The organism is Variovorax sp. Soil_C_26 (assembly GCF_057657075.1).
Map to the genome: position 1 here is coordinate 237,847 of NZ_JBDGJC010000004.1, position 110,997 is coordinate 348,843.

The 110,997-nt window shown below is 68.9% G+C and carries 103 protein-coding genes and 1 pseudogene (1 of these 104 only partly in view); 61 read left to right on the forward strand and 43 right to left on the reverse strand.

Annotated features, from left to right (window positions below; genetic code table 11):
• The 3 genes and pseudogenes from AC3A6G_RS13830 to AC3A6G_RS13840 all read left to right on the forward strand — a co-directional run.
• Positions 1-490: pseudogene (locus AC3A6G_RS13830) on the forward strand (hypothetical protein); the annotation flags it as partial.
• A gap of 293 nt (positions 491-783) precedes the next feature.
• Positions 784-1,263 (forward strand): AAC(3)-I family aminoglycoside N-acetyltransferase, encoded by a 480-nt coding sequence (locus AC3A6G_RS13835; protein ID WP_487860341.1) that lies wholly within the window; start codon positions 784-786, stop codon positions 1,261-1,263.
• Positions 1,260-1,973, forward strand: coding sequence for a phytanoyl-CoA dioxygenase family protein (locus tag AC3A6G_RS13840; protein ID WP_487860340.1), 714 nt, complete (start codon positions 1,260-1,262; stop codon positions 1,971-1,973). The genes AC3A6G_RS13835 and AC3A6G_RS13840 overlap by 4 nt, the downstream gene beginning before the upstream one ends.
• Before the next feature lie 12 nt (positions 1,974-1,985).
• Here AC3A6G_RS13840 and AC3A6G_RS13845 read toward each other — a convergent pair whose 3' ends face one another.
• Complete coding sequence (locus AC3A6G_RS13845; RefSeq protein ID WP_487860339.1) at positions 1,986-2,756, reverse strand: TSUP family transporter; 771 nt, start codon at positions 2,754-2,756, stop codon at positions 1,986-1,988.
• 280 nt (positions 2,757-3,036) lie between these two features.
• On the opposite strand from AC3A6G_RS13845, the gene AC3A6G_RS13850 reads away from it, so the two are divergent.
• Genes AC3A6G_RS13850 through AC3A6G_RS13860 form a run of 3 tightly spaced genes read left to right on the forward strand, consistent with a single transcriptional unit; the run spans position 3,037 to position 5,446 of the window.
• Entirely contained in the window at positions 3,037-3,687 is a 651-nt protein-coding gene (locus AC3A6G_RS13850; protein WP_487860338.1) for a TetR/AcrR family transcriptional regulator, read from the forward strand.
• Positions 3,684-4,937 carry a glycosyltransferase gene (locus tag AC3A6G_RS13855; protein ID WP_487860337.1) on the forward strand — a complete coding sequence of 418 codons (1,254 nt, stop codon included), beginning with the start codon at positions 3,684-3,686 and terminating at the stop codon, positions 4,935-4,937. The genes AC3A6G_RS13850 and AC3A6G_RS13855 overlap by 4 nt, the downstream gene beginning before the upstream one ends.
• Positions 4,938-4,987: 50 nt before the next feature.
• A complete protein-coding gene (locus AC3A6G_RS13860; protein ID WP_487860336.1) occupies positions 4,988-5,446 on the forward strand; it encodes a DUF1801 domain-containing protein in 459 nt (152 codons plus the stop codon).
• A 96-nt stretch (positions 5,447-5,542) separates the two neighbouring features.
• On the opposite strand, the gene AC3A6G_RS13865 is transcribed toward AC3A6G_RS13860, so the two are convergent.
• The 6 genes from AC3A6G_RS13865 to AC3A6G_RS13890 all read right to left on the reverse strand — a co-directional run bounded on the left by AC3A6G_RS13865 (position 5,543) and on the right by AC3A6G_RS13890 (position 10,928).
• Positions 5,543-6,229 carry an alpha/beta hydrolase gene (locus AC3A6G_RS13865; RefSeq protein ID WP_487860335.1) on the reverse strand — a complete coding sequence of 229 codons (687 nt, stop codon included), beginning with the start codon at positions 6,227-6,229 and terminating at the stop codon, positions 5,543-5,545.
• A gap of 135 nt (positions 6,230-6,364) precedes the next feature.
• The gene (locus AC3A6G_RS13870) at positions 6,365-7,093 is read right to left on the reverse strand and encodes an NAD(P)H-dependent oxidoreductase (RefSeq protein ID WP_487860334.1); all 729 of its coding nucleotides are present in this window, start codon (positions 7,091-7,093) and stop codon (positions 6,365-6,367) included.
• Entirely contained in the window at positions 7,090-7,809 is a 720-nt protein-coding gene (locus AC3A6G_RS13875; protein ID WP_487860333.1) for an enoyl-CoA hydratase-related protein, read from the reverse strand. The genes AC3A6G_RS13870 and AC3A6G_RS13875 overlap by 4 nt, the downstream gene beginning before the upstream one ends.
• Positions 7,809-9,062 (reverse strand): CaiB/BaiF CoA transferase family protein, encoded by a 1,254-nt coding sequence (locus AC3A6G_RS13880; protein WP_487873895.1) that lies wholly within the window; start codon positions 9,060-9,062, stop codon positions 7,809-7,811. The genes AC3A6G_RS13875 and AC3A6G_RS13880 overlap by 1 nt, the downstream gene beginning before the upstream one ends.
• Complete coding sequence (locus AC3A6G_RS13885) at positions 9,059-9,928, reverse strand: enoyl-CoA hydratase/isomerase family protein (protein WP_487860331.1); 870 nt, start codon at positions 9,926-9,928, stop codon at positions 9,059-9,061. The genes AC3A6G_RS13880 and AC3A6G_RS13885 overlap by 4 nt, the downstream gene beginning before the upstream one ends.
• Before the next feature lie 10 nt (positions 9,929-9,938).
• Positions 9,939-10,928: a Bug family tripartite tricarboxylate transporter substrate binding protein gene (locus AC3A6G_RS13890; RefSeq protein ID WP_487860330.1), complete on the reverse strand. Its 990-nt coding sequence runs from the start codon at positions 10,926-10,928 to the stop codon at positions 9,939-9,941.
• Positions 10,929-11,043: 115 nt separating this feature from the next.
• Here AC3A6G_RS13890 and AC3A6G_RS13895 point away from each other — a divergent pair, with 115 nt between their 5' ends.
• Entirely contained in the window at positions 11,044-13,749 is a 2,706-nt protein-coding gene (locus AC3A6G_RS13895) for a LuxR C-terminal-related transcriptional regulator (RefSeq protein ID WP_487873896.1), read from the forward strand.
• Here AC3A6G_RS13895 and AC3A6G_RS13900 read toward each other — a convergent pair.
• Entirely contained in the window at positions 13,706-14,629 is a 924-nt protein-coding gene (locus tag AC3A6G_RS13900; protein WP_487860328.1) for a LysR family transcriptional regulator, read from the reverse strand. The genes AC3A6G_RS13895 and AC3A6G_RS13900 overlap by 44 nt on opposite strands.
• A 112-nt stretch (positions 14,630-14,741) precedes the next feature.
• On the opposite strand from AC3A6G_RS13900, the gene AC3A6G_RS13905 reads away from it, so the two are divergent.
• On the forward strand, positions 14,742-15,731 hold the full coding sequence (locus AC3A6G_RS13905; RefSeq protein ID WP_487860327.1) for a Bug family tripartite tricarboxylate transporter substrate binding protein: 990 nt from the start codon (positions 14,742-14,744) through the stop codon (positions 15,729-15,731).
• Between the two features lie 12 nt (positions 15,732-15,743).
• Positions 15,744-17,540, forward strand: coding sequence for an acyclic terpene utilization AtuA family protein (locus AC3A6G_RS13910; RefSeq protein WP_487860326.1), 1,797 nt, complete (start codon positions 15,744-15,746; stop codon positions 17,538-17,540).
• Between the two features lie 13 nt (positions 17,541-17,553).
• Here the strand turns inward: AC3A6G_RS13910 and AC3A6G_RS13915 are convergent, their stop codons facing one another.
• Positions 17,554-18,372, reverse strand: a complete 819-nt coding sequence (locus tag AC3A6G_RS13915) for an IclR family transcriptional regulator (protein WP_487860325.1) — start codon at positions 18,370-18,372, stop codon at positions 17,554-17,556.
• Between the two features lie 98 nt (positions 18,373-18,470).
• On the opposite strand from AC3A6G_RS13915, the gene AC3A6G_RS13920 reads away from it, so the two are divergent.
• Genes AC3A6G_RS13920 through AC3A6G_RS13935 form a run of 4 tightly spaced genes read left to right on the forward strand, consistent with a single transcriptional unit; the run spans position 18,471 to position 23,009 of the window.
• Positions 18,471-19,640 (forward strand): acyl-CoA dehydrogenase family protein, encoded by a 1,170-nt coding sequence (locus tag AC3A6G_RS13920; protein WP_487873897.1) that lies wholly within the window; start codon positions 18,471-18,473, stop codon positions 19,638-19,640.
• Positions 19,637-20,824, forward strand: coding sequence for an acyl-CoA dehydrogenase family protein (locus tag AC3A6G_RS13925; RefSeq protein ID WP_487860323.1), 1,188 nt, complete (start codon positions 19,637-19,639; stop codon positions 20,822-20,824). Before AC3A6G_RS13920 ends, AC3A6G_RS13925 begins: the two co-directional genes overlap by 4 nt.
• Entirely contained in the window at positions 20,821-21,792 is a 972-nt protein-coding gene (locus AC3A6G_RS13930; protein ID WP_487873898.1) for a Bug family tripartite tricarboxylate transporter substrate binding protein, read from the forward strand. The genes AC3A6G_RS13925 and AC3A6G_RS13930 overlap by 4 nt, the downstream gene beginning before the upstream one ends.
• Entirely contained in the window at positions 21,792-23,009 is a 1,218-nt protein-coding gene (locus tag AC3A6G_RS13935; RefSeq protein WP_487860321.1) for a CaiB/BaiF CoA transferase family protein, read from the forward strand. The genes AC3A6G_RS13930 and AC3A6G_RS13935 overlap by 1 nt, the downstream gene beginning before the upstream one ends.
• On the opposite strand, the gene AC3A6G_RS13940 is transcribed toward AC3A6G_RS13935, so the two are convergent.
• Positions 23,006-23,932, reverse strand: a complete 927-nt coding sequence (locus AC3A6G_RS13940; RefSeq protein WP_487860320.1) for a LysR family transcriptional regulator — start codon at positions 23,930-23,932, stop codon at positions 23,006-23,008. The genes AC3A6G_RS13935 and AC3A6G_RS13940 overlap by 4 nt on opposite strands.
• A 134-nt stretch (positions 23,933-24,066) precedes the next feature.
• On the opposite strand from AC3A6G_RS13940, the gene AC3A6G_RS13945 reads away from it, so the two are divergent.
• Positions 24,067-25,350 carry a M20/M25/M40 family metallo-hydrolase gene (locus AC3A6G_RS13945; protein ID WP_487860319.1) on the forward strand — a complete coding sequence of 428 codons (1,284 nt, stop codon included), beginning with the start codon at positions 24,067-24,069 and terminating at the stop codon, positions 25,348-25,350.
• 112 nt (positions 25,351-25,462) lie between these two features.
• The gene (locus tag AC3A6G_RS13950) at positions 25,463-26,788 is read left to right on the forward strand and encodes an MFS transporter (RefSeq protein ID WP_487860318.1); all 1,326 of its coding nucleotides are present in this window, start codon (positions 25,463-25,465) and stop codon (positions 26,786-26,788) included.
• A gap of 9 nt (positions 26,789-26,797) precedes the next feature.
• Here the strand turns inward: AC3A6G_RS13950 and AC3A6G_RS13955 are convergent, their stop codons facing one another.
• Entirely contained in the window at positions 26,798-27,697 is a 900-nt protein-coding gene (locus tag AC3A6G_RS13955; protein WP_487860317.1) for a LysR substrate-binding domain-containing protein, read from the reverse strand.
• Positions 27,698-27,803: 106 nt separating this feature from the next.
• Here AC3A6G_RS13955 and AC3A6G_RS13960 point away from each other — a divergent pair, with 106 nt between their 5' ends.
• Entirely contained in the window at positions 27,804-28,970 is a 1,167-nt protein-coding gene (locus AC3A6G_RS13960; protein WP_487860316.1) for a mandelate racemase/muconate lactonizing enzyme family protein, read from the forward strand.
• A gap of 35 nt (positions 28,971-29,005) precedes the next feature.
• Positions 29,006-29,983: a tripartite tricarboxylate transporter substrate-binding protein gene (locus tag AC3A6G_RS13965; RefSeq protein ID WP_487860315.1), complete on the forward strand. Its 978-nt coding sequence runs from the start codon at positions 29,006-29,008 to the stop codon at positions 29,981-29,983.
• A 33-nt stretch (positions 29,984-30,016) separates the two neighbouring features.
• Here the strand turns inward: AC3A6G_RS13965 and AC3A6G_RS13970 are convergent, their stop codons facing one another.
• From AC3A6G_RS13970 to AC3A6G_RS13985, 4 genes are all read right to left on the reverse strand, one after another.
• Positions 30,017-30,802, reverse strand: coding sequence for an enoyl-CoA hydratase (locus AC3A6G_RS13970; protein ID WP_487860314.1), 786 nt, complete (start codon positions 30,800-30,802; stop codon positions 30,017-30,019).
• A gap of 17 nt (positions 30,803-30,819) precedes the next feature.
• On the reverse strand, positions 30,820-31,758 hold the full coding sequence (locus AC3A6G_RS13975) for a Bug family tripartite tricarboxylate transporter substrate binding protein (protein ID WP_487860605.1): 939 nt from the start codon (positions 31,756-31,758) through the stop codon (positions 30,820-30,822).
• 119 nt (positions 31,759-31,877) lie between these two features.
• Positions 31,878-33,047 (reverse strand): CaiB/BaiF CoA transferase family protein, encoded by a 1,170-nt coding sequence (locus AC3A6G_RS13980; RefSeq protein ID WP_487860313.1) that lies wholly within the window; start codon positions 33,045-33,047, stop codon positions 31,878-31,880.
• A gap of 108 nt (positions 33,048-33,155) precedes the next feature.
• Positions 33,156-34,082 (reverse strand): LysR family transcriptional regulator, encoded by a 927-nt coding sequence (locus AC3A6G_RS13985; protein WP_487860312.1) that lies wholly within the window; start codon positions 34,080-34,082, stop codon positions 33,156-33,158.
• Between the two features lie 208 nt (positions 34,083-34,290).
• Between AC3A6G_RS13985 and AC3A6G_RS13990 the strand changes: the two genes are divergently transcribed.
• Positions 34,291-35,151: a DUF7822 domain-containing protein gene (locus AC3A6G_RS13990; RefSeq protein WP_487860311.1), complete on the forward strand. Its 861-nt coding sequence runs from the start codon at positions 34,291-34,293 to the stop codon at positions 35,149-35,151.
• 8 nt (positions 35,152-35,159) lie between these two features.
• Here AC3A6G_RS13990 and AC3A6G_RS13995 read toward each other — a convergent pair whose 3' ends face one another.
• Genes AC3A6G_RS13995 through AC3A6G_RS14005 form a run of 3 tightly spaced genes read right to left on the reverse strand, consistent with a single transcriptional unit; the run spans position 35,160 to position 37,177 of the window.
• The gene (locus tag AC3A6G_RS13995; protein WP_487860310.1) at positions 35,160-35,540 is read right to left on the reverse strand and encodes a VOC family protein; all 381 of its coding nucleotides are present in this window, start codon (positions 35,538-35,540) and stop codon (positions 35,160-35,162) included.
• Between the two features lie 57 nt (positions 35,541-35,597).
• Complete coding sequence (locus AC3A6G_RS14000; protein WP_487860309.1) at positions 35,598-36,206, reverse strand: flavin reductase family protein; 609 nt, start codon at positions 36,204-36,206, stop codon at positions 35,598-35,600.
• Entirely contained in the window at positions 36,203-37,177 is a 975-nt protein-coding gene (locus AC3A6G_RS14005) for an AraC-like ligand-binding domain-containing protein (RefSeq protein ID WP_487860308.1), read from the reverse strand. The genes AC3A6G_RS14000 and AC3A6G_RS14005 overlap by 4 nt, the downstream gene beginning before the upstream one ends.
• A 214-nt stretch (positions 37,178-37,391) precedes the next feature.
• Between AC3A6G_RS14005 and AC3A6G_RS14010 the strand changes: the two genes are divergently transcribed.
• From AC3A6G_RS14010 to AC3A6G_RS14035, 6 genes are read left to right on the forward strand one after another with little or no spacing between them, the layout of a single operon-like run.
• On the forward strand, positions 37,392-38,582 hold the full coding sequence (locus AC3A6G_RS14010) for an amino acid ABC transporter substrate-binding protein (protein ID WP_487860307.1): 1,191 nt from the start codon (positions 37,392-37,394) through the stop codon (positions 38,580-38,582).
• A gap of 4 nt (positions 38,583-38,586) precedes the next feature.
• Complete coding sequence (locus AC3A6G_RS14015; protein ID WP_487860306.1) at positions 38,587-39,465, forward strand: branched-chain amino acid ABC transporter permease; 879 nt, start codon at positions 38,587-38,589, stop codon at positions 39,463-39,465.
• Positions 39,462-40,394, forward strand: a complete 933-nt coding sequence (locus tag AC3A6G_RS14020; protein ID WP_487860305.1) for a branched-chain amino acid ABC transporter permease — start codon at positions 39,462-39,464, stop codon at positions 40,392-40,394. Before AC3A6G_RS14015 ends, AC3A6G_RS14020 begins: the two co-directional genes overlap by 4 nt.
• On the forward strand, positions 40,391-41,143 hold the full coding sequence (locus tag AC3A6G_RS14025) for an ABC transporter ATP-binding protein (protein ID WP_487860304.1): 753 nt from the start codon (positions 40,391-40,393) through the stop codon (positions 41,141-41,143). The genes AC3A6G_RS14020 and AC3A6G_RS14025 overlap by 4 nt, the downstream gene beginning before the upstream one ends.
• Complete coding sequence (locus AC3A6G_RS14030; RefSeq protein WP_487860303.1) at positions 41,140-41,850, forward strand: ABC transporter ATP-binding protein; 711 nt, start codon at positions 41,140-41,142, stop codon at positions 41,848-41,850. The genes AC3A6G_RS14025 and AC3A6G_RS14030 overlap by 4 nt, the downstream gene beginning before the upstream one ends.
• Positions 41,851-41,887: 37 nt before the next feature.
• Positions 41,888-43,339: an aldehyde dehydrogenase gene (locus AC3A6G_RS14035; protein WP_487860302.1), complete on the forward strand. Its 1,452-nt coding sequence runs from the start codon at positions 41,888-41,890 to the stop codon at positions 43,337-43,339.
• On the opposite strand, the gene AC3A6G_RS14040 is transcribed toward AC3A6G_RS14035, so the two are convergent.
• Genes AC3A6G_RS14040 through AC3A6G_RS14055 form a run of 4 tightly spaced genes read right to left on the reverse strand, consistent with a single transcriptional unit; the run spans position 43,302 to position 48,750 of the window.
• Positions 43,302-44,306 (reverse strand): LysR substrate-binding domain-containing protein, encoded by a 1,005-nt coding sequence (locus AC3A6G_RS14040; protein WP_487860301.1) that lies wholly within the window; start codon positions 44,304-44,306, stop codon positions 43,302-43,304. The genes AC3A6G_RS14035 and AC3A6G_RS14040 overlap by 38 nt on opposite strands.
• Positions 44,307-44,330: 24 nt before the next feature.
• The gene (locus tag AC3A6G_RS14045; protein ID WP_487873899.1) at positions 44,331-45,941 is read right to left on the reverse strand and encodes a tannase/feruloyl esterase family alpha/beta hydrolase; all 1,611 of its coding nucleotides are present in this window, start codon (positions 45,939-45,941) and stop codon (positions 44,331-44,333) included.
• Positions 45,942-45,980: 39 nt separating this feature from the next.
• Positions 45,981-47,399: an FAD-binding oxidoreductase gene (locus AC3A6G_RS14050; RefSeq protein ID WP_487860299.1), complete on the reverse strand. Its 1,419-nt coding sequence runs from the start codon at positions 47,397-47,399 to the stop codon at positions 45,981-45,983.
• 19 nt (positions 47,400-47,418) lie between these two features.
• On the reverse strand, positions 47,419-48,750 hold the full coding sequence (locus AC3A6G_RS14055) for an MFS transporter (RefSeq protein WP_487860298.1): 1,332 nt from the start codon (positions 48,748-48,750) through the stop codon (positions 47,419-47,421).
• Between the two features lie 416 nt (positions 48,751-49,166).
• Between AC3A6G_RS14055 and AC3A6G_RS14060 the strand changes: the two genes are divergently transcribed.
• Together AC3A6G_RS14060 and AC3A6G_RS14065 are read left to right on the forward strand one after the other, a co-directional pair.
• The gene (locus tag AC3A6G_RS14060) at positions 49,167-49,421 is read left to right on the forward strand and encodes a hypothetical protein (RefSeq protein WP_487860297.1); all 255 of its coding nucleotides are present in this window, start codon (positions 49,167-49,169) and stop codon (positions 49,419-49,421) included.
• 65 nt (positions 49,422-49,486) lie between these two features.
• Complete coding sequence (locus AC3A6G_RS14065; protein ID WP_487873900.1) at positions 49,487-50,977, forward strand: sensor domain-containing diguanylate cyclase; 1,491 nt, start codon at positions 49,487-49,489, stop codon at positions 50,975-50,977.
• Here the strand turns inward: AC3A6G_RS14065 and AC3A6G_RS14070 are convergent.
• On the reverse strand, positions 50,971-52,416 hold the full coding sequence (locus tag AC3A6G_RS14070; protein WP_487860295.1) for an aminotransferase-like domain-containing protein: 1,446 nt from the start codon (positions 52,414-52,416) through the stop codon (positions 50,971-50,973). The two genes, AC3A6G_RS14065 and AC3A6G_RS14070, sit on opposite strands and share 7 nt — an antisense overlap.
• 169 nt (positions 52,417-52,585) lie before the next feature.
• Here AC3A6G_RS14070 and AC3A6G_RS14075 point away from each other — a divergent pair, with 169 nt between their 5' ends.
• Positions 52,586-53,740 carry a pyridoxal phosphate-dependent aminotransferase gene (locus AC3A6G_RS14075; protein WP_487860294.1) on the forward strand — a complete coding sequence of 385 codons (1,155 nt, stop codon included), beginning with the start codon at positions 52,586-52,588 and terminating at the stop codon, positions 53,738-53,740.
• Positions 53,741-53,822: 82 nt separating this feature from the next.
• Positions 53,823-54,560 (forward strand): response regulator transcription factor, encoded by a 738-nt coding sequence (locus AC3A6G_RS14080; protein ID WP_487860293.1) that lies wholly within the window; start codon positions 53,823-53,825, stop codon positions 54,558-54,560.
• A 102-nt stretch (positions 54,561-54,662) separates the two neighbouring features.
• On the opposite strand, the gene oxlT is transcribed toward AC3A6G_RS14080, so the two are convergent.
• Complete coding sequence (oxlT, locus tag AC3A6G_RS14085; RefSeq protein WP_487860292.1) at positions 54,663-56,009, reverse strand: oxalate/formate MFS antiporter; 1,347 nt, start codon at positions 56,007-56,009, stop codon at positions 54,663-54,665.
• Positions 56,010-56,233: 224 nt separating this feature from the next.
• Here oxlT and AC3A6G_RS14090 point away from each other — a divergent pair, with 224 nt between their 5' ends.
• Positions 56,234-58,072 (forward strand): sensor histidine kinase, encoded by a 1,839-nt coding sequence (locus AC3A6G_RS14090; protein ID WP_487873901.1) that lies wholly within the window; start codon positions 56,234-56,236, stop codon positions 58,070-58,072.
• On the opposite strand, the gene map is transcribed toward AC3A6G_RS14090, so the two are convergent.
• Positions 58,059-58,805: a type I methionyl aminopeptidase gene (gene map / locus AC3A6G_RS14095; RefSeq protein ID WP_487864874.1), complete on the reverse strand. Its 747-nt coding sequence runs from the start codon at positions 58,803-58,805 to the stop codon at positions 58,059-58,061. The two genes, AC3A6G_RS14090 and map, sit on opposite strands and share 14 nt — an antisense overlap.
• Before the next feature lie 54 nt (positions 58,806-58,859).
• Positions 58,860-59,753: a LysR family transcriptional regulator gene (locus AC3A6G_RS14100; RefSeq protein WP_487873902.1), complete on the reverse strand. Its 894-nt coding sequence runs from the start codon at positions 59,751-59,753 to the stop codon at positions 58,860-58,862.
• Between the two features lie 110 nt (positions 59,754-59,863).
• Between AC3A6G_RS14100 and AC3A6G_RS14105 the strand changes: the two genes are divergently transcribed.
• Positions 59,864-60,862 (forward strand): Bug family tripartite tricarboxylate transporter substrate binding protein, encoded by a 999-nt coding sequence (locus AC3A6G_RS14105; RefSeq protein ID WP_487860288.1) that lies wholly within the window; start codon positions 59,864-59,866, stop codon positions 60,860-60,862.
• Positions 60,862-62,172, forward strand: coding sequence for an FAD-dependent oxidoreductase (locus AC3A6G_RS14110; protein WP_487873903.1), 1,311 nt, complete (start codon positions 60,862-60,864; stop codon positions 62,170-62,172). Before AC3A6G_RS14105 ends, AC3A6G_RS14110 begins: the two co-directional genes overlap by 1 nt.
• On the opposite strand, the gene AC3A6G_RS14115 is transcribed toward AC3A6G_RS14110, so the two are convergent.
• The 3 genes from AC3A6G_RS14115 to AC3A6G_RS14125 are packed head-to-tail and all read right to left on the reverse strand — an operon-like array spanning position 62,147 to position 64,387.
• Positions 62,147-62,464 carry a DUF3325 domain-containing protein gene (locus AC3A6G_RS14115; RefSeq protein ID WP_487873904.1) on the reverse strand — a complete coding sequence of 106 codons (318 nt, stop codon included), beginning with the start codon at positions 62,462-62,464 and terminating at the stop codon, positions 62,147-62,149. The two genes, AC3A6G_RS14110 and AC3A6G_RS14115, sit on opposite strands and share 26 nt — an antisense overlap.
• Complete coding sequence (locus tag AC3A6G_RS14120) at positions 62,461-64,092, reverse strand: PepSY-associated TM helix domain-containing protein (protein ID WP_487873905.1); 1,632 nt, start codon at positions 64,090-64,092, stop codon at positions 62,461-62,463. Before AC3A6G_RS14120 ends, AC3A6G_RS14115 begins: the two co-directional genes overlap by 4 nt.
• A gap of 1 nt (position 64,093) precedes the next feature.
• Positions 64,094-64,387 (reverse strand): hypothetical protein, encoded by a 294-nt coding sequence (locus AC3A6G_RS14125; RefSeq protein WP_487860284.1) that lies wholly within the window; start codon positions 64,385-64,387, stop codon positions 64,094-64,096.
• Positions 64,388-64,555: 168 nt separating this feature from the next.
• Between AC3A6G_RS14125 and AC3A6G_RS14130 the strand changes: the two genes are divergently transcribed.
• The 8 genes from AC3A6G_RS14130 (at position 64,556) to AC3A6G_RS14165 (ending at position 74,094) form a co-directional block, all read left to right on the forward strand.
• Entirely contained in the window at positions 64,556-65,056 is a 501-nt protein-coding gene (locus tag AC3A6G_RS14130; RefSeq protein ID WP_487860283.1) for a sigma-70 family RNA polymerase sigma factor, read from the forward strand.
• 73 nt (positions 65,057-65,129) lie between these two features.
• Positions 65,130-66,107: a FecR domain-containing protein gene (locus tag AC3A6G_RS14135; RefSeq protein ID WP_487860282.1), complete on the forward strand. Its 978-nt coding sequence runs from the start codon at positions 65,130-65,132 to the stop codon at positions 66,105-66,107.
• 94 nt (positions 66,108-66,201) lie between these two features.
• On the forward strand, positions 66,202-68,682 hold the full coding sequence (locus tag AC3A6G_RS14140; RefSeq protein WP_487873906.1) for a TonB-dependent siderophore receptor: 2,481 nt from the start codon (positions 66,202-66,204) through the stop codon (positions 68,680-68,682).
• An 84-nt stretch (positions 68,683-68,766) separates the two neighbouring features.
• Positions 68,767-69,282: a sigma-70 family RNA polymerase sigma factor gene (locus AC3A6G_RS14145; protein ID WP_487873907.1), complete on the forward strand. Its 516-nt coding sequence runs from the start codon at positions 68,767-68,769 to the stop codon at positions 69,280-69,282.
• 14 nt (positions 69,283-69,296) lie between these two features.
• Positions 69,297-70,295, forward strand: coding sequence for a FecR domain-containing protein (locus AC3A6G_RS14150; RefSeq protein WP_487874005.1), 999 nt, complete (start codon positions 69,297-69,299; stop codon positions 70,293-70,295).
• Between the two features lie 65 nt (positions 70,296-70,360).
• Positions 70,361-72,808, forward strand: a complete 2,448-nt coding sequence (gene fhuE, locus AC3A6G_RS14155; RefSeq protein WP_487873908.1) for a ferric-rhodotorulic acid/ferric-coprogen receptor FhuE — start codon at positions 70,361-70,363, stop codon at positions 72,806-72,808.
• Between the two features lie 82 nt (positions 72,809-72,890).
• Positions 72,891-73,055, forward strand: coding sequence for a hypothetical protein (locus tag AC3A6G_RS14160; RefSeq protein WP_487873909.1), 165 nt, complete (start codon positions 72,891-72,893; stop codon positions 73,053-73,055).
• A complete protein-coding gene (locus tag AC3A6G_RS14165) occupies positions 73,030-74,094 on the forward strand; it encodes a phosphotransferase enzyme family protein (RefSeq protein WP_487860278.1) in 1,065 nt (354 codons plus the stop codon). The genes AC3A6G_RS14160 and AC3A6G_RS14165 overlap by 26 nt, the downstream gene beginning before the upstream one ends.
• Positions 74,095-74,110: 16 nt before the next feature.
• On the opposite strand, the gene AC3A6G_RS14170 is transcribed toward AC3A6G_RS14165, so the two are convergent.
• Complete coding sequence (locus AC3A6G_RS14170; protein WP_487873910.1) at positions 74,111-75,046, reverse strand: AraC family transcriptional regulator; 936 nt, start codon at positions 75,044-75,046, stop codon at positions 74,111-74,113.
• Between the two features lie 99 nt (positions 75,047-75,145).
• On the opposite strand from AC3A6G_RS14170, the gene AC3A6G_RS14175 reads away from it, so the two are divergent.
• The gene (locus AC3A6G_RS14175) at positions 75,146-75,895 is read left to right on the forward strand and encodes an SDR family oxidoreductase (protein ID WP_487873911.1); all 750 of its coding nucleotides are present in this window, start codon (positions 75,146-75,148) and stop codon (positions 75,893-75,895) included.
• 2 nt (positions 75,896-75,897) lie between these two features.
• Here AC3A6G_RS14175 and AC3A6G_RS14180 read toward each other — a convergent pair whose 3' ends face one another.
• From AC3A6G_RS14180 to AC3A6G_RS14210, 7 genes are all read right to left on the reverse strand, one after another.
• Positions 75,898-79,077 carry an efflux RND transporter permease subunit gene (locus tag AC3A6G_RS14180; RefSeq protein WP_487873912.1) on the reverse strand — a complete coding sequence of 1,060 codons (3,180 nt, stop codon included), beginning with the start codon at positions 79,075-79,077 and terminating at the stop codon, positions 75,898-75,900.
• 20 nt (positions 79,078-79,097) lie between these two features.
• Complete coding sequence (locus tag AC3A6G_RS14185) at positions 79,098-80,420, reverse strand: efflux RND transporter periplasmic adaptor subunit (RefSeq protein WP_487873913.1); 1,323 nt, start codon at positions 80,418-80,420, stop codon at positions 79,098-79,100.
• Positions 80,417-81,694, reverse strand: coding sequence for a TolC family protein (locus AC3A6G_RS14190; protein WP_487873914.1), 1,278 nt, complete (start codon positions 81,692-81,694; stop codon positions 80,417-80,419). Before AC3A6G_RS14190 ends, AC3A6G_RS14185 begins: the two co-directional genes overlap by 4 nt.
• 109 nt (positions 81,695-81,803) lie before the next feature.
• Entirely contained in the window at positions 81,804-82,187 is a 384-nt protein-coding gene (czcI, locus tag AC3A6G_RS14195) for a cation efflux protein, CzcI family (protein WP_487873915.1), read from the reverse strand.
• Positions 82,188-82,242: 55 nt separating this feature from the next.
• The gene (locus AC3A6G_RS14200; RefSeq protein ID WP_487873916.1) at positions 82,243-82,686 is read right to left on the reverse strand and encodes a lysozyme inhibitor LprI family protein; all 444 of its coding nucleotides are present in this window, start codon (positions 82,684-82,686) and stop codon (positions 82,243-82,245) included.
• An 8-nt stretch (positions 82,687-82,694) separates the two neighbouring features.
• Complete coding sequence (locus AC3A6G_RS14205; RefSeq protein WP_487860270.1) at positions 82,695-83,288, reverse strand: hypothetical protein; 594 nt, start codon at positions 83,286-83,288, stop codon at positions 82,695-82,697.
• Between the two features lie 13 nt (positions 83,289-83,301).
• A complete protein-coding gene (locus AC3A6G_RS14210; protein ID WP_487873917.1) occupies positions 83,302-83,565 on the reverse strand; it encodes a DUF1272 domain-containing protein in 264 nt (87 codons plus the stop codon).
• A 131-nt stretch (positions 83,566-83,696) separates the two neighbouring features.
• Here AC3A6G_RS14210 and AC3A6G_RS14215 point away from each other — a divergent pair, with 131 nt between their 5' ends.
• Positions 83,697-84,476: an SDR family NAD(P)-dependent oxidoreductase gene (locus tag AC3A6G_RS14215; protein WP_487873918.1), complete on the forward strand. Its 780-nt coding sequence runs from the start codon at positions 83,697-83,699 to the stop codon at positions 84,474-84,476.
• 25 nt (positions 84,477-84,501) lie between these two features.
• Here AC3A6G_RS14215 and AC3A6G_RS14220 read toward each other — a convergent pair whose 3' ends face one another.
• Positions 84,502-85,461 carry a Bug family tripartite tricarboxylate transporter substrate binding protein gene (locus AC3A6G_RS14220; protein WP_487873919.1) on the reverse strand — a complete coding sequence of 320 codons (960 nt, stop codon included), beginning with the start codon at positions 85,459-85,461 and terminating at the stop codon, positions 84,502-84,504.
• 176 nt (positions 85,462-85,637) lie between these two features.
• Here AC3A6G_RS14220 and AC3A6G_RS14225 point away from each other — a divergent pair, with 176 nt between their 5' ends.
• Positions 85,638-86,519: an SMP-30/gluconolactonase/LRE family protein gene (locus AC3A6G_RS14225; RefSeq protein ID WP_487873920.1), complete on the forward strand. Its 882-nt coding sequence runs from the start codon at positions 85,638-85,640 to the stop codon at positions 86,517-86,519.
• 9 nt (positions 86,520-86,528) lie between these two features.
• On the opposite strand, the gene AC3A6G_RS14230 is transcribed toward AC3A6G_RS14225, so the two are convergent.
• Positions 86,529-87,431, reverse strand: coding sequence for a LysR family transcriptional regulator (locus tag AC3A6G_RS14230; protein WP_487860265.1), 903 nt, complete (start codon positions 87,429-87,431; stop codon positions 86,529-86,531).
• 99 nt (positions 87,432-87,530) lie between these two features.
• On the opposite strand from AC3A6G_RS14230, the gene AC3A6G_RS14235 reads away from it, so the two are divergent.
• The 12 genes from AC3A6G_RS14235 to arr all read left to right on the forward strand — a co-directional run bounded on the left by AC3A6G_RS14235 (position 87,531) and on the right by arr (position 99,454).
• Positions 87,531-88,631, forward strand: coding sequence for an LLM class flavin-dependent oxidoreductase (locus AC3A6G_RS14235; protein WP_487860264.1), 1,101 nt, complete (start codon positions 87,531-87,533; stop codon positions 88,629-88,631).
• Between the two features lie 9 nt (positions 88,632-88,640).
• On the forward strand, positions 88,641-89,591 hold the full coding sequence (locus AC3A6G_RS14240) for a flavin reductase (RefSeq protein WP_487860263.1): 951 nt from the start codon (positions 88,641-88,643) through the stop codon (positions 89,589-89,591).
• Between the two features lie 39 nt (positions 89,592-89,630).
• Positions 89,631-90,809, forward strand: a complete 1,179-nt coding sequence (locus tag AC3A6G_RS14245) for an acyl-CoA dehydrogenase family protein (RefSeq protein WP_487860262.1) — start codon at positions 89,631-89,633, stop codon at positions 90,807-90,809.
• A 6-nt stretch (positions 90,810-90,815) separates the two neighbouring features.
• Entirely contained in the window at positions 90,816-91,931 is a 1,116-nt protein-coding gene (locus tag AC3A6G_RS14250) for an acyl-CoA dehydrogenase family protein (protein ID WP_487860261.1), read from the forward strand.
• Positions 91,928-92,689 carry an enoyl-CoA hydratase/isomerase family protein gene (locus tag AC3A6G_RS14255; protein ID WP_487860260.1) on the forward strand — a complete coding sequence of 254 codons (762 nt, stop codon included), beginning with the start codon at positions 91,928-91,930 and terminating at the stop codon, positions 92,687-92,689. The genes AC3A6G_RS14250 and AC3A6G_RS14255 overlap by 4 nt, the downstream gene beginning before the upstream one ends.
• Before the next feature lie 170 nt (positions 92,690-92,859).
• Positions 92,860-94,992: an acetate--CoA ligase family protein gene (locus tag AC3A6G_RS14260; RefSeq protein WP_487860259.1), complete on the forward strand. Its 2,133-nt coding sequence runs from the start codon at positions 92,860-92,862 to the stop codon at positions 94,990-94,992.
• Positions 94,989-95,750, forward strand: coding sequence for an SDR family NAD(P)-dependent oxidoreductase (locus AC3A6G_RS14265; protein ID WP_487860258.1), 762 nt, complete (start codon positions 94,989-94,991; stop codon positions 95,748-95,750). Before AC3A6G_RS14260 ends, AC3A6G_RS14265 begins: the two co-directional genes overlap by 4 nt.
• The gene (locus AC3A6G_RS14270) at positions 95,747-96,130 is read left to right on the forward strand and encodes a VOC family protein (protein ID WP_487860257.1); all 384 of its coding nucleotides are present in this window, start codon (positions 95,747-95,749) and stop codon (positions 96,128-96,130) included. Before AC3A6G_RS14265 ends, AC3A6G_RS14270 begins: the two co-directional genes overlap by 4 nt.
• Positions 96,127-96,681, forward strand: coding sequence for a nuclear transport factor 2 family protein (locus AC3A6G_RS14275; protein ID WP_487860256.1), 555 nt, complete (start codon positions 96,127-96,129; stop codon positions 96,679-96,681). The genes AC3A6G_RS14270 and AC3A6G_RS14275 overlap by 4 nt, the downstream gene beginning before the upstream one ends.
• Positions 96,678-97,967: an SDR family NAD(P)-dependent oxidoreductase gene (locus tag AC3A6G_RS14280; RefSeq protein WP_487860255.1), complete on the forward strand. Its 1,290-nt coding sequence runs from the start codon at positions 96,678-96,680 to the stop codon at positions 97,965-97,967. Before AC3A6G_RS14275 ends, AC3A6G_RS14280 begins: the two co-directional genes overlap by 4 nt.
• On the forward strand, positions 97,964-98,974 hold the full coding sequence (locus AC3A6G_RS14285) for a Bug family tripartite tricarboxylate transporter substrate binding protein (RefSeq protein WP_487860254.1): 1,011 nt from the start codon (positions 97,964-97,966) through the stop codon (positions 98,972-98,974). Before AC3A6G_RS14280 ends, AC3A6G_RS14285 begins: the two co-directional genes overlap by 4 nt.
• Before the next feature lie 84 nt (positions 98,975-99,058).
• Entirely contained in the window at positions 99,059-99,454 is a 396-nt protein-coding gene (arr, locus tag AC3A6G_RS14290) for an NAD(+)--rifampin ADP-ribosyltransferase (RefSeq protein ID WP_487860253.1), read from the forward strand.
• 18 nt (positions 99,455-99,472) lie between these two features.
• Here the strand turns inward: arr and AC3A6G_RS14295 are convergent, their stop codons facing one another.
• The gene (locus tag AC3A6G_RS14295; RefSeq protein WP_487860252.1) at positions 99,473-100,360 is read right to left on the reverse strand and encodes an NAD(P)-dependent oxidoreductase; all 888 of its coding nucleotides are present in this window, start codon (positions 100,358-100,360) and stop codon (positions 99,473-99,475) included.
• Between the two features lie 95 nt (positions 100,361-100,455).
• Here AC3A6G_RS14295 and AC3A6G_RS14300 point away from each other — a divergent pair, with 95 nt between their 5' ends.
• The 4 genes from AC3A6G_RS14300 (at position 100,456) to AC3A6G_RS14315 (ending at position 104,758) form a co-directional block, all read left to right on the forward strand.
• On the forward strand, positions 100,456-100,791 hold the full coding sequence (locus tag AC3A6G_RS14300; protein ID WP_487860251.1) for a winged helix-turn-helix transcriptional regulator: 336 nt from the start codon (positions 100,456-100,458) through the stop codon (positions 100,789-100,791).
• An 82-nt stretch (positions 100,792-100,873) separates the two neighbouring features.
• Positions 100,874-101,971 carry an acetate/propionate family kinase gene (locus AC3A6G_RS14305; RefSeq protein ID WP_487860250.1) on the forward strand — a complete coding sequence of 366 codons (1,098 nt, stop codon included), beginning with the start codon at positions 100,874-100,876 and terminating at the stop codon, positions 101,969-101,971.
• Complete coding sequence (locus tag AC3A6G_RS14310; RefSeq protein ID WP_487860249.1) at positions 101,968-104,355, forward strand: phosphoketolase family protein; 2,388 nt, start codon at positions 101,968-101,970, stop codon at positions 104,353-104,355. The genes AC3A6G_RS14305 and AC3A6G_RS14310 overlap by 4 nt, the downstream gene beginning before the upstream one ends.
• A 118-nt stretch (positions 104,356-104,473) precedes the next feature.
• Positions 104,474-104,758: a YlcI/YnfO family protein gene (locus AC3A6G_RS14315; protein WP_487873921.1), complete on the forward strand. Its 285-nt coding sequence runs from the start codon at positions 104,474-104,476 to the stop codon at positions 104,756-104,758.
• 81 nt (positions 104,759-104,839) lie between these two features.
• Here the strand turns inward: AC3A6G_RS14315 and AC3A6G_RS14320 are convergent, their stop codons facing one another.
• From AC3A6G_RS14320 to AC3A6G_RS14330, 3 genes are read right to left on the reverse strand one after another with little or no spacing between them, the layout of a single operon-like run.
• Entirely contained in the window at positions 104,840-105,403 is a 564-nt protein-coding gene (locus tag AC3A6G_RS14320) for a GAF domain-containing protein (RefSeq protein ID WP_487873922.1), read from the reverse strand.
• Positions 105,396-106,361, reverse strand: coding sequence for a Bug family tripartite tricarboxylate transporter substrate binding protein (locus AC3A6G_RS14325; protein ID WP_487860246.1), 966 nt, complete (start codon positions 106,359-106,361; stop codon positions 105,396-105,398). Before AC3A6G_RS14325 ends, AC3A6G_RS14320 begins: the two co-directional genes overlap by 8 nt.
• 43 nt (positions 106,362-106,404) lie before the next feature.
• Positions 106,405-108,252, reverse strand: coding sequence for a gamma-glutamyltransferase family protein (locus AC3A6G_RS14330; protein WP_487860245.1), 1,848 nt, complete (start codon positions 108,250-108,252; stop codon positions 106,405-106,407).
• A gap of 50 nt (positions 108,253-108,302) precedes the next feature.
• On the opposite strand from AC3A6G_RS14330, the gene AC3A6G_RS14335 reads away from it, so the two are divergent.
• The 3 genes from AC3A6G_RS14335 to AC3A6G_RS14345 form a co-directional block, all read left to right on the forward strand.
• Positions 108,303-109,295 (forward strand): LysR family transcriptional regulator, encoded by a 993-nt coding sequence (locus AC3A6G_RS14335; RefSeq protein WP_487873923.1) that lies wholly within the window; start codon positions 108,303-108,305, stop codon positions 109,293-109,295.
• A gap of 297 nt (positions 109,296-109,592) precedes the next feature.
• Complete coding sequence (locus AC3A6G_RS14340; protein WP_487873924.1) at positions 109,593-110,366, forward strand: GSU2403 family nucleotidyltransferase fold protein; 774 nt, start codon at positions 109,593-109,595, stop codon at positions 110,364-110,366.
• On the forward strand, positions 110,363-110,997 hold the 5' portion of the coding sequence (locus AC3A6G_RS14345; protein WP_487860242.1) for a LysR substrate-binding domain-containing protein. The gene runs 262 nt beyond the window's last position; 635 of the gene's 897 nt are visible here — the first part of the coding sequence; its start codon is at positions 110,363-110,365; its stop codon lies beyond the right edge, outside the window. Before AC3A6G_RS14340 ends, AC3A6G_RS14345 begins: the two co-directional genes overlap by 4 nt.

Below are 110,997 nucleotides of genomic sequence, written 5' to 3' on the forward strand. Positions count from 1 at the left end.
CGACCTCCTCGGCGGTGACCTGCTCGGCGGCGTGCTTGGCGAAGACGGCATCGTCGGCGGCCTGCTCGGTGGCGACCTCCTTGGCGGCGACCTGCTGGGCGGCGTGCTTGGCGAAGACGGCATCGTCGGCGGCCTGCTCGGTGGTGACCTCCTCGGCGGCCTGCTCGGTGGCGACCTGCTCGGCGGCGGCGCAGTGGCCAACATCCTCGAACCGGTGTTCGACACGGTTGGCAGCGCGGCAGAAACCCTGGCGCCGGTGATCGGCACCGTCTCCGAAGTGGCCCAGCCCGTGACCGACATCCTGGCCGGTACGGGCACCACGCTGGCGCCGGTGGTCGAGACCGTTGCGGGTCTGGTCGACACGGTGGAACAAGCTGCGCCGGCGCTGACCGACGCCGTGACCCCGATCACCAGCCTGGTCGATCAGGTCGCGGGCGGCAACAGCGTGCTGACGCCGGTGTCGAGCATCCTGCACGGCCTGCTCGGCTAAGGACGAAAGGACAACAAGAGGAGAAGAACGACAGCCCCCAGGGACAGGCCGCATCGGCCTGTCCCCGCGGGGAAACGTTGTCGAAGAGGGCCTACCCGCCCGGATCGCAGCGCCAGCCTCGGCCATCGCCGAAGCCAGGCGCAACGCGATGCCTTCGAAGAACGAACTGCAGCAGCCGGGGATGATTGACTCATCGCCCGGCTGCTTTTTTTGAAAGCACGCACGCGCCAACTGCACCACGGCCGTGGGGAGCCGACGTGCGCGCCATTCTGCCGCTGCACTACCATCCGCCCATGTCCACGACACCCCACTTCACCGTCCGCCAGCTCGCGGCGGAAGACGAGCGGTTGATGAACGGCCTGCTCACCATGTTCGGTCAAGCCTTCGATGACCCCGAGACCTACACAGCACGCCGACCCCGGCCCGAATACCTTCGGCAGCTGCTCGCGGGCGATGCCTTCATCGCGCTCGCGGCCTGCGAGGGCGAGCAGGTGATCGGCGGACTGGCGGCCTACGAGCTCAAGAAGTTTGAGCAGGAGCGCAGCGAGATCTACATCTACGACCTTGCGGTGGCCGAGTCGCACCGGCGCAAGGGCGTGGCCACTGAACTGATCCGCGCGCTGCAGCGCATCGGCCAGTCGCGCGGCGCCTGGGTGGTCTTCGTGCAGGCCGATCCGCCCGACGAACCCGCGGTCGCGCTGTATTCGAAGCTCGGCGTGCGCGAGGACGTGCTGCACTTCGACCTTCCGATGCCGCCCGCGTCGCAGCCATGATCGAGCCGGCGCTCGTCGACGCATTTGACGCGCACGGCCATGTGCGCCTCGCAGGCTTCCACCCGGCAAAACGCATGGCATCGCTGCGCCGCCAGGTGCAGGCCGCGCTCTCGCGCCTGGGCCTCGGGAGCGACCGGAAGCACCACCGCGGCGGCAGCCCGCTCGCGGGCCTGACACCGTTCCAGCAGATCGCGCGGCTTTCCACGCTGGTGAAGATCCCGGGCCTCGAGGAGGCGATGGTCACGCCCGAGCTACTGGCCATCCTGCGCGGCCTGGCGCAAGGCCCACTCTCGCCGTCGGGCGGCATGCAGCTGCTGCTCTCGCCGCCGCACCAGGGCCAATGGTCACTCGACCGGCTGAACTGGCATGTGGACGTGGCGGCCGATCCGCCCGATCGCCTGCCGGGCATCCAGGTCTTCGTGCTGATCGACGACGTGGCGCCGCAGGGCGGCGCGACGCTGGCGCTCGCGGGCTCGCATCGGGAGGCAGCCGGCAACAAGGCGCAGGCGCCGAACCTGCGCGCGCTGCTCAAGACCGCGGACGCGCTCGAGGCGCGGCTGCAGGAGCGCGGACTCAGCATCCTCGAGATGTCGGGCCGCGCGGGCGACGTGTTCCTGATGGACATGCGCCTGCTGCACACCCCGTCGGTCAACGCAACGAAGAGCGTCCGGATGATGTCGACGGCACGCTACTTCACCGGCGGCCGTTGAGCGCAAGCTGCTTCAGCCCTGCGCGATCGCGATCCACGAGGTGGCGACCAGCGTCGAGCCGGCCACTCCTAGCAGCCCGCCCACGATCCACTTGAGCGTGCGCGGATTCAGCTTGTTCGGCAGCCGGTGGTGCAGCCGCGTCACGCCATAGACCACCGGCACCGCGCAGCCCGCGAGCAGCGCCGAGCGCGCAGAGAAGTGGCCCGTTGCCACCACGACCACCAGCCGCACAAGCGAGTTGAACGCGAACATCAGCAGCAGCCCGCGCCGCACCAGCTCGCGGTCGAGTGGTTGACGGTACATGTGGAAGACGATCGGCGGGCCCGAGCTCGAGAACAGCCCACCGAGCAGCCCTGACAGCGCGCCGATCACCGAGAAGCTTGCAGCCCCCGACACCGCGGGCAGCGGCCGTGCCTGCAGCATCAGCAGCAGCGCGCAGCCGAGAATCGAAACGCCCAGCAGCCCGCGCAGCCAGTCGACCGCACCGCCGCTGAGCCACGCCAGCAGCATGAGGCCGGCGAGCACGCCCACGGTGCTGCCGCTGAGCGCCGGCTTCATCAGCCGCCACGGCACCACGCCCGGACGCGCGCGAAAGTAGGTCCAGGCGTTGGTCAGCGTCAGCACCATTGCCGCGTTGGCGGCATCGCTCACGCTCGCGACATGGAACACCGACACCAGCCCGAGCAGGATCAGGCTGAACGCAAAGCCCGTGAGGTTCTGCGCATAGGTGGCCAGCGCCACGCAGGCCATGAACACCAGCACTGGGCCGGCAGAAGACAACATCGCTTGCATCGGGGGATCAGCAGGCGGCGCCGGAGGGCGCATGGGGCTGTGCTGCGGGAAAGTCGGGGGACGCGTTCGAAAAAAGCAAAACGGGAGGCTCTGAGACAGGAATTCAAGGAAGCGAGGGAATGGCGCGCGGTGTCTATTGTCCCCGAATGCATATTTCGCACCGGGGCGGTCTGCCATGGGGCTCTTTGACGGGGCTCCCGCGAAGCCTTGCAACACAATTCCGAACGTCGTATAAACTTGTACGACGTTCAATTTTTTTGGAACCACCTTCTTGCCTGCTCCGGAACTCCCCGGCCGCCGCGAACGACGGCGCGCCCAGACGCTCGACCATGTCGCCGCCACCGCGATGCGGCTCTTCGAGTCCGCCGGCTACGACGCCACCACGATGGAACAGATCGCGCTCGCAGCCGACGTGGCCAAGGGCACCCTCTACAACCATTTCGCCACCAAGGAGGCGATCCTCGCGCACTGGGTGCACATGCAGCTCGCGGCCGACACCGAGCGGCTGGCCGAGGTGGTGGCGCAGCCGGGTGCCTTTGCGCCGCGGCTGCGCGAGCTGCTCGGTGCATCGGCCCGGTGGTCCGAGCGCCACCGCGCCTACCTGCTCGACTACTTCCGCTTCCGCTTCCTCAACATCGAGGACGAGCTCGAAGGCGGTGGGAAGACCGAAGACCGCCCGCGCGATCTCGCGGGCCTGTTCGCGCAGCTGATCGCCCAGGCACAAGAGGACGGCACGCTGCGCAGCGATCTCGCCGCCGAGCACCTCGCCTCGCTGCTGCACCACCTCTACTTCGGCGCGCTGATGCGCTGGCTGACCTTGCCGGGGCTGGTGCTGGCCGAGGAGTTCGAGGCCATCGTCGCGCTGTTCGTCGACGGTGCCCGTGGCACCGCCAAGGCGCCGCAGAGGAGGCGCGCCGCATGAAGATCGCCGTGCTCACCTATGGCACCGAGGGCGACGCGCGCCCGCTCGCGGCGCTGTGCCATGCGCTCGACCAGGCCGGCCATGCGTCGGTGCTGCTGGCCGATGCGGCCACGCTGGGCGCCGCGCAGCGGCTCGGCGTGCGCACGCAGGCGCTTGCGGGCGACATCCGTGGCGCGCTCGGTGCGAGCGGCGCGATCGCGAACGTGGTGGCGCACAGCGAACGCCCGAGCGCGGCCGCCAAGGCGTTGGCCGCGATCGCCAACACGCATGCCACGGCGTGGCTCCGCCAGACGGTCGAGACCGCGCGCGGCTGCGATGCCGTGGTCTGCTCGGGGCTCGCCGCCTTCGTGGGGCTCTCGGCGGCCGAGGCGCTCGGCGTGCCGGCCGTGGGCGCGGGCATGTTCCCGCTCACGCCCACGCGCGAGTTCGCAACGCCCTTCATACCGCCCGCGCGCGTGCCGCGCTTCCTCAACCGCGCCAGCCACCACCTCGTCAACACGATGCTGTGGCGGTCGTTCCGGGCCGCGGTGAATGCCGCGCGCGCCGAGGCCTGCGGCCTGCCGCCGCGCCGGCGCCTGTGGACCACGCATCCGACGATCTACGGCTATTCGCCGAGCCTGCTGCCGCGGCCCGCCGACTGGCCCTCCAATGCGCAGGTCTGCGGCCAGTGGCTCGCGCCCGCGAGTTCCGACTGGCAGCCGCCCGCGACGCTGAGCGCCTTTCTCGGCGCGGGCGAAGCGCCGGTCTACATCGGCTTCGGCAGCATGACGGGCTTCGACGCGGACCGCCTGCGCCAGGTGGTGTTGGCCGCGGCCGCGGGGCGGCGCGTGGTGCTCAACCCGGGCTGGAGCGGCTTCGACACGCAGGGCCTGCCGCCCAACTTTCATGTGGTGGGCGACACGCCGCACGACTGGCTTTTTGCGCGCATGGCGCTGGTGGTGCATCACGGCGGCTCGGGCACCACGCATTCGGCCGCGCGCGCGGGCGTGCCGTCGGTGGTGGTGCCGTTCGCGGGCGACCAGTTCTTCTGGGCACACCGGCTCGCGCTGGCGGGCGTGGCGCCTGCGGCGGTGTCAGGCAGCCGCATCGATGCGGACGCGCTCGCGCGCGGCATCGCCTTTGCCGAGCAGCCCGAGGTGCGCGAACGCGCGGCGGCGCTGGGCGCGCGCATGCGTGCGGAAGATGGGCTCGCACGGGGCATCGAGGCCCTGGCACACGCGATCGCCGCCGACCCCCTCGGCCGCGGCTAGCGATACAGTCCGAACTGCCGCCCCGTTCCGGCAAAAGCATGAGGAGCACCATGGCCGATCCCGCACGCAAGAAGCCCGCCGCAAAGCCGCCGGCGCCCGACGCAGCGACCACCCAGCCGCGCCTGCTCTCGGGCGGCAATCCCCAGATCCCCAAAGGCGAAGGCGACGCGCCCGTGCAGGCCTACATCGCCGCGCTGCCGAGCTGGAAGCGCCCGCTCGCCGAGCGCCTCGACGCAGTGATCGTGCGCACCCTTCCCGACGTGAAGAAGGCCGTCAAGTGGAACTCGCCGCACTACGGCACCGAGGCCAACGGCTGGTTCCTCGGCATCCATGCGTTCACGCGCTACCTCAAGGTGGCGTTCTTCCGCGGTGCGTTGCTCGACCCGGTGCCGCCGGGCACATCCAAGCAGGCCGAGGTTCGCTATCTCGACATCCATGAGGACGCGCCGTTCGACGGAGACCAGTTCGCCGACTGGGTCAGGCAGGCCAGCAAGCTGCCCGGGCTGTAAGCGCGGTGGCCGTGGCGCGGTGGCCGTGGCGCGCTGCCCGCTCAGGCGTTCCACACTGGCCGGCCACACGATGGCGGCGTGTCGGACGGATTCCGCTCACGGGGTCGGCACGGCCTGCAACCAGTCGACCACGCGCCGGTGGTACGCGGCCTTGTGGCTTTCGGCTGTGAGCGCGTGGTCCGCACCAGGCACCATGAAGAAGGCCAGCGAACGGGAACGGCCGAAGGCGCGGCGGTAGCTTTCGATCACCGGGGGTGGGATCACCTCGTCGTGCTCGGACGCGGCAAGCAGCACATCGCCTTCGAACGATGCGCAGCAGGCCAGCGCGCGGTTGTCCGAAGGCGCATGCGGCCGCATCCTGAAGTCGCGCAGCTTCGCCGCATCGAGTTGTTCCTTCTCCTCGGTCCAGTCGCGGTCGGGGTAGAGCGCCGGCGAGCGCAGCACGAGCAGGTCGACGCGCCGCACCGAAGTGAGTAGTGCGGCCATGTAGCCGCCGTAGCTGAAGCCGAGCACCGCGACGCGGCGCGGCGGGCGGTCCATGGCGTGCACCAGTGCATCGTGGTCTTCCACCACCTGGTCGAGGCTGTCGCGCGGCACGATGCCTGCGCGCTCCTCGTCGCGCCAGGTGGCGTCGGGCAGCCGCGCGCGCCGGCAGGCCCAGCCCCGGCCCGCGAGTTCGTTCCTGAGCTTCTCGTACTGCGGCCTGCCATGGTCGTCCCAGCCCGGACAGACCAGCAGCGCGTTCTCTGCGGCAGTGTGTGGTGTGCTGGCGCTGGTCTTCATGCAGTCTCCCCCGGCGGTGCTATCGGAAGCCGGGAGCTTGGCCAGCAGCGCACGGTCGCATCGTAGGTGCCCTTCACCTGGCGGCGTCGGAGCCGGCGCGCAGCCAGCGCGCCATCTGCGCACGGCGCTGCCCCACTACACCCCGGGCAACTGGCCGCTGCCTATCGGGCGGAACTGCTCGTCGAAACTTTCCAGCGAGGGCATCGAGAGCAATGGCCGCTCGGCCAGATTGGCCACGGCCGCATCGAGCGACGACAGCATCTGCCGGCGCTCCTCGTCGCTCACGTAGGGCACGTGGTAGGCGATGAAGGGCTCGAGCACCGAATACCCGACATAGCCCAGCGTTCCCTGCATCACATGCCGCAGCATGCCCATCGGCAGCTCGCCGTGGACCGCATCGGTGCCGAACATGTGCGCCCTTCCACCGAGCGAGGTCAGAACCATCGCGCGTCGGCCCGCCATGCCCGCACGGTCGTACACGCGCCGCCCGCCATAGAAGGTGCCCGACAACAGCACGCGGTCGAACCATCCCTTCAGCATCGCGGGCGCCGAGAACCAGAAAACCGGAAAGGCGAGCACGAGCAGGTCGGCCGCCAGCACGGGCTCGAGTTCCTCCACGATGTCGGGCGCCAGCGTGCCCTGCGCGCGCGCATGGCGCTGCTCGAGCGAATACACCAGGTGCGAGGGATCGCTGCGGTTTTCGAAGTCACCGGCCCCGGCCACGGGATTGAAGCCCTTGGCATAGAGATCCGATTGCGTCACGGACCAGCCGGAGCGCTCGAGCGCATCGCGCGCGGTGCGGCTCATCGCGTGGACGAACGATTTCGGCTCGGGATGGCAGTAGACGATGTGGGCCTGCTTCATGGATGGGACACGGATGACGGCCGGCGCTCGCGCACGGCCTGGTTGATGGCTTCGATCTCCTCGTCGATCCGCGCATGCAGCGCATCCGCCGGCGCGAGCCAGTCCTTGATGCGCCTGACCATGCCCTGCGGCTTGTCCGCGAGCTCGCGCGCGCGCGCCATGGCGGCGCCACGGAGTTCGGCGCGCGGAACCAGCTCGGTGACCAGTCCCCAGGCGCAGGCCTCGCGCGCGGTGATCGGGCCGCCGCCGAGCAGCAACTGCCGCGCGCGCAGCGTTCCGACGGCCGGCGCCAGCAGCAGGCTCGCGCCGGCCTCGGGCGCGATGCCCAGGTCGACGAAGGGGAACCGCAAGACCGCGTCGGGCTCGGCGAGCACCCAGTCGGCGTGCAGCAGCGCCGTCGCACCGATGCCGACCGCAAAGCCATGCACCGCAATCACCAGCGGCTTGCGCAACGCGGCGAGCGCATGAAGAAACCGGGGGACCGGATCGTGCGCGGCCTGCGGCCACTGCGCAAAGGCCTGCAGGTCGTGGCCTGCGGTGAAGCCCTCGCCCGCGCCGCACAAGAGCACGGCGCGGGTGTCGACCTGGTCCTGCGCGGCGCACAAGGCCTCGGCCAGCGCACCGAACATCGCAAGGTCGATGGCGTTGCGCCGGGCGATGCGGTCGATCTCCAGCACCAGCACCCCGCCCTCGCGGTGGCTGTGGATGGCTTCCATCAGATCACCCTCTGTTCGGCGAGGCGGTCGAGCTGCTCGTCGCTGAGCCCGAGCCGCCGTTTGAACACGGCCGCGTTGTCCGCGCCGATGCCGCGCGCGGTCTGCGAGATGGTGCAGGGATGGTTGCTGAAGCGCGGCACCACGCCCGGGATGCGAACGCGTCCGAAGTCCTCGTCGTCGACCGGCTGCAGGAATCCGCGCGCCTTGACCTGGGCGTCGTCCACGATCTGCTGCGACGAATAGACCGGCGCGATCGTGCCGCCGCAGGCTTCGAAGCGTGCGAGCACATGGTGGAGGTCGTGCGCCGCAACCCAGTCGCGGAAGATCCCGTTGATCTCCCCCGCATGCGCGCAGCGGTCCACGTTATGCCGAAAGCGCGGTTCGTCGATCAGCTCGGGCCGCCCGATGGCCCGGCAGTTCGCCGCATAGAGCGCGTTGGTGCTGCCGGACAGCGACACCCAATGGCCGTCGCGCGTGCGGTACACGCCGGTGGGCGCCGCGTACTGGCTCACGTTGCCCGAGCGCTCGTGCGTGGTGCCGAGCAGATCCTGCTTGAGCGTCAGGAAGTCCAGCAGCTTGAGCACGCCTTCGGTCATCGACAGGTCGATGTCCTCTCCCTTGGCCAGCGGGTCGCGCGCGAGCTTCCACAGCGACGACATGACGCCGAGCGCACCGAAGAGGCCGCCGATCGAATCGCCGATGGGATAGCCGACATGCATCGGCTCTCCGTCGGGCTCGCCGCTGATGTAGGCCATGCCGCCCATGGCCTCGAAGATGCGCGCAAAGCCCGGCTTGTCCTTGTACGGGCCGTCCTGTCCGAAGGCCGTGGCGCGCAGGATCACGAGCCGCGGCTGCGCCTTGCGCAGCGTCTGCGCGTCCAGGCCCCAGCCGTCGAGCGTGCCGGGCCGGAAGTTCTCCACCAGCACATCGGCCTCCTCGACCAGGCGCAGGAACAGCACCCTGCCCTCCGGTTTGCGCAGGTCCAGCGAGACCAGCTGCTTGTCGCGGTTGAGTACCTTCCACCACAGCGACCTTCCGTCCTTGAACGGGGCGAAGGTGCGCAGTCCGTCGCCTGCGCCCGGCAGCTCGACCTTCAGGACGTCGGCGCCATAGTCGCTGAGCAATGCGGCGGCCGTCGGTGCCGCCACGATGGTGGCGATGTCGATGACCCGAAGCCCGGCCAGCGGCCCGCCGCGTGCGGTGCGTGGCGCACAAGGGGAAAAAGAATCAGGGAAGGAAGAAGCGTCAATCACGTTGCGGGGGTTCCATCTGGTCGTTTTTTGTCGGTGCCGGGCGCGGCGGCATCGCGGTCCCAGTCGTAGGCGAGCGGCTGCCTGTCGCGAAAGCGGCGGGCCGCGTCGTGGTGATAGGGCGCGGCCATGGCAAGGCCCTGGGCATGCGCCTCCATGTCGCCGAGGGCAAGGTAGTCCGCGTCGTGGCTGCGCTGCAGCAGCTGCTTGGTCGCGGCGAACACGTCGCGCGGGCCGCGCGCCAGCTGCCGGGCCGCCGCCAGGGCGCACTCCGGCAGCTGATCGACCGGATGGACCGCGTGCACGATGCCCAGGCGCCTGGCCTCTTCGGCATCGATGGAGCGCGCGGTGAGCAGCAGGTCGCGGGCGACGCCCAGGCCGACCACCCGCGGCAACAGGCAGTGCGCGCCGAAGTCGGGCACCGCGCCGACGCGCGTGAACGACATGCAAAAACGCGCCCGTGGCGTGGCGAGCACCAGGTCCGCATGCAGCGCGAGGCTGAAGCCCCCGCCGAACGCCGGGCCGTCGACGGCCGCGATGACCACGGCATCGAGCCCGAGCAGTTGCTGCAACCAGCGGTTGGCCGACGCGATGCGCGCCTCGGTCTGCTCGGGCGTGTGCTGCTGCGGGTTCTGCAGCCGGGCCGCCATCTCGCGCACATCGCCGCCGGCGCTGAAGCTGCCGCCGGCGCCGCGCAGCACCAGCGCACGGACCGCCCTGCCGCCGGAACCCATCCAGTCGAGCAGACGGACGTAGTCTTCACGAAGCGCCTGCCCCAGCGGGTTGCGCGCCTCGGGCCGGGTGTGGACGAATTCGGCAACCTCGCCGCTCACGCGCAGCGATGCCGCCTGGAAGGTCGGTGCGGTCACTCCCGGTCTTTCAGGACTTCAGCGAGAGCTGGAGCTCGGCGGCCAGGCGGGCGATGCGCTGGCGCTGTGCCATGAAGTACGCAGAGGCCTCGCCCGGCGTGCTCGATTCGGGCTCCACGCCGAGGTTGGCCAACTGCTCGCGCACCTCCTTGTCCGCGAGCGCCTCGCGCACCTGGCGATTGAGCGCATCCACCACGGCTGGAGGCGTGCCCGCAGGGGCCAGCAGCATGAACCACGGGGTCAGGCCTTCGATGTCCTGCGTGATGCCGGCCTCGCGGCCGGTCGGCACCTCGGGCCGGATGCGCGATCGCGCCGGCTCCGTGACCGCCAACAGGCGCACCTTGCCGGCTTCCAGCATCGGCCGCGCCACGGCATATTCCATCATCGCGAAATCGACCTCGCCCGCGCCCACTGCCGTGGCCGTGGGCTGCGTTCCCTTGTACGGCACGGCGACGACCGGCATGCCCGCGGCGCGCGCGAGCGCCAGGCCGGCGATGTGCGGATTGCTTCCGTTTCCCGGATGGCCCAGCGTGAGCTGGCCGGTCTTCTTGCCGAGGGCCACGAACCCGGCATAGTCCTTGGCCGGCAGGTCGTGGCGCACCATGAGGAAGGTGGGTGCACGGCCCAGCATGCTGATCGCAACGAAGTCCTTGCCGGGCGCGAATGCCAGGTTCTCGAACATCAGCGGAAACGTGGTGGTCACGGCCGTGGCCAGGCCGAGCGTGTAGCCGTCGGGCGGTGCCTTCTGCATGAATTCCATGCCGATGCGGGTGGCCGCACCCGGCTTGTTGTCGACGACGAACTGCTGGCCCATGCGCTCGCCGAGCTTGCGCGCCAGCACACGGGCGAGGCCGTCGGTCGCGCCGCCGGGCGCAAAGCCCAGGACGATCTTTACCGGGCGGTCCGGATAGGCGGCCGCGTGCGAAGGCAGCGCGGCGCCGGCCAGCCAGGCCAGCGCGATTGCGTTGGCCCCACGCCGCGTGATGAGTGGATGGTTCAATCGATGTCTCCTGCAGTTGCATGGTCCTTGTGTGCCGATTCTTGCGCTGCCTTCGTCACGGCGCCCCCCCCGTTTCGGGGGGTCGGGTTAGCACCGGATCCGTACAATCCTTGCCGTGCGAAAGACCGTTCATCCCGACACCACCGAGACCCATTTCGCGCGGCCACGTCTGTTCGAAGCGCTGCGGCGCGCGCAGGACAGGCGCTGCGTGGTGCTCGCCGCGCCCGCCGGCAGCGGCAAGACCGCGCTGCTGGCGGCGTGGTCACGCCAGCTGCGCACGCAACGCACGGTGGTCTGGGTCGATGCCGCGAGCGCGCGCGGCCTGGCGGCTGAAATGGCCGCGCGCTGTGCCGAGCAGTTTCCGTGCTGGCCGGCGCCGCCGCCGCGGCGGCGCGCGCGCAGCAGGGACGCGTTCTCCGAACTGATGGACGTCGCCGTGACGGCGATGCGCCATGCCGCCGCGTCGCTGAAGCCGGTGGTTCTGGTCATCGATCACCTCGATCACGTCCCGGACGCCTCGGTGCTGCTCGCGCTGCAGCCGCTGCTCGACTACGCCCCGCCTCGACTGCAATGCGTCTTCGCTTCACGCAACGGCCTCGCGCTGCCCCTGGAGCGCTTGCGCATGCACGGGCAGCTGCTCGAACTCGGCGCGGCGGATCTGCGCTGGTCCGACGACGAGGCCCACGCGCTGGTCCAGTCCCGACTGGGCTACGACACCGAAGCCCCGGCCCTGCAGCAGGCTAGCCGCGGCTGGACGCTGGGCCTGGTGGCAAGTTGCGAAGCGCTGCAGCGCGGCGCCCGGTCGGGCGAAGCGGCCGACCTCGTGCCGGAAGCTGCCGCGCACTGCCTGGAAACGCAGGTTTTCTCCGACTGGACCGAAGCCCAGCGCAGGACCGTGGCGGTGCTCTCGGCCACGGCGGCCTTCGATGTGGGCCTTGTCGCAGCGGCCGGTGGCATGTCGATGCCCGAAGCCCTCGAATTCCTCCATCGCCTCGCACGCACAGGCTTTCTCGACGCGGCTTCGCCGGACGGCTGGTGGCGCTTTCATCCCATGATGGCCACGGTCCTCCAACGCCGGTTCGCACGCCTGAAGGCGTTGAAGCGCCGCCATTGGCATGGCATCGCGAGCCTGTACCTTGCCGCGCAAGGCCGCCCTGCGGACGCGGTCCGCCAAGCCGTGGCGGGTCGCGACCTGGCCCGGGCAGCCGACCTTGTCGAGACCTGGGCCGGCGCCCTCTTCCAGTCGGGCCGGCACGATGCACTGGCTGAACTGGTTCGCCTCGTGCCGGCCTCCGCAGCCCGCCACCGGCCACAGCTTCGGCTGTGGGTGGCGCTGCTCGCGCTGACCGAGCAGCGCTTCGACGCCTGCGAGGCCATGCTCGCCGCGCTCGACGGCGATGTCGGTGCGGCCGATTCGACCACCCGGCGGCGCATGTGCGTTCTGCGCGGATGGCTCGCCATGTTCCGGGACGACATCGATGCGGCGCAGTCGGCGCTGCGCGGCGCGCCCCGGCGCACCAAGGACCTGCGCGTCGACCCGATCACGCTCGCGGGCGAGCGCAACGTCTGGTCGTGGATTCGCATCTACCGCAACCAGTACGCGGACGCCCGCCGCCTTCAACGATCGGCCGGCCATCGCGAAGCACCGCACGGCACGCTGTTCGGCACGCTCAGCGGCCGGTGCCTGGAAGGCCTGAGCTTTGCACTCGAGGGCCACATGAGCAAGGCCGAGCATGTCTATCGCGAGGTGCTTCGCGAGGCGGAGCCTGGCGGCCGCGCGTTCCTGGATCCGAAGGTGCTCGCCATCGGCCTGCTCGGCGAGACCCTTTATGAGATCAACGATCTCGCGGGCGTGCTGGCCCTGGAGGCGAGGCTGCCGGAGCTGATGACCCACTCGCTGCCCGATCCGCTGCTGCGCGTCATGCTCGGCATCTGCCGTTCCCATGCCGTGCTGGGACAGCTTGACACGGCGTTGCGCGTGGCCGAAGGGTTGCGCATGTATGCGCGCGCGCGGCGGCTCGACCGGCTGCTCTGCTATGCCTTGCTCGAGCGCATGCGCCTGCAGCTGGCGCGGCACGAGACCGCGCAGGCGCATGCGACCTGGGACGAGATCGCACAGTTGCATGCGCTGCATGAACGCAGCGACAGCACGGCGCTGAGCGAGATCGCCATCGTCGCCCGGCGGGCGGAGATCCTCGCGCACATCTACGCGGGCCGGCTGGAAATCGCGCGAGGGCGGATCGATGCGCTGATCGCGCTCTGCGAGGCGCGTGGCCGCCAGCGCCGCGTCGCCGCGCTTCTGTTCCAGCGTGCGGCTGTTGCGCAAGCGCTCGGCGAAGGCGAGTTTGCCTCCGCGAGCGCACTCCGGGGACTCAGGCTCGCGCAACGGCTCGGCCTGGTGCGCAGCGTGCTCGATGCGCATCCGTCGGTGTGCGAACTGCTCGACGGCGCACTCTCGCTGGCCAGGGAAGACACCTTGCTCTCGTTCCATGCCGATCGGATGCGCGCGGCGGCCGGGCAGGGCCCGCTGGCCGGCGCCGCGCTCGGCAAGCCCGGCCTGGCCCCTGCGCCGGCGGCGCCCGAAGCACTCAGCGCGCGCGAGGCGGAGGTGATGCAGCAGCTCGCGCTGGCGTTGCCCAACAAGGAGATCGCGCGGGCGCTGGGCATGTCGGGCGAAACCGTGAAATGGCACCTGCGCAACATCTACGCCAAGCTGCGCGTCACCACGCGCTATCAGGCGCTCGCGGTGATGCGCCACGGCGCCATGGGCCCGGCGCTCAGCGCGCCGGCCGCCGATGCAGTTGCGCATCGCGCGCGCTGAATACCTCGATCACCTTGTCGCGAAAGTCCCGCATCAGCGACGAGAAGTAGGCATTGCGCCGCCAGAACAGGCCGATCTGCAGCGTCCACACCGGCGCCGGGGCCGGCAAGGCGCTCAGGCCGGCGCCGGTGCTTGCGCCCAGCGAGTCGGCCGTCATCACGGTCAGCAGGTTGCTTGCGCGCACCAGCGGCGCAAACACGGCCGGCGATGCATCGGCCTGCAGGAACGCAGCCGGCATGGCGATGCCCGCTTCATCGAACATCGACGCGACCCAGGCGCGCAGCGCGATGTTCGGTGGCGGCAGCACCCACGGCTGCGCCGCCATGTCGCGCAGCGTGAAGGGCCGGCGCAGCAGCGGATGGCCCTTGCGTGCGACCACGAACGACTGCTGCTCGCCGAGCAGCACGCACGACAGCGCCGCCGGGGTCTCGGGCTGCATCGCCGCCACCGCGAAGTCGAGCAGGCCCGTCTCGAGCTGGTGCATCAGCACGCCGCTGAGCTGCACATGCGCCTGGAATCGCACATCGCGCGCCGCACCGAGGAAGGACGCAAGCACCGGCGTCATGACCGACTCGACGATCGCCGGCACGGTGCCGATGCGAAGCTCGCCCGATTGCCCGGTCTTCAGGTCCTGCACCTCGTTGTGGATGTCGTCGACCAGTTGCCCTAGCTGGAGGTTGCGCGCATACAGCGCCTGGCCGATGGCCGTGAGCGCCACGCCGCGCGGCGTGCGCTCGAACAGCCGCACGCCGAGCGAGGTCTCCAGCCGCTGGATCGCTTTGGAGAGCGCGGGCTGGGTCACGCCCAGCGCATCGGCGGCGCTGTGCAGGTTGCCGAAATCGGCGGCGATCCTGAACGACTGGAGGTCCTTGAGCAGCATGGCGCGATTCCAAACCGTTATCGCAAAACCCCATGATAGGACTGGCTGCAGCCGCGCGCGATTTCCATAATCGATGCGGACAGCACGACGACAACAAACGGAGACAAGAGACATGCCGACATTCGCTCACCGGGCGCGGACCGCGCTGCGCGTGGCCAGCCTCGCCATCGCGGGCTTGCTCGGCGCCGCCACGGCCAGCGCGCAGGACGCCTACCCCAGCCGCCCGATCCGCGTGGTGGTGCCCTACCCCGCCGGCGGCAACACCGACATCATTGCGCGCGACGTGATGAAGGCGCTGTCGGCGCGGCTGGGCCAGCCGATCGTGATCGACAACAAGCCCGGCGCCAACAGCATCCTGGGCACCGACCTCGTGGCCAAGGCCGCTCCCGATGGCTACACGCTGCTGGTGGCGATCGGTGCCTATGCCAACAACCAGTCGCTCTACCGCAACCTGCCGTACCGGCCCGCCGACCTCGCGCCGGTCTCGCAGTTGACGCGGACCTCGCTGGTGCTGGTGACCGCGCGCCCCGGCATCCGCACGCTCGACGACCTGGTGCGCGCCGGCCGCGACGCGGGCGCACCGCTGAGCTTCGCCAGCAGCGGTGTCGGCTCGGCCGCGCACCTGCTGGGCGAACGCTTCGCGCGCGCCACCGCGATGAAGGGCGCCATGCATGTGCCCTACAAGGGCACGAGCGACGCGACCACCGACCTCGTGAGCGGGCGCGTCGGCTTCATGTTCGACGCAATCTCGGCCATGGGCCCGCACATCCGCCAGGGCCGGCTTGCGGCGCTCGCGGTGACGGGGCATGAGCGCTCGCCGCTGCTGCCCGAGGTGCCGAGCCTCAAGGAGCTCGGCCATCCCGAGCTCGCGACCTATGCCTGGGCCGGCGTGCTCGCGCCGGCGCGCACGCCGCCGGCCATCGTCGAACGGCTGGCCGCCGAGATCGCTGCCGTGATGAAGGGCGACGACCTGCGCGCGCGGCTGGCGGCCATCAGCACCGAGCCCGTGGGCGGCACGCCGGCAGCGCTCGCACGCTTCATCGCCACGGAGGCCAAGGTCAACGGCGAGGTGATCCGGCAACTCGCCATCACGCTCGACTAGGGACCGCCAACAATGACAACCACACCCCGCACCGTGAAGATCGGCGGTGCCTGTGCCTTCATCGGCGACAGCATCATCGGGCCGCGCCAGCTCGCCAGCGTCGAGGGCATGCAGTACCTCGTGTTCGACTATCTCGCGGAGATGACGCTGTCGAGCTTCGCGCAGGCGCGCAAGCGCGATGCCGCACTCGGCTACGCCACCGACTTCGTCGAGGTCACGCTGCGCGAGATCCTGCCGCAGTGCATGCGGCGCGGCATCCGCCTGGTGGCGAATGCCGGCGGGCTCAATCCGCGCGGCTGCGCGGCAGCCATCGAGGCCCTTGCCAGCGAACTGGGTTGCACGCCGCGCGTCGCCTTCATCGAAGGCGACGACAGCCTGCCGCTGCTGCCGGCGCTGGCCGAAGAAGGCACCCTCGACTTCTATGCAGGCACCCCGATGCCCGCGGGCATCGACAGCGCCAACGTCTACCTGGGCGCACTGCCGATCGCGCGCGCGCTCGGCCTCGGCGCGGACATCGTGGTGACCGGGCGCATCGTCGACAGCGCCACCACGCTCGGCGTGCTGATGCATGAATTCGGCTGGACCGCCGATGCCTACGACCGACTGGCGGCGGGCTCGCTGGCCGGCCACCTCCTCGAGTGCGGCGCGCAGGCCACCGGCGGCATCTTCACCGACTGGGCCGAGGTGCCGGACTGGGAGAACATCGGCTATCCCTACGTCGAATGCAGTGCCGACGGCAGCTTCGTCGTCGCCAAGCCGCCGGGCACGGGCGGGTGCGTGACCCCGGCCACGGTGAGCGAGCAGATCCTCTACGAAGTGGGCGATCCGTCGCGCTACGTGCTGCCCGACGTGGTGTGCGATTTCACGCAGGTCACGGCCGTGGCCGCAGGCCGCGACCGGGTGCACGTGACGGGCGCGCGCGGCATGGCACCGCCGCCGACCTACAAGCTGTCGGCCACCTGGCAGCAGGGCTGGCGCTGCACGGCACAGGTGTCGGTGTTCGGCATCGATGCGGTGCCCAAGGCGCGCCGCACCGGCGAGGCGCTGCTGGCGCGCGTGCACACGCTGCTGCAGGAGAAGGCTCTGGGCGATTTCGACAAGACGCATGTGTCCGTGCTCGGCGCGGAAGACAGCTACGGTCCGCACGCCGCGGCGGGCGCGCCGCGCGAGGCGGTCGCGCGCGTGGCCGTGACCCATGCGCGTGCCGAGGCGCTGGACATCTTTTCACGCGAGGCGCGCGCGCCGGGCGTGTCCTTCGCGCCGGGCACCACCAGCGGCAGCGCCCTGACCCTCAACGGCCGCGCAGCCGTCGAGCCGCGCTTTCGGCTTTTCTCCTGCCTGGTGGCGAAGCACAGGTTGCCCGCGCCGCGCGTGGTGATCGCGGGAGTCGAGGAGACGATCGAGATTCCCTGCGATGGCCAGGCCGTGCCGGCACCCGGCCATGTCCCGCGTGCGGAACCCGACGATGCGGCGCCCATGCCGCGGCCGGGCGCGCGCACCGCGGCGCTGATCTCACTGGCCCACGGGCGCTCCGGCGACAAGGGCGACACCTCGAACATCGCCGTGATCGCGCGCCGTCCCGAAGACGTGGCGATTCTGCGCCGCGAGCTCACGCCCGAGCGGGTGCGCGCGCACCTCGCCCACCTCGTCAAGGGCAGCGTCACGCGCTACGAGGTGCCGGGCCTGCATGCCTTCAATTTCCTGTTGACGGAGGCACTTGACGGCGGTGGACCGAGTTCGCTGCGGCCCGACCCGATGGGCAAGGGCATGGCGCAGATGCTGCTCGGCATGCGGGTCAGCGTGGACTGACCGGCGTTGCAGGTCAGGCGCCCTGCCGGCCCGCCATGTTGACCAGCTGCACCAGCGCGGGCCCGATGGTCTTCAGCAGGTCGGCGGCCTTGGCGCGGTAGCCCGGGACGGCGCAGTTGAACAGCAACCTTCGCGGGCCGTAGCGAATGCCCGAGGCAACCCCGACCGCGAGCACGCCGAGCCCCGCATCGCCCATGTTGATCGAGAAGCCGCGCTTCTCGTAGTTGGCGAGGCTGGCCGCCAGGCCCTCGGTGCAGCGCACGTATTCGTCGGCACGCTCGCGCTTGGCGCGCGCAAGGAACCGGTTGCGCTCGGCCGGCGACAACTGCGCCAGCCAGGCCCGGCCCATGGCGGTCTCGACGATGCCGCGCACCGCGCCCACGCCGGGGCGCTTGAGCGTGCCGTGCTCCTGCGCACACGTTTCCACGTACACCACGTCGAGGTCCATGGTGACGCCCACTGAGACGGCGCCCTCGAAGCGCTCGGCCATCGACTGCATCGCGGGGCGCAACTGCGCCAGCAGTGGCGTGTTGATGACGTAGGGATAGCCCAGCGTCACCGCCGCGGGCCCGATGAAGTAGCGGTCGAGGCGCTCGTCGTGGTCGAGGAAGCCCAGCGCCTGCAGACTGCGGCAGAGGCGGCTGACGGTGGGCCGCGGAATGCCGAGCCGCTCGGCGAACTCGCTGTTGGCATGCGCGCGCGGGTCCCTGACAAAGCTCTGCAGGATCATGAGTCCCTTGGCCAGCGTGCCCGAAAAGTCGGGATCGTCGGCGCGCACGCGGCGCAGGTCCTGCTGGTTCTTCAGCTGGTGGAGGGGTCGGGCGGCACGCATGCTGCGCATTCTCCACGTCGGGGCACGTTTGCGCATCGTCGTTCCAATATTCGAAACGCGTGTTCGCCGATGCAAACCTGCGGCCTACAGTCCGCCGCATGATCCGCGACACCACCCGACTCGACACCCTCCTCGACGACATCCGCACTTTCGTGCGCACCACCTGGCATCCGCTCGAAGACGAGGTGGAGCAGCGCGGCGAGATTCCGCCGGCCACGGTCGACCTGCTGCGCCGTAAGGGCTACTTCGGCTGGAGCATTCCCGCAGAACACGGCGGCCTCGGCCTGACCACCGAGGAACTGGTGCTGTGCGCGATGGAGCTGTCGCAGGCCTCGGTCGCGCTGCGCGCCCGCGTGGGCACCAACACCGGCATCGGCTCCGAGGCGCTGGTGGCCGATGGCACGCCGCAGCAGAAGGCGAAGTGGCTGCCGCGCATGGCCAGCGGCGAACTCACCGGATGCCTCGCGCTGACCGAGCCCGAGGCCGGCTCCGAAGCCACCAACATCCACACCACCGCGCGACGCGAGGGCGACCACTACGTGCTCGACGGCACCAAGCGCTTCATCACCAATGCGCCGCTGGCCGACCTGTTCACCGTGATCGCGCGCACGGAGGAAGGCACCCAGGGCCATGCCGGGCTGACCGCCTTTCTGGTGGAGCGCGGACCGGGCCTGCGCACCGGCGAGCCCTACCGCAAGATGGGCCAGGCGGGTTCGCCGGTGTCCGACGTGCATTTCGAGAACTGCCGCGTCCCGGCGAGCCATGTGATCGGCGAGCAGGAGGGCGTGGGCTTCCGCACCGTAATGAAGGTGCTCAACAAGCAGCGGCTGCACCTGGCGGCGCTGTGCACGGGGCCGGCAATCCGCATGCTCGACCTGGCCGTCGCTCACACCGCGCGGCGTTCGCAGTTCGGCCAGCCGGTGGCGAACTTTCAGCTGGTGCAGGCCATGATCGCCGACTGCCGCACCGAGATTTTTGCTGCGCGCGCAATGATCCTCGAGGCCGCGCGGGCGCGCGATCGCGGCGAGGACGTGGCGCTGTCGGCCTCGATGTGCAAGTACTTCGCCTCCGAGATGTGCGGCCGCGTGGCCGACCGCTGCGTGCAGATGTTCGGCGGCGCAGGCTACGTGGCCGACTTCAGCCCCATCGAGCGCTACTACCGCGACGTGCGGCTGTTCCGCCTGTACGAAGGCACGAGCCAGATCCATCAGCTCAACATCGCCAAGCTCACGCTGCGCGAGCACGAGAAGAAGGCGGCCGCGCAATGAACCTGCTCGACGTCGAGCGCGACGAGGCGCTGGCGGCACTGCGGCTGCGCGTGCGCGCCTTCGTCGACACGCAGGTGATCCCGCTCGAGCAGCGCGGCCACGTGCACGACCCCGCGGCGCTCGATGCCGCGCTTGCCGTGCTGCGGCCGCTGGCGCGCTCGCATGGCCTCTACCTGCCCCAGCTGCCGCCCGAGCACGGCGGCCTCGGCCTGAGCTGGGTCGCGCGCAGCGTGGTGCTCGAAGAAGCCGGCCGCAGCTACCTGGGCCCCGGTGCGCTCAACTGCGCGGCGCCAGACCAGCCGAACATGATCAGCCTGCTGAACCTGGGCACGGCGGCGCAGCAGCAGGCGTGGCTCGGTCCGCTCGCGGCAGGCGAACTGCGTTCGTGCTTCGCGATGACCGAGCCGGCGCCCGGCGCGGGCTCCGATCCTTCGATGCTGCGCACGCGGGCACGGCGCACGGCAGAGGGCTGGGTGATCGACGGCCACAAGTGGTTCATCACCGGCGCGGTCGGCGCGCGCTTCGCGGTGGTGCTCGCGCAGACCGACGACGGCCCGACGCAGTTCATCGTCGAATGCGCGAACCCGGGCTTCCGGCTGCAGCGCGCGATCGCTGCGATCGACCCCTATGCGATCGGCGGGCATGGCGAGATCGAGCTTGTCGACTGCCTGGTGCCGCACGATGCGGTGCTGGGCCAGGTCGGCCAAGGCCTGGCCCATGCGCAACAGCGCCTGGAGCCTGCGCGCGTGTCGCACTGCATGCGGCTGATCGGGCGTGCGCGCCGCGCGCTCGAACTCGCCGAGGTTTATGTGAACGCGCGCAGCGCCTTCGGCGACCGGCTCGCCGACCTCCAGCAGGTGCAGGCGATGGTGGCCGACTGCCACATCGACCTGCATGCGAGCCGGCTGCTGACGCTCGACTGCGCGACGCGCATGGATGCGGGCGTTTCCGTGAAGACCGAATCAGCAATGGCGAAGGTCTTCGTCTCGGAGGCGCTGTACCGCGTGGCCGACCGCGCGGCGCAGTTGATGGGCGCGCTGGGCATGTGCGAGGACGCTCCCGTGGCGCTGATCCTGCGCGAACTGCGCCCATTCCGCATCTACGACGGCGCCTCCGAGGTGCACCGGGCCACGCTCGGGCGCCGTTTTCTTCATCTTTCCAACACACCAGGGGACATCCAATGACTGCCAGCACTTCTCTTCGCCTCGCTACCGCGCTTGCGGCCGCCGCCTTCGCGGCCTCCGCGGCCCACGCCGCCTACCCCGACCAGCCGATCAAGCTCATCGTGCCCTTCGCCGCCGCGGGCAGCACCGACCTGGTGGCGCGCGTGCTGGCGGTGGACCTCGGTGCCGCGCTCGGCCAGCAGATCGTGGTCGAGAACAAGCCGGGCGCCGGCAGCCTGATCGGTTCGGAGTTCGTGGCCAAGGCATCGCCCGACGGCTACACGCTGCTGATGGCCGGGCTCACGAACGTGTTCCTGCCGTACGTGCACAAGAACCTCAAGGCGAACCTGGCCGACGACTTCACGGGCGTGGGCCTGGTGGCCGACCTGTCCAACGTGATCGCGGTGAATGCCAAGACGCCCTACAAAACGCTGCCCGAACTGGTTGCGGCGGGCAAGTCCAAATCCAACGCGCTGTCGTTCGGCTCGGCCGGTGTCGCGACGCCGTCGCACCTGGTCTGCGAAATGGTGAACCACCAGGCCAAGATCAAGATGCAGCACGTGCCCTACAAGGGCAATGCACCGGCGGTCAACGACGTGATGGCCGGCCACATTCCGGTGATGTGCAACAACCTGGGCGGCACGCTGCCCTACATGCAGGGCGGGCAGATCCGCATCCTTGCGCAGACCGGCAAAGCCCGCTCGACGGCCGTGCCCGACGTTCCCACCTTCGCCGAGCTCGGCCTTCCGGGCATGGACGCAGGCCTCTGGATGGGCCTGGCGGCACCCAAGGGCACGCCGAAGAACGTGGTCGACACGCTGAACCAGGCGCTCGCGAAGGTGCTCGCCACGCCGGCGATGAAGGAGAAGCTGGCCAAGCTCGGCGCCACCACGCTGGACCCGAGCCTCGGGGCCTGGAGCGAGCGCATCAAGACCGACAGCCGCACCTGGGACCCGGTGCTCAAGACCATCGACCTGAGCAGCAACTGATGAACGCGCCCCGACAAGGCCTGCCGCTCGCGGGCGTGCGCATCCTCGATATGGCCACGGTGCTCGCCGCGCCCTTCTCGGCCACGCTGTGCGGCGACATGGGCGCCGAAGTCGTCAAGCTCGAATTGCCGCAAGGCAACGACGCGCTGCGCGGGCTCGCGCCGGTGCACGAGGGCCACGCGCTGTTCTGGAAGACGGCCAACCGCGGCAAGCGCGGCATCTCGCTCGACGTGCGCAAGCCCGAGGGGCGCGCGCTGTTCCTGCGCCTGGTCGACGGCTTCGACGTGCTGGTGGAGAACTTCCGCACCGGCACGCTCGATGCGTGGGGCCTCGACCTCGCGACGCTGCATGCGCACAACCCGCGTCTCATCGTGCTGCGCCTCACGGGCTTCGGCCAGACCGGGCCCAATGCGCGCAAGCCCGGCTTCGCGCGCATCTTCGAGGCCATGAGCGGCTTCACGCACCTGACTGGCGAAGCCGGCGGGCCGCCGCAGCACATGAACTATCCGCTCGGCGATGCGATCGCCGGCCTGTTCGGCGCCTTCGCGATCAGCACCGCGCTGGCCGAGCGCAATGGGCTGCCGCGCGAGGCGCAGCGTGGCGCCGAGATCGACCTCTCGGCCACCGAGGCGCTGCTGCGCCTGCTGGACCCGCTCGCGGCCGAATACCGCTTCTCGGGCAGCGCGCGCGAACGCACCGGCTCGCGCGCCAGCTACACCGCGCCGTCGAACGTCTACCGCACGGCAGACGGCGCCTGGATCACGCTGGTCGGCTCCTCCGATCCGATCTTCGTGCGGCTGTGCGCCGCGATGGAACAGCCTGGGCTCGCGGTCGATCCGCGCTTTGCCACCAACGTGCAGCGCACGCGGCACCACGTCGAGATCGACGACATCGTCGGTGCGTGGACCGCGGGCCATTCGCTCGAGGCGCTCTCGGCACAGCTCGAGCGCCACGATGTGCCCTTCAGCAAGGTCTATTCGATCGCGGACGTCATGGACGACCCGCATTTCCGCGCACGCGAGGCGTTTGTCGAACTGCAGGACCCGGAACTGGGCGCGATCCCGGCGCCCGCGGCCGTGCCGCGCTTCGTGGGCCGCGCGGCCGTTGCGCCGCCGGCGGTGGGGCCGCGGACGGGGCAGGACAACGAAGTGGTGTATGGCGCGCTGGGCGTCGGCAGTGAGGAGCTCGGGCGCCTGCGTGCGTGTGGGGTGGTTTAGGGTGCGCCGGGGCGTTTCGGTGCGTTGCGTGTCCTGATGCTGTCGCCGAGTGCGCGAACCAGATCTTCCACCGCGGTGTTTCGCGGGCGATAGGCGGGCCGGTACATGCCGAGTTCCGTGCGGAATGGGTGTTCGAGTGGGCGGCAGACCAACTCTCCACGTCCATAGTGGGCCGCGCTCAGGTCTTCCAACACCGCAATACCCAAGCCCGCCTCCACCATGCGCCCTGCGATGCGCGATGAGTCGACCTGCATGTGCACGGTGATGTCCTGGGCGATGTCGAACTGCGCCGCCTCCTGAGAATCGACCAGGCTGGGCAGCTTCAGGGCGATCACCGATTCGGTTGCCAGATCCTTCAGGCGAATGCGGCGGCGTTTGGCCAGAGGATGGCCCGCCGGCATGAGGCACGCAAGCCGCAGAGGACCGAGTGGCTCAAAGGAGCGATGCCCCACATCGCGCACCTTCATGGCGATGCCTAGATCTACTTGCTGTGTGTCCACCCACTCGAGCACCTGGGCCGTGTTGCCGGTTTCGACGGTGCACAGCAGCCGCGACTGCGGCCCGAACGTCTGGCTCAGCGCGCGTGGCAACAAGAGATCGGCGGCGGCCCCGATGCAACCGATCTGCAGGTGGCCTTGATGGGCCGTTCGCATGTCTGTCGCCAGTTGATTGAGCACCTGGAGAGAAGCCCCCACGCGATTCACCTGGTCGAGGAGTGCCCGCGCCTCGAACGTTGCCTGCAGGCGGTGGCCTTGGCGCTCGAACAGAGCAAACCCGACGTCCTCCTGGAGCTGCTTGAGCTGCTTGCTCACCGCAGGCTGCGAAATGTGCAGCCGGTTGGCGGCCTCCGTCATCGTCGTCGACTGCAGGACGACCTGCAGGAGCTGGATGTGGTGCAGGCGAAAGGGAGCTGAACGAGCCATATGCATCCTTGAGTGGTCCACGAGGAACGCGTTAGATCATAACCAGCAGTTTGGAATTGCTTCCCAAAATGTATTGGAGTTATCGAACAGCGGTCCCTAGCATCCGCCTCATGCAACGACACGGAGACGCTGTGATGACGCTCAGACTGATCGAAGAACTTCCCGACGCCTCAAGCAGCGCGACCGACCCGTCGGAAGCCGCGACGATCGAATCGATCATTGAACTTGCCCAGCGCCTGATCTCTACACCCAGCGAAAACCCGGGCGGCGACACCAAGGCCGTCGCGGCGCTGGCTCGCGATGCGCTGGCCCATCCTGCCATCGAGGTGGCGCTCTACGAGCCGAAGCCTGGCTGCGTCAACGTCGTCGCGCGCGTTCGAGGCGCCCTGCCGGGACCGCGCCTCATCATGAATGGCCACTTGGACACCTACCCTGTCGGTGCGCGCGAAGCTTGGACGGTTCCGCCCCTGACCGGTTATCGGGATGGCGATCGCCTCTATGGCCGGGGCGCGGGCGACATGTGCGCTGGCGACGCCGTTTTGATCACCGTCTTGCGCGGTCTGGCTGAGCGGCAGGCGCAACTGCGGGGCGAGGCCGTGCTGACCCTGGTCGCCGACGAAGAAACGGGCGGTGCTTTTGGTACGGCCTGGCTGATCGACAACGTCGAGCATTGCCGCGGCGACTACGTGGTCAACGCGGATGCCGGACATCCGCGCGTCGTGCGCTACGGCGAGAAGGGCGTGATGTGGCTGCGTGTGAAGACCCGCGGCAAGGCGGCGCACGGTGCGCACACGCACCTGGGCGACAACGCGCTCGACAGCCTGATGGCCGCGGTGCAGGCCATCCAGTGCCTGCGTGCCCACGAAGTGGTGATTGATCCCCGCATGCGTAGCGCCATGCTGGAGGCCCGGTCCGTTTCCGAGCAAGTCGGGGGCCGGGGCGAGTTTGAAAACCTGAGCGGCATCACCGTCAATGCCGGCGCCTTCCACGCTGGCGTCGTGCCGAATCTGGTGCCCGGCGACGCCGAAGCTTTCCTTGACCTTCGCTTCCCGGCGCCTCTCACTATCTCGGCCATGGAGGACCTGATCCGCGACATCCTGGAAGCGCATCCGAAAGTGCAGTGGGACATCCTGCCCGGCAGCGCGACCGAGCCCGCGTTCACAGACCCGAACCATCCGCTGGTCCGGGCGTTCCTGCGTCATGCGCGCGCGCTGGCTTTTCCGGACGCCGTCGCGAACATGCGCATCGGTCTTACCGATGCGCGCCTCTTCCGGCTGGCGGGCATGCCCGCGGTGACATACGGCCCGTACGCACACGGAATGGGAGGGCCTGACGAGTATGTGACGGTGCAGGATGTGCTGAAGGTGTATCGCGTACACCGCGCCGCTGCGGAAGAGCTTTTGGGCCTCACGGCGTGACCTCCCAATGAATGGCGCGCTTCCACGACGCTGAGCCTCACTGCACCTGTGGAATGTTGCCGGTCTCGATTCGCAATTTCAATGCAAATGACCTTGATAAACGGAGACAACCATGCCCGCAACTGTCAGTGATGAACTTACGCCTGAGAAGAAAGCATACTTCCGGAAGGTGATCGCATCCGCGCTGGTCGGGAACATGCTCGAGTTCTATGACCTCTTCATCTACGGATTCCTGGCGGTCTATATCGCCGCGGTGTTCTTCCCCGCGGCCGATCCGGCCACCTCTCTGCTCGTCGCGCTTGCGACCTTCGGCGTCAGCTATTTCGTCAGGCCGCTCGGCGCCCTGCTGATCGGCAGCTACGCGGACCGGAAAGGCCGCAAGGCAGGCATGATGCTGACCATCTGGGCCATGGGCTTGGGAACGGCGATGATCGCATTCGCGCCGAGCTACGCCACCGCGGGCATCGCAGGTACGCTGATCCTGGTGGCCGGCAAGCTGCTGCAAGGCTTCTCCGCCGGCGGCGAATTCGGTACCTCGGTGTCCTTCGTGACGGAGCACGCGCCCCGCAACCGTCGTGGATACTTCGCGAGCTTCCAGGTGGTCGGTATCGGGTTGGCGACCGGCATGGCCAGCGTCGTCAGCCTGGGCCTGACGTCGCACCTCGACAAGACGGCGATCCTCGACTGGGGCTGGCGCATGCCATTCATTCTGGGTCTGCTCATCGTCCCTTTCGGCTATTGGCTTCGCAGAAACCTCGATGAGACGCCAACCTTCCTGAATACCAGCCAGGTGAGCAGCCCGGTGAAAACCACGCTGACCTCGGCAAAAGCCCGCATCGCCGCGGCCATCGGCATCTATTCGCTGGCAGCCTCTACCAACTACCTCCTCGGCGTGTTCATGCCGCTCTACGCTCAGCGTGAATTGGGTCTGTCCCCCGCCGATTCGATGTGGGGTGCAATCGGCTATTCGGTCGCCCAGATCTTCTTGCCGCCTGTGATGGGGGCGCTGTCCGATCGCGTCGGCCGCTTGCGGATGATCACCATCGGAACGCTGCTGACCGGAGTCCTCAGCTTGCCCGCGTTCCACTTCATGATCGACAACCCCACGGTGATGAACTACACGCTCTGCGTTACGGCCTTGACGGCTTGCGTCATGGTCTTTCAAGGCGCCATGCCTTCCTTCCTTTCGGAACTGTTCCCGAGCAACGTGCGCACGACGGGCCTGGCCCTCATTCACAACATCAACTTCACGGTCATCGGCGGCCTTTCGTTGCTGATCTGCACCTGGCTGGCGCAGCAGACGGGCAGCAAGATGATTCCCGCATACTACGTGATGGTCACAGTAGGCATGGCTCTGCTGTGCATCAGCTACTTCCGCGTGCGGGCTTCGTCGATAGCCGGAGCACGCGAAGCGCTGCAAGGCGAAGCGCGGCCTTGACACCATGGCTTACACGCCGATCGCGGCGTTCCAGAATGCGTTGGCGGCCTTCCCCAGAAGCTCGCTGTCGCAATAAAGCCTGATCTCCAGCGGCACTTCCCAATCGCTGCTCGCCGCGGCAACGAGCCGCCCCTGGTCGATATCGTCTTGCACCAGCGTCTTCGGCAACCAGGCGATCCCCCGGCCGTCGAGCACCATCGTTCTGAGGACCGAGGCCAGGTGCGCCGTGACGACGGTCTGCGCAGGAACCGACTCCAGCCTGCGGCCGATGACCGCGCGCAGGATGCGCCCCAGCCCTGATTCCTCGGTGTACTGGAGCACGGGCACTGCGGGGCCGCCCTGGCCCGCGAGACGATGGCGCGCGCGGCCTGCCTCGTCCGGCGCCGACACCGGAATCAGCAGATCCTCACCGACCCGGGTCGACCGGTACGGCTCCGCATCCAGCGCCCCCTGCGCCTTGCCATGCGCATGGCTCAGCACGAACTGAACCTTGCTTTGCAGCATCAGCGCTTCGCAACGCAAGAGCACGTCGGACATCAGTTGCACCGGCCCGAGCGCGGTGCTCGATTCGAGGCTTCGCAACCACCGCGGCAGAAAAGTGAAGGAGAGCGCATGCGTCGACGCGATGCGCAGGGTGACCGAGCTGGCCTCGGCGATCTTCTTCGCGTCACCGGGCACCCGCGCGACCCGGGCGATCATTTCCTGTGCCACGCCGGTGAACCATTCGCCGACCTCGGTGAGTTTGGCCGGTTGCGAACGCCGGTCGACGAGCTCGGCACCGATCCACTCTTCGAGGGCACGAATGCGCCGGCTGAACGCCGGTTGCGAGCTGTGGCGGTCTTCCGCCGCGCGCGAGAAATTGCCCGTGGCGGCGAGCGCGACGAAGTCTTCAAGCCAGATCAGGTTCATGTGCGGTTCGTCCGGTGCATGGAAGCAGCGAAAAAGAGCATTGGCGCTGCAAGCCCGGGCGGCGGAGCATACAGGCTCTCAATCAAAGACCCCCTGGAGCCCAAGCATGAAGATCGTCGAGATCCGCGAGAAAACCGTTCCCATCAGCTCACCCATCCGCAACGCCTACATCGACTTTAGCAAGATGACGCTGAGCCTGGTTGCGGTGATCACCGACGTCATCCGCGACGGCAAGCCCGTGGTCGGCTACGGCTTCAATTCGAACGGACGCTACGGCCAGGGCAAGCTGATGCGCGAGCGGTTCATTCCGCGCATCCTCGAAGCGGACCCGGCTTCGCTCGTCGACGAGACGGGCGACAACCTCGATGCGCACAAGATCTGGAGCACCATGTTCACCAACGAGAAGCCGGGTGGCCATGGCGAGCGCTCGGTCGCGATCGGCACGATCGACATGGCGGTGTGGGACGCAGTGGCCAAGATCGAAGGCAAGCCCCTCTTCCAGCTGCTGGCCGACCGCTATGGCGACGGCAAGCCGAACCGCAAGATCTTCGTTTACGCCGCCGGCGGCTACTACTACCCGGGGCAGGACCACCGAAAGCTCCAGGACGAGATGCGCAGCTACATCGACCGCGGCTACACGGTGGTCAAGAAGAAGATCGGCGGCGCCTCGCTCGACGAAGACCTGCGCCGCATCGACTCGATCATGGAAGTGCTGCAGGACGGCCAGAAGCTCTGCGTCGATGCCAACGGCCGCTTCGACCTCGAGACCGCCATCGCCTACGCCAAGGCGCTGTCGCAGTACGACCTGTTCTGGTACGAGGAGCCTGGCGATCCGCTCGACTTCGAGCTCCAGGCGGCGCTGCGCAACTTCTACAAGAACCCGATGGCCACGGGCGAAGACCTCTTCTCGATGCAGGATGCGCGCAACCTGATCCGCTACGGCGGCATGCGCCCCGACCGCGACTGGCTGCAGTTCGACTGTGCGCTGAGCTACGGCCTGGTGGAGTACTTGCGCACGCTCGACATGCTGAAGGAGCACGGCTGGTCGGCCACCCGCTGCATCCCCCACGGCGGGCACCAGATGTCGTTGAACATCGCCGCCGGGCTCGGCCTGGGCGGCAACGAGTCGTACCCCGATCTGTTCCAGCCCTTCGGCGGATTCCCTGACGGCGTGAAGGTCGAGAACAGTTTCGTGACGCTGCCCGACTTGCCCGGCATCGGCTTCGAGGGCAAGGCCGACCTGTACCGCGAGATGCAGGCGCTGTCGGCCTGACCCCCCATCCAAGAAAAACCCCAGGAGACAAGACCATGACCCATTTCTGGCGCTGCGGCGCCGCCCTCGCCGCACTCGGCTTTGCTTCGCTGGCCTGCGCGGAATTTCCCGACAAGCCTGTCACGCTGATCGTGCCTTTCGCCGCCGGTGGCCCGAGCGACAAGATCGCGCGCGACCTGGCCGAGGCGCTGCGCAAGCCGCTCGGCCAGACCGTGGTGGTCGACAACGCGCCCGGCGCGGGCGGCACGATCGGCTCGGCCAAGGCTGCCCGTGCCACGCCGGACGGCTACACGCTGCTGGTGCACCACATCGGCATGGCCACCGCGCCGGCCCTGTACCGCAAGCTCAGCTACAAGGTGCCGGAAGATTTCGAAACCCTGGGCCTCATCAACGAAGCGCCCTCGGTGCTGATCGGCAGGCCGAGCCTGGCCGCCGGCAGCTTCGCCGAGTTGCGCCAATGGATCGCGTCGAGCGGCGGCAAGGTGAACCTCGCCAACGCGGGGGTGGGCTCCGCATCGCACCTGTGCGGCCTGATGCTCCAGAGCGCGCTGAAGACGAGCATGACGCCCGTGCCCTACAAGGGCACCGCACCGGCGATGACCGACCTCATCGGCGGCCAGGTCGATGTGATGTGCGAACAGGCGACCAACGCCGTGCCGCAGGTCGAGGGCAGGAAGGTCAAGGTCTACGGTGTCACCAGCCTGGCGCGGCTGCCGCTCGCCGCGCTGAAGGACACGCCGACCCTGTCCGAAGCCGGCCTGAAGGACTTCGACGTCCAAGTGTGGCACGGCCTGTACGCGCCGCGCGGCACGCCGAGCGCGGTGCTCGCGAAGCTCAACGCCGCGTTGCGCGCCGCCTTGAAGGACCCCGAGCTGATCAAGCGCGAGGAAGCGCTCGGGCTCAGCATCGTGAATGACGACCGGCTCGATCCTGCGGGGCACAGGAAATACCTCGAAGCCGAGAAGGTGCGGTGGTCGAAGGTGATCAAGGAGGCGGGGGAATACGCCGATTGATGCGGCGTTCGACATCTCGAGAAAGGTGGCAAGTCAGGCGGACTTGCCCTTGGCCTTCTTGCTCAAGAAGGCATTCATGTGATGCTGCGGCTCGCCCGTGTTGAAGGCCTCGCCGAACTCCGCCACACTGTTTTCGACGGCAGCGTCGAGCGTCATGGTCTCCCACCGGCGAAGCAGGCGCTTTTGCTGGCGCAGCACCGACCGCCCGATCTGCGAGAACGCATGCGCGACGGCCTCGATCCGCGCATCGAGTTGGTCCTGCGGCACGCACTCGCTGATGAGGCCCCAGTCGCGCGCCTGGATGGCGCCGATGTTCTCGCCGGTCAGCAGCATCCAGGATGCCCGGGTCGTGCCGATCTGCGAAGGCATCATGGCCGCATGAATGACCGATGGGATGCCGACCTTGACCTCCGGCATCCCGACCACGGCGTTGTCAGCTGCGATCCTCAGGTCGCCCGCCATCGCCACCTCCAGGCCACCCCCCAGGGTATGCCCCTCCAGGCGCACGATGACTGGCACCGGAAAGTGGCGGATGGCATTGCAAAGGTCGCGCAGACCGCTGATGAACGTTCGGCCGCTCTCAGCATCGAGGCCTGCCATCTCCTTGATGTCCGCGCCCGCAATAAAGGCCCGCGAGCCACTGCCGCGCAGAACCACGCAGTTGATGTCTTCATTGCTTGCCAGGCGCTCCAGCGTCTGGATGAGGCCCTGAATCACTGGCGTGCCCAGCACGTTGAGGACGCCGCCGGCGGTGATGGTGACCACCGCGGTGGCGGGCATCGGGAACGAGACCTCCGCAGGGGCAGCCGTTGCATTCATTTGTTCAGTCGCTGCCATCACATCTTCTCGAAGGCGATGTCCTGGACGAGCTTGGACCATGCCTTGTTCGAGCGCTCCACCGTTTCCTTGAACTGCTGCGGCGTCGTGTAGTCAATGATGGCGCCTTGATCCTGAATCGTCTTTTTCATTCCCGGGTTCTCCAGCGCTTTCCTGGCTGCCGAGCTCAGCTTGGCAAGGACGGCCGGATTCAGGCCCTTGGGCGCGCCGATTCCATACCAGGACATGTTGTTCATAGCCTTCAGGCCAACCTCGGCGAAGGTTGGAACGTTGGGCAACTGGGGCAGACGCTCCGGGCTCGAGACAGCCAGCGCGCGCAACTTGCCCCCGGCGATCAGCCCGCCAGAGGAGGGCATGTTGTCGAAGACCACGTCGATCTGGCCGGACATCAGATCGTTCAAGGCCGGGCCCAGGCCTTTGTACGGCACGTGGGTGATCTGGGTCTTGGTCGTGCTTCCAAAAAGCGCGCCACTCAGGTGGCTGTAGCCGCCGTTGCCCGACGATCCGTAGTTCAGCTTGGTCGGAGCTTTCGTCGCGGCGTCGATGACATCCTGGACGCTCTTGTAGTTCGATGACGGGTTCACCACCATCACACCGGGAACGTTGGCGATGTTGGTGATGGGTGTGAAGTCCTTGACGGGATCGTAAGCCCGGGTTGCATACACGTTCGGGTTCACGGCGTGGGAGCTTTCCACCATCATGACCAGCGTGTAGCCGTCTGCGGGCTGGGTGGCCGCGAAGCTCGATCCGGTGCTGCCGCCGGCCCCTGGCTTATTTTCAACCACGACCGACTGACCGAGCGCTTCGCCAAGGTAGCGCGCCATGACGCGGCCGATCACATCGGTCGCACCACCCACCGCATAGGGAACGATCAGGCGAACTGGACGATCTGGATACGATGAGGCGTCTGCCGCCTGCGCCATGGGGAGGGCGCTCATGCACAACGCCAGGGACAATATGGTTGTCGAGAGTTTCACTGCTGTCTCCATTCTTGAAGTTGACCGTCATCGCGCACCAAGCCACATCGAGCCGCAGGCGCGCGGGTGATTGCTTGGACCTAGGCGAGTTCTGGCCTGGCGTTCTCCACGGCTGATCGGCCCAGCGCAGGCGGTGGATGAACCGTGTTCTGTTCGTCGGGCAAGACCATGGGGTTGCGCACGAGCTTGAGCGTGCCGAACGTCGGATGCTCGACGGTCTGCAGCATCTGACGGTGAACGACCTGCGGATGCTGGAAAACCTGCTCCATGGTGTGGATGTTTCCCCAGGAGATGCCGCGCGAATCCAGTGCCTCCCCCAAAGGGCTTGCGCACCAGCGCTTCATGGCGTCCCGAAGGAGTGGACGAAGCTCACGCATGTTGGTCAGGCGCCCCGCGTTGCTGGCAAACCGGGGATCCAGATGCCATTGAGTCTCCATGAGCGCACAGAAGGACGCGAACTGCTTGTCGTTGCCGATGGCCAGGATGATGTAGCCGTCCGCGCATTCGAAGACCTCGTAGGGCGCCAGGTTCGGGTGAGCGTTGCCGCTGCGCGTCGGGCTTTGTCCGGAGACCAGGTAGTTGGCACCCTGATTCGCGTTCATGGCCACCGATACGTCGAAGAGCGCAATGTCCAGGTGCTGCCCCGTGCCGGTCCGTCCGCGCTCGATCAGTGCCGCCAGCACGGCGCTTGTCGCATACATTCCCGTCATGAGGTCAACGACTGCGACTCCCGCGCGAAGTGGTCCTGCGCCTTGCTCGCCGTCGGGTATGCCGGTGTAGCCCATGAGTCCGCCCATGCCCTGGAAGATGTAGTCGTAACCTGGCTTGTGAGCAAACGGGCCGGCTTGTCCGAAGCCAGTCACGGACAGGTAGATCAGCCGCGGATTCATCTTGACCATGCTTTCGAAGTCCAGGCCGTAGCGCGCGAGGTCCCCTACCTTGTAGTTCTCGACCAGGACATCGGCCTCACGGATCTGCTGAATCAGCCATTCACGCTCGGTAGGGCGGGCGAAGTCGAGGGTGACTGAGCGCTTGCCGCGATTGCACGACAGGAAATAGGCGGAGACTTGCTCTCCGGTTTCGCCGACCACGAAGGGTGGGCCCCAGCTGCGAGTGTCGTCGCCCACCTGCGGGCGCTCGATCTTCAAGACGTCGGCACCGAGGTCCGCGAGGTTCTGGGTGCACCACGGACCCGCCAGGATTCTCGACAGGTCGACGACACGGACGCCGCTAAGCGCATTTGCAAGCATTCAATCTCCGATAGCTGGGCCCGATTCTTGGCGCAGCGTATCGGAGGGTCAATTGAACAGTATCAAAGTGAGCGTTCGTGAAAGTTGGACGCGGCCAAGCGAGCCCCGTCACTGCTCGCCGTCGCTCGCCTGTCGCGTCGCTGCCACCCGGGGGTCGTCCAGCAGAAAGTCCACGCACGCCTTGATGAAGTCCGGGAAGCGCGCATCGGCTCGGACGGCCAGACTGAGTTCTCGGCGTGCCCAAGGCTCGTCAAGGGCAAGCCGTGCGACCCGGCGAGGCTCCTGACGATTCTCAAGAACGCTGCTAGGAACCAGCGCAACCCCGACGCCCGCGGCTACCAGCGAGAGCACTGCTTCGAACCCCTGTGCATGCAACCGCGCCGTGACTGTTCTGCCTTGCATGGCGGCCGCGTCGCGAAGAAACAGGTAGTTGCTGCTGTCACGATGCATGCAAACAAACTCAAAGTCCAAGGCATCACACAGGCGCACGGACGAACGCGTCGATATCTCATGCTCCGGCGGCGCAACGATGACCAGCTGATCGATGGCGTAGGGGTGAATGGCCAAGCCCTGGACATCGGTCTTGCCGGCAAAGATCCCGATGTCCGCCTCTCGGGCGAGCACCGCGGCCGGAATGATTTCGCTCTGACGCTCCTCGACATCTGCATCAATGCCAGGGTGAGCGACCAGGAAGCGCCCCAGGGTCTGGGTGACGAAGCTGTTCAGTGAGCTGCTGTTGGCGATGATGCGGACGTGGCCCTTGATGCCAGAGATGAACAGGCGCACGTCGCCTTGCATTCTTTCGACGTCTTCGAAGATGTCTCGAACATGCGCAAGGACCGCCTCGCCGGCTCGGGTCAATTCCATGCCGCGCGAGTTGCGTTCGAACAGGGGTGTACCAAGGGCCTGCTCCAGGTTCTTGAGCCGGTAGCTGGCTGCCGAGCTGGTGATGAACAAGGCTGCAGCTGCCGCGGTCAGGCTTTTCGCCTGGGCGATCTCCAGGAAGAGCCGAAGATCCGTGAGTTCGTATCGCATGGAATGGTCTTGCTCGAGGAGTTTCCGGATTACTGACTTGCCGGCGTGCCGGATGTGCGCGCGCCGAACTGACGCGCAGCCGCAGTGTAGATTTGGCGCGGGCAGAATCACCCGACCAGGCCGAAGACCGCTTCGCGAGGAGCGGAACTTCTTCATTCTTGCAACGGCGGCGCACTCACACTGCAGCCGCCATTCACACTTTGATTCCATGGCCAATCGCTCTTATCTGTACAGCCTCAGCAACCGGCCCACGTCGTATGTGGACCGGCCCGAAACGATCTCGGGCGTGTCCGAGTGGAACTACGACGTGCCGTTCATGTACCGGCTGCTGATGTCGGGCGACCCACAGCTGTGCGCGTCGCTGATCGCCGATGGGCTCGACGACGACGAGGCGGACGAAAAGGTGAAGCTGTATGCGATCAGCAGCCGCTTCGAGCCCGGCTTTGCGCGGGTGAAGCGCTTCATCGAGATCGTGCGGTTTCTGGCAGCGCAGGGGCCGATGCCATTGCCCTCGGCCCCGCCCGCGGCGCCTGCTGCGGCACCGGAGGCCCTGTCGCTGATCGACCGGATCAAGGGCCGGCTATCGTCGGCCGCCGCATCGAAGGCGCCCCCTGCCATTGCCGCGCCCGCAGCCACCACACCCGCGACGGGTTCAACGCAGCTGCCAGCATGGCTGGACGAGACCCTGGTCTTTCTTGAAGCCCACCGCGATGAGCACCTGCTGCTGGAGACGGTCGAGCTCGACACCATGTCCGAATCGGAAGAAGCCCCGCTGCGGGCCTGCGTCGAGCAGGAGCTGGCGCGCTGCCAGCAGGCCGGCGCCGCGCTCGATGCGCTGCCGCAAGACATCGCGGCGGCGGCGCAGTTGCTGCGCGAGGCCGGTGCGGCCAAGCAGGCGGCGCCGCTCGATGCCTTCTTCGGGTTGCGCTTCGACGACGACTGCGACAGCACGCGCAGCCGCGCGACGGAATATCCGCTGGGGCTGCAGTGGTCAGAGGTTCTGTACTTCGGCCTGTTCAACCGCGCCGAGTTCGAAGCAGCGCAGCACGGCGACGACGCGGCTGCCTAGCGTTTCAGTCATCTGCCCTCAACCGAATTGGCACGATGCGCCCGGCTTGAGATGCTGATGGAATTCTTGTCGACGTCTTTCGCATTTGCGAACGCATACCCGTTGGCTTCGTGGACTGGACCGAATGCGAGACCTCGCATCTTGGCTTGCGCGGCAAATGCCGCGACGTCGCGCACGTGGAAGCTCAGCTTCACACCCACTTGGCCAAGCTTCACAGACTTGGCTGCTTGATGGACCAGCAAGCCGGCGCCGGCGCCTGGATGCTTCAGCTCGATCAGGCCCTCGATGACCTCACCGGTGGTCTGGAAGCCGAAATGCAGGGCATAGAAAGCAGCCGTCTTCTGCATGTCTCTGGCGTAGATGATGACTGTTCCCAGTGGCGAATCCATGTGTGCTTCTCGTTTCGGTAAAGGATGCCAAGCGTCGGCTTCTGTTCGACATGCATGCTACGGCGCCGCTCGCGGCAGCGGGCGCGCATCGACCGCCTCGCCATCGACGATGAAGTGCCCGCCCGCCACGTGGTGCAGCGTGCGCAGATCGTCGTGGCCCTCGAAGTGCCAGCGCCCTTCGGAGAACACGCGCGCGTCGGCCTGCGCCGCGATCACCTCGCCCAGGAACAGGTCGTAGCGCTGCTGGATCGGCGGCTCGGGCAACAGCCGGCATTCGAGCCAGGCCGCGCAGCCTTCGAGCAGCGGCGCACCGGTGGCCTCGCCAGTGAAGGTCGAAAGGCCGTAGGCCGCGAACTTGTCGCTGCCGTCGCGCTCGGCGATCTCGCGGCCCGAGCTGTTGCCCAGCGCGTCGGTCAGGTCGAGCTGTGCGCGCGTCGGCACCTGCAGCGCGAAGCTGCCCGCGCCTTCGAGCAGCACGCGCGTCCAGGTGCTCTTGTCGAGCACGACCGCGACCTTGGGTGGGTCGAAATCCAGCGGCATCGCCCAGGCCGCGGCCATGATGTTGCGCCGCCCGTCGTGCGCGGCGCTCACGAGCACGGTGGGTCCGTGGTTCAGCAGCCGGTAGGCCTTGTTCAATGAAACCGGCCGGCGGTGAGAAGCATTCATGCGCGAAGGACCTGTGCGGGCGAGCCCGCCTGCCGCCTGAACTCGCTCGGGCTGCCGCCCGTGTGCGCGCGGAACACGCGGCTGAAGTGCGAAAGGTTGCCAAAGCCCGCGCCGAGCGCGATGTCGGTGATGGAGCGCGCGGCGTTCGCGGGGTCGATCAGGTCGCGGATGCTGGCGGCCAGCCGCTGGTGCTGGATGTAGCCGGTGAGCGTGTCGTCATCACCCGCGAAGGCTTGGTGCAGAAGGCGCTTGCTGCAACGCAGCGCCAGTGCCATGCCGTCGATCGACAGCGCGGGGTCGCGCAGGTTCTGCGCCACATGGCGCTGGATGCGGTCCTTCAGCGCCTCGCGCTGGGTCTGCGCGGTGCCCTGGCCCGCGAGTTCCATGAGCGACAGGCGCACCAGCTGGATCAGCAGCTCGCCCGCGCCGCGCGCGGCGGCCTCGCTCATGTAGGGCAGCTCCAGGTAGGTGTTGCGCATGGTCTCCAGCGCCACGCGCGAGATGCCGCTGTCGCCGCCGATGCGCCGCGCGACGAGCTCGCGCAACGGCAGTGCGGGCGAGGCGATCTGGTCCTTCGGCAGCATCACGATGAGATGGTCGCTGCGCTCGGGGTTGGCCACCGTGTAGTCGAGCGTGGTGTCGTACAGCGTCCAGCCGCCCGCACGCACCGCCGCCGCGCGCCCGCGCTGCGTGACCTCGGCCGAGCCCTGCCAGGGCGCGACGATCTTCAGGTAGGGCGCGTCGCTCAGGCGCGCCATCTGCGGGGTTCGCAAGACGCGATGCCGGTTGGCCTCGAGCCGCGTGAGGATCACGTCGCCCGCGTGCGAGGACGCGAGGTGGCCGTCGAAATCGCTGTCGCCGTACAGGTCGGAGCCCAGCCCGCCGAAGTGGCGCCACACCCACTCGCACCACAGCGGCCCGCGTTCCTTCGGCGGAATCTGGTCGGTGGACAGGAGCAGGGACGCGGTCATGGGCGAAAGCAGTGAAGACGAACGAAAGATTGCAGCACGGAGCCGGGTGCCGCGCATTGTGGAGTGCCCGGAAGGCCCTCGCCCTTGCGGGTTAACCACTAGGCGCCTGCACGCTGCGTCAAGTGCTTTGTGCGCGGCGGGCACAGCGGCCGAAGGCGTGCCTTCCTACGATCCCGGTCAGCGGGCGCATACCGACGCCCGGAAGGAGACCTCCATGCTTCACCCCACCCGCCGCCACTGGATCAAGGGCACGGCCACCGCGCTGGGCGCGGCCGCCGTCGCCCCGCAGCTGTTCGCTCAAAGCGCGCCGGTTCGCATCGGCTACGCCATCGCCCGCACCGGCCCCTGGGCCGCGGGCGCCCAGGTGAGCCAGGAGCCCAACTACCTGCTGTGGACCGAGCAGGTCAACGCCGCGGGCGGCCTGTCGGTGAAGGGCGCCAGGCGGCCGATCGAGCTGATCGGCTACGACGACCGCAGCGAGACAGAGACCTGCGTGCGCACCTTCGAAAAGCTCATGGGCAGCGACAAGGTCGACCTCGTGCTGCCGCCCTGGGGGTCGGGCGCCAACTTCGCGGTCGCGCCGCTGGCCAACCGCTTCGGCTATCCGCTGCTGGCGCCCACGGCGCTGTCGCGCAAGCTCATCGACATGCGCCTGCCCTTCTTCTTCTCGCTGCTGCAGCAGCCCGACAAGATGATGGGCGCGCTGGTCGACATGCTGGTGGCGCAGAACGTGAAGACCATCACCATCGTCTACATGGACGACCTGTTCGGGCTGGAGAACTTCGCGGCACTGAACAACGCGCTGAAAAGGACGCAGATCCAGGTGCTCGACCGCAAGAGCTACCCGCTGGGCGTGAAAGACCTCGCGCCCGTGCTGCGCAGCATGAAGGACCTGAACCCCGATGCCTTCATCGGCATCACCTACCCGCCCGACACCATCCTCGCGAGCCGGCAGGCGCGCGAGGTGGGCTTCAATCCGAAGTACTTCTACGCCTCGGTGGGCACCGCCTTCCAGCTCTACAAGAACGTGATGGCCGCCAACACCGAGGGCGTGATCGGCATGGGCTCGTGGAACGGCAAGACCAGCCCCGAGGCCCGCGCCTACTTCGATGCGCACACCAAGAAGTTCGGCAAGGAGCCCGACCGCTGGGCCAGCGGCCACGCGTGGGCCGGCCTGCAGATCCTGCAGCAGGCGGTGGAGAAAGTGGGCCTCGACCGCAAGGCGCTGCGCGAGCAAATCGCCAGGAACGAGTTCAAGACCATCCTCGGGCCGATCCGATTCGAGGGTAGCGAGAACGCGTCGATCCCCGGCACCGTGTCGCAGTGGCAGGGCAGCGACTTCGAAGTGGTGTGGCCGAAAGACCGCGCCACCGCGCAACTGATGCCCAAGCCGGCCTGGAAATAGCAGCGTGTCGTTCTCTGGATGGGCCGAACTGCTGGCCGGCGGATTGATCACGGGCGGCATCTATGCGCTGGTGGCCATCGGGCTGAACCTGCAATACGGGCTGATGCGCATCATGAACATCTCGCACGGCGAGTTCCTGATGCTCGGCGCCTTTCTCACGTGGTGGGCGCACACGGCGCTGGGCATCTCGCCGCTCCTGTTCATGCCGGTGGCCTTCGCGCTGCTGATGGCGCTGGGCATGGCGGTGCACTGGCTGTGTTTCCGGCAGGTGGCGGCGCGTGCGCCGAACGTCGACGTGTTCGAGGCGCGCAGCCTGATGGTCGGCTTCGGCCTGATGTTCTTCGTGCAGAACACCGCCCTGCTCGTGTGGGGCGGCGACCTGCGCGGCTACGACTACCTGGCCGAACCGGTGCAGCTAGGCGAGATGCGCTTCACCGCCAACAAGCTGGTGCTGTTCGGCGTGGCGCTGGCGCTGAGCCTCGTGCTCATCGCGCTGCTCAAGCTCACGCTGCTGGGCAAGGCGGTGCGCGCGCTGATGCAGTCGCCCACCGGCGCGCAGCTCGTGGGCATCAACACCAAGCGGCTGCACCCGCTGATGTTCGGCATCGGCCTGGGCCTGTCGGGCGTGGCCGGCGCGCTGCTGTCGATGACCTATGAAATCTCGCCCTCGATGGGCGAGCCCTACACGGTGACGGCGCTGATCGTCATCACCCTCGGCGGCTTCGGCAGCATCGCGGGCAGCCTCGTCGGCGGCCTGCTGCTGGGCGTGGTCGAGGCGCTGGGCATGTACTACACGAGCCCCTCGCTCAAGATGCTGCTGTCGTATGCCGTGTTCATCGGCGTGCTGATCTGGCGGCCCAACGGACTGTTCTCCCGCAAATGATTTCACTCTTTCAAAACAAGCCGTGGTGGGTGCTGTGCATCGGCCTCGCGCTGGCGGCCGCCATACCGTGGATCGCGAGCGAATTCATCGCGTCGGTCGCGCTCGGCTGCCTGATGTACATCGCGCTGGCCACGAGCTGGTCGTTGTTCTGCGGCGCCACGCGGTATCTCTCGCTCGCGATCTCGGCCTTCTTCGGCCTGGGGGCGTATGCGAGCGCCACGCTGCTCGAGGTGCTGCCCTGGCCGCTGGTCATTCTGAGTGGCGCGGCCATTGCGAGCGCGGTGGCTGTGCTGATGGGCGCGGCGGTGCTGCACCTGCGCGGCACCTATTTCGCAGTGCTGACCTTCGGCATGACCGAGCTGATCCGCCATGCGGTCACCTTCGTGGAGAAGCAGGTCTCGGGCACAGTGGGGCGCGTGCTCACTGTGGTGCCGTCGAACGAGACGGTGTACCTCACGGTGCTGGCGATTGCGGGCGCGGCCATCGCCACCGCGCTGCTCGTGAAGCGCAGCCGCTTCGGCCTTGCGCTGGCCGGCATCGGCGCCGACGAGCAGCGCGCGCAGACGCTGGGCGTCGACACGCGCCGCGTGAAGATCGCCGGCTTCGCGCTCACCGCCGCCTTCGCCGGTGCGGTCGGCGCGGCCATGGCCGTGCGCTGGACCTACATCGAGCCCGCGGCCGTGTTCAGCCCCTTCATCGGCTTCCAGACCGTTCTGATCGCGATGATCGGCGGCGCCGCCAGCATCGGCGGTCCGGTGGCCGCGGCCATCGTGTTCAGCCTGTTGTCGGAAACGCTGCGGCTGCAGCTGCCCTACGGCTACATGATGGTGCTGGGGCTGCTGCTGATCCTGTGCGTGATGTACCTTCCCAACGGCCTCGCGTCGCTGTGGCAACGCAAGCGCGCGGCCCTGCGGAGGCATGCGCCATGACGGCAACAACCCCGCTTCTCGAAGCCCGTGAACTCACGGTGCGCTTCGGCGGACTCACGGCCGTCGATGCCGTGAGCGCAACCTTCCATGCCGGCGAGCTGGTCGGCATCATCGGCCCGAACGGTGCAGGCAAGACGACCTTCTTCAATGCCATCTCGGGCGTGGTCATGCCGACCTCGGGGCGGCTGCTGGTGGAAGGCGATGTCGACCTGACCCGGCGCGGGCCGCACCTGTACGCCGCGCACGGCATCGCACGCACCTTCCAGACGCCGCGCGTGATGGCCGACATGACGCTCGAAGACAACGTGCGCTTCGGCATGCAGTTCGCCGGACGCCGCCGCGCGCCCATCGCGGGCCTGGGCAGCACCGGCGAGATCCTCGACATGCTGGGACTGGCCGGCCTGGCGACGCAGGCCGCGGCCGACGTCACGCCCTCGCAACAGCGGCTGCTCGAGATCGGCATGGCGCTCGGCACGCGGCCGCACGTGCTGCTGCTCGATGAAGTGGCGGCCGGCCTCACCGAGGCAGAGGTCGATGCGATGGCCAGGCGTATCCGGCGCCTGCGCGACGACCACGGCCTCACGGTCGTGTGGATCGAGCATGCGGTGACCACGCTGCTCAAGTACGTCGAGCGCGTGCTGGTGCTGCACCAGGGCCGCAAGATCGCCGACGGCACGCCGGCCGAGGTGGTGCGGGATGCCGGCGTGGTCGAGGCCTACCTGGGCGACGAGATGGAGGCCACGGCATGAGCGGCACCTCCATGACCGTGCGCGGCCTTGCGGCCGGCTACCACGGCTTCCAGGTCATCCAGGGCCTGGACCTCGACGTGACGCCCGGCGTCACCGTCGTGCTCGGGCCCAACGGCGCGGGCAAGACCACGCTGCTCAAGGCGCTCGCGGGGTTGCTTGCGCGCACGGGCGACGCAGTGCTCGACGGTGCGGCGCTGCCATCCGCCGACGCCACCGCCTGCGTGCGGCGCGGCCTGGCGCTGGTGGCCGAAGGCCGGCAGCTGTTCCCGCAGATGACCGTCACCGAGAACCTCGAGCTCGGCGGTTGGCTGGTCCCCGCGCGGCTGCGCGCCGAGCGCCTGGCGCGCGCCTTCGACGACTTTCCGCGTTTGAAAGAACGCGCCACGCAGTTCGCCGGCACCATGAGCGGCGGCGAGCAGCAGATGGTCGCCGTGGCGCGCGCCCTGATGAGCGGGCCGCGCCTGCTGATGCTCGACGAGCCCTCGCTCGGCCTCGCACCGCGCATGGTCGACGAACTGCTGGCGATCGTGCGCCGCATCGCGAACCAGGGCGTGACCGTGCTGATGGTCGAGCAGAACGTGCGCAAGGCGCTGCAGGCCGCCGACCGCGGCTATGTGCTCGAGCGCGGACGCGTGGTCGCCGCGGGCGAAGCGCAGGCGCTGCTGCATTCCGACGCCGTTCGCCAGGCCTACCTGGGAGTAGCCTGAACACCCCTCTTCCTCTCTTCATTTGAAAAGGACACCCATGACCGACATCTCCATGCTCATCGACGGCGAACGCCGCGCGGCCACCGGCGGCGCGACCTTCGAGCGCCGCAACCCGCTGGACGGCGGCATCGCCACGCGCGCCCCCGCGGCCACGCCGGCCGATGCCGTGGCTGCCGTCGAGGCCGCGCAACGCGCCTTCGCCACCTGGTCGCAGACGGGGCCCAACGAACGCCGCGCGCTGCTGCTGAAGGCCGCCCACGCGCTCGAGGCGCGTGCCGACGCCTTCGTGCAGGCCATGGCGCGCGAGACCGGCGCCTCGGCGCTGTGGGCGGGCTTCAACGTGCACCTCGCGGCCGGCATCCTCACCGAGGCCGCCTCGCTCACCACGCAGATCGCGGGCGAGGTCATTCCGTCCGACGTGCCCGGCAGCCTCGCCATGGGCGTGCGGCAGGCGGCCGGCGTGGTGCTGGGCATCGCGCCGTGGAATGCGCCCGTGATCCTGGCCACGCGCGCCATCGCCACGCCGCTGGCCTGCGGCAACACCGTCGTGCTCAAGGGTTCCGAGCTGTGCCCCGAGACGCATGCGCTCATCATCGAAGCGCTCGCCGAGGCCGGCCTGCCCAAGGGGACGGTCAACTTCGTGACCAACGCACCGGCCGATGCCGGCGCTGTGGTCGAGGCCATGGTCGCGCACCCGGCGGTGCGGCGCGTCAACTTCACGGGCTCCACGCGCGTCGGCCGCCTCATCGCGCAGACCTGCGCGACGTACCTGAAACCCGCCGTGCTCGAACTCGGCGGCAAGGCGCCCTTCGTGGTGCTCGACGACGCCGACATCGACGCGGCCGTGAACGGCGCGATCTTCGGCGCGTTCGCCAACTCGGGTCAGATCTGCATGTCGACCGAACGCATCGTCGTCGACAACGCCGTTGCCGACGCGTTCGTTTCCAGGTTCGCGGCCCGCGCGCAGGCCCTGCCGCTGGGCGACCCGCGCGAAGGCCCCGTGGTGCTCGGCTCGGTGGTCGACATGAGCACCGTGACGCGCTGCAACGCACTGATCGACGACGCGCTCGCCAAGGGCGCGGTGCTCGTGTGCGGCGGCAAGGCGCAGAACACCTTGATGCCCGCTACCGTGCTCGACCACGTCACGCCCGCCATGGCGATCTACCGCGAAGAATCGTTCGGGCCGGTGAAGGCGGTGGTGCGCGTGAACGGCGTCGAAGAGGCCGTGGCAGTGGCCAACGACAACGAGTTCGGCCTGTCGTCCGCAGTGTTCGGCCGCGACGTGGCGCGCGCTTGGAACGTGGCGCAGCGCATCGAGGCGGGTATCTGCCATGTCAACGGACCGACGGTGCACGACGAGGCACAGATGCCATTCGGGGGCGTCAAGGCGTCAGGCTACGGGCGCTTCGGCGGGCGGGCGGGCGTGGAGGCTTTCACGGAACTGCGCTGGATCACGGTGCAGATGGCGCCTCGGCACTATCCGTTCTGACCACCGGAAGCCTTGGCGGCGCGCCGCTGGCGACGTAGCGCGCGCCCGACCACTGGCCGCTCTCGCAGAGGTCGCGCACCAGCTCGCAGATCAGCCGGCAGATCGCGAGCTTGGCGTTGGTCGCCGGGATGTGGCGCGAGACGCACAGGCCGAGCACGCGCACCATGTCTGGCGAGTCGATGCGGTGGGCCACGAGGCGCCCGTCCGCCACCTCGCGCTGTGCGAGGCCGAGCGGCATGATGGTGGGACCGATGCCGGCCTCGACGGCGCTCTTGAGGACGTAGACCGAATTGATCTCGGCCGCGATGCTCTGCGGCGGAAGGCCGGCACGCTTCAAGGCGTTGTCGACGGTCCAGCGCGTGCAATGGCCATGCTGCGGGCTCGGCAGGACGAGCGGTCGCGCGACGGCCGCGTGCAGCGACACGTCGCCCGCCGCGGGCGCTTGCGGGTCCTGCGGCGAATGCATGAGAACGAAGGCTTCCTCGACCAGCGGCGTAAAGACGATGTCGCGCGGCGGCATGGTGTCGGTGAAGATGGCCACGTCGACGCGGCCGCCGAGCAACTGGTCCGCCATGTTGCCGGTGAGCTCCTCGTTCAGGTGGAACAGGATGTTCGGATAGCGGCGTGACACCGCGCGCATCAACGGGAGCGCGAGCGTGGCGGCCACGCTCTGCGGCAATGCCGCCACCACCGAGCCGACGACCGTGTCGGCGGAGCGCAGCACTGCCGCCCGGGCATCGCTGATCTGCTTGGTGATGCCTTGGGCGTACTCGTAGAACACCTTGCCTGCTTCGGTCGTTGCAACGCCGCTTCGGCTGCGTGACAACAGCTGCACGCCGAGTTCCGACTCCAGTTCGGCGACCTGCTTGCTCAGTGCCGACTGCGCCACGTGCAGGTGCTCGGCGGCGCGCGACAGGCTCTTGTTCTCGACGATTGCAAGGAAGTATTTGAGCTGGCGAAGTTCCATTCCCGGATTTTGAACCGATCGCGTTCAGGGGCTCGCGCAGACGAAGCTCGCCGCGTCGTTCAGGTCGCCGCTGCCCTTGTAGCGCGGGTAGGCCGGGTACTTGCAAAGCGGGCGCGACGCAGTGGTCGCGCCACCCGCATCGACCTTGCGATGCACCAGCGATTGCGCCGATGCCGGCGTGCCCTGCTCCACCCATGTCGCGAGGGCTTGGAGCAGGTCGACCCGGTCGGGTCCGGCGCCCCCGTAGCAGTGACCCACGCCGGGCGCCAGGAACAGCTCGACGGTCTGGTCGGCCTTGGCCTGCCCCATGGAGCCCACGACATCGTCGTAGTAGCGCTCGGTGTCCCGCGGGCTCACCGAGCTGTCCGTCGTGCCGTTCCAGAGGATCATCTTGGCGCCCCGGGCGTTCAGCGCCGTCAGGTCGGGATCGAAGGCCTGGAACATGCCTCCGACCACGCCCATGCGCGGCAGCCAGTCGTCGTAGTTCCAGGAGAGCGTGTCATGGCCGACATCCTGCGTGATGAAGGAGCGCACGAAGCCGTCCGAGAACATGCCCTGCACCGAATTGCCGCCGAGCGCCATGCTGGGCCAGATGTATTCGCCCCAGCCCTTGGCCGTGTTCTCGGCACCCGGGTTGTAGCCCGGATGCGTCCAGGCGCCGTCGGCGGTGGCGATGGCCGACGTCACCGTTCGGACGGTGGCGATCTGCGCATCGGACAAGCAGGTGTCGCCTGCGTCTGCGCCCCCTGCGCAGCGCAGAGGCGCCGGATCGTAGTGGCATGCGCCGGGCCTGGAGATCACGCCGTCCGTGGCGCCGTCCAGCGCGTCGCACTGCGCAAGCACCGCGTTCGCCAGCAGGCTCTGCTTGGGCGCATCGAGCGTGTTCGCGGGCGTGCGCACCTGCTTCGCGATGCGGTTGAACTGCATGAACAGGCCCATGATGTTGCCGGCCGGCGCCCGCGCGACGATGCCGTCGAAGTCTTCGGGGTAGCGCTGTGCCTGCACCAATGCATCGTGCCCGCCCATGGAGCAACCCTCGAAGTAGCTGTGGGACGCGGGCGCACCGAAGAAGTCGGCAACGAGCGCCTTGCCCGCGGGCAATGCGCGGTGTTCCGATCGGTGCGTGAAGTCTGCCAGCTGTTCGGGGTCGAGCGCGAACGCTGCCTTGAAGTAGTCGGGGCCGCGCACGCCCGGGTAGTCGTAGCCGCCATTGGTGCCGAGCGTGGCGTAGCGCTCGCCGACGATCGATGGGCTGAACTGCAGGTCGGTGGCGACCGGCATGGTGCCGTCGAAACCGCCGCCCCCGAGGAACGCGATCTTGCCGTTCCATCCACTGGTCGGCATGCGGGCTTCGAAGCGCAGGGTCGAGCCGTCGAGCCTGGCCTGCACCACGCAGTATTCGGGTTGCGCGCCGGTGGAGGCAACAACCTGTGCGCTCTGCACCGTGGCGCCGCCGCCCAGGGCCTGGCCGGCCAGCAGCGGGCACTTCTGGGCAAGCGTTGGCGTCGGCGCGGGGGCAGGTGCAGGTGCGGGCGGCGGGGCAACGAAGCCGCTGCCGTGCCCGCCGCCGCCGCCGCATGCCGCGGTCGTCAGCACGGCAATCAAACAAACGCTGCGCGAGAAATGCATGGTCATACCTTGGTGATGTGATCGGCTGTTTGCAGGGCGCTGCCCTCAGCCGAAATGGACAACCTTGCCCGGGTTGAAGATGTTGTGCGGATCGAAACTCCGCTTGATCGCGCGCATGAGCGCCACCGTGTGAGGCCCGTGCTCTTCGACGAGGTACTGCATCTTGTGGAGCCCGACGCCGTGCTCGCCGGTCGAGGTGCCGCCGTGCTTCAGCGAACGCTGGACCAGCCGATGGCTGAAGGCTTCGGCTGCATCCACCTGTTCGGCCGCCTCAGGGTCGACCAGCACCAGGCAATGGAAGTTGCCGTCGCCGACATGGCCGAAGACGGGCGCCAGCAAGCCGTGCGCCCGGATGTCGTCCAGCGTCTCTTCCACGCAGGTAGCCAGCGCAGACAGCGGCACGCATGCGTCGGTGGTGATGCTCCGGCTGCCGGGCTTGAGTTGCAGCGAGGCGAAATAGGCGTGGTGCCGCGGCGTCCAGAGCCGCGACCGCTCTTCCTGCTGGATGGCCCATTGGAATTCGCCACCGCCATGGCCGTTGGCGATGTCGCGCACGACGGCGGCCTGCTCGTCGATCTGCGCCTGGCTTCCCGCAAACTCGAGAAAGAGCGTCGGCCGCTCGGTCAGCGTGGTGCGGCTGTGCGCATTGACGGCCTTGATCGTCAAGGCGTCCAGCATCTCCGCGCGCGCGAGCGGCACGCCCAGCTGAATCGATTCGATCACGCAATCCACGGCCGCGCGCACCGTCGGAAAATGCACCACGGCGGCTGCGGCCACTTCGGGGTGCGGATGGATGCGCACGGTCGCCTCGGTGATCAGCCCGAGCGTGCCTTCGGAACCGCAGAAAAGCTGCGTCAGGTTGTAGCCTGCAGAGCTCTTGCGCGCATGCGACGCGGTGCGGATGACATCGCCCTGCGCCGTCACGACGGTCAGGCTCACGAGGTTGTCGCGCATCGTGCCGTAGCGCACCGTGTTGGTCCCCGAAGCGGCCGTGGCGACCATTCCGCCGATGCTGGCATCGGCGCCGGGGTCGACCGAGAAGAAGAAGCCGGTGCCCGCCAGCGCCGCATTGAGCATGTTGCGCGTCACGCCCGCCTGCACCGTCGCCGTGAGGTCCTCGGTGCGGATCGCCAGCACTTCGCTCATCTGCGAGAAGTCCACGCAGACGCCGCCTTCGACGGCCAGCACGTGGCCCTCGATCGACGAGCCGACACCGAAGGCGATCACCGGCACCCGCTCGCGTGCACAGGCGCGCACCACGAACGCCGCCTCGTCGGTGCTGTGCACGTAGACCACCGCGTCGGGCGGTGCCGGACGGTAGCTCGACTCGTCGCTGCCGTGCTGCAGCAGCACGCTGTCGGCCGTCGAAAGCCGCGCGCCGAAGCGGTGCCGCAAGGACGCCAGGAGTTCGGCAGACGGTGCGCGGCGGTCGCCGGGCGCGGCAACGGCGCGCACAGGGTTCATCAGATCGGCATCCATGGTGCTAGCGCGCCGTGCGTTGGGCGGTCGGGCTCGACGGCTTGACCCAGAACACCAGCACCGCGCCCAGTACCAGGAGTGCTGCGAGCATGTGCAGCCCGGCGTCCGTGCTCTGGGTCGCATCCTTGATCACACCGATCATGAAAGGCGCGGCGAAGCCGGACAGGTTGCCGAACGAGTTGATGAAGGCAATGCCCGCCGCTGCTGCGGCACCACCGAGGAACCCGGTGGGCATGCCCCAGAAAACGGGCAGGGTCGACATGATGCCCATCGTCGCAATGGTCAGGCCGACCATCGACCAGGTGGCGCTCCCATGCATCGCCACGCTCATCATCAGTCCCGCCGCGCCCACCACGGCCGCGATGGCCGAGTGCCAACGGTGCTCGAGGCGACGGTCGGCACTGCGTGCCGTCAGGTACATCGCAACGACGCCGAAGGACCAGGGGATCGCGCTCAGCAGGCCGATGTCGAGTGCACCCTTCACCCCGATGGCCTTGATGATGCTGGGCAGCCAGAACGAGATACCGTAGAGACCTGCCACGAAGGAGAAGTAGACCAGGGCCAGCAGCCAGACCCGGCCGTTCGAGACCACACGCCATACGCTCGCTTCGGACTTGCCTGTGCCGTCCGCGGCGATGTCGCGTGCGATCAGCTCGCGTTGCTCCGCGCTCAGCCAGGCCGCATCCTTCACGCGGTCGTCGAGGTAGCGCCAGACCACCATGCCAAGCGCCACGGTGGGCAGCCCCTGCAACAGGAACATCCACTGCCACCCCTGCCAGCCGTTGACACCCGCCATGCTTTGCAGGATCCAGCCGGAGACAGGCCCACCCAGGATGCCGGCGAACGGGATCGCCGCCAGGAAGAGCGAGGTGGCCTTGCCGCGCCGGGCAGCCGGATACCAGTAGGTGAGGTAAAGGATGATGCCGGGGAAGAAGCCCGCCTCGGCCGCGCCCAGGAGGAAGCGGATGACATAGAAGGTCATCGGCGAATTCACGAACATGGTCGCCGCCGACAGCAGGCCCCAGGTGACCATGATCCGGGCGATCCAGCGGCGCGCGCCCACCTTGTGCAGGATGACGTTGCTGGGCACTTCGAAGAGGAAGTAGCCGACGAAGAAGATCCCCGCGCCCAGGCCATACACCGCTTCGCTGAACTGAAGCGCATCCTGCATCTGCAGCTTGGCGAAACCGACGTTGACGCGGTCCAGGTACGCGACGATGTAGCAGAGGAACAGCAGCGGTATCAGCCGCCAGCTGACCTTGCGGTAGACCGCATCCGCAGCCGAAGAAAGAGAATCCGCGCCGCCGTGGGGGGCCGACAGGGTAGTGGTGGTCATTTCGTGTGCCTCGCGTTGCTTGCTCGGCACGATGGTCGATCCACGCGGCAACCGGACGTACCGGGTTAACTCGCGAAATTCATACCGATGGGAGAAGGCACCATCTCTTGCAGAGATGACCTGGCCGGCCAGCGTGCGCCCCGCCGAAGCGAGCGACCGCTTCGGCGCCGCGGGCTGTTGCTATGGCCTTCAGTCGCCGCAGTCGGCGGCCTCCTTTTTGTAAGGCTTTGGGCCTACACGAGCGCAGCGCGAAGGCGCAGTGCGGCTGCCGAGGCAGACAGCTAGTTTGTGATTTCTTTGACATACATGTGTCAACAAAATCAACTGTCCCGCCGGTGCCGCCATTGCTGCGCCGTCCTGGATGCCAGCAATCGGAGGAATGAATGCCGCTTTTATTTCTGATGAGACTGCAGCATGTGCAACTCCCTGTCCGCGTGGGATGCCCTGAAGAACTGCGCCAGGTCTCGGTGCTCGTCGCCACCGGCCTGATCGAGGCCGAGATCGCGCCGGCCGATCCGTCCGGGCGCTACGCCTTGCCGCGGCTGGCGACCGTGCTTCGCATCACCGAGGCAGGGCGCGCCGAACTTGCGGCCATGAACCGGCCGCCAGCGCCCCGGCCCTACACCCCGCACCCGCGCGCGCGTCCACGACGGGGCTTGCAACTGATGTGAGCGCGGCGCGACCGGGGTACCTATGCCCCGTTTGCATCCACAATCCTCAACAAAAGGAGCGTGCGATGCCATCTGCCAACGATTTTGAGTCCATGTTCGAGTTCGCGCCCATGTCGCTGTGGCTCGAGGACTACAGCGGCCTGCAGCGGCTGTTCGGGGCCTGGCGCGCCGAAGGCGTGATCGATGTCGCCGCACACCTGAAGGCCGACCCGCAGCGCGTGCGCGACTGCATGGCCCAGCTCAAGGTGGTGAGCGTCAACCGCAGCACGCTCTCGCTCTTCGGCGCGCGCGACCAGGCCGAGCTGCTGTCGCAGCTGCACAGCGTGTTCCGCGACGACATGGCGGCGCCGGTGATCCTCGAGCTCGAGCAGCTCTGGCGCGGCAACCTGTGCTTCGACAACCAGAGCTTCAACTACACGCTCGATGGCCGCCGGCTCGACGTGCATGTGCGCGTGCTGCCGGGCCACGAGGCATCGTGGGACCGCGTGCTGGTGTCGCTCGAGGACGTCACGGCTCGCGTGCAGGCCGAGCGGCTGCGCGACGAGAGCGAACGCTATGCGCGCGAACTGTTCGAGCGCTCGCCGGTGTCGCTCTGGGTCGAGGACTTCAGCGCCGTGAAGGCGCTGCTCGACGACATCCGCGCGCGCGGCATCACGGACTTCGGGACCTTCATCAAGGTGCACCCCGAGTTCGTGACGCGCTGCATGAAGGAGATCCGCGTGATCGACGTCAACCGCGAGACGCTGCGCATGTTCGCCGCCGCCGACAAGGAGACGCTGCTGCAGAACCTGTCGGACGTGTTTCGCGACGAGATGCACGACTCGTTCGCCGAGCAGCTGCAGGACCTGTGGAACGGCAAGATGCAGCAGCAGCGCGAGGTGGTCAACTACGCGCTGACCGGCGAGCTGGTCAACATCCACATGCAGTTCGCGGTGCTCGACGATCGTCTCGACAGCTGGGACCTGGTGCTGGTCTCGCTGATCGACATCACCGCACGCAAGAAGGCCGAGGCCTACCTCGAATACCTCGGCAAGCACGACGTGCTGACGCAGCTGCGCAACCGCGCGTTCTTCAGCGAGGAGCTGAACCGGCTTTCGCGCAAGGGGCCATGGCCCGTGTCGGTGCTGGTGATCGACATGAACGGCCTCAAGCCGGTGAACGACGAAGAAGGCCATGCCGCCGGCGACGCCCTGCTGCGTCGGGTGGGCGAGGTGCTCTCCAAGGCGGTCGAGGAGCCAGGCTGGCCCGCGCGCATCGGCGGCGACGAGTTCGCCGTGGTGCTGCCGAAGACCGACGAGCGCGGCGCGGAGGCGGTGCGCGAGCGCATCGTGTCGATGCTCGAACTCAACAACCAGTTCTATGCCGGGCACACGGGCCGGCTCCTGCACCTGGCGATCGGCATGGCCACCTGCGAGGCCGGCGAGCCGCTCGATGCCGCGCTGCAGCGCGCCGACCGCGCGATGTACGAAGACAAGACGCGCTACTACCGCGAGAACCCGGGCGAATCGCGGCGCCAGCAGATCGCGGACGCGGTGCCGGGCGACAGCCTCTACTGAGCGCTGCCTTCGGCGCGCAGCGCCTTTGCCGCCATCGCGCCGAGCGTGCGCAGGCCCTTCTCGATGCGCGCATCCCAACCATGGCCGCCGCTCAGCCGCAGGCAATGCGCGTACTTGCCGCTGGCCGAGAACACCACGCCCGGCGCAAAGCAGATTCCCTTGTCGAGCGCGTGCGCGAACAGGCGCTGCGTGTCCGCCGGGGCCGGCAGCTCGACCCATAGCACGAAGCCGCCTTGCGGCCTCGACACCTTGGTGCCCGGCGGAAAGGCCTGTTCGATCACCCGCGTCATGTGCACCAGGGTGTCGGCGAAGCCGCGCCGCATGCGGCGCAGGTGGCGGTCGTAGTCGCCGTTCGACAGGAAGTCGGCAAGCGCCACCTGCGTCAGCACCGGCGTGGCGAGACTGGTGGCGAACTTGGCCTCGAGCACCCGCGCCATGTGGCGGCCCGTCGAGATCCAGCCGATGCGGTAGCCGGGCGCGAGCGTCTTCGAGAAAGAGCCGCAGTGGATGACGTTGTCGTGCGTATCGAGCGCGCTGAACGGCTTGGGCCGCTCCTCGCCGAAATGCAGGTCGCCGTAGACGTCGTCCTCGATCAGCGGCACGCGGTGCGCCGCCAGCAGGCGCAGCACGGCGCGCTTGTTCTTCTCGGGCATGGTGCAGCCGAGCGGATTGCTGAAGCTCGACGCCAGCACGCAGGCGCGCACCCTGCCCGAGGCCACGGCATTGCCAAGCGCCTCGACGTCGACGCCGGTGACCGCATCGGTCGGCAGCTCTACCACCTTGAGCTTCTTGGCGCGCAGCACCTGCAACAGCCCGAAGTAGGTCGGCGACTCGATGGCGACGGTGTCGCCCGGCGCCGTGACTGCGTCGAGCGCGAGCGCCAGCGCCTCGGTGCAGCCGCAGGTGATGGCGATGTCGTCGGGCGCGAGCGCCTGGCCGAAGCGCAGCGCGCGACGGGCGATCTCCTGGCGCAGCGAGAGCTCGCCGCGCGGCGGCGAGTAGGTGTTGCAGCGGCCGCCCTTCACGCGGGCCGTGCGCGCCAGGACGAGGTCGAGCCTGGACGAGGCCAGCAGGCGCTGGTTGGGGATGGCGCAGCCGAGCGGCACCAGCGCCTCGTCCGAGGCGTGCTCGAGCAGGTGCAGCATCAGGCCGGACAGTTCGACGTTGGCGGCGCGCACCGAATGCCGCGTGGTCGTCGGCACGGGGAGCGCAGGCGGCGGCTTGGCCACGTAGTAGCCCGACTGCGGCCGCACCTCGAGGATGCCGCGGTCCTCGAGCAGGCGGTAGGCCTGCACCGCGGTGCTGAGGCTGGTGCGCTGCTGCGTGCTGATCTCGCGCAGCGACGGCGCCCGCATGCCCGGCTGCAGCGCGCCGCGCCCGGCCAGCCCGGCGACGAAATCTGCAATTTCTTCATAGCGGAACCGGGGCGACTGGGACACGGGGACTGCTCCTTGGCTTGTGGCGAGCGCAGCTGCGCCGCCGGACCCAACTGTACTGCATCGAATTCAGGAAAATTGTGGCTGTTATCGCGAGCCCCGAATCTGCATCATCGATGCTGGCTTCATCCCGACAACACATCGACGCATCGCGCGGCAACAACAACAGCACATGGCACGTTTTCCGGACAACGAGATCATTTCCCTGGTGAGCAAGGCACCGCGCTTCGACCTTGCCGAGAGCGTGGGGCCGAGCGTGCGGCTGGCCGAACTGTTCGAGACGGCGTTCGGCGATGACGGCCTCGCGCTCGACTACGGCACCGCCGCGGGCAGCCCCGCGCTGCGCGGCGAGATCGCGGCAGACAACGGCGTCGATGCCGATGACGTGGTGGTCACGGTCGGTGGCATGCATGCCCTCTTCCTCATTGCCTTCACGCTGTGCCAGGCCGGCGACGAGGCGATCGTGGCCGAGCCGGTGTTTCCGCTCGCGCGCAATGCACTGACGGCGGTCGGCGCCGTCCCGCGCGCGCTGCCGCTCAGCTTCGACGACGGCTACCAGGTCGACCTGGAGGCGCTGCGCGCGCTGCTGTCGCCGAAGACCAAACTCGTGAGCCTGGCCTCGCCGCAGAACCCCTCGGGCGTCGCGATCCCGGCACGCACGCTGCGCGCCGTCGCGGCGATGCTCACCGCGCATGCGCCCGAAGCCTGGCTCGTGATCGACGAGACCTACCGCGAGGCCGCCTACGGCAACGACGACGTGGCACCCGGCGCAGCTTGCCTGGGGCCGAAGGTCATTTCGGTGTCGTCGCTGTCCAAGGCGCATGGCGCGGCGGGCCTGCGCATCGGCTGGGCCATCACGCGCGATGCGTCGCTGCGCCAGGCACTGGTGACGGCAAAGTTCAGCACCGTGATCTCGTGCTCGCCGGTCGACGAGGCGCTCGCGCTCGCGGTGTTGCGCCAGCGCGGCCGAATCATCGGCGAGCGGCGCGCGCTGCTCGCGCAGAACCTGCAGGTGGTCGCCAACTGGGTCGGGCGCCATGCCGCGCAGATCGAATGGGTTCGCCCCGACGCCGGCGCGCTGTGCTGCGTGCGGCTGAAGCGCGAGGTGTTCGATGCGGCGGCCGTTGCGCGCTTCTATGCCACGCTCGCCCGGTACAGCACGCGCGTGGCACCCGGGCCCTGGTTCGGCGACGAGCCGCTGGTGTTCCGCCTGGGCTTCGGCTTGCCCACGGTCACCGAACTGGCGATAGCGCTCGAGTGCGTATCGGTCGCGCTGACCGAGGCCGCTTTGCCGTCTACAGGCGTGGGCGCCGACCAGCCGGGCTGAGCGCGCGCGGGTCGAACGCGCTGTCTTTTTTGCGCGCGCAGGCACGCCGGCTGCGCACGCATCGGGGCACAATGGCCTCGCCATGAGCACCACCGCCGAACTCTCGCCTCCCGCCCCGCGCGCTGCGCCGCGCATCCGCGTGCTGATCGCCGACGACCAGGCGCTGATACGCCGCGGCATGGCGATGCTGCTCGACGCCGACCCCGACATCGAGGTCGTCGGCCAGGCCGCCGACGGCATCGAGGCCGTGGACCTCGCACGCCGCCTGCTGCCCGACGTGGTGCTCATGGACCTGCACATGCCGCGCAAGGGCGGCGTGCTCGCCACGCGCGAGATCTCAGCCGCGCTGCCGCACACGCGCGTGATGGTGCTGACCACCTTCGACCGCGACGACCTGGTCTTCGATGCGGTGCGCGCCGGCGCGCAGGCCTACCTGCTCAAGGACGCTTCGGAGGAAGAGGTGTTGGACACGGTGCGGGCCGTTCACCGCGGCGAGTCGCGGCTCACGCCGCAGATCGCGCGCAAGGTGATGGACCAGTTTCGGCTCCTGGCCGACCGTGTGGCCCAGGAGCCGGCGCCCGCGCCTGCGCCTGAACTGCCGGCGGCGGGCCAGCCCTTGTCGCCGGCCGATGCGACCAAGCCGCTGACCGAGCGCGAGGTCGCGGTGCTCGAATTGATCGCCAAGGGCTACGGCAACCGCCAGATCGCCACCGCGCTGAACCTGGCCGAGGGAACAGCCAAGAACCACGTCAGCCGGATCATGCAGAAGCTGCACGCGAACACCCGCACCGAACTCGCGGTACTGGTCTTGAAGAAGTAACCCCCGAAGCGCCTTCCCAAAAGGGAACGCACCCGCAGACCCGGCATCGCCGGTTCCACGGGTGCGCTGGCCCGCCCGATCAGGCGGGCGAGGTTGCGTCTGTCAGGCCGTGCGCCCGGCGGGCGAGAGCCCCGGCATCGCCAGGTCGGGTGCGGCCGGCGGCGGGGCGGCTGCCGCATTGCCCGCGGTGTGCTTCGCGAGCATCGGGCGCAGCGCGACGATCGCGAGGAACGCGGCGAACAGGTCGAGCGCGGCCACCGTGTAGAGCACCGACGACCAGGTGCCCGTGGCTTCCATCATGAGGTTGCCCAGCGGCACAAACAGCGCGCCGACGCCCTTGGCGCAGTACAGCACGCCGTAGATCTTGCCGATGTGCTTGGTGCCGAACGCGTCGCCGGCGAGCGCCGAGAACAGCGAATACACCTCGCCCCAGGCCAGGAACACCACGCCCGACAGGATCAGGAAGGCCCACGGGTTGTGGCCGAAGTAGCCGAGCGCGATGATGCCGAAGCCTTCGAGCGTGAAGGCGATCACCATGGTCTTCTCGCGGCCGATGTGGTCGGAGATCCAGCCGAACAGCGGGCGCGAGATGCCGTTCATGATGCGGTCGAGCATCAGCGCGAGCGGCAGCGCGGCCATGGTGACGAAGTACAGGTCGACCTTGAAGTCCTTCACGCCCAGGTCTTGTGCGATCACGCCGAGCTGCGCCACCGCCATCATGCCGCCCGTGACGACGCACGAGAACATCAGGATCATCAGCCAGAACAGCGGCGTGCGAAGCGCCTCGCCCAGCGTGTAGTCGCGCCGGCTCTGTGCGAGCTTGGACGATGCGCGCACCTCATTGCCCTTGGGCTGACGCAGGAACCACGCGGCCAGGAAGGCCAGCGTGCCCTGCAGCACGCCGAAGAACAGGAAGGCTTCCTGGAAGCCGGAGGATTCGATCATCGCAGCGATCGGCAGGATGGTGGCGGCCGAGCCGGCACCGTAGCCGCCCGCGGTGAGGCCCACCGCGAGACCGCGGCGATCGGGGAACCACTTGAGCGCGTTGTTGATGCAGGTCGCGTAGATCGAGCCCACGCCGATGCCGCCAACGGCCGCGCCGATGTAGAAGCCCAGCAGCGTCGTCGCCTGCGAGTTGATGATCCAGGCCGCGCCGATGAACAGCGCGCCGAAGGCCACGATCAGTCGGGGCCCGAACTTGTCGATGAAATACCCTTCGATCGGCGCGAGCCAGGTCTGCACCAGCACGAAGATGGTGAACGCGATCTGGATCGAGGCGCGCTCCCAGCCGAACTTGCCCTGGATCTCGGGCACGAACAGGGTCCAGGCGTACTGGATGTTGGCGGTGGCGATCATGCAGACGATGCCGACCACCAGCTGGAACCAGCGGTTGTCGAACAGCCGCGGCGGTGCGCCGGACACGGTCTGGGTCGGGGAAGAAGGGTTCATTCGCTTTGTCTCCATTCGATGTCATGCCGATCGCGTTGCGGCACGTTCGGGGGTTGGTTTCATCGCGCTGAGGCACGGATCGCGATGGGATGCAACTGTTGCCGCAATCGGCCGCCGCCGCGCCTGCCGGAAGTCACGCGGCGAGTCGAGACAAACCCCGAGGTCTCAGGGGAACTACCCGTGCCGAAAGTCATGGCCGCTGTTTGCGAGAATGCGCGGGCCCCATGAACCTCGCGCGCCGCATCGACCCCCGACGATCCATGGCCGCCGCCATCGGCTGGCTGCTGATTGCGCTCACCCTGTGCCTGGCACTGGCGGCGAACCTGTGGCTGCGCAGCTTCGTGCGCGCGACGCTGCTCGAGCAGCACAGCCAGCGCCTCGAGGCCGCGGCCGAGCACGTCAACGCCGAACTCGACACCGCGCTGCTGCTGCGGCTGCAGGCGGTGAGCGTGGTGGCGGCCATGCTGTCCGAAGACGTGCAGCAAAGCGAGGGCGAGCGCCTGAAGCGTTCGCTGGCGGCGGTGCGCCAGGGCGTGCCCGACCTGATCTGGCTCGCGGTGACCGACGCCGACGGCTTCATCGTGGCCGCGACCGACCCGCAGGTGGTCGGCCAGAACGTCAACCAGCATGCGTGGCTTTCGCAGGGCCTCGACGCGGCATGGATCGAGGAAGGCCGCTCGCCGGCCGAACGCTTCCTGAAGCTCACCGCGCCGGTCAGCAATGCCGACGGCGCGATCATCGGCGTGGTCGCTGCGAACCTCAGCTGGCGCTGGGTACAGAAGATGGTGTCGGAGATCCGCGCCTCACCGGGCGAATGGCTGCTGATCGACCGCGACGGCATCGTGCGCCATGGGCCGCCCGCGCTGCTGGGCCAGCGCTGGGAGGACGTGGGCGATCCGGTCACGCCCTTCGACCCGGCGGTGGCCGGGCTCGGCAACGACGGCGCCGACCTGCCCACGCGCATCCGCACGCGGCGCCTGCTCGACAACCGCCCCTACCTGATCGCAAGCCCGCCGAGCGCGCGCGACGGCACCTTGCGCCGGCTCGGCTGGCAGGGTGTGGTGATCCAGCCGGTCGAATCGGTCGCGGCCTTCGCGACCGCCATCGAGTGGCGCATCTCGATCGTGCTGAGCCTGCTGGGCCTCGGCGCCGCTGTCACCGGCATCATCGTGGCGCGCCGGCTCACGCGCCGCGTGAGCCTGATCGCGCATTCGGCCGACGCGGTGCTGGCCGGCAGCGCAACGCGCATCGAGGTGCCGCATGGCGTGGACGAGGCCGCGCGGCTGGGCAGCGCGCTCGACCGCCTGCTCGACACGCTGCAGCGCGAGCGCGACGAGCTGCGCCGCCTCAATGCCGAACTGGACGAGCGCGTGCAGCAGCGCACCGGGCAGATCAACCGGCTCGCGCAGGAGTCGCGCGATGCCGCGGTGGTGCGCGAGCGCCTGCGCCTCGCGCGCGGCCTGCACGACACGCTGGCGCATTCGATGATGGCCATGCTCACCGAGATCCGCGTCCTCAAGCGGCTCGCATCGAGCCGGCCCGATGCGCTGCCCGACGAGCTGGTGCGCGCCGAGCGCGCCGCGCGCGACGGGCTCGACGAGGCACGCCGCGCGATCGAGCAGCTGCGCAGCAACCCGGTGCGCGACATCGGGCTTGGCGCGGCGCTCGCCGAACTGGCCAAGAACCTCAGCGAGCGCTCGGGCCTCGAGCTCGACTGCCAGATCGAGCCGGCGCTGGCCGCGCTCGCCGCCGAGCCCGCCGAGACCGTGTTCCACATGTGCGAGGAGGTGCTGCGCAACGTCGAGCGCCATGCGGGCGCGCGGCGCCTGCTGATCCGGCTGCGGCGCGCGGGCGAGGAACAAGTCGAACTGGAGATCGGCGACGACGGCGTCGGCTTCGAGCCGAGCGCCGGTGCGCCGGGGCACTACGGCCTGGTGGGCCTGCGGGAGCAGGCCGATGCCATCGACGCCAGCCTGCGCATCGAGAGCCGCCGCGGCGAAGGCACCTGGGTCTCGCTGCGATGGGTGCAGCAGCGGACCGCCAGTGGAGTCAGTGCAGCGTGACGACGATCGGTGCGGCCTGCGTGATGATCATCGTGTGCTCGTACTGCGCCGAGAGGTTGCCGCGGGCACCCGCGAGCGTCCAGCCGTCGCCCGTCTCCGAGACGATGCGGCTCTTGGTCGACAGGAAGGGCTCGATGGTGATGACCATGCCTTCTTCGAGCAGGCGCCGGTCCGACGGGTCGAAGTAGCCGGCGATGTGTTCCGGCTCCTCGTGCAGGGCGCGGCCGACGCCGTGGCTGCCGAGGTTCTCGATGACCTTGAAGCCGTAGGCCTTGGCGGTGCGCTCGATGGCCGCGCCGATGCCGTTGATCGGCATGCCGGCCTTGGCGCTCTTCATGGCCTCGGCCAGAGCGGTGCGCGTGGCATGGCACAGGCGCGTCTTCTGCGGCGTGCTCGGCGGCACCACGCGCGTGCCGCCGGTGTCGGCGAAGTAGCCGCCGAGCTCCGCCGACACGTCGATGTTCAGCACGTCACCGGCGCGGATCACGCGGTCGCCCGGAATGCCGTGAGCAGCTTCCTCGTTGATGCTGATGCAGGTCGCGCCCGGGAAGTTGTAGGTCAGCCGCGGCGCGGAGCGCGCGCCGTGTTCGTCGAGCAGGCGCTCGCCGAGCCGGTCGAGCTCACGCGTGGTCATGCCGGGTTCTGCGGCATCGAGCATCTGCCGGAGCACCAGGGAGACGATCCGGCCGATGCGCTTGAGGGCGATGACGTCGTCCTGCGTTTCGATGGTCATGGGGAAGAAATCCTTGTGAAAGACCCAGCAATGGTAGACCGCTGCGCAGTCGCCTCAGTCGCGGCCGGCGTTCTTCAACGACGCCGCCGCGAGCGCGACCATCCTGTCGCCGAGCGTCGACCCTGCGAAACCCGCGTGCGTGAGCGCGAAGATGCCGAGCGTCGGACTGCCGACGATCGGGCGAAAGTCCAGTTCCTGGCTCCGGAAAGCGTGCGCCGTCAGGTCGTCGACGATCGCGACGCCCGCGCCGCTCGCAGCCAGCGCGCAGGCGATCTGGCCCGAGCGAACCTCCACCGACGACGCCGGCTTCACCTTCCGGCTGCTGCACCAGTCGTCGATGATGCGGCCCTGCGGCGTGTCGCGGCTGAACGAGATCAGGCGCTCCGCAAGCACGTCGCGCGGGTGCAGCAGGCGTTTCGCCGACAGTGCATGGCCCTTCGGAAACACGCAGACCAGGCGCCACTTCCCGATGGCCTTCGAGGCCAGCAGGGCGTTGTCGGTCGGGATCGTCGAGATCGCGAGGTCGGCTTCGCGGTGGGTCAGGCGCGCCAGCATCTCCCGCGTGGGCAACGTCTCGATGAAGATCCTCGCCGCCGGATACTCGCCCGCCAGCTTGGCCACGGCGCGCGGCATCGCGACGAGCGCCGTGCTGGGGCTGCAGAGCACGCGCAGCGAGAGCCTCGCGCCTGCCTTGAGCTCGTCGGCGAGCTCGCTCACCCGGCGGATGCCGCCATACACCTCGGCGACCTCGGCATGCAGCACCTGCGCCTCGGGCGTGGGCAGCAGCCGGCCCTTGCGCCGCTCGAACAGCCTCAAGCCCGACTGCAGTTCGATGTGCGCGAGCATGCGGCTGATGCCGGGCTGCGACACATGGAGCAGCCGCGCCGCATCGGTGACCGATCCCGCGAGCATCACTGCGCGGAACACCTCGATTTGCCTCAGGTTCATGGGAGCCTCCACATACCCTCATGTTATGGGAGCGGCCGATCTTGGTATTGGCTGGCTTGGGCGGCGCTTTCTAAGATGCCCGAATCACACCAATGAAGGAGACACCACGGATGAACACATCGCTTTTCCGCCCGAACCGACGCACCGCCCTGTCGGCCATTGCGCTTGCCGCGGCCCTCGCGCACGCAGGACCGGGCTGGGCCGCAGAGGCCTGGCCGAGCAAGACGGTGCGCATCATCGTGCCGTTCGCACCGGGCGGCGGCGCCGACAGCTCGGCGCGCATCCTGGCCGAACTGCTGGCCCCGAAGCTGGGCCAGAGCGTGATCGTCGAGAACAAGCCCGGCGCCGGAAGCGCCATCGGGGTGATGGCGGCCGCACAAAGCAAGGACGGGCACACACTGCTGATGGGCAGCAACAGCATGGTGATCAACCCGGTGCTCAACCCGTCGATCAGCTACGACGTGGCGCGAGACTTCGATGCGGTGGGCATGGTGTCGGCGCAGCCGCTGGTGCTGGTTGTGCCGGCAACGTCGGCGATCACCAGCTATGCCGAGCTCGTGGCCCAGGCCAAGGCCAGCCCCGGTGCGCTCACCGCGGGCAACAGCGGCAACGGCACGCTGGCGCATCTCACGGCGGAGCTGTTCGCGCTCGAGACCCAGACCGCGGTCACCAGCGTGCCCTACAAGGGCGAGAGCGCGCTGCTGCCCGACCTGATCGGCGGGCTGGTGTCGTGCGGGTTCCTGAACCTGCCGAGCGTCATCGCCCACATCAAGTCGGGCCGGCTGCGCGCGCTGGCTGTGTCTGCGCCGGCGCCGGTGGCCGAGTTGCCCGGCGTGCCGACCTTGCGCTCGCTGGGCCGGCCCAGCCTCGAGGTGCAAGGCTGGGCGGCCATCGTCGCGCCGAAGGGCAGCATCCCGCCAGACGGCCTCGCGCGGCTCGAGGGCCTGCTCGCGCAGGCGCTCGACAGCGACACCGTGAAGACACGCTTTGCGGCCAGCGGCCTGGAGCCCGTCGTGCGCACGCGGGATGCCACGGCGCAGCTGCTGAAGGAAGAAGCGGCGCGCTGGCGGCAGGTGATCCAGGCGCGCGGCATCAAGGTGGACCGGTGATGGACCGCGCCGCCCTCGGTTTTCGCGTCGCCGCCACGATCGATGCGCAGGTGATCGTCTGCGGCGGCGGCGTGGCGGGTGCCATGGCCGCGGTCGCGGCGGCACGCGCGGGTGCGTCGGTCGTGCTGGTCGAGCGCTACGGCTTCCTCGGCGGCAATGCCACGGCCGGCGCCGTCGCGCAGTTCAACAGCTGGCAGACCGCCAACGGACGCCGCGTGGTCGCAGGGCTGGCCGATGAAGTGGTCGAACGCCTGACGCGCTACGGGGGTGCCGGCGCGCATGCGACCTTCACGATGTCGACGGGCCACCGCATGGACCGCGTCGAGTACGCGCCCGAAGTGCTCAAGCTGGTGCTCGACGACATGGTGCGCGAGGCCGGGGTACGCCCGTTGCTGCACGCGAGCGTGCTCGACGTCGTGGTGACGGGGCGCCGCGTCGATGGCCTGCTCGTGCTCACGAAAAGCGGCGTCGTCGCGCTGCAAGGCCAGGTGCTCGTCGATGCGTCGGGCGACATCGACGCGATGAAGCGTGCGGGCGCCGCCTTCCAGGAACTCGAGGCCGGCGAGGCGCTGCAGCCGGCCACGATGATGTTCCGCTTCGGGCCGATCGACTTCGCGCGTTTCGACGCGCTCTCTCGCGAAGAGGTGGCCGCCCTGGCCGCGCGCGGCTATGAAGACGGGCAGCTCGCGCGCGCTGCGCTGCATTCGAGCCGCGATCCGTTCAGCGACGATGCCTGGTTCAACATCAGCCGCCTCGGGATCGACGCGACGGACGCGATGGCACTGGGCGCCGCGGAGATCGAGGGCCGCAGGCAGGCCTGGAAGGCGGCGCAGTACCTTCGGCAATGCGTGCCGGGCTGCGAGCACGGCCAGTTGCGCGCGTTCGGAACGCAGGTCGGCGTGCGCGAGACCCGGCGCATCGTCGGCGACCACATCCTGACGAGCGAGGAACTCCTGCTGCCCGAACAGTTTCCCGATGCCATTGCGGCCGGCGCCTACCCGATCGACATCCACCCGGCCACGGGCGGCGCACTGCAGTACGAAGGCCTCGGCGACGACCACGCCTACCAGATCCCCTACCGCAGCCTGATCCCGGTGGCTTTCGACAACACGCTGGTGGTGGGACGCGGCATCTCGGCCACGCACAGCGCACACGCGGCGATTCGCGTCATGACCATCTCGATGGCCGTGGGCCACGCCGCCGGGCTGGCCGCGGCGATGGCGGCGGCGGCGCACGGCGCCGAGGTCCGCGGCGTGCCGATGCGGGAACTGCGTGAGAAGTTGCTCAGCGAGGGGGCGAAGCTGGCCTGACCTGCGCGCGGCCCGGCAGGCAGGACAGCAACACCGTCACGCCCAACGCGCCCGCGCTCAGCAGACACAGCCACACGACGATGCCCACGCTGGCGCCCCAGGCAAGCAGGCAAGGCACCAGCGCGGCAGCGATCAGCAGGCTGCCGAGCGCGCGCAGCAGCGCCCGCAGCAGGCGAGGCGTGTCGCGCCGACGCGTGAGTTGCTCGAAATGGCGGTCCATCGCAAAGCTCAGCGCAACCATGCCGGCAAAGGCCAGCGCAAACGCCAGCAGCGACGCATTAAAGGTGCTCATGGCACCGCCTTCGCGGTGTCTTGCGCGCGGCGCCCGCGCATAAAACGCAAGGCGCCCACGGCGGCCAGGCCGAAGGCCAGCGACACCGCCTCGACCCCCGCGCTTTCCCAGTCGCCGCGCAGCCATTGCGCGGGCAGGTGGTCGCCGGTGGTCGCGAAGTTCAACAGCGGCAGCAGCAGGCACAACCCCGCCAGCAGCGCGAGCTGCTCGCGCCAGGCAGCGCTCGGACGGCGCAGCAGCGCATGGAACAGTGCGAGCAGCCAGAGCCCGAAGAAGACGCCTAATTCCCATTCGGCGCGGTGCGCCAGGTCCAGCGGCAGCATCCGGTTGCCCCAGAGGTAGCCTGCGCAGGCGATGCCCAGCCCCGCGGTCGCGGTCACGTTCAGCCCTTCGATCCACCGATGGACGCGCGCGCTGGCGCTGCCGAACTCGCCGCCGTGCCGGCCCCGGCGCTTGACCATGAACAGGATCGCGCCCGTGGCCATCATCGCGGCGCCGGCCAGTCCGCAAACGAAGTAGAGCCACTTCACGGCCCAGCCGCCGAAGGTCGCCTTGTGCAGGCCGCCCATTGCGGATTGCGCGCGCGCCGCGGCGCCGCCGTCGGCCATGCCGGGCAGGCGCACCTGCAGCGTCTCGCCCGTGGCGGCCGAGAACATGGCCATGCCGGTGGTGGCGCTCAGCCGGTGCAGCGTGTCGGCGTCGCCGTTCCAGCCGTAGACGCCGATGCGTGCCGCGGCATCGCCGGGATGGTCGATCACGATCGCGCGCACCGGCTGGCCCATGAGCGCCTGGCCGCGCGCGGCGAAGGCTTCGAGATCCGGCACGGGCATTGCGTTACCGCTCGGCGCCGGCCGGCCGCCGCCGTTCATTTCGGCCACGAACTGCCGCTCTGCGACCGGGTCGCTGCCGTAGTGCACGAGCTTGCCCGCGGGCAGGAAGGTCATGCCCGAAATGACGATGCCGGTGTAGGCGATCATGAACTGGAAGGGCAGCGTGAGCACCGCGGCGGTGTTGTGCGCATCGAGCCAGCTGCGCTGGCCCTTCTTCGGCCGGAAGGTGAAGAAGTCCTTGAAGATGCGCCTGTGCGTGACAACGCCCGAGACCAGCGCCACCAGCATGGCCAGCGTCGCGATGGCCACGGTCCACAGGCCGATGCGGCCCGCATGCAGTTCGTAGTGCAGGTCGATGAAATGTTGGCCGCCGAAGGTGTCGCGCGCCGGCGTGTGCGTCTGCGTCTGCGCGGCCAGCGGCGCGCCGGTGCGCGGGTCCAGTTTGGCGGCCACGTACTGCTGCCTGGCATCGAACCAGTACACGGTGAGCCCACCGCCGCCCTGCGCATCCGAAGGCCAGATCTCCCACATCGGCGCCGACGGGTGGTGCTCGGCCATGTAGGCCGCGCCCCAGGCAAGGCGCTGCGCTCGGCCGGCCTCCGTGCCGTTCGGCGTGTCCGCCGCCTTCTCTTCCTCGGCATGGTGCTCGGGCGTCATCCAGTGCGAGATCGGCTCGGCGAACACCGCCAGCGTGCCGGTGAGGAACACCGCGAACAGCAGCCACGAGAACCACAGCCCGCACCAGGTGTGCAGCCAGGCCTGCGCCTGGCGGAAGCCGCCTTCGCCAGCACTGCCCATCTCAGCCTCCCAGGCGCGGCCACAGCCAGCCGCATGCTGCGAGCGCGGCAGTCGGCACGAGAAGGCCGGCCCACATGCGGGCCAGTGGCACCGGCGAAAAAGCCCAGATCACGGCAAGCGGATAAGCGACAAAGCCGAGCTGCATGCCCGCCAGCACCGCATCGGCGCGCGCGGACGGCAGCACCGCGCCCACAAACACGGCCAGCGCGGCAGCCAGCGCATAGCCGCCGAGCACAGCGGCCGCGAGGCGGGAAAGGACGGCAAGGCCCGGATGGGCAAGGATGGAAGAAGGCATCGGGCGGGGTGAGTGGGCGGACGAGGCGCCAACAAAAAAGCACCTCTCCCCTACATGCGCAACGAGGCCGAAAAAAGGGCCATCCAAAAGCCCGCGCGGCGCGGCCGGGCATCGATGCTTATAAAATGAGATTAGTTCTCAATTGCATTGGCGTCTTCTTCCTCCTTCATGTCTCCCGCCGACACCCGCGCCATGCAGGCGCTCTACACCGAGCACCACGGCTGGCTCAGCAGCTGGTTGCGCCGGCGCCTGGGCTGCACGCACAGCGCCGCCGACCTGGCGCAAGACACCTTCGTGCGCGTGCTGCTGCGCCCGCAGGTGCTGCCCACGCTGCGCGAACCGCGCGCCTACCTGACCACGCTGGCCAAGGGCGTGGTCAGCGAGCACTGGCGCCGGCAGGCCCTGGAGCGCGCCTACCTCGAGGCGCTCGCGCTGATGCCCGAGGCGCTGGCACTGTCGCCCGAAGACCGCCTGCAGCTGCTGCAGACGCTCGACGAGATCGACGCGATGCTCGACGGCTTGCCGCCCAAGGCGCGCGAGGCCTTCGTGCTGTCGCAACTCGAGGGGCTGACCTACGCGCAGATCGCCGAGCGCCTGGGCATCAGCGAACGCACCGTCAAGCGCCACATGGCGCTGGGCTTCGAGCGTTGTTTGGCGCTGGTCGAGTGAGCGCCGCGCCGGGCCGCCCCAAGCAAGCTCGCTCCCGCTTGGCGGGAAGGCGCGCAGCGCCAAGGGTGCACCCGTGAGTGCGTTGCCGCCAGTGCCGGATGCCGCCGTGCTGCGCGAGGCCGCGCAGTGGCTGGTGCGGCTGCACTCGGGCCAGGCCGGCGCAGCGGACCACGCCGCCTGCGCGGCCTGGCGCCATGCGGACCCGGCCCACGAGCACGCATGGCGGCGCGCCGAGCGCCTGTCGCAGAAGTTCGGTGCCGTGCCCGCAGCGGTCGGCGTGCCGGTGCTCGCGCGGCAGGCCCGCGGCAACCGACGGGCCGCGCTGCGCACGCTGGCCCTCGTGACCACGTCCGCGCCGGCCGCCTGGCTCGGCTGGCGCCTCGCGCCGTGGGACAGCTGGACTTCCGACCACGCCACCGCCACCGGCGAACGGCGCGAGGTGCACCTGGTCGACGGCAGCCGCGTGCTGCTCGACACCGGCAGCGCGATCGACGTGCGCATCGACGGCCTGCAGCGCACGGTGCAACTGCGCGCCGGCGCGATCAGGGTCAGCACCGCCGCCGATGCGCGGCCGTTCGTCGTCGAGACGGTGCAGGGCCGGCTTCGCGCGCTGGGCACGCGCTTCACCGTGCGGCAGGACGACGCGGAGACCGCGGCAACGCACGGGCCTGCCGTGCGGCTGGCCGTCACCGAAGGCGCCGTCGAGGTCACCCTGCGAGGTGCCTCGTCGCCGGCCGCGGTGGTGGCCGCCGGCCAGCAGACCGTGCTGAGCGGCCAGGGCGCCTCGGCCCTCGCCGCGGTGTCCCCGGAGAGCCAGGCCTGGACGCAGGGCGTGCTCTACGCCGAGAACATGCGCCTGGCCGACTTCTGCACCGAGCTGTCGCGCTACCGGCCCGGGCTGCTGCACTGCAGCCCGGAGGTCGCGAACCTGCGCATCTCCGGCGCCTTTCAGCTGCGCGACACCGACTACGTGCTGTCGATGGTGGCGAGCACGCTGCCGGTGCAGGTTCTCATGCGCACGCGGTGGTGGGTGACGGTGGCGCCGGCCTGAGATTTTTTCGCCGGCCCTGTCCCCTTTTGGTGGTTCGTCGGGCAAGCCATGGAGCCGCACTGCAAGTGCGGCAAGAACAGGACCACCACCGACCATGCCAACGCCCTCTTCCCGCAACGCAGCCCTGCGCCCATCTTCCCTCTGCCTGGCCATCGCGCTCGCCGCTTCGGGCGGCACGGCCGCAGCGCAGGCGAACCCGCCCGCCGGCGCAGCCACCGCGGCCCACGACATTCCCGCAGGCGCACTGGGCCCGGCGCTGTCGCGCTTTGCCGCGCAGGCCGGCGTCACGTTGTCGTTCGACCCGTCGCTGACCGACGGCCGCCGCACCAGTGGCCTGCGCGGCAGCCATGCAGTGGGCGAAGGCTTCGCGCGCCTGCTCGCGGGAACCGGCCTCGAAGCGGTGCCGCGCGAAGGCGGCGGCTACACGCTGCGCCAGCAGCAGGCGGCCGGCGCGAGCCCCTCCGCCGCATCGGCGGGCGCGGGCGCGCCGATGCTCAGCGAAGTGCGCGTCACGGCGCAGGCCGAGCGCAGCGCGGTCACCGAGGGCTCGGGCTCGTATGCCAGCCGCCGCGTGACCGTGGGCAAGGGCGAGCAGACGCTCAAGGAGATCCCGCAGTCGGTCACGGTGGTCACGCGCCAGAAGATGGACGACCAGAACCTGAACACCATCGACGACGTGCTGGCTCAGTCGACGGGCATCACGATGTACGACAGCCCGATGGGCGGGCGCTATGTCTATTCGCGCGGCTTTCGCGTCGACACCTACCAGTACGACGGCGTGAACCGCGCCTTCTACTATCCGCAGGCCAACAGCTTCACGAGCAATGCCGCCACGCTGGACCGCGTGGAGGTGGTGCGCGGCGCCACCGGCCTGCTGCAAGGCGCCGGTTCGCCGAGCGCCACCATCAACCTGGTGCGCAAGCGCCCGACGGCTGACAAGCAACTTCAGGTGTCGGCCGGCGCGGGCTCATGGAACAACTACCGCGCCGAGGTCGATGCGAGCGGCCCGTTGAACGAAGCAGGCACGCTGCGCGGCCGCGTCGTCGGCAGTGCCAACGACCGCGACTATTTCTACGACCACGCGAAGAGCCGCAACGGCGTGCTGTATGCCGTGCTCGAGGCCGACCTCGGCCCGCAGACGCTGCTCACCGTCGGCGCCAGCCACGAGACGCTGCGCGCGCGGCCGTTCTTCCAGGGCCTGCCGCGCTACAGCAACGGCGCCGATCTGCACCTGCGCCGCTCGACCTCGCTGGCGGCCGACTGGAACCGCTGGGAAAGCGCGCAGACCTCGGCATTCGCCGAACTCGCGCACCGCTTCAATGCCGACTGGTCGCTCAAGGTCACGGCGGGCTACGTGCGCGAGGCGCAGGACATCAAGTACGCCTTCGCGCTCGGGGCCGTCAACCCGGCGACCCTGAGGGGCAACGTGATGTACGCCGGGCTGTTCGATTTCGAGACCGACAACAAGACGCTCGACGTTGCCGTCGACGGCAAGTTCGAGGCCTTCGGCCGCAAGCACTCGGTGAACTTCGGCGCCAACACCGCCCGCATGCGCAACCACAGCGACTTCTCGCTGATCCAGTTGCCCGGCGTCGCCAACAACGTCTTCGCGCCGGTTTCGGCGATCCCCGAGCCGAGCCGCGCCACCTTCCTGGCCAACCGCTACCGCGGCGGCGACACCGACACGCGCATCACGCAGTCGGGCGCCTACGGCGTGGCGCGCCTGAGCCTCAGCGATCCGCTGACGCTGGTGCTCGGCGCCCGCGTCACGCGCTACCGGGCCAACGAACGCGACCGCATGACCGGCGCCGCCACCGTCGATCCGTACCGCGAGAGCGGCGTCCTCACGCCCTACGGCGGCCTGGTCTACGCACTCAACCCGCAGTGGTCGGCGTACGCAAGCTATGCCGACATCTTCCAGCCGCAGAACGCGCTGACCGCCGCCGGCGACATGCTGCCGCCGGTGAAGGGCCGCAACTACGAACTGGGCCTGAAGGGCGAGCTGCTCGATGGCAAGGTCAATGCGTCGCTGGCGCTGTTTCGCGTCGACCAGAACAACCGCGCGCAGGAAGACCTGACCAACGTCTGCTCGCGCAGCACCTACTGCTACGTGTCCACCGGCAAGGTGCGCAGCCAGGGCTTCGACGCGGAAATCAGCGGCGAGGTGGCGCGCGGCTGGCAGGTGTTCGCGGGCTACACCTTCAACGAATTCAGGTACCTGAACGACACCGCGAACGCCGGCATCGATTTCGCGAGCACCTATTCGCCGAAGCACATGCTGCGCTTGTGGACCGACTACCGCCTGCCCGGCGCGCTCAACGCGTGGACCGTGGGCGGCGGCGTCAACTTCCAGACCGCAAGCTCGCGCACCACGGGCGCGATCACGCTCGAGCAGGCCTCCTACGCGGTCTGGGGCGCGCGCATCGGCTACCAGATCAACCGCAACTGGTCGGCCGCGCTGAACGTGAGCAACCTGTTCGACAAGACCTACTACCAGACCATCGGCGCGCCGGCATGGGGCAACGTCTATGGCGAGCCGCGCAGCGCGATGGTGACGTTGCGCGGGAAGTTCTAGGCGGCTGCCCGGCGTGGGCAGGGCCGGCTAGAATGAGAATGCTTCTTATTTGACAACGTCGGCCCGGCCGGCGTGCCGCAAGCCATGCCCGCCGCCCAAGCCGTCCAAGCTGCCCACCCGCAAGTCCGCACCCTCTACAGCGACCACCACGGCTGGCTGCAGTCGTGGCTGCGCCGAAAGCTCGGCAATCCGAGCGATGCGGCCGACCTGGCGCAGGACACCTTCACGCGCCTGCTCACCGCACGCCATCCCGAAGTGATCGTGCAGCCGCGCGCCTACCTCACGAGCGTGGCCAAGAACATCCTCGTCAACTGGTACCAGCGCCAGGCGCTCGAGCGCGCATACCTCGAGGCGCTGGCCGCGATGCCCAAGCCCGAGGCACCTTCGCCCGAGCAGCGCCTGGCGATCCTGCAGACGCTGCACGAGATCGACGCCATGCTTGATGCGCTCAAGCCGGCCGCGCGCCGCGCATTTTTGCTGTCGCAGATCGATGGCTGGAAGTACGAGGACATCGCACGCGAACTGGGCGTGTCGCTCGCCACGGTGAAGCGCTACATGCAGCAGGGCTTTCGCGGCTGCCTGGCGCTGATGGAAGGCTGAGCGGCGTGAACGGCATGGACGCACTCGCGCCGCGCGTGCTCGACGAGGCCGCCGAATGGCTGATGCGGCTGAACGACAGCGCCGCCTCCGACGACGACCGCCGCGCCTGCGAGCGCTGGCGCCAGAGCCACCCCGACCACGCCCGCGCCTGGGCCCGCGCCGAGCTGCTGATGAACAAGCTCGGCGCCCTGCCCTCGTCGCTCGCGATGCCGTCGCTGGCGCGGACCGAACGCCGGCACGGCGGACGGCGCGCCGCGGTCGGTCGGCTGGCCGCGCTGGCGGCGGCCGTGCCCGCAGGCTGGCTCGGCTGGCAACTCGCCACCGAGCGCGGCTGGACCGCCGAGCACCGGACCGCGACCGGCGAACGCCGCGTGCTGCGCCTGGCCGACGGCAGCAGCGTGACGCTCGGCACCGCGAGCGCGATCGACGTGCGCTTCGACGCGGCCGAGCGCCTGCTGGTGCTGCGCACGGGCGAGATCCTGGTCGCGACCGCGCCCGACACCAGCACAGCCGTGCACCGGCCGTTCCGCGTGGCGACCCAAAGCGGCGTAATGGAAGCGCTGGGCACCCGCTTCAGCGTGCGCACCGGCGACGACGACGGCGGCGCGACACGCATCGCGGTGTTCGAAGGCGCGGTGCGCATCGCGCCGCACCGGGCCGCATCGCGCGTGCTCGCGGCGCCGCAGCAGGCGCGCTTCACGGCCGAGCGCATCGGCGATTTCACGCCGGCCGATGCGGCCGACGCGGCCTGGACGCAAGGCATGCTGATGGCCGACGGCATGCGCCTGGCCGAGTTTGCGGCCGAGCTGTCGCGCCACCGGCCCGGCCTGCTGCAGTGCGACGCGGCCGTGGCCGACCTGCGCATCTCGGGCGCGTTTCCCCTCGACGACACCGACCGCGTGCTGCGCATGCTGGTGTCGACCTACCCGGTGGATGCGGTGAGACGCCTGCGCGGACACTGGGTCACGCTGGTGCCGGCACCGGCCAGAAAAAATATTTCCGTGGCGGGGTGAGACTTTTTTTCGTTTCGGCTGGCAAGGGAGTGAACACGCCTCCTTCTTCCACCGGTCCGAACGACATGCCACTTTCTCTTCCTCCTTCTCTTCGCGCCCTTTCCGCCCTTCGCCAGGCCGTGCTGGCGCTCGCCCTCGGCGGGCTCGCGGGCGCGGGCATGCCCGCCTTCGCGGCCGGCGAAGCGACACTCGACGCGGCCACGCCCCGGAGCTGGAACATTCCCGCCGGACCGCTCGGACGCACACTGGCCAGCTTCGCGGCGGGCAGCGGCATCGCGCTGTCGTTCGACCCGGCGCTCACGCAGGGCCGAAGCAGCCCGGCGGTGTCGGGCCGCTACACCGCGCGCGAGGCCGCCGAGCGGCTGCTCGCCGGCAGCGGCCTGCAGCTCGCCTTGCGCAGCGACGGCAGCTACACGCTGAGCCGCAGCGGTGCGGACGGCAGCGCTGCGGGCATCGCCACGCTGGCGCCGATCACCGTCCTGGCCGAGGCCGACCGCAGCGGCACCACCGAAGGCACCGGCGCCTACACCACGCCCGCCACGGCCGCCGCCACCGGGCTTGCGCTCTCGCTGCGGCAAACGCCGCAATCGGTGACCGTCATCACGCGCCAGCAGATCGACGACCAGAACCTGCTCTCGTTGGGCCAGGCGATGAAGAGCGTTCCCGGCGTCTTCTCGGTCAGCTCCGACAGCGACCGCACCGATCTTTACGCGCGCGGCTTCTACATCGACAACTACCAGTACGACGGCGTGCCGACCAACGTCACGACCGACTTCTTCGGCGCCTCGACCAATGACCCGGTGCTGTACGACCGCATCGAGGTGGTGCGCGGCTCCACGGGTTTGCTGACCGGCGCGGGCAATCCGTCGGCCTCGGTCAACCTGGTGCGCAAGCACGCCGACAGCCGCGTGTTCGCGGGCACCGCGTCGCTCGCGCTGGGCTCGTGGAACCTGCGCCGCGCCACCATCGACCTCTCGACGCCGGTGACGGCCGACGGCCGCGTGCGTGCGCGCTTCATCGGCATGACGGAAGACCGCGATTCGTTCATCGACATGTACCACGGGCGCAAGCACGTGCTCTACGGCGTGGTCGACGCCGATCTTTCGCCCGACACGACGCTGAGCGTGGGCATCGACTCGCAAGCCAACCGGCCCACCTCGTCGACCTGGGGCGGCCTGCCGCTGACCTTTTCCGACGGCGGGCCGACGCGCTGGGACGCGGGCAAGACCATCGGCACGCCGTGGACGCACTGGGACACGACCAGCACCACGGCGTTCGCGAACCTGGCGCACCGGCTCGACAACGGGTGGACGCTCAAGGCCAACGCGTCGCATCGAGACAGCAAGCAGAACGCCAAGCTGCTGTACCTCTTCGGCGGGCTCGACCGCCTGAGCGGCACCGGCCTGGGCTCGCTGCCGGGCTACTTCGAACACGCGTTCCGACAGAACAGCCTCGACCTGCAAGCGACCGGGCCGTTCCGGCTGCTCGGCAGGCAGCACGAGCTCGTGGTGGGCATCACGCACAGCGTCTCGCGATACGAAGAGGCCAACCATGCGCGCAACAGCCCGCTGCCCAGCACCGGCAATTTCTATCTCTGGAACGGCGCATACGCCGAGCCGAGCTGGGGCGCGCTCGACGTGACAGCCGTCAACAAGACGCGCCAGACCGGCTACTACGGCGCCGCGCGCCTGTCGCTGGCCGATTCGCTCAAGCTCATCGTTGGCGGCCGGCAGAACAACTGGCGCTCGCACCGCCTCTCGGACGACGACCGCGCCACGCGCCGCCACGAGGTGTTCACGCCCTATGCGGGCCTGGTGTACGACCTGAACGAGAGCGTCTCGCTGTATGCGAGCTACACCGACATCTTCCAGCCGCAGAACTACCGCGACGCGAGCGGCGCCTACCTCGACCCGGTCACCGGCCGCAGCTACGAGGTCGGCATCAAGGGCGAGCACCTGAACGGCAAGCTCAACACATCGATCGCCGTCTTCCGCGCCGAGCAGGAGAACGTCGCACAGCGCGACGGCACCCGGCTCGTGCCCAACTCGACCGAAGGCGCCTACTACGGCGCGCGCGGCGTGACGAGCAAGGGCATCGAGCTGCAGGTGTCCGGCGAGCTGGCCGAAGGCTGGCAGCTGAACGGCGGCATCGCACGCACGCTCGGCCGCGACGGCAGCGGCGACCGGATCAACCCCACCATGCCGACCACGCAGGCCACGCTCTTCACCAGCTACCGCCTGCCGGGCGCCTGGCACCGGCTCACCGTCGGCGGCGGCGCCAACTGGCAGAACCGCGTGTACCACCCGTACAGCGTGGGCGGCGTCGACATGCGCTACACCCAAGGCTCGCGCGCGGTCGTGAGCCTGATGGCGCGCTATGCGTTCTCGCCGCAGCTGTCGCTGCAGCTCAACATCGAGAACCTGCTCGACAAGCGCTACTACAGCAACATCGACGGACAGGCGTTCTTCGGCACGCCGCGCAACGCGGTGGCGACGCTGAGCTACAAGTTCTGAGTGCGCGCGGCGTCGGCTGGCGGCCCGCCGATGCCTGCGCAGGTCGGCACTGAGACAATGGGGGTGTAACCAAGGACCCCGAATGTTTTCCCATGTCTTCCTCGGCGTCAGCGATTTCGACCGCAGCCTGTGCTTTTCAGGCCTTCGCCCGCACCACCCCCACGACTACCACGGCGCATCTGTTCGCGAACCCGAAGCGAACAGGCTGTGCGTCGCCTGCCATGCACCGACGGCCGCTGATGCGTGAGGTGGTCGACACGCCAATCAAGACCTGGGACCACGACCCCGATCTCGTCGCCACCCACACCACCGCCGCGCATGCCTCGGTGGTGCGATGGGTGACGCAGCACCACGGCATCGCCGTGCGGCAGTGCCACCTGATCCGCCGCGGCCTGAACGACAACTACGCGCTGCATTCGATCGACGGCACCCGCTACGTGGCGCGCCTGTACTCGATCCGTCCGCGCGGCGACTTCAACATCGACTTCGAACTCGCGCTGCTCGCCCACCTGGCGGCCAAGGGCGCGGGCGTGGCGGCGCCGGTGCCGACGGCGGACGGGCGCACGCACATCCGGCTGCGGTTTCCCGAAGGACCGCGCGCACTGGCCCTGTTCCACCATGCCGAAGGCACCACGCCCGACTCGCTCGCCGACTACGAACTGACGGCCCGCACCCTGGCCCACATCCACGAGGCAGCGCGCGACTACGCGGGCCCGCCCAGCCGCTACACGATCGACGGCCACCATCTGGCGGGCAGGACCCTGGTCCACCTCCGGACGCATCCGGAACTCGATGCCGCGCTGTTCGATGCGTACCGCAGCCTGACGCACCGCCTCGTCGACGAGCTCGCCGCGGTCGAGGGCGGACTGACGCGCGTGATCTGCCATGGCGACACGCACGGCTTCAACAACCATGTGTACACCGACGCGGCCGGCACCGCGCGGTCGGTGTTCTTCGACTTCGACGATGCGGGCCCCGGCTTTCTCGCGTACGAGCTCGGCGTGCTTCCATGGTCGCACCTGATGCGCAAGAACCTCAAGGAACCCGACGACGTGCTGCGCGAGCGCTGGACGCACTACCTGCGCGGCTACCGCGTGGGCGGCGGCGAAGTCAGCGAGCGCGACATCGCGGCGCTGCCGCTCTTCGTGCAGCTTCGGCACCTGTGGAACATCGGCGAAGCCGCCGGACGGCTGCACCACTGGGGCACGAACTCGGCGCCTGCGGACTGGCTGCACAAGCAGGTCGAGATGTTCGAGGCGTGGCGGGGGCTGGACCTGCGCGCCTGAGGGGCTGCCTCGGCCCTCAGGCGCGAAGCGCCTCTTCGCCCACCCGTGCATACAGCCCCGGCGGTTGCCCCACATGGCGACTGAACGCGGTGCTGAAGGTGCTGGCCGAGCCGTACCCCACGCGCTCCGCCACCTGCGCGATTGCCAGGCCGTCGCGATGCAGCAGGTTCTTGGCGAGCGCCATGCGCCACGACAGCAGGTATTCCATCGGCGGCATGCCGACCGCGCGCGTGAAACGGTCGAAGAAGGCCGAGCGTGAGAGTGCGCTCTTGCGGGCGAGCTGCGCCACCGTCCATGCGCGGCCCGGATGGCCGTGCATCTGCCGGAACGCGGCAGCCAGCCGTGCGTCGGCCAGGCCGCGCAGCAGGCCCGGCGGCGCCGCGTCGCCGGGCGCGGTGCGCAGCGCCTCGATCAGCAGCAGCTCGACGAGACGCGTGAGCACCAGTTCGCGGCCGGCCCGCCGCTCGAGTGATTCGTCGCGCACCAGGCGAACCAGCAGCGGCAGCCGCTCCGAGCCCCGCACATGCAGCACGGCCGGCAGCAACGACACCAGCATGGCGGCGTCGGGCGATCCGAACGCGAAGTAGCCGCCGAGCATCCGCACCTCCGCGCGGCCGGTGCGCGTGCCATGCCGGACCTCGCCGGCGCCGCCGCTGTTGTTGCTGCCGGCCGCGGCGGCCAGCGCATCGATGGCGACGGCGGGCCCCGGCGCTAGGCTGGTCATGGTGAAGCCGGGCGTTGCCGGCAGCAGGACGAAGTCGCCGGCCGTGAGCGTGATCGGCGCGTGCCCATCGAGCGCGAGCAGGCAGCTGCCTTCGAGCATGGTGCAGAAGCTGGGTTGCTCGAACGCCGAATAGCGCACGCCCCACCGCCCTGCGCCACTGATCACCTTCGAGAAAACGGCGCGCGGCTGGAGGATGGCGATCACCTCGGCCAACGGATCGACGGTCATGCCTGGACTCCTGCCAATGGAATGTGGACTCCCGATTGTAGAAAGTCCGTCCCGGTCCTTCTATCGTCGAGGCCTCACACACCACCAGCAAGGAACACCATGAACACCGCCACCGTCCTGATCACTGGCTGCTCGTCCGGCTACGGCCTGCAGACCGCCCGCCATTTCCATGCCATGGGCTGGCACGTCGTCGCCACCATGCGCACGCCGCGCGGCGATCTTCTGCCCGACTCGCCGCGCATGCGCGTGCTGCCGCTCGATGTCACGCAGCCCGCGAGCATCGCAGCCGCACTCGAAGCGGCCGGGCCCATCGACGTGCTCGTCAACAACGCGGGCATCGGCCTCTTCGGCGCATTCGAGGCCACGCCGATGGCCACGGTACGCGAGCTCTTCGAGACCAACACCTTCGGCGTGATGGCGATGACGCAGGCGGTGCTGCCCGCCTTTCGCGAGCGCCGGCGCGGCGTGGTGGTGAACGTGACATCGAGCGCCACGCTGGCGCCGATGCCACTGGTGGCCACGTACACCGCCAGCAAGACGGCGATCCAGGGCTTCACCGCCTCGCTCGCGCACGAACTCGCGGGCTTCGGCATTCGCGTGAAGCTCGTCGAACCCGGCTATGCGCCGACCACGCGTTTCGCCGCCAACGGCGAGGCGCGCATGCAGGGGCTGGTGACCGAAGCCTATGCACCCTTCGCGCAGTCGGTCTTCGAGATGTTCACGACGATGCCGGCCGTGACCACCGAAGCGGACGTCGCCGAGGCCGTCTGGCAGGCGGCCACCGACCCTGGTGACCGCCTGCACTTCCCGGCCGGCGCCGACGCCCTTGCGCTCGCGGCGGGTGCCTGAGTTCAGCCCGCGGCGGCGTCCGGCTCGGCGAGCGCTTCTTCCGCTTCCTCGGCGCGCCGGTGCACCATGCGGTAGAGGATCGGCAGCACGAAGAGCGTCAGCGCGGTCGACGAAAGAATGCCGCCGATCACCACGGTGGCCAGCGGGCGCTGTACCTCGGCACCGGTGCCCGTGGCGATGGCCATCGGCACGAAGCCGAGCGACGCCACGAGCGCGGTCATCAGCACGGGCCGCAGCCGCGTGAGCGCGCCTTCGCGGATCGCGGCGTCGAGCGGCATGCCGCCTTCGCGCAGGTTGCGGATGAACGAGATCATCACCAGCCCGTTCAGCACCGCCACGCCCGACAGCGCGATGAAGCCGACCGCGGCCGAGATCGAGAGTGGAATGCCGCGCATCCAGAGCGCCACGATGCCGCCCGTGAGCGCGAACGGAATGCCGGTGAACACGAGCAATCCGTCGCGCACGTTGCCGAACATCGCGAACAGCAGCATGAAGACCAGCAGGAGCGACACCGGCACCACCACCTGCAGCCGGCGCGTGGCCGACTGCAGGTTCTCGAACTGGCCGCCCCAGGTGGTCCAGTAGCCCGGCGGCACCTTGACCTTCTGTTGAATCGCCTCTCCGGCCTCGCTCACGAACGAGCCCAGGTCGCGCCCGCGCACATTGGCGCTCACCACCACGCGGCGCTTGCCGTCTTCTCGGCTGACCTGGTTCGGACCGGGCGCGAGCCGCAGCGTGGCGACTTCGCCGAGCGGGATGAAGTGGGTCTTGGCCCCGCCGGCCGCATCGCCCGAACGCGGCAGCGCCAGCGGCAGGCGCTGGATGGCCGCGATGTCGCCGCGCAGCGCCTCGGGCAGCCGCACCAGGATGTCGAAGCGCCGGTCGCCCTCGAAAAGCGTGCCGGCTTCGCGCCCGCCCACGGCGATCGACACGGTGTCCTGGATGTCCGAGATGTTGAGCCCGTAGCGCGCCGCCTTGCCGCGGTCGATGTCCACCGTGAGCATCGGCAGCCCCGTGGTCTGCTCGACCTTGACCTCGGCCGCACCGCTCACGGCGCCGAGCACGCCGGCGATCGCGTTGGCAGTGTCGTTCAGCACGTCCATGTCGTCGCCGAAGACCTTGACGGCCACGTCGCTGCGCACGCCCGAGATCAGCTCGTTGAAGCGCAGCTGGATCGGCTGCGAGAGTTCGTAGCTGTTGCCGGGTAGCGCGGCCAGTTCCTCCTGCACCGCGGCCAGCAACTCATCGCGGGTCTTGCGCGGCGTGGGCCACTGGTCCATCGGCTTGAGCATCACGTAGGCGTCGGAGATGTTCGGCGGCATCGGGTCGGACGCGATCTCGGCCGTGCCGGTGCGCGCGAACACGCGGTCGATTTCGGGAAAGCGCTCCTTGAGCCTGCGCTCGAGCTGCATCTGCATCTCGACCGACTGGCTCAGGCTGGTGCCTGGGATGCGAAGCGCCTGCACCGCGAAGTCGCCTTCGTTGAGGCTCGGCACGAACTCGCTGCCCAGCCGTGTGGCCACCAGGCCCGACAGCACCACCGCCACGATCGCGAAGGCGACCACGACCGGCCTGGCATTCATCGCGCGGTCGAGCAGCGGCGCGTACGCGCGGCGTGCCCATTGCATGAGACGGTTCTCCTTCTCGGCCACCTTGTGGCCAATGAAAAGGGCGACCGCCGCAGGAATGAAGGTGATCGAGAGGATCATCGCGCCGAGCAGGGCGACCACCACGGTGAACGCCATCGGGTGGAACATCTTTCCTTCGACGCCGGTGAGCGCAAAGATCGGCAGGTACACGATCATGATGATCAGCTGCCCGTAGAGCAGCGGCCGGCGCGCTTCCTGGGCCGCGGCAAACACCTCGTGGAAGCGTTCGCGCCGCGTCAGCGCGCGCCCGGCATGGGCCTGCGCATGCGCGAGCCGCCGCACGCAGTTCTCCACGATGACCACCGCCCCGTCCACGATGATGCCGAAGTCGAGCGCGCCCAGGCTCATGAGGTTGGCGCTGACCTTCTGGCTCACCATGCCGCTGAAGGTGAACAGCATCGACAGCGGAATCACCATCGCGGTGATGAGCGCGGCGCGGATGTTGCCGAGAAACAAAAACAGCACGGCGATCACCAGCACCGCGCCTTCGAGCAGGTTCTTCTTGACCGTGTCGATCGCTTTGTCGACGAGCACCGTGCGGTCGTACACCGTGACCGCCTTCACCCCCGCGGGGAGCGTGCGGTTGATCTCCTGCATCTTGAGGTCGACGGCCTGCGACACCGAGCGGCTGTTCTGCCCGATCAGCATGAACACCGTGCCGAGCACGACTTCGCGGCCGTTGTCGGTCGCCGCGCCGGTGCGCAGCTCGCGGCCGATGCCGACCTCGGCCACGTCGCGCACACGGATCGCGACGCCGCCGACATTGCCCAGGATGATGTTGTTCAGGTCCTCGATGCCGCGGGCCTGGCCCGGCGTACGGATCAGGTACTGTTCGCCGCGCCGCTCGATGTAGCCCGCGCCCACGTTGGCATTGTTGCGCTCGAGCGCGCTCACCACGTCGGCCATGGTGAGGCCGTAGGACGACAGGCGTTCCGGGTTCGGCGCCACCTGGTACTCCTTCTCGAAGCCGCCGATCGAGTTGATCTCGGTCACGCCGGCCACGTTGCGCAGCTGCGGCTTGATGATCCAATCCTGCACCTCGCGCAGGTCGGTCGGCGTGTAGGGCGTGCCGTCGGCCTTGCGCGCGCCCTCGTCTGCCTCCACGGTCCAGAGGTAGATCTCGCCGAGACCGGTCGAGATCGGCCCGATGGCCGGGCTGATGCCGTCCGGCATCTGGGTGCGCGCCGACTGGATGCGCTCGTTGACGAGCTGCCGCGCGAAGTAGATGTCGGTGCCGTCGTCGAAGATCACCGTGACTTGCGACAGGCCGTAGCGCGACAGCGAGCGCGTCTGCTGCAGGCCGGGCAGGCCGGCCATTACGGTTTCGATCGGATAGGTGATGCGCTGCTCGGCCTCGAGCGGCGAGTAGCCCGGCGCCTCGGTGTTGATCTGCACCTGCACGTTGGTGATATCGGGCACGGCGTCGATCGGCAGCTTCTGGTAGCTGTAGACGCCGAGCCCCGCCATCGCGGCGACCGCGAGCAGGACCAGCCAACGCTGCGCGATGGCGAAGGTGATGATGCGTTCGAACATGTGTTCTTCGTTCCGTGGGCTCAGTGGGTGTGCGACGCGGAGCCCTTGCCCTGCTCCGCCTTGACGATGAAGCTGCCTGCGGCGGCATGCGCGGCGCCGGCTTCGAGCCCTCTGACGATCTCCACGCGCTTGCCGTCGGTGCGCCCGGTCTGCACCGGGTGCGCCATGAAGCCGCCGTCCACCTTGACGAAGACCGTCGGCTTGCCGTCGATGGTCTGCAGGGCTTCGGTCGCGACCGTGACCGGCGCACGGGTCTCCTCGGCGACGACCTCGACGTTCACGAACAGGCCCGGACGCCAGGCGAGGCTGGGGTTCGGCAGCACCACGCGGGCGCGCGCGGTGCGCGTTTGCTCCCCGATCAGCGAACCGACGTAGGCCACCTTGCCCTCGGCCGCCGCATCGAAGGCGCTCGCCCGCACCATGACCTGCTCGCCCACGCGCACGCGCGGCAGGTCGCCGGCACCAATGTTCATCTCGGCCCACACGGTCGAGAGGTCGGAGACCGTGAAGACGTTGGCGTCTTCCTTGACCGCTTCGCCGAGCGCGATGTGCTTCTCGACCACCATGCCGTCGAAGGGTGCGCGAAGCTCGTAGCGCCCGAGGGTGCCCGCCGAGGGCGTGGCGCCGAGCGCCTGGAGCTTCTGGCCGGCGTTGGCCGCGGCGATCTCCGCCTCGCGCAGCGCCTGCCGCGCCTGCAGCACGTCCTGCTCGGGCGAGATCTTCTCCTCCCAGAGCTTCTTCTCGCGCGCGTAGGTGGTTCTCGCGAGTTCGAGGCGCTTCTGCGCGGCGTCGAGTTCGCTGCGCTGCTCGGACACTGCGGCGCTCGAGATCACCGCCAGCACCTGGCCCTTCTTCACCTGCTGGCCGAGATCGGCCGATACGCGCTCGACCACACCCGCAACGCGCGGCACCACGTGCGCCGTGCGGTCTTCGTTGAAGCGGATCTCGCCGGGAAACTGCAGCACCTGGCGCAGGGTGGCCTCGGTGGCGGTCTCCAGCGCAATGCCCGCGGCCTTGGCCTGGGCTTCGGACATCGCGATCTTGCCGGGCTCCTTGGCATGGGCGGCTTCGCCCTTGCGGGCGCCTTCTTCCTTGTGGCCGCCCTCTTCCTTGTGGTCGTCCCCTTCCTTGTGGTCGCCCCCTTCCTTGTGGTCGCCCCCTTCCTCATGGCCCCCAGCTTCGCCGTGGCCGTCCTTCTCATGCGCATGCTCGCCGGCCGGCGCTTCGTCGGCGCCCGAGCGCAGGATCATTGCGCCGGCGGCGAAACCGATGACGACGATGAGCGCCACCATGATCCATTGCTTGGGGCCGGTCCGGCGGGGGGATTTCTGTTCAGATTTCATGGTCGATCCTGGGATGAGGTTGCGGCAAGCGGCACGGCGGACGTGCCCATCAGACGGTCGATGTCGGCAGCGGCGCGATGCGCGTCGCCGAGCGCCTTGAGATGCTGGGCGCGGGCCTGGAAAAGCGTGCGCTGCGCATCGAGCGCTTCGAGAAAGCTGAACTTCCCATGCTCGAAGCCGCGGCTCGCGGCATCGAAGGCGCTCTGCGCGCCGGGTACAACTTCACGCTGCAGCGTCTCCGCTTCGATGTGCGCGGTTGATAGCCGCTGCTGTGCGAGCAGCAGTTCCGCGCGCAGACGCACCGCGACCGCGTCCGCCTCGTCGCGTGCCTTGTCCTCGCGGCGCAATGCCTCGCGCAGGTTGCCGCGATTGCTGTCGAAGATCGGCAGCGGCACCGAGAGACCGATCAGCACCTGGTCGCGGCTCGAATCGGGTGTGCGCTTCGCGCCGAGCGTGAGCGTGACATCGGGCACGCGCCTGGCACGCTCGATCGACGCGAGTGCGCGCCGGCGCTCGACTTCCAGCGCCGCCAGCCGCAAGGCCGGCGTCTCGTCCAGGCGCCCAACCAGGTCCGCGCTGCGAATCGGCGGCAGGCTTTGCGCACTGCCGTCGAGCCGAGACAGGTCGAGATCGGCAACGCCGATCGCGCTGCGCAGGCTGTGCAGGCTCGCTTCACGTTCGCTGCGCGCCTGGGCCAGCTCGACGGCCACGCCGGCGGCGGCGACCTTCGCCTTGGTTTCCTCGACCGGCGACACCTTGCCGGCCGCGACGCGTTTGGCGGCGCCCTCGCTGCCGCTTCGGGCCAGCCGCAGCAGCGCCTCGGCAAGCCCGACACGCTCCTGCGCGACCAGCGCCGCGAAGAAGGCCGAAGTCACGCCTGCGCGAACCTCCACTTCGCGGACCTCCCGCTGAGCCTGCGCCACTTCGCGTGCGCGTTCGGCCGCATCGATGCGCGCCGCGCGCTTGCCGCCGAGTTCGATCGGCTGGCTCAGCAGGATCGTGGTGGTGCGCGTTTCACGCCGCGTGTCCTCGATCTCGATGCCGAGCGTCGGATTGGGCAGCAGCACGCCGGCCTGCTCGCGGGCCGCGTCCACGGCCTCGATCTCGCGCGACGCAGCACGCAGGTCGGGATGCCGCTCGACCGCGAGCGAGACGGCGCGCGTGAGTGTCAGCGGACCTGCGGTCGCTGGCGCAGCCGCCACAGAGGGCTGCGCCAGCGAGGGATTGATTGCCAATGCCGCCAAAAAAGCCAGCGGCATAAATAGCCTGTGCATCGAATTCTCCAGGTTGTGAAAGGAACAACGGGGGAATCCGGCGCGCGCATGTCAACGAATCATCCGAAGATGAAGACGAGGGAAAAGGGGTCGGGGGCAGCGCGCCGGACTAGCCGACGCGCACCCAGTTGGGGCGATCGATGCGATCGGCGCCGAGCGCCGCAGGCCAAGGAGGCGCTGGGCTGGCGAAGTGCTGGCGCAGGTCCAGCGTGCAGTCAGGCATCGCGCTCGCGAACGGCTTGGCGCAGCCGAGATGGCAGACGCTGCAGTCGCCGTGGTCCAGGCCGAGCGGCGCGGCGCTGTCGCCATCGCTGTCCGGTGCCATCTGCGAGGCTTTCACCGTGGCGCCCTGCCCGTCGGCATGCTCGTGCGAATGATGGCCGAGGTGCCACGCCTTCGCATCCTGCTCGTGCTGGCAATAGCCCGCCGCACCGGCCCAGGCGAACTGGAGCGGCAGCACGAACAAAAGGAGGACCAGGAACCAGCGGCGCATCGTCGAAGTATATCGACGGGGTTTGCGCCGCCTTCAGCAAAGCCCTTACGCAGCCTCAACGCGCGCCAGGTATCGCGCAGCTCGCGCGCTCCTGCTCATCGGCCGCGCTGCTGCATTTCAGAAGGTCTTCGAAATCATTGGCACGGCTGGCGGTCAGCCCGGCCACACAGCTGGAAACGTTCATCGGCTGCATGCTGCCATCGGCGCTGCGCACGGTCCGCAAGGTGCATTCGGCGTCGCGGAAGGCCAGCCATTTCTTCTGGGCATCGACCAGCAGCTTGCTGGTGCGCGGGTCGGCTTTCAAGCGCGCCTGCATCTGCTTGTACAGCTGGTTGAGCCGGGTGTCGGCCTGCTTCAGGTCGGCTGCGGCACAGGCATTCAGCTGGGCCTGGGTCTGGGCCTTGTCCATGCAGGCATCGTCGGCTTGCGCTGGCGACACGAGCGCCGTCGACATCGCGAGACCCAGCCACCAGGCCGCGCGTTGGGCAATCATTTTCATAGGGGTCCTCAATCCAGCGTGTCGAAGAGACGGAAGATCCACGACAGCTGGTAGACCAGCATCGCGGCGACGAAGAGTCCGTGGAAGCGCCGGCTGCTGCTCATTGCCGCCGCGACGCAGAGCAGCACGAGCACCGGCGTGCGGATCAGGTACTCGAACCCGAAACGCGCGAAGTGCGCTTCGCCCTTGATCAGGGTGTCGACCACATCGAGCAGGAAGGTCGCGCCCAGCAGGCCGAAGAACCAGGCGCGCCGGGCATAGAAGTAGTCCTCGTAGCTCTCGTAGTCGCGCATGCTGTCGGGAAAGAGCAGCGCGCACAGCAGGAACAGCACGACCGCATAGCTGACGAGGAAGGCATAGGTCCCGAAGGTCCAGACATGGACCTGGAACAAGCCGAACTCCCACCACCAGAAATGCACCAGCGCCAGCAGTACGGAACCGACCCAGGCCAGGTGCACCGCATAGAGCCGGTACTGGGCCGGATGCTGCACGATGCGCGCCACACCCGAGAGCAGGCGCGTGAGGCCGAGGCCAATCACCATGCCCATGACGATGCGGATGTGCGGAAAGATGTCGTGCGCGGAAAGAACCTCTTGCTGCATGCCGGAACGCGCGTCAGGAAGCTGCTACTGCTGATGCCGCAGCGCAGCCTTCGGGCTTGAACACCCGCGTGGTCGAGGCCGGGTACTTCGCGAGCTTGGCCGCAGGCCGCGGCGGGCGCGGCAGCAATGCGCCGCCACAGTTGGGGCACGTGCCTGCGAGCTTGTGGCTCGCGCAATCGCTGCAGAAGGTGCACTCGAAGGAACAGATGCGGGCATCGGTCGAATCGGCCGGCAAGTCGCGGTCGCAGCACTCGCATCCGGGGCGCATTTGAAGCATGGCGAAACCTCGAGGGAAGTGGGATCGGTGAAGCTTAAACGAAGGCCGCAAAGGAGGTTTTCGCTTTCATCAACGCCATCCCGCGGGCCGGTGCCTAGACTGCGCCGACTCGATTTCAAGGCCAGCACTCGATGACGCAACACACGCCCCTGCCACCCACTTTCGACAACACGGTCGCGCTCGTGAGCGGCGCGAGCCAGGGCATCGGCCAGGCCATTGCGCACCGCCTGCTCGAAGCCGGCTGCCGCGTGGCGCTCACCGACGTTCAGTTCGACGGCGCCCGGCAGGCAGCGGCTGCGCTCGACCAGTCGTTCACCGGAAGCTGCCGCCCCTACGCGCTCGATGTGCGCGACGCCGCGCAATGCCGTGCCGTGGTCGCCGACCTCGATCGCACCTGGGGCCCGGTCGGCGTGCTCATCAACAACGCGGGCGTGGGTGGGCGCAGCAAGTCCGAGGACGCCGCCGAACTTGCCGAAGACCTCGACCGCGTGATGGCCGTCAACGTGAAGGGCCTGCTGCAGCTCACGATGAGTTGCGCCGAAGGCCTCAAGCGGACCCGCGGCGCGGTGGTCAACGTGGCTTCGATCACCACGCTGGTCGCCACCCGTGCGCACCTGGTCTACGGCGCATCGAAGGGCGCGGTCGGGCAGCTCACGAAATTCCTGGCACGCGACTTCGGACCGAACGGCGTGCGCGTCAACGCGGTGGCGCCGGGCCTGGTCATGACGCCGATGACCACGCAGGTCGCGCAGGACACCGCGCGCTTCTCGCGGATGGTCGAGCGCACCTTCCTGCAGCGCGCGGGCGCGCCCGACGACATCGCGGGGCCGGTGGTCTTCCTCGCGTCGGACCAGGCGCGCTATGTGACCGGCGCCATCCTGCCGGTGGATGGAGGCTACACCGCCAACTGAGGCCCCGCCGCGGCGGCCCGCACGTTCATTGCTGCTTTGGCAGGTTCAGGCCGCGCAGCACAGGTACCCAGCGGTCGAACTCGGCCTGCACGAACTTGGCGAGCTCTTCGGGTGTGCTGCCGCGCGGCTCCATGCCCATGGCACGCGCCTTGGTGACGAATGCGGGGTCGGCGATGACCTCGTTCACCGCCTTGTTGAGACGCTGGACCGCGTCGGGCGGCGTGGCCGAGGGCACCGAGAGCGAATACCAGAGCAGCGCCTCGAAGTCGAAGCCCTGCTCCTTGAAGGTGGGCGCATCGGGCACCTGCGGCAGCCTGCGGCTGTCCATCACGCCGAGCACGCGCAGCTTGCCGCTCTGGATCAGCGACAGCGAACCCGTGATCGAGGTGCCGTCGATGTCGATGGTGCCGCTCAGCAGGGCCTGGATCGCGGGCGCATCGCCGTTGAACGGCACATGCGTGGTCGAAATGCCGGCCATCTTCTCGAAGCTCAGCGGCGCGAAGTTGGTCATGATCGCCTCGCCCGGCGAACCGCGGTTGATCTTGCCGGGGTTGGCCTTGGCATAGGCCACCATCTCCTTGATGTTCTTGTAGGGCAGGTCCATGCGGCCGATGACGATCGCGGGCTGGTAGCCGATCTGCGTGACCGGCGCGAAATCTTTTTTCGGGTCGTAGGGCAGCTTGTCGAACAGCACCGTGTTGTTGGCCAGCGTACCGAGCGAGGACACCAGCACCGTGTTGCCGTCGGGCTTTGCGCGCGCCACGTGGTCGGCCGCCACGATGCCGCTGGCGCCAGGCTTGTTCTCGACGATGACCTGCGTGCCCTTCTTCGTCAGCTCGGCGGCGAGCAGCCGCACGTACTGGTCGGTGCCGCCGCCCGCGGCGAACGGCACCACGAGGCGCACCGCCTGCTGCGCATGGGCCGCCGTGCCCGCCACGAGGCAGAGGCCGAGCAGCGCGCGCGCGATGAACTTGAATCGAGCCATTTTTTGTCTCCTGTTTCGCTTGAATCGAGGCCGGCGAAAAGGGGCCTGACCGGGCCCGTTCTTCCGGCCGCCGAGGCAGTCTAGCGAGCGGCGGCGCCGGTGCGCTGCAAGGACTGAAAAGCTGCTTTGCGCCGGCCGCAGCCGCCCGCGCACGCGTCGGCGCCACACTGCAGGCCATGAAGGAACCGGCCGTTTGCATCCTCGGGGAAACCCGCGACCTGCTGGGCGAGAGCCCGTTCTGGGACGCGCGAACCGGCTCGCTGTGCTGGATCGATTCGTTCGGCGGCACGCTGCACCGCCGCCGCCTCGCCGACGGCGAGGCCGAACGACATGACCTGCCCCCGCCCGTTGGCGCCGCCGCGCCTTGCGAGAGCGGCGCGGTGCTCGTGTCGCTGCAGCACGGCTTCGCGCGCTACGACCTCGCCACGCGGCAGCTCGAACCGATCGCAGGCATCGACACCGACCACCCCGACGTGCGCCTCAACGACGGCAAGTGCGACCCCTGGGGCAACTTCATCGCCGGCACGCTGCATGGCCACCGCGCGCCCGGCGACCCGATCCTCGGCGGGCTCTACCGGCTTCGGGCCGACCGGCGCGTGGAACGGCTGGCCGACGGCTTCGCGCTCGCCAACGGCCCCTGCTTCAGCCCCGACGGCCGCACCTTCTACGTCGCCGACAGCCTTGCGTGCACGATCTGGGCCTTCGACTACACCCCCGACGGCCCGCTCGAGAACCGGCGCGTCTTCGCCGACACCGAACCCTTCGGCTCGGGTCCCGACGGTGCCACAGTGGATGCCGAGGGCTTCGTCTGGACCGTGCTGCCGCGTGCGGCGCGCATGGCGCGCCTGGCGCCCGACGGCCGGCTCGACCGCACCGTGGCGCTGCCCGCGACCTACCCGAGCAGCCTGTGCTTCGGCGGCGAGCGCCTCGACCGCGCCTTCGTGACCTCGATCTCGAAAAGCACCAACCTCACCGGCACCGCGCCGCAGGACGGCGCGCTGCTCGAAGTGCGCGGCCTGCCCGCGCCGGGGCTGCCGCCGCACCGGTTCGCCGGCTGAAGCCACGCGTCAACCCTCGCGCAGCGCCTCGGCGATGAAATCGACGAACGCCCGCACCTTCAGCGGCAGCGTACGGCTGTTGCGGAACACCGCATAGATGCCGTTGGAAAACGCGCGCACCGCAAAACGGTGGTCGGGCAGCACGCGCACCAGCGTGCCGTCGTGCAGGCAGCTGCGTACCGTGGCTTCCGACAGCAGTGCAATGCCCATGCCGCCGATGGCCGCGAGCCGCAGCACTTCGCCGTTGTTCGCGCTCAGCACCCCCTGGATCGCGAGTTCCTGCTGCTGACCCTCCTCGTCGATGTATTTCCAGGTGGTGGCCTCGCGCTCGCGCCGATAGGTGAGGCAGCGCACCTCGGTGAGGTCGCGCGGGTGGCGGATGCGCTTGTGCACCTTCATGAACGCAGGGCTCGCCACCAGCACCTCGTCGCTGCTGAGCAGCCGCTTGATGACGAAGCTCGAATCGTTCGATTCGCCGGTGCGGATGTCGACGTCGAAATCCTGCTCGACCAGGTTGACCGGATGCTCTGAAAGCTCCAGCTCGAGCTGGATGTCGGGATGGCGCTCGGCAAAGCCCGGCAGCAGCGGTGCGATCACGCGCAGCCCGAGCTGGGTGCGCGAATGGATGCGCAGCCGCCCCTCGGGCAGCAGCTTCGCGTTGCGAGCGGCCTCCTCGGCACGCGCCATCGCCTCGAGCACCTCTTCCGCATGCTCGAGAAAGGCCTGGCCGGCCTCGGTGACCTTGAGGTTGCGGCTGGTGCGGTCCACCAGCTGCACGCCGAGTTCTTCTTCGAGCGCGCTGATGCGCCGCGAGATGGTGGCGGGCGACAGGCTCAGGCTGCGCCCCGCGGCCGAGAGGCTGCCCTTCCTCTGGACGATCACGAAGATGCGCAGCGAGTCGAGGGCTTTCATTTCAATCCACGCAAAGAAGGTGTGCGAAGCATGGTGCGCCGCGCGCGCACCCCGCTCCTACGATTCCCGGCACGCAACCAGCCTACAAGGAGCCCAGCGATGGATTTCGGAATCTTCATATTGATGCAGCAACGGAACAAGCATAAGACCTCCCACCAGATCCTTCGCGACGCGGTGGAGCAGACGCGCCTCGCGGACGAGCTGGGCTTCGGCGCGGCCTGGTTCGCCGAGCACCACTTCAGCAACTACGGCATGTGCTCGTCGCCGCTGACGATGATCGCGCACTGCGCCGCGGCCACCCGCAGGATCCGGCTGGGTACCGGCATTGTCGTCGCACCGCTGTACACCCCGGCGCGGCTGATCGCCGACGTGGCCATGGTCGACCAGCTCTCCAACGGCCGCCTCAACCTGGGCATCGGCTCGGGCTACCAGCATTTCGAGTTCGAGCGCTTCGGCGTCTCGCTCGAAACGGCCAAGGGTCGCACCTTCGAGATGCTCGACATGCTCGAGATGGGCCTGAAAGAGCCCAAGTTCGGCTACGACGGCGAGTTCTACCAGCAGCCGATGAGCGCCATCAGCCAGCGCGCGGTGCAGCAGCCTATGCCGCCGATGTGGATCACGAGCGTCGACCCGGCGTTTCTCTCGCGCGCGATTCGCGCCGAGCACCACGTGTTCGTCTCGGGCGGCGACGGCGGCCTCGAGAAGCTCGCCGGCACGCGCGCGCTGATCGACAAGGTGGCACGCGCCGAAGGCAAAGACCCGGCGGGCGTGCAGGTGGGCCTGCTGCGCGCCGCTTACGCGAGCGACAACAAGGACGAGGTCGAGCGCTACCTCGACTGCGCGCGCTACCAGCGCCGCATTGCGGTGAGCCTGAAGCGCCGCACCGCGCAGATCGCCGACGACTACCAGGTCGAGGAAGGCATCGTCGAGGGCGAGCCCACGCTCGACGAGATGCGTGCGCTGCTGCCCGTGGGCAGCATCGACACGGTGATCGAGCGCGTGGTGAAAGAGATCCGCACGCTCAAGCCCGTGCACTACTGCTTCCAGACGCAGATGGGCGACTTCGACCATCCGACCATGCTGCGCCAGCTCGAGACCTGGGCCAAGGTGATCATCCCCGCGGTGCAGCAGGAGATCGCCAACGACCCGCCGCACGCGGGCGGCAAGGCGGTGGCGAGCGAACTCGCCGCCGCGGCCTGAGGCGGCGCCATGTCCGGCGAAGTCGTCGAACGCGCCGCGCAAGGCGCCCCGGCAGCGGTCGAGCCCACGCTGTTCCGCCAGCTGCTCGGCTGCTTCCCGACCGGCGTGGCCGTGATCACCACGCGCACGCCTGAAGGCGAGCCCGCGGGCCTGACCTGCAACTCGTTCAGTTCGGTGTCGCTCGAGCCGCCGCTGGTGCTGTTCAGCCTGCGCAAGGCAAGCAAGCTGCTCGCGACCTTCGAGCAGGCCGAGGGCTTCGCGATCAACATCCTCTCGGCGCAGCAGGACGCGCTCTCGGCGCGCTTCGCGTCGAGCCGCATCGCCGACAAATTCGAGGGCGTCGCCTGGCGCCCCGGCCAGCTCGGCATGCCGCTGATCGACGACTGCCTCGCGAGCTTCGAATGCCGCGTGTTCGCGCGCCACGAGGCCGGCGACCATGTGGTGTGCATCGGCGAGGTGCGCCACCTCGGCGCCGGCGCCGCCGACCATGCGCTGGTGTTCTACAAGGGCGCCTACATGATGCTGGCCGAGTCGCTGCGCCAGCTCGTGCTGCAGGGCCGGCTCGGCGACGCCGATGTCGACGAGGCCTACCGCACGCTCTACGGCACGTTGCTGCGCCTGGCCTGCGAGCGCGCCGACGAGGCCGAGCTCGACGCGGTCGAGGCCGCGGTCGATGCGATCGAGGCCCATGCCGACGATGCACCGCGCAAGGACCGCATCGATTCCGCGAGCCGCTTCTTCTCTGCCATCGCCGCCGCGGGCCACAACGAGGCACTGACGCTGATGGCGCAGACGATGACGAGCGTGCTGCGCGAGCGCATGACGCACGTGCTGCCGGTGCGCCCGCGCCCCGACCTTTTTCCGCTGCGCCGGAACATCGCCGCGCGCCTGCGTGCGCGCGATGCCGCGGGCGCCGCGGCCGCGCTCGACGAGCTGATCGCGCAGCTGCGCAAGGGCTGACAGGCCCGCGACCACGACATCCAAGGAGACAGAAAAATCATGTCCATCGACTACGCCGCGTTCCGGCGCGAACTCGACGCCTTCGCCCGCACCGCCTGCCCGCCCGAGATCCGCGCGGTGGTGGCCGCGGGCCAGAAGATCACCAAGCGCGAGTACCAGGCCTGGCAGAAGATCCTCCATGCGCGCGGCTGGGGCGCGCCGAGCTGGCCCGTCGATGCCGGCGGCACCGGCTGGGACATCCGCCAGCGCCTGATCTTCGAGGAGGTGATGGCCGAGAACGACTGCCCGCCGCTCTACCACCACGGCCTCGGCCACATCGGGCCGGTGATCATCCGCTTCGGCACGCCCGAGCAGAAGGCGCGCTTCCTGCCGCGCATCCTCGACGGCAGCGACTGGTGGTGCCAGGGCTATTCCGAGCCGGGCTCCGGCTCCGACCTCGCTTCGCTCTCGACCAGCGCGCGGCTCGATGGCGGCGAATGGGTCGTCGACGGCCAGAAGATCTGGACCTCGCATGCCCACGAGGCCAGCATGATCTACATGCTGGTGCGGACCTCGAAGGAGGCGAAGAAGCAGGACGGCATCTCGCTGCTGCTGGTGCCGATGGACACGCCCGGCATCACGGTGCGGCCGATCCGCACCATCGACGGCTGGCACCATCTCAACGAGGTGTTCTTCGATGCGGTGCGCGTGCGCGCCGACAACCTGATCGGCGAGGTCGGCAAGGGCTGGACCTGCGCCAAGTTCCTGCTCGAGCGCGAACGCCTGCCGCCGGCCAACGTGGCGCGGCTCGAACTCGTGCGGCGCCAGGTGGCGCGGCTGGTCGACGAGGCCGCGCGCGCCGCCGCGGGCAAGCGCGACTTCAGCAGCCTGCACCACAAGCTGCTGCTGTGCGAGGCCGACGTGAAGGGCGCGCGCGTGATGATGGCCGAGGCCACCGACGACCTGATCCACCAGCGCCCGCTCGGCGTGCAGCCCTCGGCCATCAAGATGACCTGCGCCGACGTGGCCCAGCGCCTGACCACGATCGCGCTCGATGCGGTCGGCCCCGAGGCCGCGCACCGCTTCCTGGCCCTGGTCAACGACGACGGCGGCGAGGGCACCGACGTGCCGGCCGCCACCTGGATCCAGAACTACATGTTCACGCGCGCCCGCACCATCGCCGGCGGCACCTCCGAAGTGCAGCGCAATGTGGTCGCCAACGAACTGCTCGGAGCCTGACACCCGATGTCCACATCCTTCCCCTCCCTCTTCCCGGGCATGCTGCTCGATGCGGCCGAGCGCTATGCGCAGGACCACGCCGGCGCGGCCGAACTGCCGGGCGACCCGGTGCGCGAACTCGGCTGGGCCGCGACGCTGGTGCCAGAGGCGTCCGGCGGCGTCGGTGGCACGCTGGCCGACCTGGCATCGATCGCCGAAGGGCTCGCCACGCACGGCCTGCAACTGCCGGTGGTCGAAACCTGCGCGGTCGTACCGCTGCTGCTGCAGGCCGCCGCGCCCGAGGCCGCCCACCGCTGGAGCCAGGCCGTGGCCGAGGGCAGCGCGCAGGTCGCGCCGCTCGTGGCGCTGTCTTCCACGCCCGACGAGATCGCGGTGCAGGCACGCCACCTCGACATCGGCTACGAGCTCGACGGCCGGGTGAACGGCGTCGACGTCTCGCTCGCGGCCACGCACTGGCTCGTGCCCGCCGAGGTCGATGGCGAGGCGGCGATCTTCCTCGTCGATGCCGAACGCATCGGCGCGCCCGCGGCGCGCTACCGCACGATGGAAGGCCGGCACGGTGCCGACTTTGCTTTCACGGGCCTCGCGCTGCCCGAAAGCGCCTGCCTCGCGCGCGGCGATGCGGCGCGCGCCGCGCTCGCGGCCACCACCGATGCTGCGCTGCTGCTCACGGCCGCCGACACGGTGGCCGCGCTCGCGGCGCTGATCCGCCAGACCGTCGCGCACCTGAAGGAGCGCCGCCAGTTCGGCGTGGCGCTTGCCACCTTCCAGGTGCTGCGCCACCGCACGGCCGACATGTACGTGAAGTACCTCGGCGCCAAGGGCCTCGTCGCGCACTGCTTCCAGGCGCACGACCAGCAGGCGCCCGACCTGCGCCGCACGCTGCGGCTCGCCAAGGTGTCGCTCGCCGAAACCGCGCGCCACTGCGCCGAGGCCGCGATCCAGATGCACGGCGGCATGGGCGTGAGCGAAGAGGTGCTCGCCACCCGCCTCGCGCAGCGCCTGATCGCGTCCGAGTTCCGCTACGGCGACCGCCTCACGCATGCCGCGCACCTGCACCCGGTGGCGGCCGACGCGGCGCCTTCCCCTGTTTCTTCCAACCTCACCGGGAGTGCACGATGACCGTCCACCTTGAAGTTTCCGAATACATCGCCGTCGTGCGCCTCGACAAGCCCCCCGTCAACGCGGTCGACCGCGAGACGCGGCGCCGCCTCATCGACGCCTTCGACGAGATCTCCGAGCGCGGCGACGTGCGCGTGGCCATCCTCACCGGCACGGGCAAGCACTTCTGCGCCGGCGCCGACCTCAAGGACCGCCCCGATCCCGACAAGGCCGGCGACTTCCTCGGCCACAACCGCCTCACGCGCGAGACCGGCAACGCGATCCGCGAATGCGCCAAGCCCGTGATCGCCGCGGTCAACGGCCCGGCGCTCGGTGCCGGCTTCGGGCTCATGGCCGCGTGCGACATCTTCCTCGCAGGCGAGGATGCGACCTTCGCCATGCCCGAGATCAACGTGGGCCTGGCCGGCGGTGTCTCGATGCTGCGCACGATGGTGGGCCGCTCGTTCACGCGGCGCATGTTCTTCACCGGCATGAAGGTGCCGGCCGCCGAGCTGTATCGCCGCGGCGTGATCGACGAGGTGGTGCCCACCGAGCGGCTGATGCCGCTCGCGATGGAGATCGCGCAGGAGATCGCATCGAAGGCGCCGCTCGCGATCGCCTATGCCAAGCAGGCAGCCAACATGATGGACCTGATGCCGCAGCGCGACGGCTACCGCTTCGAGCAGAACTTCACGATGGCGCTCTCGAAGACCGAAGACGCCCAGGAGGCGCGCCGCGCCTTCCTCGAGAAGCGCCAGCCGGTCTACAAGGGCCGCTGAAATGAAACAGGGCACCACGTTCAGCACGCCAGGCTCCTTCCCCCTCTGGGGGAAGGCTGGGATGGGGGCAGGCACGGCGCTCGCGGGTTTAGCGCCGCTGGCCCCCACCCCCACCCTCCCCCGGAGGGGGAGGGAGCAACTTCGGCTGCGCAGCGCCATGGAAAACTGAAATGCAAATACAAAACGAAGTCGGCCGCGGCCTCGATGCGCTCTTCAGTCCGCGCTCGATCGCGATCTTCGGCGCCTCGGACGACGTGACGAAGATCGGCGGCCGGCCGCTGCAGTTCCTGCAGAAGTACGGCTATCGCGGCGCGATCTACCCGATCAACCGCAAGGGCGGCACGGTGCAGTCGCTGCCCGCGTTCGCGAGCCTTGCCGAGCTGCCGCAGGTGCCCGAACTCGCGGTCATGGCGGTGCCGCCGGAGAGCGTGCTCGAGGCGGTGCGCGACTGCGCAGCGCGCGGTGTGCGCGCGGCGGTCATTCTGTCCTCGGGCTTCTCCGAAATGGGCGAGGCCGGCGCGCGGCTGCAGGCCGAGATCGGCGACGTGGCACGGGCTTCGGGCCTGCGCGTGGTGGGGCCCAACTGCCTTGGCGCGATCGGCGTCGCCGAGCGCAGCATCGCCACCTTCTCGGTCGCGCTCGAATCGGCGTTCCCCGACACAGGCCCCGTGGGCATCGTCTCGCAGAGCGGCAACCTGGGCAGCTACACCATGCGGCTTGCGGTGGAGCGCGGCATCGGCATCAGCCGGCTCCTGACCACGGGCAACGAATGCGATGTGGACATCGCCGACGGCATCGCCTCGCTGGCCGCCGGCCCGGGCACCTCGGTGATCCTGTGCTGCATGGAAACCTGCCGCCACGCGGGCAAGCTGGTGCGCGCGCTCGCGATGGCGCGCGAAGCGGGCAAGCCGGTGATCGTGCTCAAGGTCGGCGTCTCCACCGCGGGCAGCGAGGCCGCCGCTTCGCACACCGGTGCGCTGGCGGGTTCCGATGCGGTCTTCGATGCGGTGCTCGCCAACGCCGGCGCGCTGCGCGTGCCGAGCATCGAGCAGCTCATCGAGGTCGGACATGCGGTTGCGGTGGCCGGCGCCGCGGGTCTTCCGCGCGGCAACCGGGTGGCGCTGGTCACGGCCTCGGGCGGCTTCGGCGTGCTGATGGCCGATGCGGCGAGCGCGCAGGGCCTCGCGCTGCCAAAGCTCGCGGCGGACACGCAGGCGCGCATCGTCGCGGCGCTGCCCTATGCGTCGCCCCGCAACCCGGTCGACATGACGGCGCAGGTCTCGAGCCGGCCCGAGCTGCTGGTGCAGGTGCTGTCGGCCGTGGCCGAGGACCCGGGCTGCGATGCGATCCTGCTGCAGTCGGCCTATGCGTTCCAGATGCCGCGGCTGCGCGACGTGTACCTCGCCGCGCTCGATCAGGTGCGCCGCGACCATCCTTCCAAGCCGATCCTGTTGTGCTGCAAGGCGCCGTGCGACACCCTCGCGCAGCTGCACCGCATGGGCCTTGCCACGGTCGAGACCATCGACGCGGCTTGCGCCACGCTCGCGGCGCTGGTGCGGCTCGGCACGCGCGGTGAGGTCATGCCCGTCGCTGCGGCGCTGCCGCCTGCCGAGCCGCTGCCGGCCGGAGCGTTCGCGAACGAGGCCAACGCCAAGGCGGTGCTTGCGCAGGCCGGTCTTCCGATGTTGAAGGAAGCCGTGGCGACGAGCCGGGAGGCGGCACTCGCTACCGCGCGCGACATCGGCTTTCCGGTGGTGCTCAAGATCGTCTCGCCCGACATCGCGCACAAGACCGAGGTCGGCGGCGTGGTGGTGGGCATCGCCTCCGAAGCGCAGCTGCAGGACGAATACGACGCCCTGCTCGCGCGCGTCGCGCAGAAGGCACCCGGCGCGCGCATCACCGGCGTGCTGGTGGCGCAGATGGCGCCCGCCGGGACCGAGCTGATCCTCGGCACCACGCGCGACCCGGTGTTCGGGCCGGTCGTGATGGTGGGCCTGGGCGGCATCTTCGCCGAGGTGCTGCGCGACGTGGCGCTGCAGCCCGCGCCCGTCACCGAAGACCAGGCACTGCAGATGCTGCGCTCGCTCAAGGCCTTCGCGCTGCTCGACGGCGCGCGCGGCCGGCCGCGTGCCGACGTGGCGGCGGCCGCCCGCGCGGTGGCAGCGCTCTCGCGCTTTGCCGCGCGGCATGCACAAAGCGTTGCCGAGATCGACATCAACCCGCTGGTCGTGCTCGACCAGGGACAAGGCGCCTTCGCGCTCGACGCCCTGCTGGTGCCAGAAGCAACCAAGGACACCCCATGAACGCATCCTCCCTCGAAGGCCGCGTGGCCTTCATCAGCGGCGCGGGCCACGGCATCGGCCGCGCCACGGCGCTCGCCATGGCACGCCTCGGCGCCACCGTCGGCGTCAACGACCTGAAGCCGGAATTCGTCGAAGAGGCCGCGGCCGAGATCCGTGCGCTCGGCGGCAAGGCCATTCCGCTCGCGCGCGACGTGGCCAGCCGCGAGGGCATGCGCGAGGCCGTGCAGCAGCTCGCGCGCGAGGCCGGGCGGCTCGACATCCTCGTCAACAACGCCGCCTGGGTGCGCTACCAGCCGCTGGCCGAGATCACGCCCGAGGTGATGGACCGCATGGTCGAGATCGGCTTCAAGTCGGTGATCTGGGGCATCCAGGCCGCGGCCGAGGCGATGGACCCCGCGCGCGGCGGCGCGATCGTCAACGTGGCCTCGATCGCCGCGTTCAAGTCGCCCGCGCGCTCGGTGGTCTACAGCGGGCTCAAGGCCGGCGTGCTCGGCATCACGCGCGCCGCGGCGGCCGACCTGGGCGCGCGCGGCATCCGCGTCAACGCCGTGGCGCCGGGCGCTGTGCCCACCGAAGGCACCGCCAAGCACCGCAATGCCGAACTCGACGCGAAGCGCATCGCGCGCACGCCGCTGGGCCGGCTCGGCACGGTGGGCGACATTGCCGACGCGATCTGCTTTTTGGCCGGCGACGGCGCGCGCTTCGTCAATGCCGAAGTGATCCGGCTCGACGGCGGCGCCTCGGAGACCTCGCTGTGAGCGCGCCCGTGTCCGCGCATGCGCCCGAGCGGCTGCAGAACGTCTATGTGGTGGCCGATCGGCCGGCCGAGTTGCACGCCTTCTATGCGTCGGCGCTCGGTCTCACGCTGAAGTTTCACGACAAGGACCGCTGGTTCCAGTACGGCGTGGGCAACACCAGCGTGGCGCTGGCCTGCCGCGAAGAAGCCGCACCCGCGACCAGCGGGCTGGTGATGGTGTTCGAGGTCGCCGGCTTCGACGGGGCGCGCGAGCGCATCGAAGCCGCGGGCGGCGAAGTACTCGGCACGCGCGACATGGGCGCGCACGGCGAGGTCATGTCGCTGCGCGATCCCGAAGGCAACGTCGTGCAGCTGTTCCGCCGCGCGAAGGCAGCCGGATGAACCCCGCGGCTGCACTGCAGTCGCTGCTCGACCGCGAGGCCATCCGCGATTGCCTCGCGCGCTACTGCCGCGGCATCGACCGCGCCGACGAAGCGGCGCTGCGTTCGGCCTACTGGGACGACGCGGCCGATTGCCACGGTGCCTGGAACGGCAGTGCGGCCGGCTTCATCGCTCAGGCGCTCGCACGGCTGCGCCAGGGCGGGCGCCGCGTGCACCAGGTGACGCAGGTCGGCATCGAGCTGCATGGCGACGTAGCCGCCGTGGAGAGCGCGTTCTTCGCGTTGCAGGCGCCCGCCGCCACGCCCGCGCAGGAGACTTTTCTCTGCGGGCGCTATGTCGATCGCTTCGAGCGGCGCGGCGGCGAGTGGCGCATTGCGGCGCGCACTGTCGTGTACGACTGGATCGAGGAACGCACTCGCCCCGAGCTCGCGCAGGACGACGCGGCGTTGTTCGTGCAGCGACAGCCCGTGGGTCGCGCGGCCCCGGACGATGCGGTCTATGCGCTGCTGGCGCAGGTGCGCGGCCATGGCGCCGCGGAGGCCGCTGCGTGATCACCGGCGGCGGCGCAGCGCCTTGCGTGCTCGTCACGGGCGCGGCGGCGGGCATCGGCCGCGCCGCCGCGCTGCGCCTCGCACGCGCGGGCTGGCGCTGCCTGCTCGTCGATGCCGACGCGGCGGCACTGCAGCGCCTGCAGGCCGGCTGGCCCGTGGCATGCGCCGCGCCGCAGGCATTCGTCTGCGACCTGACGGACGCGGCGCAGATCGCGCGGCTCGCCGAGGCACTGCCGCCGCTCGATGCGCTGGTCAACAACGCCGGGCGCTCGGCCGGCGGCGCCGACGCGCTCTCGGGCGGCGACGGCGGGTCGGCCGCGCAGTTGCTCGCGCTCAATCTCGTCGCACCCGCACGGCTCGTGCAGGCTTGCGAGCCGTTGCTGCGCCCCGGCGCGCGCATCGTCAACCTTGCCTCGGGCGCGGGCCTGCGCGCCATTCCGTGGCGCGGGCTCTACAGCGCCAGCAAGGCCGGACTGATCGCGCAGACCTTGGCGCTCGCGCGCGCGCGGCCCGACTGGTGCGTGACCGCGCTGTCGCCGGGTTTTGTTCGCACCGAGCTCGTGCAGGGCCTGATCGACAGCGGCCGCCTGCAGCCCGCGCAGGCGGTGGCGAAGATCCCGCTCGGACGCATGGCCGAACCCGAGGACATGGCCGAGGCCCTGTGCTTTCTTGCGAGCCCCGGCGCGCGCCCGCTCTCGGGCCAGTTGCTGGTGCTCGACGGCGGCTCGTCGGTGTATGGCGGCAGCGAACCGCTGCCCGCGGCGATCCGGCCGGCGCTGCCTTTCGATCTGCCCACGGCGCTGCGCTGCATCGACCTGCATGCGCCCACCTGGCGCAGCGCGCTCGATACACGCGAAGCCGCGCCTGTGCGAGCGAGCCGAGCGACCGACACGGTGGCCTACACCGCCGTGCTCGACGGTGCCGCGTTCGACGCTGCACCCGGTGCGGTGCTCGACGCCGCGTTGCGCTCGGCGCGGCGCTTTCGCGCGCAGCATTCAGCGCAGGCCAGCCTCACCCTGCTGCTGCCGGCGCCCTCGACAGACACACCCTGGGCGCAGGCCGGCGACGCGGCCGCCGCGCACATGCTCGTCGACACGCTCGCGGCCGAATGGGGCGCGCACGGCTTGCGCATCAACGCACTGCAGCCCAAACCCGGTGTGGCGGCAAGCGACTGCATGCCGCTGCTCGACTACGTCGCGGGCGCCCGCGCGCAGTTCCTCACCGGCCAGGTGCTGCACCCAGGCGCCGAACGATCCCATACCAACGACAAGGAGACATCGACATGATTCGTCACCCCTCTTCTTCTCTACTTCGCCGCCGCAGCCTGCTGGCCGGCGCCGCCGCTTCGCTGCTCGCGCTGCCGGCACGCGCCCAGGGCCCCGCGCCGAGCGGCGGCTGGCCGCAGCGCCCGATCCGCCTCGTCGTGCCCGGCCCACCCGGCGCGGGCTCGGACATCTTCGCCCGCATGCTCGGCGTGGCGCTGCAGACGGCGCTCGGCCAGCCGGTGGTCGTCGACAACAAGGCCGGCGCCAACGGCCTGATCGGCAACGACGCGGTCGCCAAGGCCGCGGGCGACGGCTACACCGTGCTCTTCACGCCCTCGTCGGCCATCTCGATCAATCCGATCGTGCAGCCGAAGATGCCCTACGACACGCAGAAGGACCTGGTGCCCGTGGCGCAGATCGGCGCCGCAGGCATCCTGCTCATCGCCCATCCGTCCACCGGCTTCAAGTCGCTCGCGGACATGGTGCGCCATGCCAAGGCCAACCCCGACAAGCTCGCCTACGGCTCTTGGGGCAGCGGCTCGACGGGCCATCTGGCGATGGAAGGCATCAAGGCGCACTACGGCCTCGCGATGCCACACGTGCCGTACAAGGGCGCCGCGCAGGTGGTGACCGACGTGCTCGCCAACAACATCGGCGTGGCCTTCGCCGACATCGCCTCGCCCGTGCCGCACATCCGTTCGAACCGGCTGGTGGCGCTCGGCTGCACAGGCTCCGCGCGCGGGCCCGCGCTGCCCGAGGTGCCGACGCTCACCGAGCAGGGCTATCGGTTCGACGTCGACGGGTGGTACGGCGTCTTCGTGCCTGCGGGCACGCCGCGCGAGATCGTCCTGCGCCTGAACCAGGAGATCAACCGCATCCTCGCGACCGACGAAGTAGTGCAGAAGTTTGCGACCCAGAACATGGCGCGCCCGCCGATCAAGAGCGCGGACCAGTTCGCGGCGACGGTGCGGCAGGACATCGAGACCTGGCAGAACCTGGCGAAGGTGGCGAAGCTCAAGATCGATTGATCAGCGCGCGGGCGCGCCGCTGCAGGGTAGGACGCCGCGAGTAAACTCCGCGGCTTTTTCCTTTCTGCAGAGGAGCGACGCGCGATGACTGCCTTGGACACCGGCCCTTTCTTCCACGGCACGCGGGCAGACCTCCAGGTGGGCGACCTGCTCACCGCGGGCTTCCGCTCGAACTACGACGGCCGCGTGGTCATGAACCACATCTACTTCACCGCCTGGCCCAAGGGCGCCGGACTGGCCGCCGAGATGGCGAAAGGCGACGGCCCCGGCCGCGTGTACATCGTCGAACCTACGGGCGCATTCGAAGACGACCCCAACGTCACCGACAAGAAGTTTCCGGGCAATCCCACACGCTCGTACCGCAGCCGGGAGCCGCTGCGGATCGTCGGCGAGCTCGAGACCTGGGAGCGCTTCGATGCGGAATACCTTCGGCAGCTCGAGGAGCACGTACGCGCAGGCAGGGGAGAGATCATCAACTGAATCGCGCCTGCCGCGACCTCATGCGGTGATCGGGCGCATGACCTTGATGATGGCGGCATGCTCTTCTTCACCAAGCCCTGAGCGCACCGCTTCGGAGAAAAGACCTGCGGCAAACCGGGGAAAGGAAGCGCTCAGGCCCGTGTCCGCCGCATGCTGCTCCAGTTTGGCAATGTCGAGCCCCGCGGTTCTCAGCGTGCTCTCAGGACCCGCGAACTTGTTCATCGAGATGAGTTGGCCCATGTGCCTCGCGTCGCCAGCCAGCGCCGGCGCGAAGTCCGCGATGAGTGCACCGAAGTCGGCGACATCAAGTCCTTCGGACTCGCTGATAGCGGCACCATGGCAAAAGCCGATCCAGTGTCCTGCCATATAGGCGAGCACTGACGCAAAAATTGCCGAAGCGAGAGACGGGTCCGCCCCCAGCCATTTGAGTCCGCCGCCCAGTGTTCTGAGAGTAGCCTCTTGCGCACCAAAGACCCGTTCATCGCCGGACATCACGATGGCGGTGGCATCGCCTCCGATCTGGCTCGGCCACGCAAGGATGCCGCCGTCGAGATACTGCACTTCGTTCTTGCCGGCCCAGGCTGCGAGCGCTCGGGCGTCGTTCGGCATGCCGGTGCTGAGTTGCACGAGGGTCTTTCCCTGCCAGAGCTTTTCGGCCGCGGTGTCTTGAACGATGGCGCGCGTCGCCTCATAGCTCGATACACAGACAACGACCACGGGACTCGCCGCAACAGCGGCCGCGACGCTGCCCGCCAGGGAAGCGCCCTTTTCGACGAGCGGCATCGCCTTTGCGGGCGTTCGATTCCAGACGGTCGATGTGCGACCGGCATCGAGGAACGCTCGCGCCAGCGCAGAACCCATCTCACCCATGCCGATGACGGTGACTTCGGTTTCTTGAGTTTGCATTTCATCTCGCTCTGTTGAAGAGCGACGCACTGTAGGTGCAGAATTCAACCGACTCAATGGCTTACCTCGAGGTTAGTCCTCGCAGCGCCCTTCGAATGACCGACCAAGATCTTTCCGCCTGCGGGCTGGGACCCGCACTCTCCGTCATTGCCGGCAAATGGAAGCCGACGATCATCTGGGAGTTGCATCTCGCGCCATTGCGCTTCAGTGCCTTGCGCAGACGCTTGCCCGGCGTCAGCGAGAAGGTGCTGGCGGAGCAGCTGCAAGAACTTGAAGTTCGCGGCGTGGTGCGGCGAACAGCCTATGCGGGGTATCCGTCGCACGTTGAATACTCCCTGACGGACCCCGGCCACGAGCTCAACAAAGCCGTGCATGCCTTGGCACTTTGGGGCAGCGCGTTCGCCCGGGCTGAATTGACGACAGAGCGCTGAATCGCGCCTGCCACTTCGCGCTGGGCGGCGAGCGAGACCATTCCTGACACTTCAGACCGGGTAAGCGGTGCATGATGGCCGCATGACAGGCGATGTGTTGCTCACCTTCAATCCTGGGTCCTCGTCGATCAAGCTCGGCCTGTTTGCGATCGACGCCGGCGCGGCGCGCGTCGTTGCCCGACGCTCTTTCGATGCGCCGCCCGATGCCCTGTCCGGCGTGATCGAGCAGGCGCTGGATTGGGTGAACGATGTCGCGCCGCGCGCACGGCTCATCGCTGCCGGCCACCGCGTCGTGCACGGCGGGGACGCGTTCGACGGCCCGGTGGCGATCACTGCGCACACGCTCGCCCTCATCGAGTCGCTGGCGCCGCTCGCGCCGCTGCACCAGCCGCAGAGCCTGGAGCTGATCCACGCTTTGCGGCGTGCCGCACCGACGCTGCCGCAGTCGGCCTCGTTCGACACGGCCTTCCACCGCAGTCAGAGCCCAGCGTCGCGCCGCTATGCGCTGCCGCGCGCGCTGTTCGGCCAAGGCATCAAGCGCTACGGCTTTCATGGACTGTCGTACCAATTCATCGCATCGCAGCTGCGGCAGCAGCACCCCAGAATTGCCGCGGGCCGGGTGGTGGTCGCGCACCTGGGCAGTGGGGCCAGCCTGTGCGGCCTGCTCGACGGCGCCAGCCGGGAGACCAGCATGGGTTTCTCGACGCTCGACGGCATTCCGATGGCCACGCGCAGCGGCGCGCTCGACCCGGGCGCACTGCTCTACCTGCTCAAGCAGCCAGGTCAGTCGATCGACAAAGTCGAAGACATGCTCTATCACCACTCGGGCCTGGCAGGCCTCTCCGGTATTTCGGGCGACGTGCGCATACTGCTCGCGAGTGACGCGCCCGAGGCACGCGAAGCGCTTTCGCTGTATGCACTGCGAATCGCGCGCGAAGTCGCCGCCATCGCCACGACGCTCGGCGGGCTCGATGCACTCGTTTTCACAGCCGGGATCGGGGAGAACCAGCCGGCCGTGCGTGACGCCGTGTGTCGCCATCTCGCCTGGCTCGGCGTGGCGCCCGAGCCCTCGGCCAGCCGGATCGCCGTGTTCGTCATGCACACCGACGAAGAGCAGGTGATCGCCGACGAAGCCTGCCAAGTGCTTTCTCTTCATCAAACCACCGGAGCCTCCCCATGACCCGTCCACCTGAAGGCGCCCCACCCGAAGACTTCACCCTCCTCGACGCCTGGTGGCGCGCCGCCAACTACCTGTCGGTCGGCCAGATCTACCTGATGGACAACCCGCTGCTTCAGCGGAAGCTCGAACTGGCGCACATCAAGCCGCGGCTGCTCGGCCACTGGGGAACGACACCGGGCCTGAACTTCATCTACGCCCACATGAACCGCGCGATCGTCGCGCGCGACCTCGATGCGCTTTTCGTCGCGGGCCCCGGCCACGGCGGCCCCGGCGTCGTGGCCAACACCTGGCTCGAAGGCACCTACAGCGAGGTCTATCCGGACGTCAGCCTCGACACGGCCGGCATGCAGCGGCTCTTCACCCAGTTCTCCTTTCCCGGTGGCATTCCGAGCCATGTCGCACCCGAAACCCCGGGGTCGATCCACGAAGGTGGCGAGCTGGGCTACTCGCTGCTGCACGCCTACGGCGCCGTGTTCGACAACCCGGCGCTCATCGCCTGCTGCGTGATCGGCGACGGCGAAGCCGAGACCGGCGCCCTCGCGGCGAGCTGGCACTCCAACAAGTTTCTCAATCCCGCGCGCGACGGCGCGGTGCTGCCCATCCTGCACCTCAACGGCTTCAAGATCGCCGGCCCGACAGTGCTGGCGCGCATCGGCGACGACGAGCTCGCCCAGCTGATGCGCGGCTACGGCCACGAGCCGCATTTCGTTTCCGGCGATGACCCCGAGACGATGCACCGCGCAATGGCGCTGGCGCTCGACACGGCGCTCGACGTGATCCGTGCGATCCAGACCGAGGCGCGCGCAGACGGCTTCACCCGCCGGCACCGCTGGCCGATGATCGTGCTGCGTTCGCCCAAAGGCTGGACCGGGCCGAAGGTGGTGGACGGCGTTCCGATCGAAGGCACGCAGCGCGCGCACCAGGTGCCGTTGACCGGCTTCGCGCAGCGCCCGGCACACATCGGCTTGCTCGAAGACTGGATGCGCAGCTACCGCCCCGAGGAGCTGTTCGACGCCCAGGGCGCGCTCCACGCCCGCATCGCGGCCATCGCGCCGCGGGGCGCGCGCCGAATGAGCGCCAATCCGCACGCCAACGGCGGCGTGCTGCTTCGCGATCTCAAGCTGCCGGATTTTCGCGAGCATGCCGTGTCGGTCGAGTCTCCAGGCGCCTCGCTCGGCGAGGCCACCCGCGTGCTTGGCGGCTTCTTGCGCGAGGTGATGCGGCGCAACGAGGAGCAGCAGAACTTCCGGGTCATGGGGCCGGACGAGACCGTGTCGAACCGCCTCGGTGCGCTCCTCGAAGTGACCGGCCGGACTTCGACGGCACGCATCGAGCCGACCGACGACCACGTTGCGCCCGACGGCCGCGTGATGGAAGTGCTCAGCGAACACCTGTGCCAGGGCTGGCTCGAGGGCTATCTGCTGACCGGGCGCCACGGCTTCTTCTCGTGCTACGAGGCCTTCATCCACATCATCGATTCGATGTTCAACCAGCATGCCAAGTGGTTGAAGGTGACGCGCCAGATCGGCTGGCGACGCCCCATCGCCTCGCTCAACTACCTCTTGACCAGCCATGTCTGGCAGCAGGACCACAACGGCTTCAGCCACCAGGACCCTGGCTTCATCGACCATGTGGTCAACAAGAAGGCCGAGGTGGTGCGGGTCTACCTGCCGCCGGACGCGAACACGCTCCTGTCGGTAGCGGACCATTGCCTGCGCAGCCGCAACTACGTGAATGTGATCGTCGCGGGCAAGGCGCCCGCGCCGCAGTGGCTCGACATGGAGGCTGCCGTGCGGCATTGCAGTGTCGGCCTGGGGATCTGGGAGTGGGCCAGCAGCGATGCCGGTGTCTCGCCCGACGTGGTGATGGCCTGCGCCGGCGACGTGCCCACGCTCGAGACCATGGCGGCGGTCGACCTGCTGCGAACGCACCTGCCGGAGCTCAGGGTGCGGGTGGTGAACGTGGTCGACCTGATGGCGCTGGAGTCGCCGTCAGCGCATCCCCATGGCCTGTCGGATGCGGTGTTCGATTCGATTTTCACGGTCGACAAGCCCGTGATCTTCGCGTTCCACGGCTATCCGGCGTTGATCCACCGGCTGACGTACAAGCGCACCAACCACGGGGGTTTTCATGTCCACGGCTACCAGGAAGAAGGCACCACCACGACGCCCTTCGACATGACGGTGCTGAACCACCTCGACCGCTTTCACCTCGCGGCCGACGCGATCGACCGCGTGCCGCGCCTGACGAACAGTGCGGCGCACGTGCAGCAGCACCTGCGCGACCGGTTGCTGGCGCACCGGGCCTACGTTACCGCCAAGGGCGAGGACATGCCCGAGATCGCGGGGTGGCAATGGCGCAGCCGGGACGTGGCAAGGGACTGACGGGGGCGCAGGCACAACCTGAACGCCGCGACAGACATTCGTGGCGTGGACAGGGCACTGAAGTTGGCTTCAAGAGGTGACACTGGCCGAGCATTGCCAATGCGCTACGCTCGTAGCTATGAAAGCATGCACGTTGCCTACCGTTCGCGTTGAGCCGGAACTTCGGGCCGAGCTCGAATCGGTCCTGGGCAAAGAGGAAACCATCAGCACCTTCGTGGCAGATGCCGTGCGCCGGGCGGTGAACTTCCGTCGCGTCCAGACGGACTTCCATGCGCGCGGGGAGGTCGCTTGGCAGGGCTATCTGCGCAACGGCGTTTCACACCCCGTGGACGAAGTGTTCGACCGCGTTCAGGCCCGCATTGATGCACGACGCCGCGAATTGCAAAGCGCCAGCAGCAAGTGACAGAGTTGTTCGGGGTTGAGATGACCTCACATGCCGAGGACGGGCTATGTGGCTCCTACGAAATCCTCCCAGCTCGGCAAGTCAGGGTCTTGGCCGTCCGTCATCAGCGCGAAGAGGACTACCACTGAGCACCCATGGCGTCGCCAGCAGCGCCATCAACTCCACCAACGCAATCTCCTGCACCTGCCACGCCGGCCGCACCCCCAGCAGGTTGAAGGTCGCACGGCAGCGCCCGCGCGCATCGAGGAGCGGCACGTTGATCACCGTCCGCAGCCCCAGCGCCGCGATGCGCGCGTGGTCGTCGAACACCTCGCGCAGCGCCGCTTCGCCCTCGCCCACGTAGAGCTCGCCGCGGCGCAGCAGCTGGCGCGTCCACGGCGTCATGGCCTTGCGCTTGCGGCCGCCGACCGGGTAGGCCGCGGGGTCCGAGGTCCACACGCGCTGCAGCTCGACGGTCTCGTCGCCCTCGTCCGGAGCAGGCGATGCGTCGACGTTCACCGTGAGCAGCCCATCGCCGAGCTGCTGCCTGCGCACCCCGTCGATGCAACGCAGCGCCGCAGCCATGTCGCCCGCGCGCGGGAGCTCGTGCGTGAGCGCGCGGCACACCGCCAGCGGCAGGCACAACAACGTTTCCCCTTCACTCATTCTTGATGCCCAGCTCGCGGATCATCTTGCCGTAGCGGTCGGCGTCGCTGCGCAGCACGGCGGCAAATTGCTGCGGCGTGCCCTTCACGATCTCCACGCCCATCGCGTCCATGCGGCTGCGCACCTCGGGCTGCGCGAGCGCCTTGTTGATCTCGTCGTTGAGCCGCACGACCAGCGCCTCGGGCATGCCGGCCGGGCCGAAGGCGCCATACCACACGCCGAGCGCGTAGCCCGGCAGCGTTTCCGCCACGGTGGGCGCATCGGGCAGCAGCGGCGAGCGCTGGGCCTCGGTCACGCCGAGCAGGCGCAGCTTGCCGGCCTTGACGTGCGGCAGCGTCTGCGTGCCGGCCGAGAACAGCACCTGCGTCTGGTTGGCCACCGTGTCGACCACCGCGGGCGCGCCGCCCTTGTAGGGCACGTGCAGCATCTGGATGCCGGCGGCCTTTTCGAACAGCACCGCGCTCAGGTGGTTGGTCGAGCCCGGGCCCGCCGAGGCATAGGCGAGCTTGCCGGGGTTGGCCTTGGCATAGGCGACGAACTCCTTCACGTTGGCCGCCGGCACCGCGGGGTTGACGACCATGGTGTTGATCACGTTGGCCATCTGCGCGATGGGCGTGAAGTCTTCCACGCCGCGGAAGGGCATGGAAGGCATGAGCGCGGGGTTCATGGCGTGCGTGCTCATCGAGCCGATGAGCAGCGTGTAGCCGTCGGGCTTGGCCTTGGCGACGTAGTTGGAGCCGATGTTGCCCGACGCGCCGGCGCGGTTGTCCACGATCACGGTCTGGCCCAACGATTTGGTGAGCTGCTCGGCCAGCGAGCGCGCGAGGATGTCGGTCGAGCCGCCGGGCGCCCAGGGCACCACCAGCGTGATCGGCCGCTCGGGCCATTGGGCGGCGGCAAGCGTGGCAAAGCCGCAGAGCGTGACGAGTGCGATGCCGCGGCGAATGATGGAAATCATGGAAAGTCCTCCTTGTTGAAAATCTGTGGTGTGGCGGCAGCGCTCAGCGCCCGACCGCGTAGCCCTGCATGCCGCGCGGATTGGCAGCGGCGCGCAGCACGAGGCGGCCCTCGGCATCGCGTTCGCGGCTGCAGGCCGACATGCGGCCTTCGGACCAGGGCTCGCCGACCTGCACGCCGTGGCCGCGCGCGCGCAGCGCATCGAGCACCTCGGGCGCGAAGCGCGATTCGGCAGTGAGCCGGTTCAGCGTGGTCGCGCGCGGCCAGAACGACGCCGGGAAATGGTCGACATGCCAGGCCGGCGCATCGATCGCCTCCTGCAGGTTCATGCCGTGCACCGCATGGCGCAAGAAGAACGCCGTCGACCACTGGTCCTGCTGGTCGCCACCCGGCGTGCCGAACACCATGTAGGGCTCGCCGTTGCGCAGCGCGAGCGAGGGCGAGAGTGTGGTGCACGGCGGCACGCCGGGCGTCACCGTGTTGGCCAGGCCCTCGTCGAGCCACGTCATCTGCAGCCGCGTGTTGATCGCGAAGCCGAGCGACGGCACCACCGGGCTCGACGAGAGCCAGCCGCCCGAAGGCGTGGCCGCCACCATGTTGCCGTGGCGGTCGATCACGTCGATGTGGCAGGTGTCGCCCACGAACACTTCGCGCTCGGCCCACTCGGCCACCGGCGGCAGCGCCGCAAAGGTCGGCTCGCCGATGCCGAAACGGGTGTCGGCCGTGCGCAGCGTGCGCACGGCGGCGTCGAGGTCGGGCAGGCGCGGCGCCATGCCGAGCGGCGCGCCGGGCGCGAGCTGCTGCGACGCCGTGTCGCCGATCGACTGCCAGCGCGCGCGCAGGTAGTCGTCGGACAGCAACGCAGCCTGCGCCTCGCGCGAGGCGCCGGGCGCGCTGCCGTACCAAGCCAGGCGATCGGCCAGCGCCAGCTTGGCGGCTTCGGCGATGCGGTGCACGAAGCCTTCGGTGTGCGGCGCGTGCTGCGCAAGGTCGGCATGACGCAGCATGCCGATCTGCTGCAGGAAGGCCGGGCCCTGGCTCCAGAAGCCGCACTTGGCCAGCGTGTAGCGGCCGAACGCGACCGTGAGCGGAGCCTCGACCGTGGGCTGCCATCCGGCCATGTCCTCGTAGCGCAGCAGGCCCGCATGGTCGGCGCCAGTGGTGTCGCGCACCTTCGTCGTGCGGTAGTACGCATCGATCTCGCGCGCCACGAAACCCTGGTACCAGCAACGCAGCGCGGCGTCGATGGTGCCGGTGCGGCTGTCGCCGCCCTCGCGCTCGGCCGTCTGCAGGATGCGCTCGTAGGTGGCTGCAAGCTGCGGCTGGCGGAACAGCGCGCCCGGCATCGGCACCTTGCCGTCCGGCAGCCACACCGCCGCCGAACTGGGCCAATGTTCGCGAAACAGCGACTGCACCGCGACGATGGCCTGCACCGCACGCGGGATCAGCGGACAGCCGTCGCGCGCATAGGCGATCGCCGGCGCCAGCACGTCGGCCAGTTGCCAACTGCCGTGGTCGCGCAGCATCGTGAGCCAGGCGCCGAAGGCACCGGGCACCGTGGCGGGCAACAGGCCGATGCCCGGCACCTGCTCGAGCCCCAGCCGGCGAAACGCCGCGGCCGAGGCCTCGGCCGGTGCCACGCCCTGGCCGCAGACCGACTGCATGCGCCGCTCTTTCTCGGTCCACAGCAGGATCGGCACTTCGCCGCCCGCGCCGTTGAGGTGCGGCTCCACCACCTGCAGCACGAAGCCGCCGGCCGCGGCCGCGTCGAAGGCATTGCCGCCACGTTCGAGCACGCCCATGGCGGTCTGCGCGGCCAGCCAGTGGGTGGCGGCCGCGACGCCCTGCGTGCCGACGATCTCGGGGCGGGTGGTGAAGCTGTTGCTGTTCATGGCGCAATTCTGGACGCATGAAATAGGCCAATGCACATGAAATGCTATGGATGCATGCATCGATTGCTATGCTCGCGTCGACCATGCCACCCGCAACAGCCCTGCCCTCCACCCCCTCCGACGCCTTCGCGCTGCGCCTCGAGACGCGCCTGAAGCTGCGCCACTACGTGCTGCTGCTCGCCGTCGAGCGGCACCGCTCCATCACGCGCGTGGCCGAGCAGCTCTCGCTGGCGCAGCCCACGGTGACACGGGCGCTCGCCGACGTGGAAGACATCTTCATGACGCCGCTCTTCGTGCGCAGCCGCCGCGGGCTCGAGCCGACGATGGCCGGCGAGGTGGTGCTCGCGCGCGCACGGCTCGCGGTGGCCGACAGCCGCGCGCTGCAGCAGGAACTGCACGCGGTCAACGGCGCCGGCCTGCAGGGGCGGCTGCGCATCGGCGTCATTCCCTATGCCGCCACCCAGACGCTCGACGCGGCCTGGCAGCACCTGTTCGCGCAGCAGCCGCGCATCGCGCTGCTGGCGCACGAAGACACCACGCACAACCTGGTGGTGGCGGTGCGCCAGCGCGCGCTCGACTGCGCCATCTGCCGCTTCTCGCACGACAGCACCGACGATGACCTGGTGCAGCGCCTGCTTTACCGACAGGAAGCCTGCGTGGTGGTGTCGAAGGCAAGCGCCGCGCGGCTGGCGCGGCAATCGGCGCTCGACATCTCGCGCCTGGCCGATATGGACTGGATCTTCCCGCCCGCGGACACGCCGATCCGCCAGATGATCGACAGCGTGTTCGCCGCCGCGGGCCGCTGCCTGCCGGTGCCGCTGCTCGAGGCCTACGCGGTGCGCACCGTCGCCTCGGCGATGCAGCACCTGCCGCGCGCGGTTACGGTGCTGCCACGCGACGTGGCCCAGGCCGTGGCCGCCACCGGCGCGGCCGAGGTGTTGCCGCGACCGCTGCCGTGGAGCCTGCCGCCGGTGGGGCTGGCGTGGCTGCGCGATTCGCCGAAGGCGGCGGTGATCGAGGCGCTGGCGGCGGCGTTGCGCTGAGCGCGCATGGCCAAACGGAGAACGCAACTCATTGATCTATAAGGCTTTTCACTGTATCTTTCAAAAACCCAGGAATACAGTGAAATGCCCGGAATCATTGAAAACAGCGAAAGCCAGAAGCGGCAGTACATCGACGCGGAGAGCGTCTTCGATGAACTTCGCCGGGTGCGGAAGGCGGCCGCGCAAACGCGTGGCGGGATGATCTGGCGAGAGATTTCCGGGGGAAAGTACCTCATCCGGACCTCGCCCAAGGGCGCCCACAAGTCCCTCGGACCCGAGAGCCCCGAAACGCGGAAGATGTTCGGGACCTTCAGCGAGCGCAAGGCAGCGAATGCCGAACGCCTGGCGGCCATCGAGCGTACCGCCGAAGAACAGCGGCGACTCAACCGCGCCTTGCGCGTGGGGCGCGTTCCACCGATCGTCGTCAAGGTGCTGAACGCACTCGACGCGGCCGGGCTGTCGGAACACTTCACCGTCGTCGGGACGCATTCGCTCTATGCCTACGAGAGTGCCAGCGGCGTGCGCCTTGCGCCCGAGGCGATGGCCACGCGGGACATCGACCTGCTCTTCGACACGCGAAAGCGCCTGGCGTTTTTCTCACGGATGAAGGAAGCCGACGCGTCGTTCCTCGGCCTCTTGAAAAAGGTCGACAAGTCTTTCGAACGCCTCGACGACCGCAAGGAGACCGTGCGCAATGCCGAGGGCTTCGAGGTCGACGTGATCCGGCGCATGGCCCAGGAAGACGATCCGCATCCGCTGCGCCTGAGCGAGCACGAGGACGATTTCTGGGCCGTTCAGCCTTCCACAGGGGAGCGCATCCTCGCTTCGCCGCGCTTCAGCCAGATGGTCGTGGCCACCAACGGCGAGATGGCGCTGATGCACACCATGCACCCACTGGACTTCGTGCAGATCAAGCGTGTGCTGGCCGCCTATCCCTCGCGCGATCCGCTCAAGGTGACGAAGGATCGGCTGCAGGCCGGCCTGGTCGAGGCGCTCGTCCGCACGCACATGCCGCAGTGCGCGCGCCCCGATGCGCCTGCCGGCCAGACCGTGCAGGGACTGCCCCGATGAAATTCAAGGAAATCGACGCCTTCCGCGCCGTGATGCGCTCGGGCTCCATGACGGCGGCGGCGGCCGACCTCTACACCTCGCAGCCCAACGTGAGCCGGCTCATCGCGCAGCTCGAGGCCTCCACCGGCCTGGTGCTGTTCACGCGCAGTGCGGGGCGGCTCACGCCGACCGAGGAAGGCATGGCCTTCCTGCGCGAGGTGGACCGCGCCTTCGTCGGACTCGACGCGCTCAAGGACGCGGCGCGCAACATCCGCCAGTTCGGCAAGGGCCGGCTGCGCATCGCCACTGTGCCTTCGCTCGCGATGACGGTGTTGCCGCTGGTGCTGCAGCGCTTCCATGCCGACCATCCCGAAGTGACCGTTGCGATGGACACCGGCAGCTCGCAGCTGGTGGCCGAATGGGTCGGCACGCGCGTGTGCGACCTGGGCTTCGTGTCGTACCTGCCGCCCGGCGCGATGACCGATGCGCATGCGGTGTGCGACGTGAACGGCTGCTGCGTGCTGCCGCCGGGGCACGCGCTCGCGGCGAAGGCGGTGATCGGGCCGGCCGACCTGGCGGGCGAGTCGTTCATCTCGATGGCGCATGGCGACGGGCTGCGCGCGGCGGTGGATGCCGTCTTCGCGGACAACGA

Excerpts from the sequence above, each read along its gene's own strand:
- AC3A6G_RS14260 (WP_487860259.1), top strand. The coding sequence starts at position 92,860 with ATGCAAATACAAAACGAAGTCGGCCGCGGCCTCGATGCGCTCTTCAGT.
- AC3A6G_RS14255 (WP_487860260.1), top strand. The coding sequence starts at position 91,928 with ATGACCGTCCACCTTGAAGTTTCCGAATACATCGCCGTCGTGCGCCTC.
- AC3A6G_RS13965 (WP_487860315.1), top strand. The coding sequence starts at position 29,006 with ATGACCCATTTCTGGCGCTGCGGCGCCGCCCTCGCCGCACTCGGCTTT.
- oxlT (WP_487860292.1), bottom strand. The coding sequence starts at position 56,009 with ATGAACCCTTCTTCCCCGACCCAGACCGTGTCCGGCGCACCGCCGCGG.
- AC3A6G_RS13995 (WP_487860310.1), bottom strand. The coding sequence starts at position 35,540 with ATGGATTCGCCACTGGGAACAGTCATCATCTACGCCAGAGACATGCAG.
- AC3A6G_RS13935 (WP_487860321.1), top strand. The coding sequence starts at position 21,792 with ATGAACGCGCCCCGACAAGGCCTGCCGCTCGCGGGCGTGCGCATCCTC.
- AC3A6G_RS14105 (WP_487860288.1), top strand. The coding sequence starts at position 59,864 with ATGAACACATCGCTTTTCCGCCCGAACCGACGCACCGCCCTGTCGGCC.
- AC3A6G_RS14000 (WP_487860309.1), bottom strand. The coding sequence starts at position 36,206 with ATGAATGCTTCTCACCGCCGGCCGGTTTCATTGAACAAGGCCTACCGG.
- AC3A6G_RS14275 (WP_487860256.1), top strand. The coding sequence starts at position 96,127 with ATGAACCCCGCGGCTGCACTGCAGTCGCTGCTCGACCGCGAGGCCATC.
- AC3A6G_RS14115 (WP_487873904.1), bottom strand. The coding sequence starts at position 62,464 with ATGAGCACCTTTAATGCGTCGCTGCTGGCGTTTGCGCTGGCCTTTGCC.
- AC3A6G_RS14045 (WP_487873899.1), bottom strand. The coding sequence starts at position 45,941 with ATGACCATGCATTTCTCGCGCAGCGTTTGTTTGATTGCCGTGCTGACG.
- AC3A6G_RS13930 (WP_487873898.1), top strand. The coding sequence starts at position 20,821 with ATGACTGCCAGCACTTCTCTTCGCCTCGCTACCGCGCTTGCGGCCGCC.
- AC3A6G_RS14010 (WP_487860307.1), top strand. The coding sequence starts at position 37,392 with ATGCTTCACCCCACCCGCCGCCACTGGATCAAGGGCACGGCCACCGCG.
- AC3A6G_RS13905 (WP_487860327.1), top strand. The coding sequence starts at position 14,742 with ATGCCGACATTCGCTCACCGGGCGCGGACCGCGCTGCGCGTGGCCAGC.
- AC3A6G_RS14180 (WP_487873912.1), bottom strand. The coding sequence starts at position 79,077 with ATGTTCGAACGCATCATCACCTTCGCCATCGCGCAGCGTTGGCTGGTC.
- AC3A6G_RS13845 (WP_487860339.1), bottom strand. The coding sequence starts at position 2,756 with ATGTTGTCTTCTGCCGGCCCAGTGCTGGTGTTCATGGCCTGCGTGGCG.
- AC3A6G_RS13915 (WP_487860325.1), bottom strand. The coding sequence starts at position 18,372 with ATGCGTGCCGCCCGACCCCTCCACCAGCTGAAGAACCAGCAGGACCTG.
- AC3A6G_RS14020 (WP_487860305.1), top strand. The coding sequence starts at position 39,462 with ATGATTTCACTCTTTCAAAACAAGCCGTGGTGGGTGCTGTGCATCGGC.
- AC3A6G_RS14110 (WP_487873903.1), top strand. The coding sequence starts at position 60,862 with ATGGACCGCGCCGCCCTCGGTTTTCGCGTCGCCGCCACGATCGATGCG.
- AC3A6G_RS13865 (WP_487860335.1), bottom strand. The coding sequence starts at position 6,229 with ATGAAGACCAGCGCCAGCACACCACACACTGCCGCAGAGAACGCGCTG.
- AC3A6G_RS13875 (WP_487860333.1), bottom strand. The coding sequence starts at position 7,809 with ATGGAAGCCATCCACAGCCACCGCGAGGGCGGGGTGCTGGTGCTGGAG.
- AC3A6G_RS14125 (WP_487860284.1), bottom strand. The coding sequence starts at position 64,387 with ATGCCTTCTTCCATCCTTGCCCATCCGGGCCTTGCCGTCCTTTCCCGC.
- AC3A6G_RS14335 (WP_487873923.1), top strand. The coding sequence starts at position 108,303 with ATGCATGCATCGATTGCTATGCTCGCGTCGACCATGCCACCCGCAACA.
- AC3A6G_RS14330 (WP_487860245.1), bottom strand. The coding sequence starts at position 108,252 with ATGAACAGCAACAGCTTCACCACCCGCCCCGAGATCGTCGGCACGCAG.
- AC3A6G_RS14185 (WP_487873913.1), bottom strand. The coding sequence starts at position 80,420 with ATGAAATCTGAACAGAAATCCCCCCGCCGGACCGGCCCCAAGCAATGG.
- AC3A6G_RS14340 (WP_487873924.1), top strand. The coding sequence starts at position 109,593 with ATGTTCGGGACCTTCAGCGAGCGCAAGGCAGCGAATGCCGAACGCCTG.
- AC3A6G_RS14090 (WP_487873901.1), top strand. The coding sequence starts at position 56,234 with ATGAACCTCGCGCGCCGCATCGACCCCCGACGATCCATGGCCGCCGCC.
- AC3A6G_RS13945 (WP_487860319.1), top strand. The coding sequence starts at position 24,067 with ATGACGCTCAGACTGATCGAAGAACTTCCCGACGCCTCAAGCAGCGCG.
- AC3A6G_RS13940 (WP_487860320.1), bottom strand. The coding sequence starts at position 23,932 with ATGGCTCGTTCAGCTCCCTTTCGCCTGCACCACATCCAGCTCCTGCAG.
- AC3A6G_RS13960 (WP_487860316.1), top strand. The coding sequence starts at position 27,804 with ATGAAGATCGTCGAGATCCGCGAGAAAACCGTTCCCATCAGCTCACCC.
- AC3A6G_RS14310 (WP_487860249.1), top strand. The coding sequence starts at position 101,968 with ATGACCCGTCCACCTGAAGGCGCCCCACCCGAAGACTTCACCCTCCTC.
- AC3A6G_RS14205 (WP_487860270.1), bottom strand. The coding sequence starts at position 83,288 with ATGCAGCAAGAGGTTCTTTCCGCGCACGACATCTTTCCGCACATCCGC.
- AC3A6G_RS14075 (WP_487860294.1), top strand. The coding sequence starts at position 52,586 with ATGGCACGTTTTCCGGACAACGAGATCATTTCCCTGGTGAGCAAGGCA.
- AC3A6G_RS14210 (WP_487873917.1), bottom strand. The coding sequence starts at position 83,565 with ATGCTTCAAATGCGCCCCGGATGCGAGTGCTGCGACCGCGACTTGCCG.
- AC3A6G_RS14245 (WP_487860262.1), top strand. The coding sequence starts at position 89,631 with ATGTCCATCGACTACGCCGCGTTCCGGCGCGAACTCGACGCCTTCGCC.
- AC3A6G_RS14065 (WP_487873900.1), top strand. The coding sequence starts at position 49,487 with ATGCCATCTGCCAACGATTTTGAGTCCATGTTCGAGTTCGCGCCCATG.
- AC3A6G_RS13990 (WP_487860311.1), top strand. The coding sequence starts at position 34,291 with ATGGCCAATCGCTCTTATCTGTACAGCCTCAGCAACCGGCCCACGTCG.
- AC3A6G_RS13970 (WP_487860314.1), bottom strand. The coding sequence starts at position 30,802 with ATGAATGCAACGGCTGCCCCTGCGGAGGTCTCGTTCCCGATGCCCGCC.
- AC3A6G_RS14050 (WP_487860299.1), bottom strand. The coding sequence starts at position 47,399 with ATGAACCCTGTGCGCGCCGTTGCCGCGCCCGGCGACCGCCGCGCACCG.
- AC3A6G_RS13840 (WP_487860340.1), top strand. The coding sequence starts at position 1,260 with ATGATCGAGCCGGCGCTCGTCGACGCATTTGACGCGCACGGCCATGTG.
- AC3A6G_RS14080 (WP_487860293.1), top strand. The coding sequence starts at position 53,823 with ATGAGCACCACCGCCGAACTCTCGCCTCCCGCCCCGCGCGCTGCGCCG.
- AC3A6G_RS14140 (WP_487873906.1), top strand. The coding sequence starts at position 66,202 with ATGCCAACGCCCTCTTCCCGCAACGCAGCCCTGCGCCCATCTTCCCTC.
- AC3A6G_RS14120 (WP_487873905.1), bottom strand. The coding sequence starts at position 64,092 with ATGGGCAGTGCTGGCGAAGGCGGCTTCCGCCAGGCGCAGGCCTGGCTG.
- AC3A6G_RS14240 (WP_487860263.1), top strand. The coding sequence starts at position 88,641 with ATGTCCGGCGAAGTCGTCGAACGCGCCGCGCAAGGCGCCCCGGCAGCG.
- AC3A6G_RS14215 (WP_487873918.1), top strand. The coding sequence starts at position 83,697 with ATGACGCAACACACGCCCCTGCCACCCACTTTCGACAACACGGTCGCG.
- AC3A6G_RS14005 (WP_487860308.1), bottom strand. The coding sequence starts at position 37,177 with ATGACCGCGTCCCTGCTCCTGTCCACCGACCAGATTCCGCCGAAGGAA.
- AC3A6G_RS14040 (WP_487860301.1), bottom strand. The coding sequence starts at position 44,306 with ATGGAACTTCGCCAGCTCAAATACTTCCTTGCAATCGTCGAGAACAAG.
- AC3A6G_RS13860 (WP_487860336.1), top strand. The coding sequence starts at position 4,988 with ATGGCCGATCCCGCACGCAAGAAGCCCGCCGCAAAGCCGCCGGCGCCC.
- AC3A6G_RS13920 (WP_487873897.1), top strand. The coding sequence starts at position 18,471 with ATGATCCGCGACACCACCCGACTCGACACCCTCCTCGACGACATCCGC.
- AC3A6G_RS14025 (WP_487860304.1), top strand. The coding sequence starts at position 40,391 with ATGACGGCAACAACCCCGCTTCTCGAAGCCCGTGAACTCACGGTGCGC.
- AC3A6G_RS14320 (WP_487873922.1), bottom strand. The coding sequence starts at position 105,403 with ATGAGTGAAGGGGAAACGTTGTTGTGCCTGCCGCTGGCGGTGTGCCGC.
- AC3A6G_RS14305 (WP_487860250.1), top strand. The coding sequence starts at position 100,874 with ATGACAGGCGATGTGTTGCTCACCTTCAATCCTGGGTCCTCGTCGATC.
- AC3A6G_RS13855 (WP_487860337.1), top strand. The coding sequence starts at position 3,684 with ATGAAGATCGCCGTGCTCACCTATGGCACCGAGGGCGACGCGCGCCCG.
- AC3A6G_RS14145 (WP_487873907.1), top strand. The coding sequence starts at position 68,767 with ATGCCCGCCGCCCAAGCCGTCCAAGCTGCCCACCCGCAAGTCCGCACC.
- AC3A6G_RS14175 (WP_487873911.1), top strand. The coding sequence starts at position 75,146 with ATGAACACCGCCACCGTCCTGATCACTGGCTGCTCGTCCGGCTACGGC.
- AC3A6G_RS13955 (WP_487860317.1), bottom strand. The coding sequence starts at position 27,697 with ATGAACCTGATCTGGCTTGAAGACTTCGTCGCGCTCGCCGCCACGGGC.
- AC3A6G_RS14130 (WP_487860283.1), top strand. The coding sequence starts at position 64,556 with ATGTCTCCCGCCGACACCCGCGCCATGCAGGCGCTCTACACCGAGCAC.
- AC3A6G_RS14150 (WP_487874005.1), top strand. The coding sequence starts at position 69,297 with ATGGACGCACTCGCGCCGCGCGTGCTCGACGAGGCCGCCGAATGGCTG.
- czcI (WP_487873915.1), bottom strand. The coding sequence starts at position 82,187 with ATGCGCCGCTGGTTCCTGGTCCTCCTTTTGTTCGTGCTGCCGCTCCAG.
- AC3A6G_RS13925 (WP_487860323.1), top strand. The coding sequence starts at position 19,637 with ATGAACCTGCTCGACGTCGAGCGCGACGAGGCGCTGGCGGCACTGCGG.
- AC3A6G_RS13980 (WP_487860313.1), bottom strand. The coding sequence starts at position 33,047 with ATGCTTGCAAATGCGCTTAGCGGCGTCCGTGTCGTCGACCTGTCGAGA.
- AC3A6G_RS14220 (WP_487873919.1), bottom strand. The coding sequence starts at position 85,461 with ATGGCTCGATTCAAGTTCATCGCGCGCGCGCTGCTCGGCCTCTGCCTC.
- AC3A6G_RS14225 (WP_487873920.1), top strand. The coding sequence starts at position 85,638 with ATGAAGGAACCGGCCGTTTGCATCCTCGGGGAAACCCGCGACCTGCTG.
- AC3A6G_RS14200 (WP_487873916.1), bottom strand. The coding sequence starts at position 82,686 with ATGAAAATGATTGCCCAACGCGCGGCCTGGTGGCTGGGTCTCGCGATG.
- AC3A6G_RS14170 (WP_487873910.1), bottom strand. The coding sequence starts at position 75,046 with ATGACCGTCGATCCGTTGGCCGAGGTGATCGCCATCCTCCAGCCGCGC.
- AC3A6G_RS14055 (WP_487860298.1), bottom strand. The coding sequence starts at position 48,750 with ATGACCACCACTACCCTGTCGGCCCCCCACGGCGGCGCGGATTCTCTT.
- AC3A6G_RS14190 (WP_487873914.1), bottom strand. The coding sequence starts at position 81,694 with ATGCACAGGCTATTTATGCCGCTGGCTTTTTTGGCGGCATTGGCAATC.
- AC3A6G_RS14285 (WP_487860254.1), top strand. The coding sequence starts at position 97,964 with ATGATTCGTCACCCCTCTTCTTCTCTACTTCGCCGCCGCAGCCTGCTG.
- AC3A6G_RS13985 (WP_487860312.1), bottom strand. The coding sequence starts at position 34,082 with ATGCGATACGAACTCACGGATCTTCGGCTCTTCCTGGAGATCGCCCAG.
- AC3A6G_RS14035 (WP_487860302.1), top strand. The coding sequence starts at position 41,888 with ATGACCGACATCTCCATGCTCATCGACGGCGAACGCCGCGCGGCCACC.
- AC3A6G_RS14230 (WP_487860265.1), bottom strand. The coding sequence starts at position 87,431 with ATGAAAGCCCTCGACTCGCTGCGCATCTTCGTGATCGTCCAGAGGAAG.
- AC3A6G_RS13835 (WP_487860341.1), top strand. The coding sequence starts at position 784 with ATGTCCACGACACCCCACTTCACCGTCCGCCAGCTCGCGGCGGAAGAC.
- AC3A6G_RS14315 (WP_487873921.1), top strand. The coding sequence starts at position 104,474 with ATGAAAGCATGCACGTTGCCTACCGTTCGCGTTGAGCCGGAACTTCGG.
- AC3A6G_RS13950 (WP_487860318.1), top strand. The coding sequence starts at position 25,463 with ATGCCCGCAACTGTCAGTGATGAACTTACGCCTGAGAAGAAAGCATAC.
- AC3A6G_RS14325 (WP_487860246.1), bottom strand. The coding sequence starts at position 106,361 with ATGATTTCCATCATTCGCCGCGGCATCGCACTCGTCACGCTCTGCGGC.
- AC3A6G_RS13910 (WP_487860326.1), top strand. The coding sequence starts at position 15,744 with ATGACAACCACACCCCGCACCGTGAAGATCGGCGGTGCCTGTGCCTTC.
- map (WP_487864874.1), bottom strand. The coding sequence starts at position 58,805 with ATGACCATCGAAACGCAGGACGACGTCATCGCCCTCAAGCGCATCGGC.
- AC3A6G_RS14300 (WP_487860251.1), top strand. The coding sequence starts at position 100,456 with ATGACCGACCAAGATCTTTCCGCCTGCGGGCTGGGACCCGCACTCTCC.
- AC3A6G_RS14165 (WP_487860278.1), top strand. The coding sequence starts at position 73,030 with ATGCACCGACGGCCGCTGATGCGTGAGGTGGTCGACACGCCAATCAAG.
- AC3A6G_RS13870 (WP_487860334.1), bottom strand. The coding sequence starts at position 7,093 with ATGAAGCAGGCCCACATCGTCTACTGCCATCCCGAGCCGAAATCGTTC.
- AC3A6G_RS14160 (WP_487873909.1), top strand. The coding sequence starts at position 72,891 with ATGTTTTCCCATGTCTTCCTCGGCGTCAGCGATTTCGACCGCAGCCTG.
- AC3A6G_RS14100 (WP_487873902.1), bottom strand. The coding sequence starts at position 59,753 with ATGAACCTGAGGCAAATCGAGGTGTTCCGCGCAGTGATGCTCGCGGGA.
- AC3A6G_RS14295 (WP_487860252.1), bottom strand. The coding sequence starts at position 100,360 with ATGCAAACTCAAGAAACCGAAGTCACCGTCATCGGCATGGGTGAGATG.
- AC3A6G_RS14030 (WP_487860303.1), top strand. The coding sequence starts at position 41,140 with ATGAGCGGCACCTCCATGACCGTGCGCGGCCTTGCGGCCGGCTACCAC.
- AC3A6G_RS13900 (WP_487860328.1), bottom strand. The coding sequence starts at position 14,629 with ATGCTGCTCAAGGACCTCCAGTCGTTCAGGATCGCCGCCGATTTCGGC.
- arr (WP_487860253.1), top strand. The coding sequence starts at position 99,059 with ATGACTGCCTTGGACACCGGCCCTTTCTTCCACGGCACGCGGGCAGAC.
- AC3A6G_RS14235 (WP_487860264.1), top strand. The coding sequence starts at position 87,531 with ATGGATTTCGGAATCTTCATATTGATGCAGCAACGGAACAAGCATAAG.
- AC3A6G_RS13975 (WP_487860605.1), bottom strand. The coding sequence starts at position 31,758 with ATGAGCGCCCTCCCCATGGCGCAGGCGGCAGACGCCTCATCGTATCCA.
- fhuE (WP_487873908.1), top strand. The coding sequence starts at position 70,361 with ATGCCACTTTCTCTTCCTCCTTCTCTTCGCGCCCTTTCCGCCCTTCGC.
- AC3A6G_RS14250 (WP_487860261.1), top strand. The coding sequence starts at position 90,816 with ATGTCCACATCCTTCCCCTCCCTCTTCCCGGGCATGCTGCTCGATGCG.
- AC3A6G_RS14265 (WP_487860258.1), top strand. The coding sequence starts at position 94,989 with ATGAACGCATCCTCCCTCGAAGGCCGCGTGGCCTTCATCAGCGGCGCG.